At 68.3% G+C, this 106,878-nt stretch carries 122 protein-coding genes, 3 tRNA genes and 2 riboswitches (1 of these 127 only partly in view); of the genes, 68 read left to right on the top strand and 57 right to left on the bottom strand.

What is annotated here, in order from left to right:
• The 6 genes from H531_RS15235 to H531_RS0107095 form a co-directional block, all read right to left on the bottom strand.
• A protein-coding gene (locus tag H531_RS15235) for a hydroxymethylglutaryl-CoA lyase-like TIM-barrel protein (protein WP_369306599.1) crosses the window boundary here: on the bottom strand, positions 1–361 show its 5' portion. It extends 125 nt beyond the left edge of the window; the window shows 361 of its 486 coding nt (coding positions 1–361); its start codon is at positions 359–361; the stop codon falls past the left edge of the window.
• Between the two features lie 376 nt (positions 362–737).
• The gene (locus H531_RS0107115) at positions 738–1,736 is read right to left on the bottom strand and encodes an ABC transporter substrate-binding protein (protein ID WP_022798666.1); all 999 of its coding nucleotides are present in this window, start codon (positions 1,734–1,736) and stop codon (positions 738–740) included.
• A complete protein-coding gene (locus tag H531_RS0107110) occupies positions 1,733–2,506 on the bottom strand; it encodes an ABC transporter permease (protein ID WP_022798665.1) in 774 nt (257 codons plus the stop codon). Before H531_RS0107110 ends, H531_RS0107115 begins: the two co-directional genes overlap by 4 nt.
• The gene (locus H531_RS0107105; protein ID WP_022798664.1) at positions 2,493–3,278 is read right to left on the bottom strand and encodes an ABC transporter ATP-binding protein; all 786 of its coding nucleotides are present in this window, start codon (positions 3,276–3,278) and stop codon (positions 2,493–2,495) included. The genes H531_RS0107110 and H531_RS0107105 overlap by 14 nt, the downstream gene beginning before the upstream one ends.
• Positions 3,260–4,462 (bottom strand): CaiB/BaiF CoA transferase family protein, encoded by a 1,203-nt coding sequence (locus tag H531_RS0107100; protein WP_022798663.1) that lies wholly within the window; start codon positions 4,460–4,462, stop codon positions 3,260–3,262. The genes H531_RS0107105 and H531_RS0107100 overlap by 19 nt, the downstream gene beginning before the upstream one ends.
• Entirely contained in the window at positions 4,459–5,124 is a 666-nt protein-coding gene (locus H531_RS0107095; protein WP_022798662.1) for a GntR family transcriptional regulator, read from the bottom strand. The genes H531_RS0107100 and H531_RS0107095 overlap by 4 nt, the downstream gene beginning before the upstream one ends.
• Positions 5,125–5,235: 111 nt before the next feature.
• On the opposite strand from H531_RS0107095, the gene aroQ reads away from it, so the two are divergent.
• The 14 genes from aroQ (at position 5,236) to H531_RS0107025 (ending at position 16,718) form a co-directional block, all read left to right on the top strand.
• Complete coding sequence (gene aroQ / locus H531_RS0107090) at positions 5,236–5,676, top strand: type II 3-dehydroquinate dehydratase (protein ID WP_022798661.1); 441 nt, start codon at positions 5,236–5,238, stop codon at positions 5,674–5,676.
• Positions 5,677–5,678: 2 nt separating this feature from the next.
• A complete protein-coding gene (locus H531_RS13470) occupies positions 5,679–6,128 on the top strand; it encodes a cupin domain-containing protein (RefSeq protein ID WP_022798660.1) in 450 nt (149 codons plus the stop codon).
• A gap of 18 nt (positions 6,129–6,146) precedes the next feature.
• The gene (gyrA, locus tag H531_RS0107080) at positions 6,147–8,561 is read left to right on the top strand and encodes a DNA gyrase subunit A (protein ID WP_022798659.1); all 2,415 of its coding nucleotides are present in this window, start codon (positions 6,147–6,149) and stop codon (positions 8,559–8,561) included.
• Positions 8,562–8,873, top strand: a complete 312-nt coding sequence (gene cutA / locus H531_RS0107075; protein WP_022798658.1) for a divalent-cation tolerance protein CutA — start codon at positions 8,562–8,564, stop codon at positions 8,871–8,873.
• 190 nt (positions 8,874–9,063) lie between these two features.
• Entirely contained in the window at positions 9,064–9,249 is a 186-nt protein-coding gene (locus H531_RS14780; RefSeq protein WP_245540671.1) for a hypothetical protein, read from the top strand.
• Positions 9,246–9,422 carry a hypothetical protein gene (locus H531_RS13460; RefSeq protein WP_245540670.1) on the top strand — a complete coding sequence of 59 codons (177 nt, stop codon included), beginning with the start codon at positions 9,246–9,248 and terminating at the stop codon, positions 9,420–9,422. The genes H531_RS14780 and H531_RS13460 overlap by 4 nt, the downstream gene beginning before the upstream one ends.
• Before the next feature lie 123 nt (positions 9,423–9,545).
• The gene (locus H531_RS0107060; protein ID WP_022798657.1) at positions 9,546–10,145 is read left to right on the top strand and encodes a helix-turn-helix domain-containing protein; all 600 of its coding nucleotides are present in this window, start codon (positions 9,546–9,548) and stop codon (positions 10,143–10,145) included.
• 68 nt (positions 10,146–10,213) lie between these two features.
• Positions 10,214–10,612 carry a hypothetical protein gene (locus H531_RS0107055; protein ID WP_022798656.1) on the top strand — a complete coding sequence of 133 codons (399 nt, stop codon included), beginning with the start codon at positions 10,214–10,216 and terminating at the stop codon, positions 10,610–10,612.
• Complete coding sequence (locus H531_RS0107050) at positions 10,609–11,289, top strand: response regulator transcription factor (RefSeq protein ID WP_022798655.1); 681 nt, start codon at positions 10,609–10,611, stop codon at positions 11,287–11,289. Before H531_RS0107055 ends, H531_RS0107050 begins: the two co-directional genes overlap by 4 nt.
• Entirely contained in the window at positions 11,290–12,543 is a 1,254-nt protein-coding gene (locus H531_RS0107045; protein WP_022798654.1) for a sensor histidine kinase, read from the top strand.
• 130 nt (positions 12,544–12,673) lie between these two features.
• The gene (locus tag H531_RS0107040; RefSeq protein WP_022798653.1) at positions 12,674–14,050 is read left to right on the top strand and encodes a phosphohexomutase domain-containing protein; all 1,377 of its coding nucleotides are present in this window, start codon (positions 12,674–12,676) and stop codon (positions 14,048–14,050) included.
• An 8-nt stretch (positions 14,051–14,058) separates the two neighbouring features.
• Positions 14,059–14,769 carry a (Fe-S)-binding protein gene (locus H531_RS0107035; protein ID WP_022798652.1) on the top strand — a complete coding sequence of 237 codons (711 nt, stop codon included), beginning with the start codon at positions 14,059–14,061 and terminating at the stop codon, positions 14,767–14,769.
• Positions 14,759–16,156 (top strand): LutB/LldF family L-lactate oxidation iron-sulfur protein, encoded by a 1,398-nt coding sequence (locus tag H531_RS0107030; protein ID WP_022798651.1) that lies wholly within the window; start codon positions 14,759–14,761, stop codon positions 16,154–16,156. The genes H531_RS0107035 and H531_RS0107030 overlap by 11 nt, the downstream gene beginning before the upstream one ends.
• Positions 16,146–16,718 carry a LutC/YkgG family protein gene (locus tag H531_RS0107025; RefSeq protein ID WP_022798650.1) on the top strand — a complete coding sequence of 191 codons (573 nt, stop codon included), beginning with the start codon at positions 16,146–16,148 and terminating at the stop codon, positions 16,716–16,718. Before H531_RS0107030 ends, H531_RS0107025 begins: the two co-directional genes overlap by 11 nt.
• Here the strand turns inward: H531_RS0107025 and lepB are convergent.
• Positions 16,711–17,517: a signal peptidase I gene (lepB, locus tag H531_RS0107020; protein WP_022798649.1), complete on the bottom strand. Its 807-nt coding sequence runs from the start codon at positions 17,515–17,517 to the stop codon at positions 16,711–16,713. The two genes, H531_RS0107025 and lepB, sit on opposite strands and share 8 nt — an antisense overlap.
• A complete protein-coding gene (locus tag H531_RS0107015; protein ID WP_022798648.1) occupies positions 17,514–18,269 on the bottom strand; it encodes a patatin-like phospholipase family protein in 756 nt (251 codons plus the stop codon). The genes lepB and H531_RS0107015 overlap by 4 nt, the downstream gene beginning before the upstream one ends.
• A 48-nt stretch (positions 18,270–18,317) precedes the next feature.
• On the opposite strand from H531_RS0107015, the gene H531_RS0107010 reads away from it, so the two are divergent.
• Positions 18,318–19,091 (top strand): serine/threonine-protein kinase, encoded by a 774-nt coding sequence (locus H531_RS0107010; protein ID WP_028490710.1) that lies wholly within the window; start codon positions 18,318–18,320, stop codon positions 19,089–19,091.
• Between the two features lie 23 nt (positions 19,092–19,114).
• Here the strand turns inward: H531_RS0107010 and H531_RS0107005 are convergent, their stop codons facing one another.
• A complete protein-coding gene (locus H531_RS0107005) occupies positions 19,115–20,236 on the bottom strand; it encodes an N-acetylmuramoyl-L-alanine amidase (RefSeq protein WP_022798646.1) in 1,122 nt (373 codons plus the stop codon).
• 48 nt (positions 20,237–20,284) lie between these two features.
• Between H531_RS0107005 and H531_RS0107000 the strand changes: the two genes are divergently transcribed.
• Positions 20,285–20,719: an OsmC family protein gene (locus tag H531_RS0107000; protein WP_022798645.1), complete on the top strand. Its 435-nt coding sequence runs from the start codon at positions 20,285–20,287 to the stop codon at positions 20,717–20,719.
• A 4-nt stretch (positions 20,720–20,723) separates the two neighbouring features.
• Positions 20,724–21,482, top strand: a complete 759-nt coding sequence (locus tag H531_RS0106995; RefSeq protein ID WP_022798644.1) for a type III pantothenate kinase — start codon at positions 20,724–20,726, stop codon at positions 21,480–21,482.
• On the opposite strand, the gene H531_RS0106990 is transcribed toward H531_RS0106995, so the two are convergent.
• Positions 21,445–21,804, bottom strand: a complete 360-nt coding sequence (locus tag H531_RS0106990; RefSeq protein WP_022798643.1) for an SRA domain-containing endonuclease — start codon at positions 21,802–21,804, stop codon at positions 21,445–21,447. The genes H531_RS0106995 and H531_RS0106990 overlap by 38 nt on opposite strands.
• Positions 21,805–21,893: 89 nt before the next feature.
• Here H531_RS0106990 and H531_RS0106985 point away from each other — a divergent pair.
• The 4 genes from H531_RS0106985 to H531_RS0106970 all read left to right on the top strand — a co-directional run bounded on the left by H531_RS0106985 (position 21,894) and on the right by H531_RS0106970 (position 23,768).
• A tRNA-Cys gene (locus H531_RS0106985) sits at positions 21,894–21,968 on the top strand.
• 6 nt (positions 21,969–21,974) lie between these two features.
• Positions 21,975–22,051, top strand: a tRNA-Val gene (locus H531_RS0106980).
• 102 nt (positions 22,052–22,153) lie between these two features.
• Positions 22,154–23,698: a tRNA lysidine(34) synthetase TilS gene (tilS, locus tag H531_RS0106975; RefSeq protein WP_022798642.1), complete on the top strand. Its 1,545-nt coding sequence runs from the start codon at positions 22,154–22,156 to the stop codon at positions 23,696–23,698.
• Positions 23,677–23,768 (top strand) — tRNA-Ser (locus tag H531_RS0106970). Before tilS ends, H531_RS0106970 begins: the two co-directional genes overlap by 22 nt.
• Positions 23,769–23,793: 25 nt before the next feature.
• Here H531_RS0106970 and H531_RS0106965 read toward each other — a convergent pair.
• Both H531_RS0106965 and H531_RS0106960 read right to left on the bottom strand, forming a co-directional pair.
• Positions 23,794–24,399 carry a YkgJ family cysteine cluster protein gene (locus H531_RS0106965; protein ID WP_022798641.1) on the bottom strand — a complete coding sequence of 202 codons (606 nt, stop codon included), beginning with the start codon at positions 24,397–24,399 and terminating at the stop codon, positions 23,794–23,796.
• Positions 24,396–24,599 (bottom strand): hypothetical protein, encoded by a 204-nt coding sequence (locus H531_RS0106960; RefSeq protein ID WP_022798640.1) that lies wholly within the window; start codon positions 24,597–24,599, stop codon positions 24,396–24,398. Before H531_RS0106960 ends, H531_RS0106965 begins: the two co-directional genes overlap by 4 nt.
• Positions 24,600–24,635: 36 nt before the next feature.
• On the opposite strand from H531_RS0106960, the gene H531_RS0106955 reads away from it, so the two are divergent.
• Both H531_RS0106955 and H531_RS0106950 read left to right on the top strand, forming a co-directional pair.
• Entirely contained in the window at positions 24,636–25,124 is a 489-nt protein-coding gene (locus H531_RS0106955) for a DinB family protein (protein WP_022798639.1), read from the top strand.
• A gap of 41 nt (positions 25,125–25,165) precedes the next feature.
• Entirely contained in the window at positions 25,166–25,561 is a 396-nt protein-coding gene (locus H531_RS0106950; RefSeq protein WP_022798638.1) for a DUF3197 domain-containing protein, read from the top strand.
• A 75-nt stretch (positions 25,562–25,636) separates the two neighbouring features.
• Here H531_RS0106950 and H531_RS0106945 read toward each other — a convergent pair whose 3' ends face one another.
• From H531_RS0106945 to rnhA, 3 genes are read right to left on the bottom strand one after another with little or no spacing between them, the layout of a single operon-like run.
• Complete coding sequence (locus H531_RS0106945; RefSeq protein ID WP_022798637.1) at positions 25,637–26,494, bottom strand: hydroxymethylglutaryl-CoA lyase; 858 nt, start codon at positions 26,492–26,494, stop codon at positions 25,637–25,639.
• 9 nt (positions 26,495–26,503) lie between these two features.
• Entirely contained in the window at positions 26,504–28,165 is a 1,662-nt protein-coding gene (locus H531_RS0106940; protein WP_022798636.1) for an acyl-CoA carboxylase subunit beta, read from the bottom strand.
• 24 nt (positions 28,166–28,189) lie between these two features.
• On the bottom strand, positions 28,190–28,672 hold the full coding sequence (rnhA, locus tag H531_RS0106935) for a ribonuclease HI (RefSeq protein WP_022798635.1): 483 nt from the start codon (positions 28,670–28,672) through the stop codon (positions 28,190–28,192).
• Positions 28,673–28,723: 51 nt separating this feature from the next.
• Between rnhA and H531_RS0106930 the strand changes: the two genes are divergently transcribed.
• The 5 genes from H531_RS0106930 to H531_RS0106910 all read left to right on the top strand — a co-directional run bounded on the left by H531_RS0106930 (position 28,724) and on the right by H531_RS0106910 (position 35,357).
• On the top strand, positions 28,724–29,002 hold the full coding sequence (locus tag H531_RS0106930) for an Lrp/AsnC family transcriptional regulator (protein ID WP_022798634.1): 279 nt from the start codon (positions 28,724–28,726) through the stop codon (positions 29,000–29,002).
• Complete coding sequence (locus H531_RS0106925; protein ID WP_022798633.1) at positions 29,002–29,553, top strand: CPBP family intramembrane glutamic endopeptidase; 552 nt, start codon at positions 29,002–29,004, stop codon at positions 29,551–29,553. Before H531_RS0106930 ends, H531_RS0106925 begins: the two co-directional genes overlap by 1 nt.
• Before the next feature lie 203 nt (positions 29,554–29,756).
• The gene (locus tag H531_RS0106920; protein WP_022798632.1) at positions 29,757–32,945 is read left to right on the top strand and encodes a serine protein kinase; all 3,189 of its coding nucleotides are present in this window, start codon (positions 29,757–29,759) and stop codon (positions 32,943–32,945) included.
• Complete coding sequence (locus H531_RS0106915; RefSeq protein ID WP_022798631.1) at positions 32,942–33,985, top strand: DUF444 family protein; 1,044 nt, start codon at positions 32,942–32,944, stop codon at positions 33,983–33,985. Before H531_RS0106920 ends, H531_RS0106915 begins: the two co-directional genes overlap by 4 nt.
• A 1-nt stretch (position 33,986) precedes the next feature.
• Positions 33,987–35,357, top strand: a complete 1,371-nt coding sequence (locus tag H531_RS0106910; RefSeq protein WP_022798630.1) for a SpoVR family protein — start codon at positions 33,987–33,989, stop codon at positions 35,355–35,357.
• On the opposite strand, the gene H531_RS0106905 is transcribed toward H531_RS0106910, so the two are convergent.
• From H531_RS0106905 to pdo, 3 genes are read right to left on the bottom strand one after another with little or no spacing between them, the layout of a single operon-like run.
• Complete coding sequence (locus tag H531_RS0106905; protein ID WP_022798629.1) at positions 35,354–36,142, bottom strand: TlpA disulfide reductase family protein; 789 nt, start codon at positions 36,140–36,142, stop codon at positions 35,354–35,356. The genes H531_RS0106910 and H531_RS0106905 overlap by 4 nt on opposite strands.
• Positions 36,143–36,520 (bottom strand): rhodanese-like domain-containing protein, encoded by a 378-nt coding sequence (locus tag H531_RS0106900; RefSeq protein WP_022798628.1) that lies wholly within the window; start codon positions 36,518–36,520, stop codon positions 36,143–36,145. It lies immediately after the preceding gene.
• Position 36,521: 1 nt separating this feature from the next.
• Positions 36,522–37,211 (bottom strand): protein disulfide oxidoreductase, encoded by a 690-nt coding sequence (gene pdo, locus H531_RS0106895; protein WP_028490709.1) that lies wholly within the window; start codon positions 37,209–37,211, stop codon positions 36,522–36,524.
• A 166-nt stretch (positions 37,212–37,377) separates the two neighbouring features.
• On the opposite strand from pdo, the gene H531_RS0106890 reads away from it, so the two are divergent.
• Genes H531_RS0106890 through H531_RS0106875 form a run of 4 tightly spaced genes read left to right on the top strand, consistent with a single transcriptional unit; the run spans position 37,378 to position 41,099 of the window.
• Positions 37,378–38,814: an MBL fold metallo-hydrolase gene (locus H531_RS0106890; RefSeq protein WP_022798626.1), complete on the top strand. Its 1,437-nt coding sequence runs from the start codon at positions 37,378–37,380 to the stop codon at positions 38,812–38,814.
• A gap of 21 nt (positions 38,815–38,835) precedes the next feature.
• Positions 38,836–39,495 (top strand): rhodanese-like domain-containing protein, encoded by a 660-nt coding sequence (locus H531_RS0106885; protein ID WP_022798625.1) that lies wholly within the window; start codon positions 38,836–38,838, stop codon positions 39,493–39,495.
• Complete coding sequence (locus tag H531_RS0106880; protein WP_022798624.1) at positions 39,492–40,241, top strand: sulfite exporter TauE/SafE family protein; 750 nt, start codon at positions 39,492–39,494, stop codon at positions 40,239–40,241. Before H531_RS0106885 ends, H531_RS0106880 begins: the two co-directional genes overlap by 4 nt.
• 9 nt (positions 40,242–40,250) lie before the next feature.
• Entirely contained in the window at positions 40,251–41,099 is an 849-nt protein-coding gene (locus H531_RS0106875; protein WP_022798623.1) for a nitrilase-related carbon-nitrogen hydrolase, read from the top strand.
• Here H531_RS0106875 and H531_RS0106870 read toward each other — a convergent pair.
• Entirely contained in the window at positions 41,094–42,008 is a 915-nt protein-coding gene (locus H531_RS0106870; RefSeq protein ID WP_022798622.1) for a peptidylprolyl isomerase, read from the bottom strand. The two genes, H531_RS0106875 and H531_RS0106870, sit on opposite strands and share 6 nt — an antisense overlap.
• Positions 42,009–42,021: 13 nt before the next feature.
• Between H531_RS0106870 and hemE the strand changes: the two genes are divergently transcribed.
• From hemE to H531_RS14270, 5 genes are all read left to right on the top strand, one after another.
• On the top strand, positions 42,022–43,047 hold the full coding sequence (hemE, locus tag H531_RS0106865; protein WP_022798621.1) for a uroporphyrinogen decarboxylase: 1,026 nt from the start codon (positions 42,022–42,024) through the stop codon (positions 43,045–43,047).
• A complete protein-coding gene (hemH, locus tag H531_RS0106860) occupies positions 43,044–43,997 on the top strand; it encodes a ferrochelatase (RefSeq protein ID WP_022798620.1) in 954 nt (317 codons plus the stop codon). The genes hemE and hemH overlap by 4 nt, the downstream gene beginning before the upstream one ends.
• Positions 43,985–45,340 carry a protoporphyrinogen oxidase gene (gene hemG / locus H531_RS0106855; RefSeq protein WP_022798619.1) on the top strand — a complete coding sequence of 452 codons (1,356 nt, stop codon included), beginning with the start codon at positions 43,985–43,987 and terminating at the stop codon, positions 45,338–45,340. The genes hemH and hemG overlap by 13 nt, the downstream gene beginning before the upstream one ends.
• 35 nt (positions 45,341–45,375) lie before the next feature.
• Complete coding sequence (locus H531_RS0106850; RefSeq protein ID WP_022798618.1) at positions 45,376–47,616, top strand: diguanylate cyclase; 2,241 nt, start codon at positions 45,376–45,378, stop codon at positions 47,614–47,616.
• A gap of 97 nt (positions 47,617–47,713) precedes the next feature.
• A riboswitch (cyclic di-GMP riboswitch) is annotated at positions 47,714–47,798 on the top strand.
• Between the two features lie 60 nt (positions 47,799–47,858).
• A riboswitch (cyclic di-GMP riboswitch) is annotated at positions 47,859–47,944 on the top strand.
• 71 nt (positions 47,945–48,015) lie between these two features.
• A complete protein-coding gene (locus H531_RS14270) occupies positions 48,016–48,429 on the top strand; it encodes a hypothetical protein (RefSeq protein WP_022798617.1) in 414 nt (137 codons plus the stop codon).
• Here the strand turns inward: H531_RS14270 and H531_RS14465 are convergent.
• The 3 genes from H531_RS14465 to H531_RS0106830 are packed head-to-tail and all read right to left on the bottom strand — an operon-like array spanning position 48,412 to position 49,246.
• Positions 48,412–48,579 (bottom strand): hypothetical protein, encoded by a 168-nt coding sequence (locus H531_RS14465; RefSeq protein WP_022798616.1) that lies wholly within the window; start codon positions 48,577–48,579, stop codon positions 48,412–48,414. The genes H531_RS14270 and H531_RS14465 overlap by 18 nt on opposite strands.
• Before the next feature lie 27 nt (positions 48,580–48,606).
• Positions 48,607–49,023 (bottom strand): TA system VapC family ribonuclease toxin, encoded by a 417-nt coding sequence (locus tag H531_RS0106835; protein WP_022798615.1) that lies wholly within the window; start codon positions 49,021–49,023, stop codon positions 48,607–48,609.
• On the bottom strand, positions 49,004–49,246 hold the full coding sequence (locus H531_RS0106830) for a hypothetical protein (RefSeq protein WP_022798614.1): 243 nt from the start codon (positions 49,244–49,246) through the stop codon (positions 49,004–49,006). Before H531_RS0106830 ends, H531_RS0106835 begins: the two co-directional genes overlap by 20 nt.
• A 95-nt stretch (positions 49,247–49,341) precedes the next feature.
• On the opposite strand from H531_RS0106830, the gene H531_RS0106825 reads away from it, so the two are divergent.
• Genes H531_RS0106825 through H531_RS0106815 form a run of 3 tightly spaced genes read left to right on the top strand, consistent with a single transcriptional unit; the run spans position 49,342 to position 50,590 of the window.
• Positions 49,342–49,737, top strand: coding sequence for a hypothetical protein (locus H531_RS0106825; RefSeq protein WP_022798613.1), 396 nt, complete (start codon positions 49,342–49,344; stop codon positions 49,735–49,737).
• An 11-nt stretch (positions 49,738–49,748) separates the two neighbouring features.
• On the top strand, positions 49,749–50,153 hold the full coding sequence (locus H531_RS12895; RefSeq protein WP_022798612.1) for a DUF488 domain-containing protein: 405 nt from the start codon (positions 49,749–49,751) through the stop codon (positions 50,151–50,153).
• Entirely contained in the window at positions 50,132–50,590 is a 459-nt protein-coding gene (locus tag H531_RS0106815; protein ID WP_033399293.1) for an FAD-dependent oxidoreductase, read from the top strand. Before H531_RS12895 ends, H531_RS0106815 begins: the two co-directional genes overlap by 22 nt.
• Positions 50,591–50,654: 64 nt before the next feature.
• Here the strand turns inward: H531_RS0106815 and msrA are convergent, their stop codons facing one another.
• Positions 50,655–51,188 (bottom strand): peptide-methionine (S)-S-oxide reductase MsrA, encoded by a 534-nt coding sequence (gene msrA / locus H531_RS0106810; RefSeq protein ID WP_022798610.1) that lies wholly within the window; start codon positions 51,186–51,188, stop codon positions 50,655–50,657.
• Positions 51,189–51,258: 70 nt separating this feature from the next.
• Complete coding sequence (locus H531_RS0106805) at positions 51,259–51,843, bottom strand: DUF981 domain-containing protein (protein ID WP_022798609.1); 585 nt, start codon at positions 51,841–51,843, stop codon at positions 51,259–51,261.
• A gap of 70 nt (positions 51,844–51,913) precedes the next feature.
• Here H531_RS0106805 and H531_RS0106800 point away from each other — a divergent pair, with 70 nt between their 5' ends.
• From H531_RS0106800 to truA, 5 genes are all read left to right on the top strand, one after another.
• On the top strand, positions 51,914–52,690 hold the full coding sequence (locus H531_RS0106800; RefSeq protein ID WP_022798608.1) for a metalloenzyme domain-containing protein: 777 nt from the start codon (positions 51,914–51,916) through the stop codon (positions 52,688–52,690).
• 66 nt (positions 52,691–52,756) lie between these two features.
• The gene (locus H531_RS0106795; protein WP_022798607.1) at positions 52,757–53,752 is read left to right on the top strand and encodes an iron ABC transporter substrate-binding protein; all 996 of its coding nucleotides are present in this window, start codon (positions 52,757–52,759) and stop codon (positions 53,750–53,752) included.
• Entirely contained in the window at positions 53,749–55,296 is a 1,548-nt protein-coding gene (locus H531_RS0106790) for an ABC transporter permease (protein WP_022798606.1), read from the top strand. The genes H531_RS0106795 and H531_RS0106790 overlap by 4 nt, the downstream gene beginning before the upstream one ends.
• Entirely contained in the window at positions 55,275–56,324 is a 1,050-nt protein-coding gene (locus tag H531_RS0106785) for an ABC transporter ATP-binding protein (protein WP_022798605.1), read from the top strand. Before H531_RS0106790 ends, H531_RS0106785 begins: the two co-directional genes overlap by 22 nt.
• A gap of 9 nt (positions 56,325–56,333) precedes the next feature.
• Entirely contained in the window at positions 56,334–57,095 is a 762-nt protein-coding gene (gene truA / locus H531_RS0106780) for a tRNA pseudouridine(38-40) synthase TruA (RefSeq protein ID WP_022798604.1), read from the top strand.
• A 22-nt stretch (positions 57,096–57,117) separates the two neighbouring features.
• Here truA and H531_RS0106775 read toward each other — a convergent pair whose 3' ends face one another.
• From H531_RS0106775 to erpA, 4 genes are all read right to left on the bottom strand, one after another.
• On the bottom strand, positions 57,118–58,305 hold the full coding sequence (locus H531_RS0106775; RefSeq protein ID WP_022798603.1) for an ABC transporter permease: 1,188 nt from the start codon (positions 58,303–58,305) through the stop codon (positions 57,118–57,120).
• 9 nt (positions 58,306–58,314) lie between these two features.
• Positions 58,315–59,325, bottom strand: a complete 1,011-nt coding sequence (locus tag H531_RS0106770; RefSeq protein WP_022798602.1) for an ABC transporter permease — start codon at positions 59,323–59,325, stop codon at positions 58,315–58,317.
• 74 nt (positions 59,326–59,399) lie between these two features.
• Entirely contained in the window at positions 59,400–61,268 is a 1,869-nt protein-coding gene (locus tag H531_RS0106765; protein ID WP_022798601.1) for a peptide ABC transporter substrate-binding protein, read from the bottom strand.
• 129 nt (positions 61,269–61,397) lie between these two features.
• Complete coding sequence (gene erpA, locus H531_RS0106760; protein WP_022798600.1) at positions 61,398–61,778, bottom strand: iron-sulfur cluster insertion protein ErpA; 381 nt, start codon at positions 61,776–61,778, stop codon at positions 61,398–61,400.
• 88 nt (positions 61,779–61,866) lie between these two features.
• Here erpA and H531_RS0106755 point away from each other — a divergent pair, with 88 nt between their 5' ends.
• From H531_RS0106755 to H531_RS0106730, 6 genes are all read left to right on the top strand, one after another.
• Positions 61,867–62,997: a M24 family metallopeptidase gene (locus H531_RS0106755; RefSeq protein WP_022798599.1), complete on the top strand. Its 1,131-nt coding sequence runs from the start codon at positions 61,867–61,869 to the stop codon at positions 62,995–62,997.
• A gap of 26 nt (positions 62,998–63,023) precedes the next feature.
• Positions 63,024–63,956, top strand: a complete 933-nt coding sequence (locus H531_RS0106750) for a ribose-phosphate diphosphokinase (RefSeq protein WP_022798598.1) — start codon at positions 63,024–63,026, stop codon at positions 63,954–63,956.
• Positions 63,953–64,657 (top strand): alpha/beta hydrolase, encoded by a 705-nt coding sequence (locus H531_RS0106745; protein WP_022798597.1) that lies wholly within the window; start codon positions 63,953–63,955, stop codon positions 64,655–64,657. The genes H531_RS0106750 and H531_RS0106745 overlap by 4 nt, the downstream gene beginning before the upstream one ends.
• Positions 64,648–65,190: a DUF72 domain-containing protein gene (locus H531_RS13455; protein ID WP_022798596.1), complete on the top strand. Its 543-nt coding sequence runs from the start codon at positions 64,648–64,650 to the stop codon at positions 65,188–65,190. The genes H531_RS0106745 and H531_RS13455 overlap by 10 nt, the downstream gene beginning before the upstream one ends.
• Before the next feature lie 16 nt (positions 65,191–65,206).
• Positions 65,207–67,099 (top strand): biosynthetic arginine decarboxylase, encoded by a 1,893-nt coding sequence (gene speA, locus H531_RS0106735; protein ID WP_022798595.1) that lies wholly within the window; start codon positions 65,207–65,209, stop codon positions 67,097–67,099.
• A 90-nt stretch (positions 67,100–67,189) separates the two neighbouring features.
• Positions 67,190–68,230 carry a GGDEF domain-containing protein gene (locus H531_RS0106730; RefSeq protein WP_033399289.1) on the top strand — a complete coding sequence of 347 codons (1,041 nt, stop codon included), beginning with the start codon at positions 67,190–67,192 and terminating at the stop codon, positions 68,228–68,230.
• Here the strand turns inward: H531_RS0106730 and metK are convergent.
• Positions 68,227–69,405, bottom strand: a complete 1,179-nt coding sequence (gene metK / locus H531_RS0106725) for a methionine adenosyltransferase (protein WP_033399292.1) — start codon at positions 69,403–69,405, stop codon at positions 68,227–68,229. The two genes, H531_RS0106730 and metK, sit on opposite strands and share 4 nt — an antisense overlap.
• Positions 69,406–69,493: 88 nt before the next feature.
• Between metK and murI the strand changes: the two genes are divergently transcribed.
• From murI to der, 9 genes are all read left to right on the top strand, one after another.
• Entirely contained in the window at positions 69,494–70,267 is a 774-nt protein-coding gene (gene murI / locus H531_RS0106720) for a glutamate racemase (protein WP_022798593.1), read from the top strand.
• 46 nt (positions 70,268–70,313) lie between these two features.
• Positions 70,314–70,958 (top strand): LOG family protein, encoded by a 645-nt coding sequence (locus H531_RS0106715; protein ID WP_022798592.1) that lies wholly within the window; start codon positions 70,314–70,316, stop codon positions 70,956–70,958.
• 5 nt (positions 70,959–70,963) lie between these two features.
• Positions 70,964–71,575 carry an RdgB/HAM1 family non-canonical purine NTP pyrophosphatase gene (gene rdgB / locus H531_RS0106710; protein WP_022798591.1) on the top strand — a complete coding sequence of 204 codons (612 nt, stop codon included), beginning with the start codon at positions 70,964–70,966 and terminating at the stop codon, positions 71,573–71,575.
• Positions 71,572–72,603, top strand: a complete 1,032-nt coding sequence (locus H531_RS0106705) for a hypothetical protein (protein WP_028490707.1) — start codon at positions 71,572–71,574, stop codon at positions 72,601–72,603. The genes rdgB and H531_RS0106705 overlap by 4 nt, the downstream gene beginning before the upstream one ends.
• Before the next feature lie 93 nt (positions 72,604–72,696).
• Positions 72,697–73,893 carry a sugar ABC transporter substrate-binding protein gene (locus H531_RS0106700; protein ID WP_022798588.1) on the top strand — a complete coding sequence of 399 codons (1,197 nt, stop codon included), beginning with the start codon at positions 72,697–72,699 and terminating at the stop codon, positions 73,891–73,893.
• Positions 73,894–73,947: 54 nt separating this feature from the next.
• Positions 73,948–75,276 (top strand): ABC transporter permease subunit, encoded by a 1,329-nt coding sequence (locus tag H531_RS0106695; RefSeq protein WP_022798587.1) that lies wholly within the window; start codon positions 73,948–73,950, stop codon positions 75,274–75,276.
• Positions 75,277–76,596: a sugar ABC transporter permease gene (locus H531_RS0106690; RefSeq protein ID WP_022798586.1), complete on the top strand. Its 1,320-nt coding sequence runs from the start codon at positions 75,277–75,279 to the stop codon at positions 76,594–76,596. It abuts the gene before it with no gap.
• The gene (locus H531_RS0106685) at positions 76,593–78,305 is read left to right on the top strand and encodes a glycoside hydrolase family 13 protein (protein ID WP_022798585.1); all 1,713 of its coding nucleotides are present in this window, start codon (positions 76,593–76,595) and stop codon (positions 78,303–78,305) included. Before H531_RS0106690 ends, H531_RS0106685 begins: the two co-directional genes overlap by 4 nt.
• 67 nt (positions 78,306–78,372) lie before the next feature.
• On the top strand, positions 78,373–79,671 hold the full coding sequence (der, locus tag H531_RS0106680) for a ribosome biogenesis GTPase Der (RefSeq protein WP_028490706.1): 1,299 nt from the start codon (positions 78,373–78,375) through the stop codon (positions 79,669–79,671).
• Between the two features lie 39 nt (positions 79,672–79,710).
• On the opposite strand, the gene H531_RS0106675 is transcribed toward der, so the two are convergent.
• Positions 79,711–80,232 carry a hypothetical protein gene (locus tag H531_RS0106675; RefSeq protein WP_028490705.1) on the bottom strand — a complete coding sequence of 174 codons (522 nt, stop codon included), beginning with the start codon at positions 80,230–80,232 and terminating at the stop codon, positions 79,711–79,713.
• Positions 80,233–80,237: 5 nt separating this feature from the next.
• Positions 80,238–80,963, bottom strand: a complete 726-nt coding sequence (locus H531_RS0106670) for an SIR2 family NAD-dependent protein deacylase (RefSeq protein ID WP_022798582.1) — start codon at positions 80,961–80,963, stop codon at positions 80,238–80,240.
• Between the two features lie 32 nt (positions 80,964–80,995).
• On the opposite strand from H531_RS0106670, the gene H531_RS0106665 reads away from it, so the two are divergent.
• From H531_RS0106665 to H531_RS0106655, 3 genes are all read left to right on the top strand, one after another.
• Positions 80,996–82,447 (top strand): bifunctional ADP-dependent NAD(P)H-hydrate dehydratase/NAD(P)H-hydrate epimerase, encoded by a 1,452-nt coding sequence (locus H531_RS0106665; protein ID WP_022798581.1) that lies wholly within the window; start codon positions 80,996–80,998, stop codon positions 82,445–82,447.
• A gap of 129 nt (positions 82,448–82,576) precedes the next feature.
• Positions 82,577–83,455 carry a homoserine kinase gene (gene thrB / locus H531_RS0106660; RefSeq protein ID WP_022798580.1) on the top strand — a complete coding sequence of 293 codons (879 nt, stop codon included), beginning with the start codon at positions 82,577–82,579 and terminating at the stop codon, positions 83,453–83,455.
• The gene (locus tag H531_RS0106655) at positions 83,440–84,180 is read left to right on the top strand and encodes a DUF4388 domain-containing protein (RefSeq protein ID WP_022798579.1); all 741 of its coding nucleotides are present in this window, start codon (positions 83,440–83,442) and stop codon (positions 84,178–84,180) included. Before thrB ends, H531_RS0106655 begins: the two co-directional genes overlap by 16 nt.
• 14 nt (positions 84,181–84,194) lie before the next feature.
• Here the strand turns inward: H531_RS0106655 and H531_RS13880 are convergent, their stop codons facing one another.
• From H531_RS13880 to H531_RS0106645, 3 genes are read right to left on the bottom strand one after another with little or no spacing between them, the layout of a single operon-like run.
• Complete coding sequence (locus H531_RS13880; RefSeq protein WP_008632889.1) at positions 84,195–84,278, bottom strand: 30S ribosomal protein THX; 84 nt, start codon at positions 84,276–84,278, stop codon at positions 84,195–84,197.
• Between the two features lie 9 nt (positions 84,279–84,287).
• Positions 84,288–84,605, bottom strand: coding sequence for a 30S ribosomal protein S20 (gene rpsT, locus H531_RS0106650; RefSeq protein WP_022798578.1), 318 nt, complete (start codon positions 84,603–84,605; stop codon positions 84,288–84,290).
• A 58-nt stretch (positions 84,606–84,663) separates the two neighbouring features.
• The gene (locus H531_RS0106645) at positions 84,664–85,041 is read right to left on the bottom strand and encodes a hypothetical protein (protein WP_022798577.1); all 378 of its coding nucleotides are present in this window, start codon (positions 85,039–85,041) and stop codon (positions 84,664–84,666) included.
• A 22-nt stretch (positions 85,042–85,063) separates the two neighbouring features.
• On the opposite strand from H531_RS0106645, the gene tyrS reads away from it, so the two are divergent.
• Positions 85,064–86,356, top strand: a complete 1,293-nt coding sequence (gene tyrS, locus H531_RS0106640) for a tyrosine--tRNA ligase (protein WP_022798576.1) — start codon at positions 85,064–85,066, stop codon at positions 86,354–86,356.
• Here the strand turns inward: tyrS and H531_RS0106635 are convergent.
• The 23 genes from H531_RS0106635 to H531_RS0106520 all read right to left on the bottom strand — a co-directional run bounded on the left by H531_RS0106635 (position 86,353) and on the right by H531_RS0106520 (position 104,195).
• On the bottom strand, positions 86,353–86,907 hold the full coding sequence (locus H531_RS0106635; protein ID WP_022798575.1) for a Rieske 2Fe-2S domain-containing protein: 555 nt from the start codon (positions 86,905–86,907) through the stop codon (positions 86,353–86,355). The genes tyrS and H531_RS0106635 overlap by 4 nt on opposite strands.
• Before the next feature lie 2 nt (positions 86,908–86,909).
• Positions 86,910–87,890: a c-type cytochrome gene (locus H531_RS0106630; protein WP_028490704.1), complete on the bottom strand. Its 981-nt coding sequence runs from the start codon at positions 87,888–87,890 to the stop codon at positions 86,910–86,912.
• Positions 87,887–88,306, bottom strand: a complete 420-nt coding sequence (locus tag H531_RS0106625; RefSeq protein ID WP_028490703.1) for a cytochrome c-type biogenesis protein — start codon at positions 88,304–88,306, stop codon at positions 87,887–87,889. Before H531_RS0106625 ends, H531_RS0106630 begins: the two co-directional genes overlap by 4 nt.
• Positions 88,303–88,839: a TlpA family protein disulfide reductase gene (locus H531_RS0106620; RefSeq protein WP_028490702.1), complete on the bottom strand. Its 537-nt coding sequence runs from the start codon at positions 88,837–88,839 to the stop codon at positions 88,303–88,305. Before H531_RS0106620 ends, H531_RS0106625 begins: the two co-directional genes overlap by 4 nt.
• Positions 88,836–90,767 (bottom strand): heme lyase CcmF/NrfE family subunit, encoded by a 1,932-nt coding sequence (locus H531_RS0106615; RefSeq protein WP_022798571.1) that lies wholly within the window; start codon positions 90,765–90,767, stop codon positions 88,836–88,838. The genes H531_RS0106620 and H531_RS0106615 overlap by 4 nt, the downstream gene beginning before the upstream one ends.
• Positions 90,764–91,192, bottom strand: coding sequence for a cytochrome c maturation protein CcmE (gene ccmE / locus H531_RS0106610; protein WP_022798570.1), 429 nt, complete (start codon positions 91,190–91,192; stop codon positions 90,764–90,766). The genes H531_RS0106615 and ccmE overlap by 4 nt, the downstream gene beginning before the upstream one ends.
• 91 nt (positions 91,193–91,283) lie before the next feature.
• Positions 91,284–91,970, bottom strand: a complete 687-nt coding sequence (gene ccsA, locus H531_RS0106600; protein ID WP_022798568.1) for a cytochrome c biogenesis protein CcsA — start codon at positions 91,968–91,970, stop codon at positions 91,284–91,286.
• A 56-nt stretch (positions 91,971–92,026) separates the two neighbouring features.
• Entirely contained in the window at positions 92,027–92,692 is a 666-nt protein-coding gene (locus tag H531_RS0106595) for a heme exporter protein CcmB (protein WP_028490701.1), read from the bottom strand.
• Positions 92,693–92,745: 53 nt separating this feature from the next.
• Positions 92,746–93,315: an ABC transporter ATP-binding protein gene (locus H531_RS0106590; RefSeq protein ID WP_022798566.1), complete on the bottom strand. Its 570-nt coding sequence runs from the start codon at positions 93,313–93,315 to the stop codon at positions 92,746–92,748.
• A 47-nt stretch (positions 93,316–93,362) separates the two neighbouring features.
• Positions 93,363–94,031 carry a cytochrome c biogenesis protein CcdA gene (gene ccdA, locus H531_RS0106585; protein ID WP_022798565.1) on the bottom strand — a complete coding sequence of 223 codons (669 nt, stop codon included), beginning with the start codon at positions 94,029–94,031 and terminating at the stop codon, positions 93,363–93,365.
• Between the two features lie 9 nt (positions 94,032–94,040).
• Positions 94,041–94,586 carry a c-type cytochrome gene (locus tag H531_RS0106580; protein WP_156860465.1) on the bottom strand — a complete coding sequence of 182 codons (546 nt, stop codon included), beginning with the start codon at positions 94,584–94,586 and terminating at the stop codon, positions 94,041–94,043.
• On the bottom strand, positions 94,579–95,862 hold the full coding sequence (soxC, locus tag H531_RS0106575; protein WP_022798563.1) for a sulfite dehydrogenase: 1,284 nt from the start codon (positions 95,860–95,862) through the stop codon (positions 94,579–94,581). The genes H531_RS0106580 and soxC overlap by 8 nt, the downstream gene beginning before the upstream one ends.
• Positions 95,863–95,930: 68 nt before the next feature.
• The gene (locus tag H531_RS0106570) at positions 95,931–97,220 is read right to left on the bottom strand and encodes an FAD-dependent oxidoreductase (RefSeq protein WP_022798562.1); all 1,290 of its coding nucleotides are present in this window, start codon (positions 97,218–97,220) and stop codon (positions 95,931–95,933) included.
• A gap of 9 nt (positions 97,221–97,229) precedes the next feature.
• Entirely contained in the window at positions 97,230–98,084 is an 855-nt protein-coding gene (locus H531_RS0106565) for a DUF302 domain-containing protein (RefSeq protein ID WP_022798561.1), read from the bottom strand.
• Positions 98,081–98,512, bottom strand: coding sequence for a rhodanese-like domain-containing protein (locus tag H531_RS0106560; protein ID WP_022798560.1), 432 nt, complete (start codon positions 98,510–98,512; stop codon positions 98,081–98,083). Before H531_RS0106560 ends, H531_RS0106565 begins: the two co-directional genes overlap by 4 nt.
• A 2-nt stretch (positions 98,513–98,514) precedes the next feature.
• A complete protein-coding gene (soxA, locus tag H531_RS0106555; protein ID WP_022798559.1) occupies positions 98,515–99,309 on the bottom strand; it encodes a sulfur oxidation c-type cytochrome SoxA in 795 nt (264 codons plus the stop codon).
• Between the two features lie 3 nt (positions 99,310–99,312).
• Entirely contained in the window at positions 99,313–99,876 is a 564-nt protein-coding gene (soxX, locus tag H531_RS0106550) for a sulfur oxidation c-type cytochrome SoxX (protein ID WP_028490699.1), read from the bottom strand.
• The gene (gene soxB / locus H531_RS0106545; protein ID WP_022798557.1) at positions 99,873–101,582 is read right to left on the bottom strand and encodes a thiosulfohydrolase SoxB; all 1,710 of its coding nucleotides are present in this window, start codon (positions 101,580–101,582) and stop codon (positions 99,873–99,875) included. The genes soxX (H531_RS0106550) and soxB overlap by 4 nt, the downstream gene beginning before the upstream one ends.
• A complete protein-coding gene (gene soxX, locus H531_RS0106540; RefSeq protein ID WP_022798556.1) occupies positions 101,579–102,151 on the bottom strand; it encodes a sulfur oxidation c-type cytochrome SoxX in 573 nt (190 codons plus the stop codon). The genes soxB and soxX (H531_RS0106540) overlap by 4 nt, the downstream gene beginning before the upstream one ends.
• Before the next feature lie 10 nt (positions 102,152–102,161).
• Positions 102,162–102,941: a sulfur oxidation c-type cytochrome SoxA gene (gene soxA, locus H531_RS0106535; protein WP_028490698.1), complete on the bottom strand. Its 780-nt coding sequence runs from the start codon at positions 102,939–102,941 to the stop codon at positions 102,162–102,164.
• Between the two features lie 45 nt (positions 102,942–102,986).
• The gene (gene soxZ / locus H531_RS0106530; RefSeq protein WP_022798554.1) at positions 102,987–103,313 is read right to left on the bottom strand and encodes a thiosulfate oxidation carrier complex protein SoxZ; all 327 of its coding nucleotides are present in this window, start codon (positions 103,311–103,313) and stop codon (positions 102,987–102,989) included.
• An 11-nt stretch (positions 103,314–103,324) separates the two neighbouring features.
• The gene (gene soxY / locus H531_RS0106525) at positions 103,325–103,777 is read right to left on the bottom strand and encodes a thiosulfate oxidation carrier protein SoxY (RefSeq protein ID WP_022798553.1); all 453 of its coding nucleotides are present in this window, start codon (positions 103,775–103,777) and stop codon (positions 103,325–103,327) included.
• The gene (locus H531_RS0106520) at positions 103,770–104,195 is read right to left on the bottom strand and encodes a thioredoxin fold domain-containing protein (RefSeq protein WP_022798552.1); all 426 of its coding nucleotides are present in this window, start codon (positions 104,193–104,195) and stop codon (positions 103,770–103,772) included. The genes soxY and H531_RS0106520 overlap by 8 nt, the downstream gene beginning before the upstream one ends.
• Before the next feature lie 265 nt (positions 104,196–104,460).
• Here H531_RS0106520 and cycA point away from each other — a divergent pair, with 265 nt between their 5' ends.
• From cycA to H531_RS15340, 4 genes are all read left to right on the top strand, one after another.
• Positions 104,461–104,907, top strand: coding sequence for a cytochrome C-552 (cycA, locus tag H531_RS0106515; RefSeq protein ID WP_022798551.1), 447 nt, complete (start codon positions 104,461–104,463; stop codon positions 104,905–104,907).
• Between the two features lie 55 nt (positions 104,908–104,962).
• A complete protein-coding gene (locus H531_RS0106510) occupies positions 104,963–105,913 on the top strand; it encodes an ABC transporter ATP-binding protein (RefSeq protein WP_022798550.1) in 951 nt (316 codons plus the stop codon).
• Positions 105,910–106,593 carry a thiamine diphosphokinase gene (locus H531_RS12885; RefSeq protein WP_022798549.1) on the top strand — a complete coding sequence of 228 codons (684 nt, stop codon included), beginning with the start codon at positions 105,910–105,912 and terminating at the stop codon, positions 106,591–106,593. The genes H531_RS0106510 and H531_RS12885 overlap by 4 nt, the downstream gene beginning before the upstream one ends.
• A partial coding sequence (locus tag H531_RS15340) for a transposase DNA-binding-containing protein (RefSeq protein WP_500691334.1) occupies positions 106,544–106,878 on the top strand: 335 nt, incomplete at its 3' end. The genes H531_RS12885 and H531_RS15340, both read left to right, overlap by 50 nt.

Here is a 106,878-nt window from a genome sequence, read left to right as displayed (position 1 = left end):
GCCCAGAGGCTGAGGAGCAGGAAGGCCAGGACCCTAGCCATGCTCCAGGACCCGCTCTAGCCAGGCCCGGGCCTCCTCCAGGGCCTGGCGGTCCAGGGGCGCAAGGCCCGCCTCCGCAAGACGCTCCCAGGCCAGGTTCCCCCCCCGCCTCCCCGGCGAAGGGGCTCCCCCCCAGGGTGGCGTCCAAGGCGGTGGCCCCGGCTTCCAGGGCCGCCCGGGCGTTCTCCAGCCCGCAGCCTCCCTCGTGAAGGTGAACGCGAAGGGGAAGGTGGGGAAAGGCCTCCCGCACCCGGAGAACGAGGCGATGAACGGCCTCGGGACGGGCTCGGCCCAAGGTGTCGGCCAGGCCCAGCCCCCCCACCCCAAGCCCCACCGCCCGCTCGGCAGCCCGCAGGACCGCGTTCTCGGGGACCTGGCGTAGGCCAGGCCCACCTCGCCCAGCTCGCCCCAGGCGTCCTCGAGGCCCCTCCCGGCGTTTCGCCTCTCGTAGGGCGCAGAAAGGGAGAGGACCATCTCCAGCCGGTCCACCCCCAGCGCCCGGGCCCGCTCGTAGCCCCTCAGGTTGAGGATGAGGGCGTCCCAGACCGCCTCGGCGTCGGCCATCTGGGGGAGGCGCTTGGGGGAGACGAAGGAGGCCACCTGGAAGGCCCGCACTCCCCTCCGGTAGAGGGCCACCTTGGCCTCCGTGGGGAGGACGCGGGGCAGCGCCTGGAGGCCATCCCGCAGGGTCCAGACCCTCACTTCGGCACCCGGTCCACGAACTGGTTGGTGTAGGTCCGCTTGAGGTCAATCTTGGCCCGGGCCACGTTCGGGTCAAAGGCGGAGAGCACGGTGAGGGGCCTCAAGGGGGCGGTGTCGCTGAAGCGGCCCGTGGGGGAAAAGGAGCCCAGGGAGTTCCTGAGCACCTTGAGGTAGAGGGCCTTGTCCCCCAGGAAGTACTCCTCCGGGAGGACCTGGGCGATCTCCTCAGGGCTTTTGCCCTGCATCCAACGAAGGCCCCGCACCATGGCGTTCACCAGCTTCTGGGCGGTATCAGGGTTTCTCTCCAGCCAGGCCCGGGTGGTGTAGAGGACTGCAGCTGGGTACTCCCCGCCCAACACGGCCCGGGCCCCCGCCGCCGAGCGGGTGTCGGCGAGAACCTTGATGAGGCCCCGCTCCTCCAGGAAGGTGATGGCGGGCTCCACGTTGGAGATGGCGTCCACCTGCTTGTTCTGCACCGCGGCCACCACCTGGGCTCCAGTCCCGATGCCAATGGCGGAGACGTCCTGGGGCTTGAGGCCGTTTTTCACCAGGAGATAGTTGAGGAAGAAGTGGGTGGAACTCCCGGGGGCCGAGACGCCCACCTTGCGCCCCTTGAGGTCCGCGATCCCCTTAACCTCGTCCGCCAGGTCCGAGCGCACGGCGAGGACGATGGCCGGGTAGCGGCCCACCTCCACGAAGGCCACAATGTCCCGCCCCTGGGCCTGCATCTGGATGGTGTGGTCGTAAAAGCCCATGGTCACCTCCACGCTACCCCCAATGAGAGCCTGGAGGGCCCGGGAGCCCGCCTGCAGGTCCTGGATCACCACGTCCAAGCCCTCCTCCTTGAAAAACCCCAGCCGCTCCACCACGGTGAGGGGCAGGTAGACCACCGCCGTCTTCCCTCCCACGCCCAGGACCACCCGCTTTGGGGGCCCAGCCTGGGCCAGGGCGAAGACCGCCAAAAACACCAGGAACATGAACGCCGCACGCCTCATCCCTTACCTCCTTCCCCTCCTGGGCGCCAGACGAGGAGCCGCCGCTCCACGGCCCCCACCAGGGCGTCCAGGATTAGGACGAACGCCATGAGTACCGCCATGCCCGCAAAGACCCCTGTGGTGTCAAAGACCCCCTCGGCCTGGGCGATGAGGTAGCCGAGCCCGGCCGCCGCGCCCAGGTACTCCCCCACCACTGCCCCGATTACGGCAAAGCCGATGGAGGTCCTCAAGGAGCTGAAAATCCAGCTTGCCGCCGAAGGGAGGTAAACGTGGCGGAGGAGCTGGCCCCCGCCCGCCCCGAGGAGCCTGGCGTTGGCCAGGACCACCGGGCTCACCTCCTTCACCCCCTGGTAGGTGTTGAAGAAGGCCACGAAGAAGACCAGGGTCACCCCCAGGGCTACCTTGGAGAGGACGCCGAGGCCGAACCAGAGGGTGAAGATCGGGGCGAGGACAATCCGGGGGATGGCGTTCAGGGCCTTGATGTAGGGGTCCAAAACGGCTGAGACCCCGGGGAAGAGGGCGAGCCAGAGCCCCATGACCACCCCTAGGAGGGTGCCGATGAGGAAGGTGAGGAGCACCTCCAAGGAGGTGATCCAGAGGTGGCGGTAGATCTCCCCTTCGGCAAACCAGCGGAAGACCCGCTGGACAATCTCCGAGGGGCGCGAGAAGAAAAAGGGGTCAATCCAGCGGGCCCGAGAAGCCCCCTCCCAAAGCCCCAGGAAACCGAGGAAAAGCCCTGCCTGCCAAAGCCTAACCCTAAGCCCCTGCATGGGCCCGCATCACCTCCCCCCTGAGGAGATTCCAGATCTCCCGGTGGATGCGCAAAAACTCCGGCGTGAGCCGTACCTCCGCCACATCCCTGGGCCTGGGCAGAGGGATGGGGAAATCGCCGATGGGCCTAGCCGCTGGCCCCGCCGAGAGGACCACCACCCGGTCGGAGAGGGCGATGGCCTCCTCGAGGTCGTGGGTTACGAAGAGCACCGTCTTCCGGTCCGCTTGCCAAAGCTCCAGAAGTTCGTTCTCCATGAGCTGCCGAGTCTGCACGTCCAGAGCGGAGAAGGGCTCGTCCATGAGGAGGAGCCTGGGGTCGGCGATGAGCACCTGGGCCAGGCCCACCCGCTTCCTCTGCCCCCCGGAGAGCTGGTGGGGGTAGCGGTGGCCAAAGCCCCGCAGCCCCACCTTCTCCAGCCAGGCCTGGGCCCTGGCCCGGGCCTCAGGCAGGGGCACGCCCCGGAGGAGAAGGGGAAAGGCCACGTTGTCCAAGGCGGTCTTCCACGGAAAAATAGCGTCCTGCTGGAAGAGGTAGCCCGCCTCCCGGTTAAGGCCCTTAAGGGGCCTTCCCCCCAGGCAGACCTCCCCTTCCGAAGGGGAAAGGAGGCCTGCGGCCGCGTTCAAGAGCGTGCTCTTGCCACAGCCCGTAGGCCCCACCAGGCTCACAAACTCTCCTGGGGCCACCTCGAGGTCCACCCCGGCCACGGCGGTGTAGGTGCCGAAGCGCACCGTCACCCCGCGAAATTGAATTCCTACGCCCTCTTTCCGCATGCCACCACCCCTTCTGCCACCAGCTCGGCCCAGGCCTCCTCCCCTAGGCCCAAAACCCCTTCCAGGACCTCCCGGGTGTGGGCCCCGAGGGAGGGGCCGGTCCACGCGATCCCCCCGGGGGTTTCCGAGAGCTTCGGCACCACCCCCTGCATGAGGAGCCGGCCCAAGGAGGTCTCCACCTCCACCACCGCCCCTCGGGCCCGGAAGTGGGGGTCTTCCGCCACCTCCTTGGCGGTGTTCACCGGCCCCGCAGGCACCCCGTGGCGGACTAGGAGGCGGTCCAACTCCTCCAGGGTATGCTCCCGGGTCCAGGCGGCGATGAGGTTGTCCAGCTCCGCCTGGTGCATCCCCCGGGCCCGGTGGGTGGCATAGCGGGGGTCTTCCGCCAGCTCGGGGCGGCCCATGGCCTGGCAGAGGCGCCGGAAGGGCCCATCGGCATTGGCCCCGATCTGGAGGTAGCGGCCGTCCCGGGTGGGGTAGAGGTTGGAGGGGGCAAGGCCGGGCAGGGTATTCCCCGTCCGCTCCCGCACCTTTCCCGTGGCGCTGTACTCCGTAAGGACACTCTCCAAAGCGGCGATCACCGCATCCGTAAGGGCCACGTCCACAACCTGGCCCCTTCCGGTCCGCTCCCGCACCCTCAAGGCCGCCAGGGCACCGAAGGCGGCAAACAGGCCCGCCAGGGTGTCCCCGATGGAAAGACCCACCCGGGGAGGGGGACGGTCGGGGAACCCCACCAGGTGGCGCAGCCCCCCCATGGCCTCGGCCACACTGCCGAAACCCGCCCGGTCCCGGTATGGCCCCTCCTGGCCAAAGCCGCTGATGCGGACGACAACAAGGGAGGGTTTCTCCTCCAGGAGGCCCTTGGGGTCCAGGCCGAGCCGTTCCAAGACCCCGGGGCGGAAGTTCTCCAAAAGGACGTCCGAGGCCAGGGCGAGCCTCCGGGCAAGGGCCCGCCCCTGGGGGTGGCGCAGGTCCAGGACCACGCTTTTCTTGTTGCGGGCAATGACCGGCCACCACAGGGACTGTCCCTCCTTCAGCTGGACCCCCCACTGGCGCATGGGGTCACCCTCCGGGGGCTCCACCTTGATCACCTCGGCCCCGTGGTCGGCTAGGAGCTGGCCAGCGAAGGGAGCGGCGATGAACTGGCCGAGCTCCAAGACCCGGATGCCCTCCAACGCCCTCACGGCCGCACCTCCGCTCCCAAAGCGAGGAGTCCGCGGTAGCTCCGCTCCAAGCTCTCCCGTAGGCGCAGATAGGCCCGCTCCAGGTGGGCGGTGACGAGGCGGGCCGCCTCCTCCCCCTCGCCCTGGAGGACAAGCTCCAGGATGCGCTGGTGTTCCCGGTAGGCCTGGGCCCGGCCTTCGGGGGAAAGGGCCTCCACGAAGCGGGCCCGGTAGATCTGGGGAAGGAGGCGGGAAAGGGCCTCCACCAGGAAGCGGTTTTCCGCAAGCCGGGCCAAGGCCAGGTGGAACTCCGTGGCCAGGGCGAGCTCAGCCTCGAGGTCTACCGCCTCCTCCACGCGCTTCAGCAGGGCCTGGGCCTCCGGGGCCTCTTGGAGGCGGCGGGCCGCGGCCCAGCGCACCGCCGTGGCCTCGAGGACCGCCCGGAGCCGGAAGGCCTCCGCCAGCTCGTCCAGATCCAAGGGGGCCACCCGGTAGCCCCTCCCCTCGCGGCGCACCAACCCTTCCTGAGCCAGGCGCTCTAGCGCGGCGCGGATGGGGGTGCGGGACACCCCGAGCAGCCCTTCCAGCCGCCGCTCGCTCAAGGACTCCCCAGGCCGAAGCCTCAAGGCTAGGATGCGGCTCCGTAGTTCGCGGTAGGCCTCCTCCGTCTGCGAAGCGACCACAACGCCCCCTTCGGTATACCAACTTTGTATACAAACCGCCCTCCCCCTGTCAACCCGAGCCCCTGAAAAAAGTCCAGCCCTTGGGGGATAATGGTAGGGAAAGGAGCCCCTATGGTCCTGATCCTGAACGGCCCCAACCTCAACCTCCTGGGACGGCGCGAGCCGGAGCTTTACGGGAGGACGACCCTAGAGGAGCTGGAGGCCCTGTGCGAGGCCTGGGGAGCAGAGCTGGGCCTTGGGGTGGTCTTCCGCCAGACCAACTACGAGGGCCAGCTCATTGAGTGGGTGCAGCAGGCGGAGAAAGAGGGGTTTTTGGCCATCGTCCTAAACCCCGGGGCCCTCACCCACTACTCCTACGCCCTCCTGGACGCCATTAGGGCCCAGCCCCTCCCCGTGGTGGAGGTGCACCTCACCAACCTCCACGCCCGGGAGCCGTTCCGCCGCCACTCCGTGACCGCGCCCGCCTGCCGGGGCGTGGTCTCGGGCTTCGGGCCCCTTTCCTACAAGCTGGCCCTGGTCTACCTGGCGGAGTCCCTTGAGGTGGGGGGGTAGGCATGGAGGTCCGCCGCCTGCGGTCCACGGAGAGGGGATCTCCGGAGTGGTTCTCGGGAGCGGTGCTCCTTGCGGCCAGGCCCGAGGGGGAAAGCCTGCTTCTGGTGCGCTTCGCCCCCGGCGCCCGCACCGCCTGGCACGCCCACCCCAAGGGCCAGGTCCTGTACGTGACGGAGGGGGTGGGTCTGGCGCAGAGCCGGGGAGGGTGGGCCCGGCTCCTCCTCCCCGGGGACGTGGTGGTCTTCGCCCCGGGGGAAGAGCACTGGCACGGGGCGTTTCCCGACCGCTTCCTCGTCCACCTGGCCCTCCAGGGAGGGAAGAACGGCCTACTGGGGGGAGAAGGTGCCGGAGGAAGCCTACCAGGAGGCCCTCGAGGCCACCCCAATTTTCTAGAACCATCCGCAAAATACCCTGCCTCCAGGGCCCGTGCTATAATGAGAAGCGGCGTCTAATCGCCTTCTAGGAGCGCTATGGCCCAGGTACTGCCCGTAGAGATCACCGAGGAACTCAAGCAGAGCTTCATCAACTACGCCATGTCCGTCATCGTGGACCGGGCCCTGCCCGATGTCCGGGACGGGCTTAAGCCGGTCCAGAGGCGCATCCTCTTCGGGGCCTACCAGGAGGGGGTCTTGCCGGGCCGCAAGCACGTGAAGAGCGCCAAGATCGTGGGCGAGGTCATGGGCAAGTACCACCCCCACGGGGACGCCGCCATCTACGACGCCCTGGCGCGCCTCGCCCAGCCCTGGAACCTGCGCTACCCCCTCGTGGACGGCCAGGGGAACTTCGGCTCCATTGACGGCGACCCTCCCGCCGCCCAGCGCTACACCGAGGCCAGGCTCTCCCCCATGGGGGCGGAGATGCTCTTGGACATTGACAAGGAGACGGTGGACTTCCGCCCCAACTACGATGGCTCCCTGAAAGAGCCCGAGGTCCTGCCCGCCGCCATCCCCAACCTCCTGGTGAACGGGGCGAGCGGCATCGCCGTGGGCATGGCCACGAGCCTCCCGCCCCACAACCTCTCCGAGGTAGTGGACGCCCTGGTGGCCATGATTGACAACCCCGCCATCACCCTCGAGGAGGTCATGCGCCACCTCCCCGGCCCCGACTTCCCCACCGGGGGGAAGCTCTCCAAAAGGGGCATCCATGAGGCCTACGCCACGGGCCGGGGAAGCCTGAAGGTGCGGGCCAAGGTGCGCATTGAGGAGAAGGGACAGAGGCCCGTGCTGGTGGTCACGGAGATCCCCTACCAGGTTAACAAGGCGGGCCTCATCGCCCAGATCGCCGCCCTGGTCAAGGCCAAGAAGGTGGAGGATATCGTGGCCCTCCGGGACGAGTCCGACCGGCAGGGCCTCCGCATCGCCATAGAGCTCAAGCGGGGGGCAAACCCCCAGGTGGTCCTGAACCAGCTCTACAAGCACACCGCCCTCCAGACCTCTTTCACGGTGAACCTTTTGGCCATCGTGGACGGGGAGCCCAAGGTCCTCTCCCTCCTCGCCCTCATGCGCCACTACCTGGACCACCGGAAGGAGGTCCTAAGGCGCAAGAGCCTCTTTGACCTCAAGAAGGCGGAGGAAAGGGCCCACATCCTGGAAGGGCTCCTTATCGCCCTGGACCACATTGACGAGGTCATCGCCCTGATCCGGGCCTCGGAGGACGCGGCAAAAGCGCGGAGGGGCCTCATGGAGCGCTTTGGCCTCTCCGAGGCCCAGGCCCAGGCCATCCTGGACATGCGCCTCCAGCGCCTGGTGGCCCTGGAGCGGCAGAAGCTCCTGGAGGAGTACCGCGAGCTCATGGAGGAGATCGCCCGGCTCAAGGCCATCCTCGCGGACGAAACCCGCCTCTGGCAGGAGGTGAAGCGGGACCTCCTCCGGGTCAAGGAACGCTACGGGGACGAACGGCGCACCCTCATCGCCGAGTTTGAGGAGAGCTTCAGCCCCGAGGACCTCATTGAGGACGAGCCCATGGTGATCACCCTGACCGCCCAGGGGTTCTTGAAGCGCCTCCCCCTGGAGGCCTACCGGGCCCAAGGCCGGGGGGGGAAGGGGCTCATGGCAGGGAAGACCAAGGAGGAGGACGAGGCCACCCACGTCTTCGTGGCCAGCGCCCACGACGACCTCCTCCTCTTCACCAACCGCGGCCGGGTCTACCGCCTCAAGGTCTACGAGCTCCCCGAGATGGGCCGCCAGGCCCGGGGGACCCACGTGAAAAGCCTCCTCCCCCTCGCCGAGGAGGAGGAGGTGGCCGCCCTCCTCGCCGTGCGGGGCCTCGAGGGCGAGGGCTACCTGGTCTTCGCCACCGAGCGGGGCCTCATCAAGCGCACGGCCCTAAAGGAGTACCAGAACCTGGGGCAGGCGGGCCTCATCGCCCTGAAGCTGCAGGAGGGGGACCGCCTGGTGGGGGTGGCCCTCTCCGACCTCGAGGACGAGGCCATCCTGGCCACGGCGGAGGGCCAGGCCATCCGCTTCCCCCTGGAGGAGGTGCGGGCCACGGGGCGGGACAGCCAGGGGGTGACGGGCATCCGCTTCAAGAGGCCCCTGGACCGGGTGGTCTCCCTGGTCACGGTGAAGCCCGGGGAGGTGGTGGACCTTCTCTCCGTGAGCACCCGGGGCTACGGCAAGCGCACCCCCCTTTCCGAGTACCCCCTTCAGGGGCGCGGGGGCATGGGGGTCATCACCTACGCGGTCTCCCCCAAGGTGGGGCGGCTCGCCGCCCTCCTCAAGGTCCGGGGCGGGGAGGACCTCCTGGTGCTCTCCAAAAAGGGCCTCGCCCTCCGCACCCCCGTGGCGGCGATCCGCCAGTACTCCCGGGCCACCGCCGGGGTCAAGGTGATGCACCTTCCTGAGGACGACGAGATCGCGAGCGCCTTCGTGGTGGAGGAGGAATAGATGGAAGAGGTGGTCCTCATCACGGTGCCCAGCGAGGAGGTGGGGAGGACCATCGCCCGGGCCCTGGTGGAGGAGCGCTTGGCCGCCTGCGTGAACCTCCTCCCCGGCCTCACCTCCATTTACCGCTGGCAGGGGGAGGTGGTGGAGGACCGGGAGCTCCTCCTCCTGGTCAAGACCACCACCCACGCCTTCCCCAGGCTCAAGGAAAGGGTCAAGGCCCTCCACCCCTACACCGTGCCCGAGATCGTAGCCCTGCCCATCGCCGAGGGGAACCGGGAGTACCTGGAATGGCTTAGGGAAAACGCCGGATGAGCCCGGACATGCTGGACTTCCTCCGGGCGCTCCACGGGGCGGGGGCCCGGTTTCTGGTGCGCCCTGGCCTTCCTGGGAAGGCCCCGCTTCCCCCAGGACCTGGACCTCTGGGTGGACGCCCAGGAGGGCCGAGAGGGTCCTCGCCGCCATCCGCGCCTTCTTCGGCGGGGAGGACCTTTCCCCCCCGGGGGTGGTCCAGCTTGGCTACACCCCCAACCGGATCGCCCTGGTGATCCTGGACACCCCTCCCTTTGACGCGGCCTTCGCCCGGGCCCTGGAGCGGGAGGTGGACGTGGTACACCCGGAGGACTTCAAGGCCCTGAAGCGGGCCTTTGGCCGCCCCGTGGACCTCCGGGACCTCGAGGAGCTGGAATGAGGCGGATCCGCCCCGTGGCCCGAAGGTTCCCCCTGAGCGCCCAGCCGGACGACCGGGCGGAGGGGCAGGCCCTGCCCCTGGAGGAGAGGCTGAAGGCGGTCTGGGAGATGGCCCTTTTCTGGGCGAGGTTGGAGCTTTCCGAGGCAGAAAGGCAGGGGAGGAGGTCTCCTTAGAACGGCTTCTCCCCGTGGCCCGGAAGCGCCCCCTGGGCAAAGGGTAGCCGGGCACAGATTTTTGCAACCTGGCGGTTTACAAAATCCCCCGGGGCGTGCTAGCCTGGGGACAAGGAGGTCGCCATGACCCAGGCCCGCGAAACCGTAAGCTTCAGGCCCGGCGAGGTCATCCTCTACCCCGGGACCCCGGGGCCCAGGGACCGGGTCTACCGGGTCCTCGAGGGCCTGGTGCGCCTCGAGGCCGTGGACGAGGAGGGCAACGCCCTCACCCTGCGCCTGGTCCGCCCCGGGGGCTTCTTCGGGGAAGAGGCGCTTTTCGGCCAGGAGCGGGGCTACTTCGCCGAGGCGGTGACGGAGGTGGTCCTCGAGGCCCTGCCCAGGGAGCTCGCCCCCGAGGAGCTGAGGGCCCTGGCCCAGCACCTGGCCCAGGCCCTCTCCGAGGCCTACCGCAGGATTGAGCGCCTGGCCACCCAGCGCCTCAAGAACCGGATGGCCGCCGCCCTCCTGGAGCTTGCGGAAACCCCCCTCGCCCGGGAGGAGGAGGGGAAGCTGGTCCTCCACGCCACCCACGACGAGCTGGCCGCTGCGGTGGGGAGCGTCAGGGAGACGGTGACCAAGGTCATCGGGGAGCTCGTCCGGGAGGGGTACATCCGCTCGGGCTACGGCAAGATCCTCCTCAAGAACCTCGAGGGACTCAAGGCGCTGGCGCAAAGCCGCGGCTAGTCCCAGGCTAAAGGGGCCTTTACCCCGGTCCCACCCCGCCCGGACCGGGGCGGCTACAATGGGACGAGATGCCGAGGGCGCTCGCTTACCTCCTCCTCGGGCTCGGCCTCCTCTGGCCGGGCGGGCGGGCCGCGGGCCTACCCCCCATCCTGGGGCCGAGCCTCCTTCCGGGCACGGAGCTCCGGCTCTTCTCCCCGAACCTGCGGGTCCTCTACGCCGCCTGGCGGGTGGAGGAGGGCCGCCTCCTCCCCCTCTCCCCTCCCCTGAGGCCCGAGGAGGGCAGCCCCGTGCGGCTGGTCCTCGTTCTGCCCAATGGACAGGTGCAAAGCTACCCCGGCCGGCTGGAGCGGGGAGAGGTCTGGCTCTTAGTGGAGGGCCTGGAGGGTTCCCAGGCCCGCTATCCCCTCGGGCAGGTCCTGAAGGAGGTGTACAGGCTTCTCTTCCGCAGCCTTTGGGAGGCCAGGTGAAGCGCATCCTTCTCATAGAGGACGACCGCGAGGTGGCCCGCCTCCTGGAGCTGGAGCTCAAGGAAGCGGGCTTCCAGGTGGAGTGGGCCAAGAACGGCATGGAGGGCCTCATCCGCCACCGGGAGAAAAAGCCCGACCTGGTGGTGCTGGACCTGGGCCTGCCCGACCTGGACGGGGCCGAGGTGGCGCGGAGGATCCGCGCCACGGACGACACCCCCATCCTGGTCCTCACCGCACAGGACGCGGTAGACCGCAAGGTCTCCCTCCTTTCCGGAGGGGCAGACGACTACCTGGTGAAGCCCTTCCACCCCGCCGAGCTCCTCGCCCGGATCCAGGTGCAGCTCAGGCACCGGGAGGGAAGCGAGGTGTTCGCCGTGGGGGAGCTGGAGCTTTACCCCAAAAGGCGCCAGGTCTTCTTCCGGGGGCAGGAGGTGCGCCTCTCCCCCAAGGAGTTTGACCTCCTGCAGCTCCTCATGAGCCGCCCCGGCCGGGTCTTTCCCCGGCTGGAGATTGAGGAAAGGGTCTGGGGCCGCCCTCTGGGCAGGGAGTCCAACGTGCTGGACGTGCACGTGGCCAACCTCCGGGCCAAGCTCCGGGAGGCGGGAGCCTACGGCTACCTGCGCACGGTGCGCGGGCTGGGGTACGCCCTCCGGCCGGGACGGGGCGAGGAGGGCTAGGTGCCCCTTTCCTTCCGGGGCCGGCTCTTCCTCGCCTTCAGCCTTCTCTGGTCCCTCTTCCTGGGGGGGGCCTTGTACCTGGCGGGACGGGGGGTGGAGGGGGCGCTGCGGGGCCACCTCGAGGCCACCCTCCTCCAGGACGCCAAGAGGGCGGCGGAGGCCTACGAGAAGGGCCGGGCAGGCCTCCTCCTTACCACGGGAGGGGTTTACCTGCACCTCTATGCGGAGGACGGAAGGCCCCTGGTCCTCACCCGGGAGGACCACCGCCTCGAGGGGGAGGTCCTGAAGGGGGCGGGAAGGGCGCCCCGGGTCCTCTGGCGGCGGGGGTTCGCCGCGGCCCTGGTCCGCACCCCCCTGGGGCTTCTCGCCCTCACCGCGGACACCGCCCCCATTGAAACCGCCCTCGGCGCCCTGAGACGGGCCCTTCTGGAGGCCTTCTTCCTGCTCTTCCCCCTCGGGGTGGTCCTGGTCTACCTCACCGCCCACCTGGCCACAAGGCCCCTGGAGGTGGCGGCCCGGGAGATCGCCCAACGAAGCCCAAAGCGGCTGGAACCCGTGCCCCTCACCCTCCCCAAGGACGAGTTCGGCCGGATGGTGGAGGCGGTGAACGCCCTCCTCGCCGCCCTGAAGGAGGCCAAGGAGCGGGAAAGGGCCTTCCTCGCCGAGGTGAGCCACGAGCTCCGCACCCCGCTCACCGTGCTCCTCGGCCACCTGGACCGCCTGAGGCGGAACCCCGAGGACCGGGAGGGCCTGGCCGTGGCCCGGGCCACCGCCGAAAGGATGCGCCGCCTGGTGGAGGACCTCCTGGACCTGGCCCGGGGGGAGGTGGGCTTCGCCCTCAACCCCCACATCCTGGACCTGAAGGCCCTGGGGGAGGAGGCCTCGAGGGAGCAGGGCGTGGCCTTCCAGGGAGAGGAGGCCGAGGTCCTGGGCGACCCCGACCGCCTCCTGCAGATGCTCCGCAACCTCATCGCCAACGCCGTCCGGGCGGCGGGAAAAGAGGGGGTGCGGGTGCGGGTGCGGCGGGAAGCCTCCTGGGCCCTCCTGGAGGTGGAGGACCAAGGCCCCGGCATCCCCGAGGACCTCCTCCCCCACCTCTTCCAGCGCTTCCGCCAGGGGCCGGGCGGAGGGACGGGCCTGGGCCTGGCCGTGGCCCAGGCCATCGCCCGGGCCCACGGGGGGGAGATTGAAGCGGAAAGCGCCCCCGGAAGGACCGTTTTCCGGGTGCGGCTCCCCCTATTGGAGGAGGACTGACACCCCATGCGGGCCCCGGTAGAACGTCCCCGCGAGGTTTTTAAGTACCCCAAAAGGGCCTCTAGGCAGGAACCCAAAGCAAAGGGTATGGCCCAAGCCTCGAGGTCCGAAAGCCGTAAACTTGAAGGGTATGGACATCCGCTTTGGCACCGACGGCTGGCGAGGGGTGATCGCCCGGGACTTCACCTTCTTCAACCTCGCCCGGGTAGCCACCGCTTACGGGCGCTACCTCCTGGCCAAAGGGGGAAGGACGGTGGTGGTGGGGTACGATACCCGCTTCCAGGCCCGGGCCTTCGCCGAGGAGGCGGCAGGGGTCCTGGCGGGCCTCGGGCTTAAGGCCTACCTCCTCCAGGACCCCCACCCCACCCCCATGCTCTCCTTCGCCGTCCGCCAAGTGGGGGCGGACGGGGGCCTCATGCTCACCGCAAGCCATAACCCCCCCCAGTACCTGGGGGTGAAGCTCAAGGGGCCCTACGGGGGAAGCGCCCTTCCCGAGGAGGTGAAGGAGGTGGAGGCCCTCCTCCCCGAAGCCCCCTCGGAGGCCCGGGGAAGGGCCGAGCCCCTCGAGGTGCGCACCGCCTACTACGAGCACTTGAAGGGGCTTTTGGACCTAAAGGCCCTCTCCCGCTTCCCCGGCGTCCTCTACCACGACGCCATGGGGGGAGCGGGGGATAGCCACCTCTCCGCCTTCCTGCGCCACGCGGGGCTTGACCTGGAGGTGCGGGAGCTCCACAACGTCCCCCACCCCCTCTTCTACGGGGTGAACCCCGAGCCCCTGCCGAAGAACCTCAAGACCCTCCTTGCGGTCATGGGCCCCGAGGAGGCGCCCACCTTCGCCGTGGTCACGGACGGGGACGCCGACCGCATCGCCGCCGTTTTGCCCGGGGGCCGTTTCTTCAACCCCCACCAGGTCTTCGCCGTCCTCCTCCGCCACCTCCACGCCAAGGGGCTCTCCGGGGGGGTAGTGAAGAACTTCGCCGTCTCCTGGATTGTGGACCGCCTCGCGGAGCGGCTGGGGCTTCCGGTGAAGACCACCCCCGTGGGCTTCAAGTGGATCACGGAGGCCTTCCTGAGGGAGGACGTGCTCATCGGGGGGGAGGAGTCGGGCGGGATCGGGGTGAAGGGGCACCTGCCCGAACGGGACGGGATCCTCAACGCCCTCCTGCTCCTGGAGAGCGTGGCCCGCACGGGGAAGGACCTCGCCACCCAGTTCCGGGAGATTGAGGCCCTCACCGGCCTCACCCACGCCTACGAGCGCCTGGACCTGGAGATCCCCACGGAAGGCCTTCTGGAGAAGCTACGGGAGCCCCGCCCCCTGGCAGGCCTGACCCCCAAGGGCCTTCAGGACCTGGACGGGGTCAAGTGGATCTACGAGGGGGCCTGGATCCTCTTTCGGCCCTCGGGCACAGAGCCCCTCCTGCGGATCTACGCCGAGGCCACCTCCGAGGAGCTGGTGCAGGCCCTCCTCCGGGAGGCGGAGGCCCTGGTGCGGGGCCTGTCCGGGTAGGGGAACCCATGCGGGTCGCCCTCTTCGTCACCTGTTTGGCCGACCAGTTCTACGCCGAGGCCGGGGTGGCCGCGGTGCGGCTCTTGAGGGCCCTGGGCGTGCAGGTGGACTTCCCCGAGGGCCAGACCTGCTGTGGCCAGCCCGCCTTCAACGCCGGGCACTGGGGCGAGGCGGTACCCCTGGCGAGGCGCACCCTACGGGTCTTCGCCGAGGCGGAGTACGTGGTCCTCCCCTCGGGAAGCTGCGCCAGCATGGTGAAAAACCACTACCCCGAGCTCCTCCCCGGCCACCGGGAGGCCCTGGCCCTCGCCGAGCGCACCTACGAGCTTTCGCAGTTCCTGGTGCGGGTCCTGGGAGTGAAGCGGCTCGGGGAGGGCCTTAAGGGGAGGAAGGTGGCCTACCACCACGGCTGCCACGCCCTAAGGGAGCTTGGGGTGCGGGAGGAGCCCCTTTTGCTCCTCCAGGGCGCCGGTGCGGAAGTCCTCCCCTGGGAGGCTTCGGAGGAGTGCTGCGGCTTCGGGGGGCTCTTCTCGGTGAAGCTCCCCGAGGTCTCCTTGGCCATGGCGGACCGGAAGCTCGCCACCTTACCCGAGGCCGAGGTCCTCACCTCCACCGACGCGGGCTGCCTCCTCCACCTCACGGGGCGCCTAAAGAGGAAGGGGAAGAACCTCAAGGTGGCCCCCCTCGCCACCCTGCTTTGGGAGGCCTATGCGGGCTAGGGCGAAGCTGTACCCCCAGGAGGCGGCAAGGCTCATCCGGGAAAAGCCCGGGGTGCGGGAGGCGGTCACCGGGGCCACGCTCCACTTTGAAAGGAGCCGCCTCCGGGCCTACGGGGAGGTCCCCATTGAGGAGTGGCGGGAACGGGCCAAAGCGGTGAAGGACCACGTCCTAAGCCACCTGGACCACTACCTGGAACTTGCGGAAAAGCGGCTTAGGGAAAACGGGGTCCGGGTGCACTGGGCCGAGACCCTCGAGGACGCCCACCGGGTCCTCAGGGAGATCGTCCAAAGGCACGGGGTAAGGCGGGCGGTGAAGGCCAAGAGCATGCTCACCGAGGAGCTCGCCGTGAACCCCCTTTTGCAGGCCCTGGGGGTGGAGGTGTACGAGACGGACCTCGGGGAGTACCTGGTCCAGCTCCTGGGGGAGCCCCCGAGCCACATCGTGGGCCCCGCCATCCACCTCTCCCTGGAGGAAATCCAAAAGCTCTTCCACCAGCGCTTCGGCACCCCTTTGGACGCTCCCCCCGAGGCCTTGGCCCAGGTGGCGCGCCAAACCCTCCGGGAAGCCTTCCTCACCGCCGAGCTTGGCCTAAGCGGGGCCAACTTCCTGGTGGCGGAGACGGGCACGCTCGTCCTTATGGAGAACGAGGGAAACATCAGGCTCTCCACCAGCCTCCCCAAGGTCCACGTGGCCTTCGTGGGGCTGGAGAAGCTCCTCCCCCGCCTCTCGGACCTCGCCCTCTTCCTCCCCCTCACCGCCCGGGCGGCCACAGGGCAGCGCCTTTCCACCTTCGTCTCCCTGATCCAGGGCCCGGCCAGGGAGGGGGAGGAGGGCCCCGAGGAGGTCCACGTGGTCCTGGTGGACCACGGGCGCACCGCCCTCCTCGCCGATCCCGAGGCCTGGGAGACCTTGAGGTGCCTCCGCTGCGGGGCCTGCCTCAACGCCTGCCCCGTCTACCGCCAGACCGGCGGGCACCCCTACGGCTACGTCTACTCGGGGCCCATCGGGGCCGTCCTGGACCCCGGCCTCCTCTCCCTGGAGGAGGCCTACCCCCTCCCCTACGCCTCCACCCTCTGCGGGGCCTGCCTCGAGGCCTGCCCGGTGAAGATCCCCATCCCCAGGCTCCTCCTCACCTGGCGGCACCGGGCGGTGGCCGAGGGCCTCACCCCCGCCTGGGAAGGGACGGCCATGAAGGCCTTCCGCCAGGTGATGGAAAGCCCCACCCTCTACCGCCTCTTCTCCAAGGCCTTGAGGGGCCTCCCTCTCCCCCAGGACCTCCTCCCCCTCCTTCGGGCCTGGACCGAGGGGAGGGGCCCCCTAACCCCCAGCCCCAGGCCCTTCCACGAGCTCTGGAAGGAGCTGAAGGAGGCCGAAGGTGGACCCTAAGGCCCGCATCCTCGCCCGCCTGCGACGCGCCCTGGAGGGCAGGCCCAAGGCCCTCCTCCCCCCGCACCCCCATACCCCCCTTGCCGAGGACCCCGTGGACCTCCTCCTCCGGCGCCTTCAGGAAAACGGGGCCGAGGCCAAAAGGCTTTCCCGGGAAGAGGCCAAAGCCTTTGCCCTGAGCCTCGCCCAGGGGCTTCCCGGGGCCGCCATGGGGAAGACCCTTCCCGAAGACCTCAGGCCCCCCCTTCCCGAGCTTCCCCCCGAGGAGGCTCCCTTAGGCCTCTCCTACGCCCTCTTCGCCGTGGCGGAGACGGGGAGCGTGGCCCTCTCCAGCGAGGACGGGAGGCGGGCCCAGCTCCTCCCCCCCACCCACCTGGTCTTCGTGGAGGCGGGGAGGGTGTACGGCACCCTCCTCGAGGCCCTGGCGGTAGACGAGGACCTCAAAGCCCTCCCCGCCGCCCTCGGCCTCCACTCCGGCCCCTCCAAGAGCGCCGACATAGGCCAGGTGATGGTGAAGGGGGTCCACGGGCCTGGGAGGCTGGTGGTGGCCGTGCTCACCTGAGCTGGTAGGCCTCGGGCGGGGAGAGCCGGCGCAGGTTGAGGCGGAGCCCCCCTTCGTCCCGTACGAAGACGGGCCACCAGACGAAGCTGGCCCGGCCGGCGATGGCCTCCTCGGGTACGGGGCCGAAGGTGCGGGAGTCCTCGGAGCCCCCTAGGGTGCGGTTATCCCCCATGACGAAGTAGTAGCCCTTCTTCAGCTTGAGGCGGCCCACCTCGCAGGCCTCCTCGAGGCGGCTCCGCTCCAGGACCTCCTTGGAGGGGGGAAGGAGCATCTCCTTAAGGGGCCTGAGGTAGGCGGGAAGCAGGTCCACCGGGAAGTCCCCCTGCTGGGTGATGATCCGGGTCATGCGCCCCTCCTTGTAGCAGACCCCGGGGAAGGAGTCGGGCCAGGGGGTGAGGTGGGCGGTGATGTGGGTCTCCTGGAGGGGCACCCCGTTCACGTGGACCACGCCCCGCTCCACGTAGACCTCGTCCCCGGGCACGGCCACGATGCGCTTGATGAAGAAGGCCCGGAAGGAAAACCCCAAGACGGGAAAGCGGGCGGTGGCGAAGGGGGTGCCCTCCGGGGGCTTCAGGATGGCGATCTCCCCCCGCCGCCACTCCTTGAGGCCAAAGCGCACCAGCCAGGTTTCCCACTTGGGCACCAGGACCCGCTCCCCGTTCCTCAGGGTGGGGTACATGCTCTGCCCCACCACCCCCACGGTGGTGAAGCCGAAGGTGGTGACCAGGAAGGCCACCAGGAGGGCCTCCCCCACCTGGCGAAACCAATCCTTGAAAAGGTAGTCCCAAAACGCCTTCATACCCCTCCTACTCTACCCTCAAAAGCCTGCCTCGCCGCCTGACGGCCAGCCTCTATGATCTCCTCGGCGCGGCGAAAGTCTTCCACGCCCACCCCCGGGAGAACCGGGCGCACGTACACCTCGGGGGCGTAAAGGGTGAGGCGCAGGGAGGTGAGGTGGAGCTGCATCAGGTCCACCGCCCGCCGGGCCAGGGAAAGGAGGCCTCTGGGAGGCGTCTTTAGGTGCCGCTCCGGGGTCACGTCCACCGCATAGACCTCCGTGGCCCCCAGGAAGCGGGCCGCGTCCACCGGCAGGTTGTCCAACACCCCCCCGTCAAAGAGGAGCCGGCCCTCCCGCTCCACCGGGGCGAGAAGGCCAGGGTAGGCGGCGGAGGCCAGGACGGCGCTGGGCAGATCCCCCTGGGTGAGGAAGACGAGCCGCCCCGAGATCACGTCCACCGCGGTCACCGCCAGGGGCCGCTCCAGCTGGGCAAAGCTCGGGGGCAGGTGCTCCGCCAGGAACTCCCTTAGCTTCCTGCGGGAGAAGATCCCTTCCCGGGGGGAAAACCCCAAAAGCCCAAGCCACGGGGTCTTCCGGACGATCTCCCGCATCTCCTTAGGGGTCTTCCCCGCGGCGAAGAGCGCCCCCACGATGGCCCCCATGCTGGTGCCCGCCACCACCTGGAAGTCCAGCCCAGCCTCCAAAAAGGCCTCCAGAGCCCCGATGTGGGCCAGTCCCCTGGCCCCGCCTCCGGAGAGCGCCAGCCCGCGCACGGGAAAATCCTAACGGCTTCCCTGTGAAAGGGGTGAGGGGCGGGTATAGTGGAGGCGGTGAGCCTGGCGGGAAGGGTCCTCCTGGATCGCTACCGGGTCGTGCGCCTCCTCGGCCGGGGGGCCTTGGCCTCCGTCTACCTGGCCTTTGACCGCTTCGGGGCCCCCTACGCCTTGAAGGTCTTTCCCCCCGGGGCCGAGGCCCGTCGGGACCGGGAGTTCTGGGTGGGGGAAAGGCTTTCCCACCCCAACCTCAACCCCGTGCTGGCGCGCCTGGACCTGGAGGAGGGCCCCGCCTTGCTCTTGGCCTACGCCCCGGGGGAGGAGATGGGCCGCTGGATGGCCCGCCGCCCCGAGAGGAGGCAGGCCCTCCTCGTCTTCCGCCAGCTCCTGATGGCCCTGGCCCACATGCACGCCCAGGGCCTGGTCCACCGGGACGTGAAGCCGGAGAACATCATCGTGGCCGGCACCGACGAGGCCCGCCTCGTGGACTTTGACCTCTCGGGGCCGGCCCTCGAGGCCTTCCCCAAACCCCTCCGGGTGGGCACCCTGCCCTATTTGGCCCCCGAGCAGGTGCTCGGGAAGAGCCCGGGCCCGGAAGCGGACGTGTACGCCGCCGGGATCATCCTCTACTGGATCCTTTCCGGGGAGCACCCCTTCGTGGGGGAGCCGGAGGAGGTCCTCCTGGGGCACCTCGAGGGGGCCATCCCCCCCATCCCCCAACTGGAGGAGAGGGTGGCCCGCTACCTGGAGCGCCTCCTGGCCAAACGCCCCGAGGAACGCTTCGCGAACGCCGAAGAGGCCCTCAAGGCCCTTCCCTTCTAGGTAGCTTCGCCGACCTAGGGCCGCTAACGGGCATAGGCCCCGTTGGCGAGGAAGGTGAGGATGCCGGAAAAGAGGCCCTGGGCTACCTTTTCCCGGTAGGCGGGGTCGGCCAGGCGGCGCCCCTCCGCCGGGTGGTCGCCGAAGCCCACCTCCACCAGGACCGCGGGCACCTTGGCGTAGCGGAGGACGAAGAGGTCACCGGGAAAGCTCCCCCGGAAGGGGCTCCCCGTGGCCTGGGAGAGGCGCCGCCCGAGGGTCTCGGCCAGGCGCTGGCTGAAGCGCTGGTTGGCCTGGGCCACGATGTCGGTGAGGATCCTTTCCGCTACGGTCTTGGCCTCCTCGGTGAGGCGCCGGCCCACCTCCCCTCCCCCGTTTTCCCAGATCACCTGGGCGAGGACCCTGGGGTCCTGGCTCCGGCCGAAGTAGAAGACCTCTACCCCCTGGGCGGTGCGGGTGGGGGAGGCGTTCACGTGGATGGAGACGAAGAGGTTCACCTGGGAGCTGTCGGCGAGGGCGGCCCGCCGGGAGAGGTCCGTGCGCTTGTCCGGGGAGAGGTGCATGTCCCGGTCCCGGGTGAGGCGCACCCCTATCCCCTCCCCCTCCAGGAGGCGCTTGAGGCGGAGGGCCAGGTCCAGGACCACCTCCTTCTCCACCACGTACCCCACCATCCCCGGGTCCACCCCTCCGTGCCCGGGGTCCAGGAGGACCACGGGCCTTGGGGGCTTGGGCGGGCGGCCCTTGGGGGGGGCCTCCGGGGTCTTGGGCGGGGGGGGCGCCTTGGTCAGCGAAGCTACCTTGAGGCTGAGGTCCACCACCAGACGGTCGGGATCCGGGTAGCGCTGGGCCTTGACCTCCACGGCCCCCTTCAGGCGGACCAGGACCCGCACCCTCTCCTTCTCCGGCACCACCTGGACCGAGGCCACCTCGGGGGAGTTCACCACCAGGTCCTGGGCCTCGGCGATCAACGAAGCTACCTTGGGGCCGGAAAAGACCAGGGTGAGGAGGTCCCCCTCCTGGTCCAGGCGGTAGACCACCTGGGCCGAGGGCAGATCAAAGACGAGCCGGGTAAAGCCCTCGTGCACGCCCACGCGGGGAAAGGCCAGGGCGAGACTCCATAGCCAGGCCAACCCTAAGAGCCTGCGCATCTACGCCCATTCTAGCGGCCTAGGTGAAAGCTTGGTAAAATCCGGCTCATGACGAAGAAGGTCGTGGTCCACCGGATCGTGGGGCACCGCTTTTTGGGGGTGAACGAAGCGGGGGACAAGGTGATGATCGACGGGGACCAGCCCGCCACGGGCCCGAGGCCCATGGAGCTCCTCCTCATGGCCCTGGGGGCCTGCACCGCCTATGATGTGGTGGACATCATGGAGAAGAAGCGCCAGCCCCTCGCCCGCTACCGGGTGGAGGTGGAGGGGGTGCGGGCGGAGAACCACCCCCGGCGGTACACCCACATCACCGTGACCCATATCGCCTCGGGGCCGGGGGTCACGCTGGAGGCCCTGGAAAGGGCCGTCCACCTCTCCCATACCAAGTACTGCTCGGTAGCGGCGAGCCTCAACGCCGAGATCGCCGTCCGGGTGGTCCTCGAGCCCTGGGAGGAAGGGCCTTCGGCGCCGGAGGAGGTCTAGGGGCATGCTCCTTGCGGTGGACATCGGCAACACCTCCACGGCCCTGGGGGTCTTTGCGGGGGAAAGGCTCGTGGCCCGCTTCCGCATCCACACCGACCGGATGCGCATGGAGAGCGAGTACCGGGTCCTCCTGAACCACCTCTTCGCCTTAGAAGGCCTTCCCCCCCCCAAGGCGGCCCTCCTCGCCAGCGTGGTGCCCCCCGTGGAGCAGGAGATGAGGCGGGCCATAGCCCGGCTCTTTGGGGTGGAGGCGCGCATCGTGGACGCGGCGGCCACGGGGCTCGAGGTGGCCCTGGAAAACCCCAAGGAGGCGGGGGCGGACCGCCTGGTGAACGCCGTGGGCGCCCTGGCCTACGAAAGCCCCACGGGCCGCTACATCGTGGTGGACTTCGGCACCGCCACCACCTTTGACCTGGTGGAAGCCCCGAACCGCTACTTGGGCGGGGCCATCACCATCGGCCCCCAGACGGCCGCCGACGCCCTGGCCGCCCGCACGGCCAAGCTGCCCCGAATTGACCTGGTGCCCCCACGGGCCGCTGTGGGCAAGAACACCCTCGAGGCCCTCCGCTCGGGGCTGGTCCTGGGCTACGCCGCCCTGGTGGAGGGGATGGTCCGGCGCTTCAAGGAGGAGGCGGGGGAGGCCCTGGTCATCGCCACGGGCGGCTTCGCCGAGACCCTAAGGCCCATCTGCCCCTCCTTTGACGTGGTGGACGAGGACCTGACCCTCAAGGGGCTCCTCCGGATCCACCGGGCGCAAGGGTGAACCAGTACACGTACCGCCCCTCCTCTTCCCAAAGGGCGTAGCGCCACGCCTCCACCCGGTAGGGCCCCAGGTCCCGCCACCTTCCCGGGGCCTCCCGCAGGAAGACCCTGAGGGGCCGGCCCTCCTTATGGGCCAAAAGGAGCCGCAGGTTCCCCCCTCGAGGCTCCTGGTGGCCCCGCCTCCCCTCCCCCATGTAGAGGATCCGCCCGTCCGGTAGGAAGCGGTTCCGGTAGCCCGACTCCCCCCGGTCCACCAGGAGGCTCTGCTTCCCGATCCCCTTGCGGGTGCGGTGGTAGGCCAAAACCTCGCTCCAGGCGAGCATGGTCGCCCAAGGTTTTACCCAAGCCCGACCCTCGCCGACAAGCTTCCTTGACAGGGTTTCTCAGCGCGTGCTACGATACCAAGCGGCTTGGCGCCGTAGCCAAGGGGTAAGGCAGAGGTCTGCAAAACCTCCATTCGCCGGTTCGAATCCGGCCGGCGCCTCCAGAGGGCGGGCGCGTAGCTCAGGTGGCCAGAGCACTACCTTGACACGGTAGGGGTCGGTGGTTCAAGTCCACTCGCGCCCACCAGAAGGCCCCGGGGGTGCCCGGGGCCTAGCCTTTGCCTCCCCCACCCCAGGACCCTGCCCTTCCACGGGGGGCCCGTGGCCCGCAAGCCCCTATAGTAAGGGCGTGGACGAGGGGGAGGTGGCCCTCCTGGAGGCGGCCTTTAGGGAACGCCTGGAGCGGCTTGCCCCTAAAGACCCCTTGGTCCTGGCGGTCTCGGGGGGCGGGGACTCGGTGGCCCTGGCCCACCTGGTGCGGCGGGCCGGGCGGAGGGCGGTGGTGGCCCACCTGGACCACGGCCTCCGCCCCGAAAGCCCCGAGGATCTGGCCTTCGTGCGGGCCCTTTCGGAAAGGCTCGGCTTTCCCTTCTACGCCGAGCGGGTGGAGGTGGGGAGGATCGCCAGGGAGCGGGGGGAGAACCTGGAGGCCGTGGCCCGGGCGGTGCGCTACGCCTTTCTCCACCGGGTGGCCCGGGAGGCGGGGGCGAGGGCCATCCTCACCGCCCACACCCTGGACGACCAGGCCGAGACCGTCCTCCTCAAGCTCCTCCAGGGCACGGCCCGGGGCCTCGGCATCCGGGAGAAGGAGGGGCTCGTGGTCCGCCCCCTCCTCCCCTTTTCCCGGGAAGCGCTCAGGGCCTACCTCGTGGCCCTGGGGGAGGCCTGGCGGGAGGACCCCACGAACCAGGACCCCACCCCCGACCGCAACTACCTGCGGCTAAAGGTCTTTCCCCTCCTCCTCACGCGGTTTCCCCGGGCCCGGGAAGCCCTCGCCCGCTTCGCGGGGGTACGGGAGGAGGAGGACACCCACCTGGAGCGGGAAGCCCAAGCCCGTCTCCTCCCCGACCCCCGTTTCTTCGTCCCCGCCTACCGGGTAGCCCCCCTCCTCCACGCCCCCGAGGCCGTGCGCCGCCGGGCCCTCAGGCGGCTTTTGGAGACCCTGGACCTCCGCCCCGAGGCAAGGCTTGTGGCCCTTCTGGAGGAGGCCCTGAAGGGCAGGGCACTGGCCCTCCCGGAGGGGCACGTGGCCCGGCGTTTCCTGGGCACGCTTTTCCTCATCCCTCCACGCCCCGAGGTGCCCCTCCCCGAGGGCTACCGCAGGGCCGGACCCGGGGACTACCTGGCCATGCCCTTTGGCCGCAAGCGGCTCGTGGAGTTCCTGGCGGAGCAGGGGGTGCCCAAGGAGCTCAGGCCCCTCTGGCCCGTGCGGGGAGAGGGGAAGAGGGTGGAGGAGGTCCTGGGGCTCTTCCCGCCCCCTGAGGAGGCCCACCTCATGGCCCTTGCCCTGGACCAGGCCAGGAGGGCCTCCGCCGAGGGGGAGGTGCCCGTGGGGGCCGTCCTGGTGCGGGGAGGGGAGGTCCACGCCGCCCACAACCTTGTGGAGGCCACGGGGGACCCTACGGCCCATGCGGAGATGCTCCTCCTCAGGGAGGTGGGCAGGGAAGCCCGGGGGGCAAGGGTCTACGTCACCCTCGAGCCCTGCCGCATGTGCCACCACGCCCTCCTCGAGGCCGGGGTGGAGGTGGTCTACGGAACGGAGAACCTCAAGGAGGGAGCCCTCACCCGCTATGGGGAGGGAAGGGGGATGCGGGGTGGCCTGGGGGAGAGGGAATGTGCTAAGCTCTTAAGGGATTTCTTCGCCCGGCTCAGGGAGGGGTGCCGGAGCGGTTGAACGGGCCGGTCTCGAAAACCGGTAGGCCCCGCAAGGGGTCTCGCGGGTTCGAATCCCGCCCCCTCCGCCAGGAGGCGGCCCTGGGGCCGCCTTTTTCACACCACCTGGTACCCCCACCTCCCCCCCAGGACCCCCAGGGCCCTAAGCCTCCCCTCCACCGCCTCCCGCCCTTCAGGAAGGCCCTGGAGGAGGAGGTAGAGGAGGCCCGCAAGTTCCCCGAGGAGGAGGAAGCCGTAGCGGGCCCGCTCCTCCTCCCACAGGGACTCCATCCGCAGGCGGGCCATGCGCCAGGGCACGGGGAGAAAGTGCCCCTTGGGAGCCTTGGCTTCGGGAAGGCAGAGGGCGGGGTCGCCCACGGTGAGGAGGCCCCGGCAGGCGAGGGGCCTCTGGGCGTAGACCCCGCAGAGCCCCCCCTCCAGGAGGGGGCAGGGGGTGCGGGTCTGGAAGTAGCGGCTTGGGAAGAGGGGGTCGTCCTTGCCTTGGCAGAGGAGGGCGAGCCGCCTCGGGCCCTCCTCCAGGAGGCGCGCCCTTTGGGCCTCGCCAAGGTGGGGAAGGAGGGCTTCCGCCTCGAGGCGGCTTAGGCTGACCCAGCCGAAGCAGCAGGCGAAGCAACCCGCGCGGCAGGAGGGCCAGAGCCCCTTCCCCTCCAGGTAATCGGCGAGGTCCCGGTCAAAGGCCTGGTAGGCTTCCTCCACCCTCATCGGCGCTGGCGGTACACTCCCCGCCTGGGGTCAAAGGGGCAGGCGCGCGCGGCCACGTGGGGGCAGAAGCGCCGGTAACGGGCCACCTGCGCCGCCAAGGCCAGGGGGAGACCGCAGGCAGGGCAGGCCCTGGCGGACCTTCGCCGAAGGAGGAAGGGGACGGGGAGAAGGGCCAGGAAGAAAAGGAGCAGGCCTTCCATCCCTACCCAGTCTAGGGGTTGGGGTAGCATGGGGGTATGCCCGCGCCCTTTCTGGAACCCCTGGTGCCGGGGGTGCCCCCGGCGGTTTCGGCCTGGATCCAGGGCCTGAAGGAGGTGGCCCTGCACCTGGAAAGGTGGGCCTTTGACCTCGAGGAGGAGGCCTTCTGGTGGCGGCCCAAGGGGGGAGCCAACCCCATCGGGGGGCTGGTGCGCCACATCACGGGAAGCTCCCTGCGCCTCGGCGCCTACGCCCTCCCCCTCCGCCTCCCCGACTGGGCGAGGAAGGGGCGGGAGTGGGAGCTACAGGGCGAGCCCGAGCCCAAGGAGGTGGTGGTGGCCCGCTTCCGCGAGGCCTGGGAGGCCCTCCTTCCCGCCCTCCGGGAGCTAAAGGAGGAGGACCTGGGGAAGCCCGTCCTCGTGGGAAGCCAGGGGGTGGAGGCCCCCCGGGCCCACGTCCTCCACCACCTGGTGGAGCACGCCCAGCACCACGCGGGGCAGGTCATCTACGCCCGGAAGCTCCTCTAGCCCCACTTCGGGACGGGGCCCTGCCCCGGTATGATGGGGGCATGGAGCGCGTGGGCTTGCGAAGCGCCCCCAAGGCCACCCTCGAGGCCCTGAAGGAGGCCCTGAGGGGCATTCGCCTTCCCGAGGCCAAGGTCTACCTCATCACCGACTGGCAGGACAGGAGGGACCAGGCCCGCTACGCCCTTCTCGTCCACACCCAAAGAAAGGACCTCCTCACCCCCGACGCCTTCGGCCCCGCCTTCCCCGGCGGGGAGGAGGCGCTTTCGGAGCTGGTGGCCCTTCTCCTGGAGCGGGGGGCCCGGAGGTTCTACGAGGCCGTGGTCTCCCCGGGGGAGCTCACCGCCCTCCTGGGCTACCCCACGGAGGAGGTGCTCAGGCGGGTGAACGCCATCGCCAACCCCACCGACCCCGGGATCTACCTCAAGCAGGCGGCCTAAGTATCCCACCGCGGCCAAGCCCCAAAAGGGCTTCCTTTCTGGCCATCCCATGTGGCGGGCTCCACGTGCGGACACTTAGCCATAAAGGGCCCTAAGCCGCGCCGCCTCCTCCGCGAGCTGGGGGAGGCGGCTTAGGTTCACCCCGGTGGCGAGGCCCTTCTTTTCCAGGTACGGGAGGACCACCTCGGTGGGGAGGTTGCCCACCAGCTCGTCCCCGGCGAAGGGGCACCCCCCCACCCCGGCCAGGGCTCCCTCCAGCCAGGTGATCCCCGCCTCCAGCACCGCCTCCACCTTCTTTAGGGCCCCTTCAGGCCTGGCGTGGAGGTGGGCCCCCAGGCCCTCGGGGCCAAAGCCGGCCACCGCGGCCTTCAGGACCTCAAGGATGCGCCTTGCGTCCGCCACCCCGTAGGTGTCGGCGAGGGCGATCTCCCTCACGCCGAGGGCTTTAAGCCGGGCGATGGCCTCGAGGACCCCCTCCACGCTCCAGGGGTCCCCGTAGGGGTTGCCGAAGGCCATGGAGAGGTAGACCACGAGGCCGAGCCTCCCCCGGGTCCTTTCCACCATGGCCTCCACCAGGGGCCAGGACTCCTCCATGGAGCGGTTCGTGTTCTTGCGCTGGAAGGTCTCGGAGAGGGAGAAGGGGTAGCCCACGTGGGTCAGATTGGGGGCGGCCAGGGCCCTTTCCAGGCCCCGTTCGTTGGCCACGATGGCCAGATAGGTGCGCCCTTCCGGGGGCGGGAGGGGCTTAAGCACCTCCTCGGCGTCTTCCATCTGGGGCACCCACTTGGGGGAGACAAAGCTCGTGAGGTCCAGGTGGCGGAAGCCTGCCTCCAGGAGTCCTTTTAGGAAGGCCACCTTTTCCCCCGTGGGGATGAAGCGGGAAAAGCCCTGCCACGCGTCCCTAGGACACTCCACCCACTTGGCTTCGGCCACCTCGCCCTCCTACACCTGGAAGACCCCCACCCGGAAGGGCTCCCGCTCGGGGTTCAGAGCGCAGGCCTCGAGGGCCCGGATGAGCCACTTCCGCGTCTCGTGGGGGAAGATGACGGCGTCCACCCAAAGCCTGGCGGCGGCGTACCGGGAGTCCAGGGTCTCCTCGTAGCGGCCCTTGATCCGCTCGTAAAGCTCCCGTAGCTCCTCGTCCGAGGGCTCCTTCCCCTCCCGCCTGAGCTTCTCCACCTCAAGCTCTAGAAGGGTCTTCGCCGCCTGGGCCCCGCCCATCACGGCGTACTTGGCGCTGGGCCAGGCGAAGAGGAAGCGGGGAGCGTAGGCCTTGCCCGAAAGGGCGTAGTTCCCCGCCCCGAAGGACCCCCCGAGGATCAGGGTGATCCGGGGCACCACCGAGTTGGAAACGGCGTTGACGAGCTTCGCCCCCCGCCTTATGATCCCCGCCTGCTCCGACTCCTTCCCCACCATGAAGCCCGTGACGTCCTGGAGGAAGAGGAGGGGGATCCCCATCTGGTTGACCTCGAGGATGAACCGGGCCGCCTTGTCCGCCGCCTCGGCGTAGATGACCCCCCCCACCTCAATCCGCCCCTTTTTCTTCAGGATGAGGCGCTGGTTGCCCACAATGCCCACGGGAAAGCCTCCGATCCGGGCAAAGCCCGTAACCAGGGTCTCCCCGTACCCCCCCTTGTACTCCAGAAACTCCGAGCCGTCGGCGATCCGGGCGATGACCTCCCGAAGGTCGTAGGGGCGGCTTCCGTCCGGGGAGACCAGGCCGTACAGGTCCTCCAGGGGGTAGAGGGGCTCTCTTGGCGCCTTGCGGTCCTCGGCCCAGGGAGCGAGGCGGGGGGGCGGGTAGAGGGCGGCGAGCTCCCGGATGCGCTTCAGGGCCGACTCGTCGTCGGGCTCGTAGAAGTCCACCGTACCCGAGACCTCGTAGTGCATCCTGGCCCCCCCGAGCTCCTCCGAGGAGACCTCCTGGCCGATGGCCGCCTTCACCAGGGCGGGGCCCGCCAGATAGAGGCCGCTTCCCTCCGTCATGATGAGGACGTCGGTCATCACCGGGAGGTAGGCCCCCCCGGCCACGCAGTTCCCCATGATGGCGGAGATCTGGGGGACCCCCAGGGCCGAGAGGCGGGCGTTCAGGTAGAAGATGCGGCCGAAGTCGTCCTGGTCGGGAAAGACCTCGTCCTGAAGGGGGAGGAAGACCCCGGCGGAGTCCACCAGGTAGACCGTGGGGATGCGGTTCTCCAGGGCGATGGTCTGGGCCCGGATCACCTTCTTGGCGGTGATGGGGAAGAAGGCCCCCGCCTTGACCGTGGCGTCGTTGGCGATGACCATCCAGTCCCGGCCTGCGATCCGGCCGATCCCCGCCACCACCCCCCCGGCTGGGGCTCCGCCCCACTCCTCGTACATCCCCCACCCCGCGAAGGCCATGAGCTCGTAGAACTCCGTCCCGGGGTCAATGAGCTTTTGGATCCGCTCCCTTGCGGTGAGCCGGCCTTTCTTGTGCTGGCGCTCTATGGCCTTCGGGCCCCCTCCCTGGCGGACCTTCTCCAGGCTCTCCCGAAAGTCCCGTACCAGGGCCACCCAGGCGTCCTTGTTGGCCTTAAAGGTGGGGCTTTCCCGGTCCTCGGGACGCAAGGCGGTTTCCAGCATGGCCCAATTGTAACGCTTTTCTGCCTATCCGTGGAAAAGCGTGGAAACCTGGGGCGGCGGGCAGGGCACCCTGGGCTGGGCCCGGGCCTGGCGCCTGGCCTCCCGGTCCACCCGCTCGTTCTCCGGGTGGCCGGCGTGCCCCTCCACGAAGTGGAGGCGCACCCGGTGGGGCGCCATGGCGGTAAGGAGCGCCTCCCAGAGGTCCCGGTTCTTCACTGGGCTGCCGTCCGCCGTCCTCCAGCGATGCTGCCGCCACCGGGAAAGCCACCCCTCCGTGAAGGCCTTCCTCAGGTACTGGCTGTCGGTGTAGAGGTCCACCTCGCAGGGCTCCTTGAGGGCCTTGAGGCCCTGGATGGCGGCGGTGAGCTCCATGCGGTTGTTGGTGGTGCAGGCCTCCCCCCCGGAGAGGAGCTTTTCGTGGGCGTTGAAGCGGAGAAGGGCCGCCCACCCCCCAGGGCCGGGGTTGCCCAGGCAGGCCCCATCGGTGAAGAGCTCCACGCGCCGCATGGCCGCCACCAGGATACCGCGGCGGCCACCCCCCGCCCTTATCATGGAGGGGTGATCACGGCCTTCGTCCTTATCCGCGCCCAGGGGCGGGCGATCCAGGCCCTAGGGGAGGCCATCGCCGAGCTTCCCCAGGTGGCCGAGGTCTACTCCGTGACCGGGCCCTACGACCTGGTGGCCCTCCTCCGGCTCAAGGACCTCGAGGAGCTGGACGACGCCGTAACCCAGGGCATCCTGGCCCTGGAGGGGGTGGAGCGCACGGAGACCCTCCTGGCCTTCCGCGCCTACCCCAGGCGGCTCCTGGACCAAGGCTTCTCCTTAGGACCGGAGTAGTGCCCCGCCCCTGGCGCCTCCTTCTCCTCCTGCAGGGGGGCCTTCTCCTTGTGGGGACCTCGGGGGCGCTCCTCCTGGGCCTACCCCTGGGGGCGGGGCACCCCGTGCGGGACCCCCTCCTGGCCCTGGGCCTCCTCGTGGCCTTGGGGGGCCTCGAGGCCCTGTTCCAGCACCTCTTCCCCACCTCCTTCCGGGAGGCGGAGGCGCTCCATCGCGAGCTCCTTCGGGCCCTAAGGGAAGCGGGCACGGGGCCCCCTGCCCTCCTCCTCCTGGCCCTCCTCTCCGGGGTGGCGGAGGAGGTGTTCTTCCGCGGGTTGGTGCAATCCCTCCTCTTCCTGAAGCTCGGGGCCTGGGCGGTGGTCCTCCAGGCCCTCCTCTTTGCCCTCCTCCACCCTGCCCCTCGGAAGGCCTTCGCCTATCCCCTCTACACGGGGGCGGCCGGCCTCCTCTTCGGCCTGGCCTACCTCCTCACGGGAAGCCTCCTGCCCGGGATCCTGGCCCACATCCTCCACAACGCCCGGGGCTTCTACCAGGCCTGGTACGGTTCCTAAAACCCTTTGCTTTGGGTTCCTGCGCTAAGTGTCCGCACGTTGGTTTCGCGGTAAGGAGGCCCTTTTGGGGCTTGGCCGCGCTGCCCTACCGGGGCCTAAAGCGGGGCTTGGGCCAAGGCAGGGAAAGGCAGGCCACATTCTCCCCGAACCCCGTGGTAAAATGGCCCAAAGCCTATCCAAGGGACTATGAAGGGAGGGCATCCATGAGCGAGCTGGAGTTTATCCGCCAGCGCCAAGACCTGGAAGCCTACCGGGCCTTGAGCTGGGAGGGTTCCTTCGCCGACTACCTGCGCCTCCTCAAGGAGGACCCGAGGCCCCTAAGGACCAGCTTTCAGCGGGCCCACGACATGATCCTGGCCCATGGGGTGGAGGAGTACACCCTCTTTCGGGAGAAGCTCCTGCACTACCCCTTCTTTGACGACCCCTTTGAGGGGGGTAAGGACGCGGTCTACGGCCTGGACAAGCCCCTCATGCGCCTGGTGGCCACCTTAAAGGCAGCGGCCCACCGCCTAGGCCCCGAGCGCCGCATCCTCCTCCTCCACGGGCCCGTGGGCTCGGCCAAGAGCACCATCGCGAGGCTCCTCAAGAAGGGCCTCGAGGCCTACAGCCGCACCGAGGAGGGGAAGCTTTACACCTTCTACTGGAAAACGGAGGAGGGCCCCCTCCCCTGCCCCATGCACGAGGAGCCCCTGCACCTCCTCCCCCAAGGGATCCGGGAGGCCTTCCTGAAGGAGTTGAAGGCCCTCCACCCCGAATACCCCTACCCCCTCGAGGTGGAGGGGGACCTCTGCCCCGTCTGCCGCTTCATGATGCGCGAGGCCCTGAGCCGCCACGGAGGGGACCTGGCGGCGGTCTTGGAAAAGGAGATCGGGGTCAGGCGCCTCGTGCTCTCGGAGAAGGACCGCGTGGGCCTCGGCACCTTCCAGCCCAAGGACGAGAAGAACCAGGACTCCACCGAGCTCACCGGGGACATCAACTACCGCAAAGTGGCCATCTACGGCTCCGACTCCGACCCTCGGGCCTTTAACTTTGACGGGGAGCTCAACATCGCCAACCGGGGCCTGGTGGAGTTCATTGAGATCCTCAAGCTGGACGTGGCCTTCCTTTACGACCTCCTCACCGCGAGCCAAGAGCACAAGATCAAGTCCAAGAAGTTCGCCCAGACGGACATAGACGAGATCATCCTAGGCCACAGCGTGGCCGGGTGGACCCCCATCCTTTACCGGCACCGGGGGAGGCTCGGCTGGACCACGCTGGAGGGGCTTTACGGGCGCTTTGGCGAGGGCCCTGAGGGTCTGGAGGTGCTGGCCTACGACACCGAAGGCAAGGAGGTCCGCTGGACCAGGGTCTTAGGCCTCTACCGCCACCCCTTCTCTGGAGAACTCCTCACCTCGGCCCAGAAGTGGGGGGTAGTGGAAACCACCCCCAACCACTCGCTCTACGACCGGGAAGGGCGGGTCTTCTACCCCGAGGAGGGGCGGGAGATGCTGGGCCTAAGGCACCTGCCCACCCCTCTCGTCCCTCCGCCCCGGATGGTGGACGTGGCGGAAGGTGTACCGGGCTTGGCCGTGGAGGAGGAGCCCGCCCTGGCCCTCGCCGCCCGCCGGTTCACCCGTCCCATCCCCCCAGGGTATGCCCGGCTGGCCCTTCCCCGCCACGCCACCGCCCTGAAGGCCCGCTACCACCTGCCCCAGGACGAGGAGGACCTGAAAGCCCTCCTCACCGTCCTCATCTGGTACGCCACCGAAGGGCACGAAAGCGCCCTTAAGGGGGGCATCGTCCTCTCCTCGGCCAACCGGGAGGAGCTGGAGCGGGTCAAGGCCGCCTACGAGCGGATCTCCGACGCCAAGGGCCACATCCACTCCGGTTCCGAGCGAGACTCCGCCTGGCGGCTTTACCTGGGAGCCGAGGTTATCCGGGTCTTGGCCGAGCACCACTGCGGCAAGGGGGCAGCGCAAAAACGCCTCCCCGACTTTCTCTTCGCCCTGCCTCGCCCCTACCTGGAACACGCTTGGGAAGAACTCCTTAAGGCCGATGGGTCCCGGCGAAAAGGGCAACAAAAGGGCTCCGAGGCCTACCGGCGGCCGTACGGGGAGTTCAAGACCCTTTCCCCCATGCTGGCCGCCCAGGTGGGGGTGCTCCTGAGCCTCCTGGGGCACGACTACAGCGTCCATTTCTACCCCAGGCCCGGAAAAGCCCCCGCCTACCGGATCCGCTATGGTTCCGGGGAGGGCAAGCCGGGAGGCCGGCACAAGCGGCCCACCCCCCGCCTCTTCCGCCGCCCCGCCGGGGGCGAATGGGTCTACGACATCGCCTGCGAGGGCCTCCACAACTTCGTCTGCGGCGTGGGGAGCATCGTCTGCCACAACACCAACGAACCCGAGTACCGCAAGCTCCAGGCCAACGAGTACATGGAAGCCCTCCGGGACCGCACCATCAAGATTGACGTTCCCTACATCCTTAGGGTCTCCGACGAGGTGAGGATCTACCGGCGCGACTTCGCCCGGGTGCGGGGCAAGCACATCGCCCCCCACACCCTGGAGATGGCCGCCACCTGGGCTGTGCTCACCCGGCTGGAGCCCCCCAAGCGGGCCGGCCTCACCCTCATGCAGAAGCTCAAGCTCTACGACGGCAGGCTTCTGCCGGGCTGGACGGAGGAGGCGGTGCGGGAGCTCATGGGGGAGGCCAAGCGGGAGGGCCTCGAGGGCATCAGCCCCCGGTACATTCAGGACAAGATCAGTAACGTCCTCGTCACCAGCGAGGAGCCCTGCATCAACCCCTTCATGGTGATGAACGAGCTGGAGGAAGGCCTCAAGCACCACTCCCTCATCTCCGACGAGAAGACCCGGGAGCGCTACCGGGCCCTCCTCCAGGAGGTGAAGGCGGAGTACGCCGAGATCGTCAAGAACGAGGTGCAGCGGGCCATCGCCGCCGACGAGGAGGCCCTACACCGCCTCTTCCACAACTACATAGACCACGTGAAGGCCTATGTCCTGGGGGAGAAGGTGAAGAACCCCTACACTGGGGCTCCCGAGCCCCCCAACGAGCGGCTCATGCGCTCCATTGAGGAGCGGATAGAAATCCCCGAGTCCCGCAAGGACGACTTCCGCCGGGAGATCATGAACTACATCGGGGCTTTGGCCCTGGAGGGCAGGCAGTTCACCTACCGGGACAACGACCGCCTGCGCCGGGCCCTGGAGCTCAAGCTCTTTGAGGACCAGAAGGACACCATAAGGCTCTCCGCCCTGGTCTCCGGGGCCGTGGACCCCGAGACCCAGGCCAAGATTGACGTGGTCAAGGCCAGGCTCATCCGGGACTACGGCTACTGCGAGCACTGTGCCAGCGGCGTCTTGGAGTTCGCCGCCTCCATCTTCGCCCGGAGCGAGAAATGAGGCCCATTGAGCGCGATCTCCAGCGCTTTAAGGAGATCGTCCGAGGCGAGGTGAAGAAACGGGCCCGGGAGTTCCTGACCCGGGAGGAGCTTCTGGGCCAGCTCGAGGGGCGCCTCGTCTCCATTCCCCTCCCCCAGCTGGAGGTGCCCAAGATCGTCTACGGCGAGCCCCTGGGGGAAGGCCCCTTGGGGGCAGGGCCGGGGTCGGAGGGCCTGGGCCCGGGGGGGCACATCCCCGTGGCCGAGCTGGAGCTGGAGGAGTTCTTGGACCTGGTGGGGGAGGCCCTGAGGCTTCCCCACCTCCGGCCCAAGGGCGAAGGAGAGGTGACGGAGGAGGCCCTCCGCTACACCACCATCGCCAGGAAGGGCCCCCGAGGCCTCCGACACGTGCGCCGCACCCTCAAGGAGAGCCTCAAGCGGAGCCTCCTTTCCGGCCACTACCGGGAGGAGGACCCGAGGCTCGTTCCCGAGCGGGAGGACCTGCGCTACAAGGCCCCGAAGACCCGGCCTAGGCCCCACGCTCAGGCGGTGGTCCTCTTCGCCCTGGACGTCTCCGGGAGCATGCGGGAGGAGGAGCTCGGGCTGGTCAAGACCCTCTCCTTCTGGATCACCCTCTGGATCCGGCGCCACTTCCCCAGGCTGGAAAGGCGCTACCTCCTCCACGACGCCGAAGCCTGGGAGGTCCCGGAGGAGGAGTTCTTCAGGGCCCGGGAGGGGGGCGGAACCCGGCTCTCCAGCGCCCTCCTCCTGGCGGAGGAGATCCTTAAGGCTTACCCCGAGGCCTTCTACAACCGCTACCTCTACCACTTCTCCGACGGGGAGAACTGGCAGGGGGACACACCTTTGGCCCTCGAGGCCCTGGGCCGCCTCCTCCCAGGCCTCGCCCTCTACGGCTACGCCCAGGTCCAGGGGCCCTACGGCCAGGGGCGCTTCCTCCTGGAGGTGGAGGAGGCCTTCGGGGAGCGGGAAGGGCTTAGGGCGGTGGAGGTGCGGGGCCGGGAGGACCTGCCCCTGGCCCTGAGGCGGCTTCTGGGAGGGTGAGGTGCGTAAGGAGTTACGCTACTGGGCCGAGCGCCTTCAGGAAAGGGCCTTGGCGGAGGGGCTTACCTTCCCCCCCGTGCTCTTTGAGGAAGTGGGGCCGGAGGAGATGGCCATGCTGGCGGCCTACGGGGGCTTTCCCCGCCGCTACCCCCACTGGCGCTGGGGGAGCGAGTATTTGCGCCAGCGGGAGGTGTACCGTTACGGCCTCGGGCGCATCTACGAGCTCGTGGTCAACACCCGCCCGGTGCACGCCTACCTCCTCAAGGGCAACACCCTCCTCGCCCAAAAGCTCGTCATGGCCCACGTCTACGCCCACGCCGACTTCTTCCAGAACAACCTGGCCTTCCGGCCCACCCCCAAGGACATGCTCTCGGAGATGGCCCACCACGCCGCCTACGTGGAAAAGGCCATGGAGCGGCACGGGGCGAGGAGCGTGGAGGAGTTTTTGGACATGGCCCTCTCCCTGGAGAACCTGATAGACCCCCACGCCCCCTACATCCAGAGGCCGGAGGAGGGGGAGGAGGAGAGGCCCAAAGGGCGCCTCCCTGTCCGCCCCTACCTGGACCCCTACGTGAACCCCCCGCCCGAGCCCCCCAAGGAGGCGGAGGAGGGGGCAAGCCCAAGGCCCCTCCCCCCCAAGCCCACGCGGGACATCCTGGGCTTCCTGGCCTGGCACGCCCCCCTGGCCCCCTGGCAGAAGGGCATCCTGGAAATCATCCGGGAGGAGAGCCTCTACTACGCCCCGCAGGCAGCCACCAAGATCCTCAACGAGGGCTGGGCCACCTACTGGCACACGAAGCTCCTCCTGCCCCTCCTCAACCCCGAGGAGGCCCTGGAGTTCGCCGAGCTCCAGTCGGGCCTCCTCGCCGCCCATGGCTTCAATCCCTACCGCCTGGGGTACTTCCTCCTCCAGGAGGTGGAGGAGCGGTGGGATAAAGGCCGCTTCGGCCCCGAGTACGAGGCCCTGCCCTTAGGGGAAAGGCTTCGCTACGAAAGGCCTGCGGGAGAAGGGAGGAGGAAACTTTTCCAGGTGCGTACCGTGCACACCGACATCTCCTTCCTGGAGGAATTCCTCACCCCCGAGTTCGCCCTGCGCCAGCGCCTCCTCGCCCCTGAGGACTTGCCCCGCTTCGCCGAGGCCAAGCAGGCCCTGCTCTTCCGCCTGACCAACCTGGGCTACCCCATCGTGGAGCTTTTGGACGCCAACCACGCCAACCGGGGCGAGCTCTATCTGCAACATCTCTATGAAGGGGTGGAGCTGGACCTGAGGAAGACGCGGGCCGTCCTGGAGAACCTGCGGCGCCTCTGGGGCCGACCCGTGCACCTGAAGACGGTGGCGGCGGGCAAGGAGACCGTGATCTCCGTGGGCTAGCGCAAAGCCCGGAGGTAGCCGAGCAGGAGGGCCTCGGAAAGCTCTCCTAGGTGCCGGGCCACCAAGCGGCCTTCCCGGTCAAAGAAGAAGGTGGTGGGGAGGCCCTGCACCCCCAGGGCCTGGGAGAGCTTGGTCTCGGGGTCCAGGAGGACCCACTGGGCCTCTATGCCCTCCGCCTCCAAGAAGTTTCGCACCGCCAGGGGACCTTCCCCCTGGCTCACGAAGACGAAGTGGACGTCCGGGTTCTCCCGGGCGAGGCGCGCCATCATGGGGAGCTCCCGCCTGCAGGGCGGGCACCAGGTGGCCCAGGCGTTGAGGATCAAGGGCTTCCCCTGGAAGTCCCCAAGCCGTACCTCCGCCCCCCCCAGGGCGGGGAGGACGAGGTTGGGAAGCCTTTCTCCTTCCGTTCCCCTCCGGCCCATAAGGAGGCCTGCGGCCAAAAGGGCCGCCGCCCCGGCCAGAAGGGCGTACCGCCATAGGTGCTTGGGCAAGGTCATGAGCGTGTAGCCTCCCCCTGCCAAGATACCCCACCAGGGGTCAAACCCCCCCTGCCAGACGTAGAGGACCGAGAGGGGGTCCTTGGCGTAAACCGAGGCGTTTTCCAGCACAAAGCCAAGCCGCGCCCCAAGAAGGCCTACCCATACAGCGTTCTGGCCCCAGCTAGCAAGCCTCCGGTCCGTCCTCCTCGCCAGAACCTCCGCCGCTCCCCAGAGGACCAAAAGGGCCAGGGCCACCTGGAGGCGGACCCAGGGGATGGCAAGGGGGCCCACCTGCAAGGCGTCCATCTACCGCACCAGGGGGTAACCGGCCCGCTCTATGGCCAGGACACCCCCCACCACGTTGTAAAGGTTGGTGTACCCCTTCTTCTTGAGAAACTCCGCCGCCTGGCGGCTCCGGTTGCCGCTGTGGCAGTAGAGGTACACGGGCTTGTCCTTGGGAAGCCTGTCGGCCCAGGCGGCGATCTCCTGAAGGGGCAGGTTCACCGCGCCCGGGACGTGGCCCTGGGCGAACTCCTGGGGGGTGCGCACGTCCACCACCCAGGCTCCGGACTCCAGGGCCCGGTAAAGCTCCCCTGGGTCCACGTTCTGGTAGCTTCCCTTAGGCCCACAGGCGGCGAGGACTAAGGGAAGGGCGAGAAGGCCAAGGAGGGCGCGGCGGGTCATCCTAGGCCCTCACCCCCACAGCCCTTTGGATGGCTTGGAGGAACTGGGAGAGGGGCTGCGCCCCAAGAATACGCTCCTTGCCGTGGTTGATGACGGTGTCGGGCACGCCGTGGATGTGGTAGCGGTCAGAAAGGGCAGGGAACTCGTTGGCCTCAATCATCTCGCCCCACACCTTAGGGGAAGCGTAGGCCAGGCGGTGGGCCGTGCGCACCGCCTGCGGGCAGTAGGGGCAGGTGGGGGTGACAAAGACCTGGAGGACCACCTCTTCCGGGAGACTGTTGAGCTCCTGAACCACGTTTTCTGGCAGGCCGTGGCCGTCGCGGCCCAGCATCTCAATGTCCTCCAGGAGGCTTGCGAACTCGTACCCCGCCGGGATCCCCCGGTAGCGGAGGTTGATGGCCTCCGAACCCTTCTCCCGGAGGATCAGGGTGGGGGCAGCCTCCACCTTATACGCCTGGGCCTTCTCCTTTCCTTCCGGGGTGGCCAGGTCGTGGACCACCAGGTGGAGCTTTTCGGAGAGGCCCACGAGCTCCTCCAGAAGCTGCTTCGTCTCCTTGCAGTACAGGCAGGGCTCCTTGCCCGGGGCGATGAGGGTGGAGGAGTCGGTAAAGAGCACCATCTCCACGTCCCGGCTGAGGTCGGCAAGCCGTTCCCGCACGATCTCTTGCTCCTTCGGTCCTAAAAGCGCCATGCTCACCTCCGGAATACCCCGGTAGGGGTACCTCCAGGCTTTCACTATACCAGACAAAGGCGTACGGGGATAGAGCGCTCTTTCACGTTCCCCCACCTTGACACCATTACCCCCCATGGGTATACTGGCCCCCGAGGGACAGAGGTCCCTTGCCGGAGGTGAAGGCATGATCTTCCGTCAGATTTACGAGGAAGGCCTCGCGCAGATGAGCTACCTCCTGGGCTGCGCCGCCACCGGGGAGGCCTTGGTGGTGGACCCCAGGCGGGACGTGGACGTCTACCTGGAGCTCGCCCAGAGCCTGGGCCTCCGCATCACCGCCGTGGCCGAAACCCACATCCACGCCGACTACCTCTCGGGGGCCCGGGAACTGGCCAGGGCCACAGGGGCTACCCTCTACCTCTCCGACGAGGGGGATGAAACCTGGAAGTACAAGGGCCTCGAGGGCTTCTCCTACGTCCTCCTTAAGGACGGGGACGAGTTCCGGGTAGGGAACATCCGGGTGAAGGCGGTGCACACTCCGGGCCACACCCCGGAGCACCTCTCCTTCTTGGTGGCGGACGGGGCGGTGACCGAGGAGCCCCTCCTCTTCCTTACCGGGGACTTCGTCTTCGTGGGGGATGTGGGGCGGCCCGACCTCCTGGAGGAGGCGGCGGGGATCCGGGGCACGGCGGTCCCGGGGGCAAGGCGGATGTTTAAGAGCCTTAAGGAGAAGTTCCTCACCCTGCCGGACCATGTCCAAGTCTGGCCCGGCCATGGGGCGGGCTCGGCCTGCGGCAAGGCCCTTGGGGCCCTTCCCGCCACCACCGTGGGCTACGAGCGCCGCCACGCCTGGTGGGCCGAGTACCTGGAGCGGAACGACGAGGAGGGCTTCGTGCGAGCCCTCCTTCAGGGTCAGCCCGAGGCCCCCACCTACTTCAAGGAGATGAAGCGGCTGAACCGGGACGGGATGCCCATCCTAGGAGGCATCCCTCACCCGGGCCGCCTCACCAAGAGCCAGTTTGAGCGCTGGCTCACGGAAGGGGCCATCCTGGTGGACACTCGGGACAAGTTCGCCTTCGCCGGAGGCCACCTCCAAGGGAGCATCAACATCCCCGCGGGGAAGAACTTCTCCACTTGGGCAGGCTGGCTTCTGCCCTATGACCGCCCCCTCGTCCTCCTCGCCCACCCGAGCCAGGTGGAAAACCTCACCCGGGCCCTCCTCCGCATCGGGCTGGACCAGGTGGTGGGGTACATCCCGGGCCTCGAGGGGTACGCGGAGGGCGAGCTGGAAACCGTCCCCCAGATCACGGCCCGGGAGGCCAAGACCCTCTGGGAGAAGGGAGAGGCCCGCATCCTGGACGTCCGGGGGCGGGACGAGTACCTGGCCGGGCACATCCCCGGGGCCCTGAACCTCCACGCAGGCCGCGTCCTGGCCCACCTGGACAAGCTTCCCAAGGACCGCCCCCTCATCGTCCACTGCTTGGGGGGCGACCGCTCCAGCACCGCCATCAGCGCTCTCCTCGCCCAAGGCTTCCGGAACGCCATTAACCTCACCGGGGGGATAAGGGCCTGGCAGGAGGCAGGCTTCCCGGTGGTGAAGGGCGAGGAGTTGGTGGAGGCCTAAGACGTAGGAAGGAGGCCAGCCATGTACGAGACCCAGGTCAAAGACCTAAGCCCGGAAGAGGCCAAAAAGCTCTACGACCAAGGAGTGCCCTTCGTTGACGTGCGGGAGGTGGAGGAGTACGCCCAGGCCAGGATCCCGGGGGCGAGGCTCCTCCCCCTTTCGGAGTTCATGGCCCGCCACGGGGAGATCCCCAAGGACACCCCCGTGGTCCTCTACTGCCGCACGGGGAACCGCTCGTGGCAGGCGGCGGCGTGGCTCGCGGGGCAGGGGTACTCAAACGTTTTGAACCTGGAGGGCGGGATCGTGCGCTGGTACCGGGCCGGGCTTCCCGTGGACACCACCCCCGTGGAGGTGGGCTACACCGCCACGCCCTTTAAGGAGGTAGGACCCCACGAGGCGGCACGGCTTTTGCAGGAGGCCTTTGTGGTGGACGTGCGGGAGGCGTGGGAGTACGGGGAGGGCCACGTGCCGGGCGCGGTGAACATCCCCCTCTCCACCTTGCCCCAGAGGCTTTCCGAGCTTCCCCAGGACCGGCCCATCCTCCTGGTGTGCAACTCGGGAAACCGCTCCGGGGTGGCCGCCGACTTTTTGGTGCAACAGGGCTTCCCCGGGGACAGGATCTACAACCTCGAGGGCGGCACCTACGCCTGGATGGGAGCAGGCCTCCCGGTGGAGCGATGACCCTAGCCCTTATCGGCGCGTTGCTCATTGGACTCTCCCTAGGGCTTTTGGGCTCGGGGGGGTCTATCCTCACCGTGCCCGTCTTGGTCTACCTTCTGGGCGAACCCCCCAAGCAGGCCATCGCCGAAAGCCTCCTCATCGTGGGGGGGATCGCGCTTTTGGGCGCCATCCCCTTTGCCCTAAGGGGTCTTGTGGACTTCCGGAACGTCCTCTTCTTCGGCCTTCCGGGCATGGCGGGCACTTACCTTGGGGCCTGGCTTTCGCACCTCGTCTCCGGGCAGGTCCAGCTCCTGGTCTTCGCCGGGGTGATGCTGGTGGCCGCCTACTCCATGGCCAGGCCTCCTGTCCTGAAGCGCACAGAGGGTGGGAAGCGGAAGCCCTGGAAGATCGTCCTGGACGGTCTGGCCGTGGGGGCCCTCACCGGCTTCGTAGGGGTGGGGGGCGGGTTCCTCATCGTGCCCGCCCTGGTCCTCCTGGGGGGCCTGCCCATGCACCTGGCGGTGGGGACGAGTCTGGTCATCATCGCCCTTAAGTCCTTCGCCGGCTTCTACAAGTACCTCCACCTCCTCCCCGCCTTGGGCCTTTCCGTGAACTGGGCCAACGCCGGCCTCTTCATCCTGGTGGGCACCCTGGGGAGCTTTTTTGGGGGAAGGATAGCGGTGCGGCTCCCCCACGAGACCCTAAAGCGGGGGTTCGCCCTCTTCCTGGTAGGGATGGGCGTCTACATCATCCTTCAAAGCCTGTAGACTGGGAGCGTGCCCTTCCGCACGCTCCTCGCCGTGCAGGCAGAGGCGGTCCTTCAGGCCTACCGCACGGAGGCGGCCTTCCGGGAGCGGGTCTTCTCCCTCCTCGCCCCCCTTCAGGGCACCCCCTCCCCCAGGCTTGCCGCCTTCCCCGAGCTCTTTGGCCTTCCCCTCCTCCTCCACCTCGAGGGGGAGTTTCGCTGGAAGGACCTCCTCAAAGACCCCCTCCTCCCCTGGCGGCGGGCGAGGCGGGCCTACGGGGTCTTCCACCGGGTGATGGCCGAGGCCGCGAGGGCCTTTGGCGCCTACCTCCTTTCGGGCACCCTCCTCTCCCCTCCCTACGAGGAGGAGTTAGCCCGGGGAAGGTTTGCCCGTACGCCCCGCTTCCAGAACCTGGCCCTCTTCTTTAACCCCGAGGGCCGCCTTCTGGCCCAGGTGCCGAAGATGGAGCTTACCCCTCCCGAGCGCTGGCTCAAGAGGGGAAGCTTCGGCCCCCACCTGGTGGAGACCCGGGGGGGACGGGTAGGGATCCTTATCTGCCTGGACGGATTCCACGAAAAATACCTCGCCCGGCTGGACGCCCTGGGAGCCGAGGTCCTCCTCCAGCCCTCCGCCAACCCCGCCCCCTGGGAAAGGCCCTGGCCCCAAGACCCCAGGCGGAAGGAAGGGGAGGTGTGGCTGGCTGCGGCCAGGGAGCGGCTTTCGGGCCGGGAAAACCTGCGGCTCCTCCTGAACCCCATGCTGAACGGGGCGATCCTGGGCCTCCCTTTTGAGGGCCAAAGCGGGATCTACGCCCCCGGGGAGACCCTCCTCCTGGCCAAGAGGCCCAAGGGGGACGAGGCCCTCCTCCTCACCCTATAGCCGCTCGGGGAAGAGCTGGATGGGAATGCGGCGGATTAGGCTCTTTGCGAGCCGCTCCCAGGCCTGGTCCTTCACCCGGGCCTCGAGGTCTTCCGCCACCTCCTCCAGGGGGTAGCGGCCGGGAGGCAGCACCCGCTCCAAGAGGATGAGGTGGAAGCCGTATTCGGTCTTTACGGGCGGGGAAACCTCCCCGGGCTTGAGGGCGAGAAGGGCCCGCTCAAAGGCAGGGGTGTAGGTGCCCTCCGGGGCGCACCCCAGCGCCCCGCCCGCTTCCCGGGAGCCCGGGTCCTGGGAGAGGGCCTGGGCCACCTCGGGGAAGGCCTCTCCCCTCCCTAGGCGGCCCATGGCCTCCTTGGCCTCCTCCAGGGTGGGCAGGAGCACGTGCCGGGCGCAGTAGAGGGCCCCGTGGCGGTACTCGGGGGAGAGGAGCCAGAGGGCCTTAAGGGCGGCGGGAGCGACCCTCAGCTGCTTTCGGTAGTGGCCCTCCAGGGCCTCGAGGGCCAAGGCCTCGGCGAGGAGAAGCCGATAGGTCTCGAGGTCCGGCACCCCCGCCTCCTTCAGGGCCGCTTCCAGGGCCTCCTCGCCCATGGCCCCCTTGAGCTCCTCCACCCGGGCCTGCACGCGGTCGGGCAGGGGCCAGAACCCCTGCCGCCTCGCCACCTGCAAAAGCGCCCGCTCCTCCGCCAGGGCCTCTAGGTAGGGGGCGCGGTACTGGGCGAGAAGGGCCCGGGTCTCCTCCGAGTCGGGCAGGCCGAGCTGCCGCAGGGCGCTTTTGGCGAAAAGGCCGAAGCGGAGCTCAAACTGGCTTTTGCGGAGGGTCTCGGCCCCCACCTGGGCCACCGCGGGGTCCTCCTGGGCCAGGGCGAGGGGGGCAAGGGCCAAGGAGAGGGCGAGGAAAAGGGCGCGCATGCCCCATGCTACCATGGGGGGCGTGAACGACCTCCTCCTAAGGGCCGCCCGGGGCGAGCCCACCCCCAGGCCCCCCGTCTGGTTCATGCGCCAGGCAGGCCGCTACCAGAAGGCCTACCAGGAGATCCGCAAGCGCTACACCCTCCCCGAGATCGTGGAAAACCCGGAGGTCTGCGCCGAGGTCACCCTCCTGCCCGTGCGGGAGCTCGGCGTGGACGCGGCCATCCTCTTCGCCGACATCACCACCCCCCTCTACGGCATGGGGGTAAGCCTCTCCCTGGTGGAGGGGAAGGGCCCCGTCATCCACGAGCCCATCCGGGACGAAAAGGGCGTGGAGGCCCTAAGGCCCCTCGTGCCCGAGGAGGCCGTCCCCTTCGTCCTGGAGGCCATAAGGATCCTGAAGCGGGAGCTTAGGGTGCCCCTCATCGGCTTCGCCGGGGCCCCCTTCACCCTGGCGAGCTACCTGGTGGAGGGGGGCCCGAGCCGCCGCTTCCTCACGGTGAAGGCCTTCATGTACCGCGAGGAGGCCCTCTGGCACCGCCTCATGGCCAGGCTCGCCGAGGCCATGGCCCGCTACCTGAGGGCCCAGGCGGAGGCGGGGGCCGACCTCCTCCAGGTCTTTGACTCCTGGGTGGGGGCCCTCTCCCCTGCGGACTACCGCCGCTACGTGAGGCCCCACATGGAGGGGCTCTTCCGGGCCCTTAAGCCGCTTGGGGTGCCGGTGATCCACTTCGGGGTGGGGACCATGGGGTTCCTCCAGGAGATGCAGGGGGCGGGGGGGGATGTCCTGGGCCTGGACCACCATACCCCCCTCCCCTGGGCCCGGGAGGTGCTGGGGAAGACCCCGGTCCAGGGGAACCTGGACCCCGCGGTCCTCCTCGCCCCCAAAGAGGTGATCCGGCGGGAGGTCCTGAGGATCCTCCAGGAAAACGCCGGCCGCCCTGGGCACATCTTCAACCTGGGCCACGGCATCCTGCCCGGCACCCCGGCGGAGAACGTGGCCTACGTGGTAGAACTCGTGAAGGAGGTTTCCGCATGAACGTCCTTTTGATGGCCTACGGCACCCCCTACGCCCCGGAGGAGATAGAGCCCTACTACACGGATATCCGCCGGGGTAAGCGGCCCCCGGAGGAACTCCTTAAGGAGCTTTCCGAGCGCTACGAGGCCATCGGCAAAAGCCCCCTGAACGAGATCACCCTGGCCCAGGCCATCCGGCTCCAGGCCCTTTTGAACCTCGAGGCCCCCGCCTACCCCAAGCGCCTCCAGGGCCCCCACCCCCCCCGCACCCCCCAAGGCCCGGCGCGGGTCTACGTGGGCACCAAGCACTGGCACCCCTCCATCGGGGAGGCGGTGGCGGCGATGCACGAGGACGGGGTGCGGCGGGCCGTGGCCCTGGTGGCCGCCCCCCACTACTCCTTAAGGAGCGTGGCCGAGTACCAGGAGAAGGTGGAGGCGGCCCTGAAGGCCCTTCCCGAGCCCATAGCGTTCCTCTGGGTGGAGAGCTACGAGGCCCATCCCGGCCTCATCGCCGCCTACGCCAGGAGGCTGGAGGAGGCCATCTGGCGGCTCAGGGATCCCAAGCGGGCCGCCTACGTCTTCACCGCCCACTCCATCCCCCTCTCCGCCGTGGAAAGGGGGGACCCCTACCCAAGGCAGGTGGAGAGGACGGCCGAGCTCATCGCCAAAAAGCTCTCCCTCCCTCGCTACCACGTGGCCTACCAGTCGGCCGGGCGCACCCCGGAGCCCTGGCTCGGCCCCGACATCAACGAGCTTTTGGGGAAGCTCAAGGAGGAGGGGTTTGAGGAGGCGGTGGTCCAGGCGGTGGGCTTCCCCGCCGACCACCTCGAGGTCTACTACGACCTGGACCTCGAGGCCCAGGCCACCGCAGAACGGGTGGGCCTGAGGCTTCTTCGGGCCCGGGGACTGAACGCCGATCTGGACTACATCCAGGTCCTTAAGGACCTGGTGGAGGCGGCGTGGCTCAGGTAGCCGTGGTGGGTGGGGGGTGGGCGGGGCTTTCCGCCGCCTTGGCCCTGAAGGAGGCGGGGGCGGACTTCCTCCTCCTGGAGGCCACCCTCCGCCTCGGGGGCAAGGTGCGCACCCTGCGGCAGGGGGGCTTCCTGGTGGAGGGCGGCCCTGACGCCAGCGTGCGCTACAAAAAGGAGGTGCTGGAGCTCGCCCAGGCCTTCGGCCTCGAGCCCATAGGCACCCTGCCCCAAAAGCCCTCCGCCTTCATCCTGCGCAAGGGGAAGGCCCACCCCCTCCCCGAGGGCCTCCTCCAGCTGGTGCCGGGGGACCTCCGCGCCCTGGCCAAAACCCCCCTCCTCTCCTTCCCCGGGAAGCTCCGGGCCCTTCTGGACCTCCTCCTCCCCCGGGGGAGCAAGGAGGACGAGCCCTTAAGGGAGTTTGTGGAAAGGCGGCTTGGCCCTGAGGTCTATAACGCCCTGGTGGCCCCCCTGGCCGGGGGGATCTACGGCGGGGAGCCCGACGTGCTCTCCATGCGGGCGGCCTTTCCCCAGCTCTGGGCCCTGGAGCAAACCCACCGGAGCCTCCTCCTCGGGGCCATGCGGGAGAGGAGGAAGCGGGGAAGCCGCGAGGGAGGCAGCCTCTTCTTCTCCTTCCCCGAAGGGCTTTCCGCCCTCACCCAGAGGATGGCGGAGGCCCTGGGGGAGAGGGTCCTCCTCGCCACCCCGCTCCTTTTCCTGGAGCCCCAAAGGGGGCGCTACCGCCTCCACACCCCCAAGGGGACCCTCGAGGCCGAGGCCGTGGTCCTGGCCACCCCGGCCCCCCAGGCGGCGGGCCTCCTAAGGCCCTTCCTCCCCGAGGCCACCGCCCTCCTCAAGGGCATCCCCCACGCCCCGGCCGCCACGGTGAGCCTGGCCTTCCCCGAGGAGCTCCCCCTGGAGGGCCACGGCCTCCTCGTCGCGGCGGGCGAGGGGTACCGGGTCCGAGGCTTCACCTGGACCCACCGGAAGTGGCCCCACCGGGCCCCGGAGGGCGTTAGCCTGGTCCGGGCCTACCTCTCGGGAGAGGAAGCGCGGCTTTCCGAGGCGGCGCTCGCCCGCCTGGCCCTGGAGGACCTGAGGCGCTTCCTGGGCCTCGAGGTGCGCCCCAGCTACACCTACGTCTTCCGCTTTCCCGAGGGGATGCCGAGCTACCGCGTGGGCCACCTGGAGCGGGTAGGGCGCCTGGAGATGGCTCTCCTCAAGGCCCCGGGCCTCTTTCTGGCGGGAAACTACCTGACGGGGGTGGGCCTCCCCGAGGTGGTGGGCTCCGGGAGGAGGGCCGCGGAAAGGGCCCTCGCCTACCTGGCCCTGGCCCCTACCCCCTAGCCGCCGGGAAAAGCCTGGGTTAGCATGGGCCAAACATGGCCCTGGTCTATACGGTCGTCGCCCTGGCCTCCTTTCTCGTGGGGCTTCTCCTAGGGTTCCTGGGCTACGCCGACCCCTACATCCTCCCCTGGTTCATGATCGCGGTGGCGGTGGTGGCCAGCGTGCACGGCCTCCCCTGGGGGCTTCTGGCCAGCGCCCTCTCCGCAAGCGCCCTAGCCCTCTTTCCCCAGTTCAGCGGGGTAGCCCTGGCCCTCCTCCTCCTCTCGGCCCTCCTCGCCCACCAGGTGGGGGAAGGCCTGCGGAGGGCCCACCGCCGGGCCAAAAGCCTGGCCCGACTAGAGAGGCTCCTGGCCTCGGCCCTCGAGGCCCTCCCCCAGGCGGAGGACCGGGAGGCCCTTCTAAAAAGCCTTCCGGAGCGCCTCGTTGCCCTAGGGGAAAGCGGGCACGTGGGGGTCTGGGTGCCCCAGGGGAGCGGTTTTCGTCGGCTTGCCAGCCAACCCCCCATGGGCCTGGACTGGATTCCGGGAACCGGGGTGGTGGGCCGGGCCTTCCGGGAGGGGCGGCCCGTCCACATCCCCGACGTGCGCAAGGAGCCGAGCTACATCGCCCCCCTCGGTCAGGAGGCGCTTTCCGAGCTCGCCCTGCCCCTCTTTGAGCGGGGCGAGGCGGTGGCGGTGCTGAACCTGGAGCGCCAAAAGCCCTTCCTCCCTGAGGAGGTGGAGGGCCTCACCCGCTTCGCCCAGGCCGTCAGCCTCCAGCTTTCCCGCCTGGCGGACCTCAAGGAGCGCAGGATCCTGGCCGAGCTTGCCGAAGGGTTGGCGAGGGCCGATACCCTGGAGGAGGCGGCGGAGGGAGCCCTCGCCCTTCTCGTAACCTCCTTGGGCCTGGAGTCGGGGACCCTCTGGGAAGCCCGGGGAGCGCGGATGCAGGCCCTCGCCTCCCACGGCGTGCGGGAAGCAAGCCTCCTTCAAGTGCTGGCGGAGGGCCTGCCCTTTGGGGTGGGCCTCGCCTGGCGGGTCTACGAGACGGGAAGCCCGCTCTTCACCGCCCGCTACCCCGAGGAAAGCCAGGGGGTTCCCGCCCTCCAGGCCCTGGACTGGCGTACCCTCGCCGCCCTGCCCGTCCCCTCCCAAGGCGCCCCGAGAAGCCGCAGGGTGCTGGTCCTGGGCCAGCGGGAAGCGCGCCCTTGGCGCAGGGCGGAGGTGGACCTCCTCCTTTCTGCCTGCCGCACCCTGAGCCTGGGGCTGGAGCGCCTTACAGAAAGAGCCCGGCACCAAGCGGTGAACCGCCTCTTCCTGGACCTTTTGGAAAAGCCTCTGGAGGCGCTTTACCCGGAGGTCTTGGAGGTGGCCGTTCGGTATGTGCCCGGGGCGGAGGCGGGGAGCCTCCTCGTGCTGGAGGAGGGCGTCTACCGGTTCCGGGCGGCGGTGGGGTACGACCTGGAGGGCCTCAAGGGGGTGACCTTCGGCCTCGAGGCCCAGCTCCTCTGGTACGGCCAGGGCAAGGAGGAGGCCCTGAGGGGCGAGCCCCGGGTCCTGAGCGCCACGGAGCGCCCCATCGCCGAGATCAGCCACGAGACCGCCCCCCCCGAGGTCATAGACACCGCGGGAAGGGCCACGGAGATCCAGGCCAACCTCTGCCTCCCCATTCCCCATAAGGGCCAGGTCCTGGCCTACCTGAACCTGGACAACCTCCACGACCCCCGGGCCTTCGGCGAGGATTCCCTGCGCGCGGCCCGCTTCTTCGCCGCCCCTCTCGCCACCCTGCTCCACGAAAGCCAGACCCGCAAGCTCCTGGAGGAGGCCGCCCTCACCGACCCCCTCACGGGCCTCCCCAACCGGAGGGCCTTTGAGCAGACCTTCCTGGAGGAGCTGAAGCGGGCCGAGCGCTACGGCTACCCTCTTTCCCTGGCCGTTTTGGACCTTACGGGCTTCAAGAAGCTGAACGACCGACTGGGCCACGCCGTGGGGGACCTCGCCTTAAGGAGGGTGGCCGAGGCCCTCCTGGGGGAAAGGCGGAACGGGGACAAGATTTTCCGCTGGGGCGGGGACGAGTTCGCCGCCCTCTTTCCCCACACCGGGAAGGAAGGGGCTATAAAGGCCGCCTTCCGCTACGCCGAGGCCATCGGGAAACTCTGCTTTGACGGCCTCTGCCTCGGGGTCAACATCGGCCTCGCCACCTTCCCCGAGGATGGGAAAACGGCGGACGAGCTCCTCTCCGCCGCCGACACCCGCATGTACCAGGCCAAGGCCCGGGGGGTCGCGGTGCTGGCCTAGGCCCCGAAGGATGGGCCCCGCCGCGGTGGGGTGGGAGACCCCTTCCCAAAGAGCGGCTCCGGGAGTACCCTAAGACTAGGGGGCGCTAGCCCCCTAAAGGCACCTCGGAGGCGAGGAAGCTTGCCCTGCAATCTGGGCGCCTGGGGCAGGTGGAGCCAGTGGCGCAACCGGCCGAGGGCAGCTAGGGTTTGATCTTTTTTCCCCTCTGCCGGCCAGGCGCCCAGCCTGGCCCTAAGGTTTTTAGGGCGTTCGGAGGCGAGGAACCGTGAATCCCAAGATGGGCGCCAAGGGACACGGGGAGCCAGTGGCGCAACCGGCCGGACGCATGGGCTTGTCCTTTTCCTCAACCCTCGCGCCCGCTCCCCGAACGCGCTCCTGGCCACTAAGGAGGTGGGGAGCATGTGGGCGTGGATCCTAGGCGTTTTCCTTCTGATAAGCCCTTGGGCCTCCGCCCAGAGCCCCCTGGGCAACACGGTGAGCATCCGCATCCCCCCGGTGGCCTACCTGCGCCCAGAGGGAGCCAGAGGAGAGGCCGCTTCGGTCCTGGAGCTGGGGGCTGGCCCTCATGCGGTCCGTCTCGTGGCCAACACCCGGTGGACCCTTTTGGTGGAGGTATGGGGCGAGGCCCTGGTGGACTCGAGGCCCCTGGCAGAGGGGCTTCACCTCCTCACGGGCCAAGGCTCCCTTACCCTGACCGTCTGGGTTCCCCCGGAAGGCAGGGTGCGGCTACGGGTGGAGGTGGGCCTCCATACCCCGCCCCAGCCCCCGGGAGGGGCCTTTTCGGAGCACGGGCCGCTAGACCCATCCCAGTAGGCGGCGGGCCTTTTCCGAAAGCCTCGCTGGGGCCCAGGGGGCCAAGCCCAGGTGCAGGCCGGTGAAGAGCGCCCCGAGAAGGGAAGCGAGGCGAATCAGGGCGAAGGCCACCTTGGGCAGGAGGGGAACCTCCTGCCTTGCCTCCACCACCAGGCCGGGCGCGGTCCATGACCGGGGTCAAGGGGAAAGGCGAAGGACCTCGAGCCCGGGAAAGCGCCGAAAGTCCTGGTCCAAGGTCACCAAGCGGTGGCCCCCCGCCAGGGCGAAGGCCGCCAGGTAGGCGTCCGTCCAGAGGCGGGGAGAAAGCCCTCCGCGGACCAGGTCGGCCAGGGCCTCGTCCAGGCCCTCGGGCTCTTCCAAAAGAGGAACCCTCGAGCTCAAGCGCAGCTCCCAATAGACCTCCCAGGCCTCCCTCACCCCCAAGGGCCTGCCGCCCATGGCCTTGGCGTTCGTCAGGAGGCGGAGGAGGCCCAAGGCCGTGACCCGGACCAGGAAGGGATCGGAAGCCTCCTCCCAGTAAGCCCGGGCCCGGGGGTGGAAGGGGTGCTCGGGCACCAAGAGGGCGAACCAGACGTTAAGGTCCAGCAGGTCCACCCTCTTCCTCCAGAAGGGCCCAAAGCTCCTCGTGGGTGCGAACGGGGATGCGCCGCCCGGCCTCGGGGACCCGCGGCAGGGGCCGAGGCCCCGGAGAGCCTCCCCGCCTCAGCCCCTCCTCCAGGTAGCGGATCACCAGCTCCCGGAGGGTCTTGCCCTCCCTGGCGGCCTGGAGCTTCAGCCGCCGGTACAGAGGGTCCGGCAGGTCCAGGGTGGTGCGCATACAGCCATATTAGCATCTCCTGAGTTGGGTTCCGCAAGGTGGAGAAGGTAAGGCTGCCCGTTGACGCCGGGGCGACAAGCGGCCTAGGGTAAGGCGTGGTCCGCCTGCGCAAGCCCCTCCCCCCCTACCCCCTCAAAACCCCGGAGGGGGGTAAGGTCTACCTTCCGGACCTCAAGGGGAGGCCCCTCGTCCTCCTCAAGGACGAGGCCCTGGCCCGAGCTCTTTCGGCGAGGGCGGCGGAGCTCGAGGCCCTGGGGGCCCAGGCCTACCTCCTGGCCCAGGGGCCAAGGCCCAGCCCCCTCCCCCTCCTTCTGGACCCGGAAGGGGTCCTCCTCCCCGCCCTTCCCGAAGGGGGTGCCCTGGTGGCGGACGCCTTCCTCGAGGTCTACCACCTGGGCCCCGTCCGGGACGCGGAGGAGATTCTGGACTGGCTCCGGTTCGTGGAGGCTCAGTGCCCGGAGTGCGTCCTGCCGGAGGCGGACTGGCTTTGAAGGGGTGGGATATGCCCTTCCGGGTCAAGCGGGTCTACGACCCTCCCTCCCCCGAGGACGGCCTCCGGGTCCTTTTGGACCGGCTTTGGCCCCGGGGGCTTTCCCAGGAAAAGGCGCGGGTGGACTGGTGGGCGAAGGAGCTCGCCCCCTCGGACGGCCTCAGGCGCTGGTTCGGCCACGACCCCGGGAAGTACCCGGAGTTCCTCCGCCGCTACCGGGAGGAGCTTCGGGGAAACCCCCATCTGGAAAGGCTTAGGACCCTGGGAAAGGCGGGGACGGTCACCCTCCTCTTCGGGGCTAAGGAGACGCGGTACAACAACGCCACGGCCCTCCTGGAGATCCTTGGGGAGGAGGCCAAACCCTCTGAGGCCTTGGCCAGACAAAGGAGGAGGCCATGCACGCGTACAGGTACCTGATCGTGGGCGGGGGAATGGCGGGAGCGGCTGCCAGGTGGACCCCAAGGGGGCCATTGGCCTCCTCAGCGCGGAGCAGGTACCCTCCCTACAACCGTCCGCCCCTCTCCAAGGGGCTCTGGCAAGGGAAGCCCCTGGAGACCATCTTCCGCACCCTCGAGGGGGTGGACCTCCACCTAGGGCGGAGGGTGGTGCGCCTGGATCCGGTCCTCAAGGAGGTGGAGGACGAAAGGGGCACCCGCTACCGCTACGAGCGGCTCCTCCTCGCCACCGGGGCCCGGCCCAGGCGGCTTCCCCTGGGGGAGGGGGTGGTCTACTTCCGCACCCTGGAGGACTACCGCCGCCTCCGGGGCCTGGCGGAAAGGGGACAGCGCTTCGCCGTGATCGGCGGAGGGTTCATCGGCCAGGAGCTGGCCGCTGGAACGCCTGGAAGCGGGTAGAGAAGGCCCGGGGGCTCATCGCCGAAAAGGGGCCCCACTTCCCCGAGGCCCTTAAGGGCAGGCTCTAGGGGCCCTTGAGGAGAAAGGTGAAGGCTTTCCTCGCCTTCTCCAGCTTGGGGGCGATGACGAGGCGGCAGTAGGGGGGCTCGGGGTGGCGGGCGCAGTAGTCCCGGTGGTAGTCCTCGGCGGGGTAGAAGGTGGTGAAGGGCAGGAGCTTGGTGGCGATGGGCCTCGGGTAGAGGGGGGCGAGCTCCCGCATCACCGCCTCCGCCACCTGCCTCTGCGCCTCTGAGTGGTAGAAGATGGCCGGGCTATATTGGGGCCCCACGTCGGGCCCCTGCCGGTCCTCGCTGGTGGGGTCGTGGACGGCGAAGAAGTAGCGGAGGAGGTCGGCATACGGGAGAATCTCGGGGTCAAAGACCACCTGGACCGCCTCCCGGTGGCCCGTGGTCCCGGTGCACACCGCCTCGTAGGTGGGGTGGGGCACGTGCCCCCCGGCGTAGCCCGGCACCACCTCCAACACCCCTTTGAGGAGCTTGAAGGCCGCCTCCGTGCACCAGAAACAGCCGCCTGCCAAGGTAGCGACCTCTCGGGCCAAGGCCGATCCTCCCTTCTCTTCCCGAAGCCTACCCCATCCTCCCCAAGCCCTCAACCCTCGGAAGCCCCCCTCAGCGCCTCACCGCCTCGGCGATGTGCCCATAGTAGGCAAGAAAGCCCGTGAGGAAAGCCGCGAGGGCCATTAGGGCCAGGACCAGGGCCCCCAGGTAAGCCCAGACCCTCCTCCCCTCGGGGCGGCTAAAGGCGAAGGGCAGGATTCCCAGGCTCGCGAGCCCCGCCGTGGCCCACATGAGGGCGGTGAGCGCCGGGTTGCGGGTGAGGCCAAAGTCCCAAGCCGCCCGCGCCCCCTGGAGGAGGAAAAGCCCGAGGAAGGCCGCCGGCCAGGCCAGGGCCTCAAGCCCCAGGCCCCGGTAGAGGTAAAAGCCCGCCATCACCATCATGAAGGCGAAAAGCCCCGTGGCTACCCCGAAAAGCTCGGTGTACTGGGGCATCGGGCGGCCCGCCCACTGGGTCCAGTAGAGCTGGGCCACACCGCCTAGGGCAAAGACCCCGAGGGCGAAGAAGAGAGGGCCGTAGCGCTGGCCCAGGGCGCGCTCCTCCGCGCCTCGAGCCAGGGCCAAGAGGTAGGCCACCCCCGAAACCCCTGCCGCCGTGACCAGGCCCAGGACGAAGACCAGAGGGTTGTAGCTTCCCATAACCTCTCACCTCCTAAGCTAAGGTTAGCTGACACTATCTATGACAGATGTCCCGGCCTAAGATGGAGGGGTGCTCTTCCTCTTCGTGGACGGCCTGGGGCTGGGGGGAGCGCTGGAGGACCTCTTCCCCTTCCTCCTGGAGCTCCACCCCCAGCCCGTGGACGCCACCTTGGGGGTAGAGGGCCTGCCCCAGTCGGGCACCGGCCAGACGGCCCTCCTCACCGGGGAAAACGCCGCAAGGCTTCTCGGCCGCCACCAAGGCCCCTTCCCAAGCCCCAGCCTGAGGCCGTTATTGGCGAGAAGCCTCTACGCCTGGGCCCGAAGGCAGGGGCTTTCCGTCCTCCACGCCAACGCTTACCGCCACGAGTACCTGGAGCAGGCCACCCGCGAAAGACGGCTTTTCCTCTCCGCCTTCGCCCAGGCCGCCCGGCTTTCCGGCCTCCCCCTCCTCCCCCAAGGCCACCCCCTGGCCCTGCCCCCCGGTTTCTGGGAAGACCCCTATGGGGCCGGGGCCAGGGCGGCGGACCTCGCCCGGCGCTTCCACCTGGTGGTCCTGGAGTACTGGGCCCTGGACCTGGCTGCCCACCGTCAGCCCGGAACCCTGCCCGAGCGCTTCACCGAGCTTACGGGGTTTCTCCGGGGGTTCCTGGCCGAGGGCGGGGAGCTTTGCCTCACCTCCGACCACGGCAACGCTGAGGAGCCCTGGCACCCCCGGCACACCCGAAACCCCGTGCCCCTGGTCTACACCGGAAGCCCCCTCCCTCCCCCGGCCGACCTCACCGGGGTCTTCCCCTGGTTGCAAGTGATTCTCGCTTCTAAACTTAGCAAATCCGACCGGAATACTTGATTTTTCTGCCCGGCCGGGGTAGAGTACCCGGGCGGAGGGGCCCAAAAGCCCCACAAGGAGGTCCCCATGCGGCGAAGAAAGGTCCTCATCCTGATCGGCACGGCAGCCCTAGGCCTGGGCCTGGCCCAGCAACCGACCCTTACCCTCTACTCCGGCCGCGGCCAAAGCCTGGTGGAGCCCTTGGCGCGGCAGTTTGAACGGGACACGGGCATCCGCGTCCAGGTCCGCTACGGCACGGACGCCCAGATCCTCGCCGCCTTGCAGGAAGAGGGGAGCCGCTCCCCTGCGGACGTGTTCTGGGCCAACACCGCCGGAGCCCTGGGACAGGCCTCGGCCCGGGGCCTTCTCAGGCCCCTCGGGGAGAGCCTCCTCAAGCTGCCCCAGGCCTTTGTGCCCGCCTCCAGGTCCTGGGTACCGGTGACCCTGCGCCTCCGGGTCCTGGCCTACAACCCCCAGAAGTTCAAGCCCGAGGAGCTCCCCCAAAGCCTCCTGGACCTTCCCCGCTTCGCCCGGGAGAGGGGACTTGTAGGGCGGGTGGGCTGGACCCCCACCTACTCCAGCTTCCAGGACATGGTGGCCGGGATCATCGCCCTCCACGGGGAAGCCAAGGCCCGGGAATGGCTTCAGGAGATGAAGGCCCTCGCCCCCAAGGCCTACGCCTCCAACCCCGCCATGCTGGACGCCATCCGGGCGGGCGAGGTGGACCTGGGCTCCACCAACCACTACTACGTGGTGCGCTTCCGCCGGGCGGGGTACGCCCTGGGCCTGCACCACTTCAAGGAGGGGGATGTGGGCAACCTGGCCCTGGTGACGGGGGCGGGCCTCCTGCGGACGGGCAAGAACCTCGCCGCGGCCACGCGCTTCCTCACCTACCTCCTCTCCCCCAAGGCCCAGCAGTACTTTGTGGGCAACATCGGGGAGTACCCCCTGGTGAAGGGGGTGGTGACGGACCCCAACCTCCTGCCCCTCGAGGAGGCCCTGGCCAAGAGTCCCAGGCTGGACTTTGAGAAGCTCCCCTTGGACCAGGCCCTGAGGCTCCTTCGCGAGCTCGGCATCCTGTGACCCTGAGGCTGCCCCACCTCCCTGGGCTTCTGCCCTTCCTCCTCCCCGCCGTCCTCACGGGGGGTGGGGTGGCCCTGCCCCTCCTCTACCTGGTCCTCCGGGCCTTGGAGGCCGAGCCCCAGGCTCTAAAGGAGATCCTCCTCAGGCCCAAGAACCTGGAGCTTTTGGGGAACACCCTGGCCCTTCTCCTCGGGGTCCTCCTCCTCACCACCTGCCTGGCCTTTCCCCTGGCCTTCCTCACCACCCGCACGGACCTCAAGGGCAAGCGCCTCCTCGCCACCCTCCTCGCCCTCCCTCTCGCCCTCCCCGGCTACGTGGGGGCCTACGTCCTCCTGGCGGCCACCGGGCCCGGAGGGGTTCTGCCCCTGCCCCGCCTCGAGGGGTACGGGGGGGCCCTATTGGTCCTCTCCTTCCTCACCTACCCCTACCTCTTCCTGCCCCTCCGGGCGGCCTTCCTCGGCCTGGACCCCTCCCTGGAGGAGGCCGCCCGCACCCTGGGCCTGGGGCCCCTCCGGGCCTTCCTCCGGGCCACCCTCCCCCAGCTCCTCCCCGCCCTCCTCGGGGGCTACCTGGTGGTGGGCCTCCACGTCCTGGGGGACTTTGGCACCGTGAGCCTCCTCCGCTACGAGACCTTCTCCTACGCCATCTACCTCCAGTACAGCGCTGCCTTTGACCGGGTCTACGCCGCCTGGCTCGCCCTCTTCCTCCTCCTCCTCACCGGAGGGCTCCTCCTCCTCGAGGCCCTCCTCCTGCGCCGCCTGTCCCTGGCCCGCACGGGCAAGGGCTCGGGGCGGCGGGCCCGCCTGGTGCGCCTGGGCCGCCTGGCCCCTTGGGCCTACCTCCTCGCCCTCCTGCCCGTGCTCCTGGCCCTTGTCCTGCCCCTTTACGCCCTCTTCCACCTGGCAAGCCGCTTCCCCCGGGAAAACCTCCAGGGGCTCCTCGAGGCCCTCCTCCACTCGGCCCTGGCGGCGGGCCCCGCCTCGGCGCTGGCGGTGGGCATGGCCCTGCCCATCGCCTACCTGGCGGTGCGCTACCCCTCCTTCCCCGCCCGCCTCCTGGAACGCCTTGCCTACCTGGGCTACGCCGTGCCGCCCCTGGCCTTTGGCCTGGCCTGGGTCTTTTTCAGCCTGAAGGGCCTCCCCTTCCTCTACGGCAGCCTGCCCCTCCTCCTTGTGGTCCTGGCCTTCCACTTCCTGGCGGAAAGCCTGGGGCCCATCCGGGGAGCCCTGCACCAGGTGCCGAAGCGGCTGGAGGAGGCAGCCCGCACCCTGGGGGAAACCCCCACCGGAGCCTTCCTCCGGGTCACCCTTCCCCTCCTCTGGCGGGGGGCGGCGGCGGGAGGGGCCTTGGCCTTCATCGGCGCGGTCAAGGAGCTCCCCCTCACCCTCCTCCTCGCCCCCATGGGCTACAGCACCCTGGCCACCCGGGTTTTCAGCTACACTCAGGAAGCCATGTTCGCCGAGGCCGCTCCCTTCGCCCTCCTCATCGCCCTCCTCTCGGCGGCCTTCGTGGGGGTGTTGCTTTGGAGCGAGCGCCGCTTCTAGAACTCCAGGGGGTCCGCAAGCGCTTCGGGAAGCACGAGGTGCTCCAGGGAATCAACCTCGAGGTCTATCCCGGGGAGATCCTGGCCCTCCTCGGGCCCTCGGGGTGCGGGAAGACCACGCTCCTCCGGGTCATCGCCGGGCTGGAGGGCCCGGATGCGGGGCGGGTCCTCCTCGAGGGCCGGGAGATCACCCACCTGCCCCCGGAAAGGCGCGGCATCGGCTTCGTCTTCCAGGACTACGCCCTCTTCCCCCACCTCACCGCTTTGGGCAATGTGGCCTTCGGCCTGAAGGGAGAGGACCGCTGGGAGCGGGCGAAAAGGGCCCTGGAAAGGGTGGGCATGACCCTTTTCCAGGACCGGAAGCCGGGGGAGCTCTCCGGAGGACAGCAGCAGCGGGTGGCCCTAGCCCGCGCCCTGGCCCCCGGGCCCAGGCTCGTCCTTCTGGACGAGCCCTTCTCCAGCCTGGACGCGGGGCTTCGGGCCGCCACCCGGGAGGAGGTGCGCAAGGTGCTGAAGGAGGCGGGCACCACGGCCCTCCTGGTGACCCACGACCAGGAGGAGGCCCTCTCCTTCGCCGACCGCCTGGGGGTCATGCGGGGAGGGAGGCTGCTGCAGGTGGGCACCCCCGAGGAGGTCTACCTCCGGCCCAAAACCCCCTTTGTGGCCCAGTTCCTGGGGCGGACCAACCTCCTCCCCGGGGAGGGGAAGGGGCGCTGGGCGGAAACCTGCTTAGGCCCCGTACCCCTGGCCGAGCCCGCCTTCGGGCCCCTCCTCCTCTCCCTCCGCCCCGAGGCCCTGAAGCTTCAGCCTCCCGGGGAAGGCCCCCAGGGGGAGGTGGTGGCCCGGGAGTTCAAGGGGCACGACCTCACCTACCGGATCCGCCTCCTCTCGGCCCCCGAACGGGAGCTCTTGGTGCAGGAAAGCCCCGCCGCCCCTTACCGGACGGGGGACCGGGTGGGGCTTAAGGTGGTGGGGGAAGGGGTGGCCCTGGAAGGGCCTACCCCCCGGGCCCCCGTGGGGACGGACTAACCCGCGCCCGTGCGCCGCCTCCTCCTCCTTACCGAGTACGACGGCACCCACTTCGCCGGGCTCCAGCGGCAGGGACCAGGCCTGCGCACCGTGCAGGGGGAGCTGGAAGGAGCCCTTCCCGGCATCGGGGCCTTGGCCAAGGCCGTGGCTGCGGGGCGCACCGACGCCGGGGTGCACGCCCTGGCCATGCCCTTTCACGTGGACGTGGAGGGCAAAATCCCGGTGGAGAAGGTGCCCGAGGCCCTGAACCGCCTCCTCCCCGAGGACCTGAAGGTGGTGGGCGCAAGGGAGGTGGCCCCCGATTTCCACGCCCGTAAGGACGCCCTCTGGCGGGCCTACCTCTACCGAGTCCTCGTGAGGCCCCACCCTTCCCCCCTCCTCCGCCACCGGGCCCTCTGGGTAAGGCGGCCCCTAGACCTCGCCGCCATCCGGGAGGCCCTCCCCCTCCTCCTCGGGCGGCACAACTTCCTGGGCTTCGCCAAGGAAGAGGGGCGCCAGGGAGTGCGGGAGCTTCTGGAGGCCCGCCTCGAGGAGGCCGAGGGGGAGGCTGGGCTCGAGGTGCGGTTCTACTTCAAGGGCACGAGCTTTCTCCGGGGCCAGGTGAGGGGCATGGTGGGCACGCTGCTGGAGGTGGGGCTGGGAAAGCGGCCCCCGGAAAGCCTAAGGGCCGTCTTGGAGAGCGGGGACCGCCGCCTGGCCGGCCCCAGCGCCCCGGCCCACGGCCTCTACTTTGTGGAAGCTGCTTACCCCGAGGCCAAGCTCAGGCCCTAAACCCCCTGAAAATGGGGTGCTATTAGAGCCGGCTTCGCGGGTCAAGGGCATCCCGGAGGCCGTCCCCTAGGTAGTTGAAGGCCAGCACCGTGACGAAGATCATGAACCCAGGGGGCAGGGCCAGCCAGGGTGCGGTGAAGATGTACTCCTGGGCGTTCGTCAGCATGTTGCCCCAGGTGGCCACAGGGGGCTGGATGCCGAAGCCCAGGAAGGAAAGCGCCGCCTCGGTGAGGATGGCCCCGCCGACCTGCAGGGTGGCCTGGACGATCAGGGGGGCCAGGGTGTTGGGCACCAGGTGGCGGAACATGATGCGGAGGTCCGTGGCCCCCAAGGCCTGGGCCGCGGTGGCGTAGTCCTGCTCCCTGAGGGAGAGGATGTTCCCCCGCACCAGCCGCGCCGTTCCCAGCCAGCCGAAGAGGACCAGAATGGCGATGATGACGAAGACGCTGGCGGCATCCCCAAACACCCCCTGGGCCCACTGGCCCACCTTGACCCCGGGGTCGCGGAGGAGGGCCGAGAGGACAAGGAGCAGGGGCAGGGTAGGAATGGTGAGCATGAAGTCAATGAGGCGGCTAATGGCCACGTCCAGGTCCAGGCGGATCTGCCCCTTGAGGCCGTACCAGGCGGCGTAGAGCCCCAAGGCCAGGGCCAGGCCAAAGCCCAGGTAGCTCCCCAGGCGCCCTGCCCTCATCCCGTCTTCCGCCAGGGCCCAGGCGATGGAAAGGGCCAGGTAGATCGCCCCGTAGTAAAGGAACCAGGAGAGGATCCGCCACACCGCGAAGGTCCAAGGGTAAAACCCCTCCTTTTCCCGGCGCAAAGGACCTAGGTAAAAGCGCAGGGGCCGCCCGGAAAAGTACCCCGCTAGGGTGCCCATGACCGTCCCCAGGACCACGCTGGAGAAGGCCACGGCAAAGCCCACAAGAAGGGAGATCCTGGACCCATAGATGATGCGGGAAAGCACATCCCGGCCCAGGTCGTCCGTACCCAGGAGGTGTTCCCGGGAAGGGGGGTTGAAGTAATACTGGCCCACGTCCGCCCCCGTGGGCTGGGCCGTAGGGTCGTAGGGCGCAAGCCAGGGGGCGAAGATCGCCATGAGGATCAGCAGGAGGATCACCACCAGGCTGGCCATGGCCATCCGGTGGCGGCGGAAGCGGCGCCAAAAGAGGCCAAAGAAGGTTCTAGACTGAGGTTTTGCAGTTACCGTCGCCATGCCCCACCTCTAGCTGTAGCGGATCCGAGGGTCCACCACCGCATAGGCCAGGTCAGCGAGAAGGTTGAAGAGAGCCGTCATCAAGGCCAAAAAGGCCAAAGCCGCCATGGCCACGTTGTAGTCCTTTTCCACCAGGGCATCAAAGATGGCCCGGCCCATGCCCGGATAGCTGAAGATGGTCTCGGTGATGGTGGCCCCACCCAGCACCCCCGGGATGGCCAGGCCCACCAGGGTCACGATGGGGATAAGGGCGTTTCTCAGCGCGTGCTTGTAAAGGACCACCCGCTCCGAAAGCCCTTTGGCCCGGGCGGTGCGGATGTAGTCCTGGGAAAGCACCTCGAGGAGGGAGGCCCGCATGAACCGGGTCCACTCGGCGATCTGCAAAGAGGATAGGGTGAGCACGGGAAGGACCAGGTGCCAGGCCCACTGCCCCAGGAACTCCCCAAGGCTCACCGCCCCTGAGCGCACATCCTCCCAAAGAAGGCCCGGCACCCCTCCGGTAGGAAAACGGGGAAAGCCGGGGATATGGTCAGGAAACCAGATGGCGAAGAGGTAGAGGAGAAGGATCCCCAGGAAGAAGACGGGCATGGAGAAGCCCACGAAGGAGAGGAAGGTGATGGCGTAGTCCGCCAGGGAGTACTGGCGCACCGCCGAGAAGACGCCCACAGGGATGGCCACCAGGAGGGCCAGGGTGAGGGCGAGCCCTGAGAGGAGGAGGGTCTTGGGCAGGCGCTGGACGAAGATGTACTCCGCCGCGGGGATGCCGTAGGTGCGGCTGTAGCCCAGGTCTCCCTGGAGGGCCCGGGAAAGCCACTTGAAGTAGCGGATGTGGAGGGGCTGGTCCAGGCCGTAGGCCCGCTTCAGGGCCTCAAACTGCTCGGCGGTGATCCTAGGGTTCTGCCTCCGCAGTTCTTCCAAAGGGTCCCCCGGTTGCAGGGCCAGAAGGGCGTAGATGACCACGCTGGCCGCAAGGAGAAGGGGAACCATCTGCAAAAGCCGGCGCACCGTGTAGGCGAACACTCTTGTACCTCCTGTTTTTGGCACTAAAAAGGCCCGCTGGGCTTTGCCCAGCGGGCCCCACTATACCACCCAGGCTACTTGATGGAAAGGGCGTACTTCGCCTGGTCCCACTTCTTCACGGCGCCCCGGCTCTCCCAGCCGATCTCCCAAGCGTTCCAGCCGGGGTAGCCGAAGCTGCCGGAGTAAGCGCTGGCCACGTAGTTCACCAGGCCCTTCCGCACCACGTAAGGGTTGGCGCGGAAGTAGAGGGGAAGCGCAGGGAGCTCCTCCGCCCAGATCTCCTGGGCACGGGCGAAGAGCTGCTTCCGCTTGGCCTCGTCAAACTCCAGGACGGCCTGGCTCGTCAGGCGGTCAAACTCGTCGTTGCGCCAACCGCCGATGTTCCGGCCCTGGTAGTTGTTCTCCTTGGTGGGGACCTGGATGGTGCCGGTGTTCAGGTTCTTGTACTGGAAGAGGGAGCCGTCCTCGGCCAGGCTGGACACCCAGGCGAACTCAAACAGCCCCGTCCACTTGCACTCGCTCGCCCTCTGGATGAAGTCGTCGGCGGAGACCACGGCGGAGGGGGCGTTGTTGATCTTCACCGCGATGCCGATCTTCTTCAGGTCCTCGGCGAAGAACTGCTGCGTGCGCTCCCGGATGGCGTTGCCCGCGGTGGTGACGTACTCAATCTCAAAGCGCACGGTACGGCCGCCCACGGTGCGCTGGAGGATGCCGTCTGGACCCTTCCTCCAGCCCATCTCCGCCAGGAGCGCCTCCGCCTTCTTCAGGTCAAACTCGTACTTCCGCACGTTGGGGTTGAAGAGGGGGTTGACGGGGGCGATCCAGGTGTGGGCCACGGGCTGGAGGCCGTCAAAGAAGGCCTTGACCAACCCCTCGCGGTTCAGGGCATAAAGGAGGGCCCGGCGGGTGCGGACGTCGTTCAGGCCCAGATCGCGGACCGCCTGGCAGTTCTCAAACTTGTTGATGTCAATGTGCTCCCAGATAGCCCCGGGCACGAACCAGATGTCAAAGCGGCCGGGGGCGCGGGAAGTGAGCTGCCTGGAGCGGGCCTGGTCAAAGGTGAGGGAAACGCTGGAGGTGGCGTCAATCCCCCCGCCGATCACCGCCACCAGGAGGGAGTTGGTGTTCTGGATGAAGCGGTAGACCACCTTCTGCACGTACTTGCTCTCCCCGCCCTCGGGCTTGATGGGGAAGTTGGGGTTCCGCTCCATCTCAATGGAGTTCCCCGGCACCCAGCGCTTGAGCTTGAAGGGCCCGGAGTAGACCATGGCCCCGCGGTTCAGCGCCTGGGGGGTGGCAAACTTGAGGAAGAAGTTGCGGTAGAGCTCATTAAGCTTCTCCGCGTCCTTGTCGGGGTCCAGGCCCCGGGCCGCCGCCTTCACCTTCTCCCACTCAGCGCCCATGATGTGCTTGGGGGCGTAGCCGATGGGGGAACCGTAGGTGTCGTAGTAGTAGGCGGGCTCAAAGATCACGGTGAAGTTGCGGGCGTCCTTAACCTTAAGGTTCACCCGCTCCCAGTAGTCCGGGTTGAGCACCGGCATCCCCTTGGCCTTCCCCACCTCAAAGTAGAACTGCACGTCCTCGGTGGTGATGGGCCTGCCGTCGGACCACTTGGCGTCGGAGCGGAGGGTGAGGTCCATCTCCAGCCGCTTCTTGCCCCCGCCGATGTCGGCCACCCGGAGCCTGCCGTTCTGCACGGTGGGCACCTCGGTGACCAGCACGGGGAAGTTCTCGCTGTTGGCGTTGAAGCCGATGAGGGGCGCGAAGAGGTACTGCTCTATCTCCGTCTTGATGGCCTGGTTGGAGATGACGCTTAGGAAGTCCCCTGCCAAGACCCTAGGCTCCTGGGACGCCCCGATGACGAGGCTGTTGTCCTGGGGTCCCGCCAGGGCCAGCCCCAAGGCGGTTAAACCGAGTACAGCCAGCTTGCCTGCTTTCCTCATATGGCCTCCTTTCTTGCCTATGGCACTCCCCTAAGTAACCGAGGTTATTATACGGTCCCCTTTTCTAAGGTCAACAGGGAGAAAGCTAAAGGGGCCTGAAGCCAGGCCCCGGTGCCCTCCGCGGACCCTTCAGCCACCGCAGGTGCGGGCCTCCCCCTCCTGGTCCTTGGTGCGGAAGGAGTGGCCGCAGCCGCAGGTGCTGGCGGCGTTGGGGTTATTCACGGTGAAGCCGCCCCCCATGAGGCTCTCCACCCAGTGGATCTCCGAGCCCACCAGGTAGGGCAGGGACATGGGGTCCACCACCAGGCGCACCCCGTGCATCTCCACGAAGGTGTCCCCCGGAAGCTCCCTTTCGTCCACGGCCATGCCGTACTGGAAGCCGGAGCACCCCCCCGACTTGACGTAGACCCGGATAGCGGCGTGCTCCTTGCCGTAGCGGACCAGGATCTCCTTGGCTTTTTCCGCCGCCAAGGGGGTGATGCGGATGACCGCTTCCTGCGCCTCTACCATCCCCTAACCTCCCTACCCTCTACCCTAGCATGGGCAGCCCAGGAGAAGGTATACCAGGTCAGGTTCCACGGCGATTTAGCATGGGGCTATGGACCTCCGGCGCACCCAGGAGACCCTGCGGGAGGAAAGGCTAGACGGATGGCTTCTCTTCTCCTTCGGGCGGAGCAACCCCGTGGCCCTCGAGGTCCTGGGCCTCGCCTCCCTCCACCTCACCCGCCGCTTCGCCTACGTGATCCCCCAGGAGGGAGAGCCCACCCTCCTCTGCCACGCCATAGAGGCGAGCCTCTTCCCTCCCCTTTGGGGAAAGCGGCGGACCTACCACACCTGGCGGGGCTTCGTGGAAGGGCTGGAGGAGGCCCTTTCGGGGATCAGGCGCCTCGCCCTGGAGTACGTCCCCGGGGGGGCCATCCCCTACCTCTCCCGGGTGGACGGGGGCACGGTGGACCTCCTCCGGGGAATGGGCCTGGAGCTCCTCTCCTCCTGGCCCCTCCTCCTCCCCTTTCAGACCTGGGACGAGAAGAGGCTGGAAAGCCACCGGCGGGCTGCCCAGGGCCTCGTCCGGGCGCGGGACGCCGCCCTCGCCTTCCTCCAGGAAAACCCCCGGGCCACGGAGCGGGAGGTCCAGAGACGCATGGCGGAGGTCCTCGCGGGGCAAGGCCTCGTCTTTGACCACCCTCCCATGGTGGCCTTCGGGCGACACAGCGCCAACCCCCACCACGAGCCCACGGAGAAGCCCCTGGAGGAGGGGGAGGTGGTCCTTCTGGACCTCTGGGCCAAGGAGCCGGGCGGCGTCTACGCCGACCTCACCTGGATGGCAGGGCGCGCCGTCCCGGAGGCCGCCCACCGGGCCTTCCAGGCGGTGGCTCGGGCCCGGGATGGGGCCATCGCCTTCGTGGCGAGGGCCTACCGAGAAGGGCGCCGCCCCAAGGGCTTTGAGGTGGACCGCTTGGCCCGAAGGGTCCTGGAGGAGGAAGGGTATGGGGCCTATGTCCGCCACCGCACCGGGCACAACCTGGGGGAGGAGGTCCACGGAACAGGCCCCCACCTGGACGACCTGGAGACCCACGACCTGCGGCCCCTGGTTCCGGGCCTCGCCTTCACCGTGGAGCCAGGGGTCTACCTCGAGGCCTTCGGGGTGCGGACCGAGGTGGACCTCTACCTCCACCCCGCAGGCCCCGAGGTCACCACCCCGTTGCAGGAGGCCATCACCCCCCTCTAGGGGGCCATGGTATTTTGGGGAACGGCATGGACCGCCCCCTCCTGATCTTCTCCGGCCAGTCCAACCGGCCCCTGGCCCAGGCCATCGCCGGCGCCTTAGGCCTCCCCCTGGGGAAAAGCACCACCTTGCGCTTCGCCAACGACAACCTTTTCGTGCGGTTTGAGGAAAGCCTGAGGGAAGGGGACGTCTTCCTCGTCCAGTCCCTCACCCCCCCGGTGCAGGACCACCTCATGGAGCTCCTCATGATGGTGGACGCGGCCAAGGGGGCGAGCGCCGCCCGGGTCACCGCGGTCATCCCTTACTTCTCCTACGCCCGGAGCGACAAGAAGGACGCCCCCCGCATCTCCATCGCCGCCAGGCTCATCGCCGACCTCCTCCAGACGGCAGGGGCCGACCGGGTGCTCACCATGACCCTCCACTCCCCCCAGGTCCATGGCTTCTTCAAGGTGCCGGTGGACCACCTCTCCGCCGAGCCCGTCCTCGCCAACTACTTCGCCACCCGGGTGGACCTGGAAAACGCCGTGGTGGTGGCCCCGGACGCGGGAGACCTAAAGAGGGCAAGCTCCCTGGCGAGAAGGCTCCGCCTCCCCCTGGCCTTCATTGACAAGGAGCGGGTCTCGGACACGGAGGTGCGGGTGCGGATGCTGGTGGGGGAGGTGAGGGGAAAGACCGCCCTCATCGTGGACGACGAGATCTCCACCGCAGGAAGCCTGGTGGAGGCGGTGGAGGCCCTCATGCAGGCCGGGGCCAAAGAGGTCTACGCCGCCGCCACCCACGGGGTCTACGTGGGCCCGGCCCTGGAGCGCATCGCCCAAAGCCCCGTGAAGGAGGTGGCCGCCACCGACACCTGCCCCCCCAAGGAAGGCCCCAAGCTCAAGACCCTTACCGTGGCCCCCCTCTTCGCCGAGGCCATTTGGCGGATCCACCGGGGGGAGTCCGTTTCCAGCCTCTTCACATGAGGGAAGAGCGGCTCCTCCTCGCAGGCCTCCCCGCCCTGGCCCGGATCCCCCAAAACCCCAGGGCCCTCCTCCTTGCCCTCCACGGCCTTCAGGGATCCAAGGAGGGGATCCTCGCCCTCCTCCCGGGCTACGCCGAAAGGGGATTCCTCCTCCTGGCCTTTGACGCCCCCAGGCACGGGGAAAGGGGCGGCCCGCCCCCTTCGGGCAAGGACCCGGACTACGTGGAGGCCTTCTACCGCGTGGCCCTGGCCTACGCCGAGGAGGCCGTCCAGGTGGCGGAGGCGGCGGCGAAGCGGTACGGTCCCCTGCCCCTCGGCCTCGCCGGGGGGAGCATGGGGGCCTTTGTCCTCCACCTCCTCCTCTCCCGGGGTTTCCGGGCCCAGGCGGCCTTGGCCTTCCTCGGCTCGGGCTTCCCCATGAAGCCCCCCGTGGGGCAGAGGGTGGAGGACCCCCGGGTCCAGGCCCTCTACGAGGCTCCGCCTGCCACGAAGGGAGGGGCCTACGGGGGCGTGCCCCTCCTCCACCTCCACGGCACAAAGGACCTCATCGTGCCCCTGGAGCGGATGGAAAAGACGGTGGAAGCCCTAAGGCCCCACTACCCCGAAGGCCGGCTGGCCCGGTATGTGGAGGAGGGGACGGGGCACACCCTGACCCCCCTCATGGCCCGGGTAGGCCTGGCCTTCCTCGAGGCATGGCTCTGAGGGTGGGGCTCCAGGGCTACCGGGGCTTCCCCGGGGGGTTCAAGGCCTACCGCCATGCCTTCCCCACGGTGGAGCTCTCCTGGTGGCACCGCCTGCCCGACCCCAGGACCCTAAGCCGCCTCCGGGCCCTGGCGCCGGAGGGGTTCCTGTTTAGCGCCATGGGCCACAAGCACCTCACCTTCCGGCCCACGGGGGAGGAAAGACGCGTCCTGAGGCGCTTCCTCCGGCGCTTCCGGCTCCTAGGGGACAGGGGAGGGGTCGTGCGGCTCTGGGTGCCGGAAGGAGTGGAGCGGGAGGCCTTCGCCCCCTGGCTTTCCCTCCTCGAGGCGGTGCAGGAGGAGGTGGGCCCGGTTCCCCTCTTCTTCCAGGCTCCCCCCGCCCTCTGGCCCCTCCTCCGGGAGCGGGGGCTTGCCCTGGTGAACGAGGAGGGTGGGCCTTTGCTCTACCTCCTGGACCCCCCGAGGCTTCCCGAAGGGGAAGGGTTTGCCTACTTCTCCTCTTCCCAAGCCCTGGCTTCCGCCCTACACTCATAGCGGAGGTTGACCCGGATTGAAAACGGCCAAGCGCTTTTCCCCCAAGGAAGCCGAGGAGATCTACCTGGTGCCCTACTGGAGCGCGGGGTTCTTCCGGGTGGGCGAAAGGGGGGAGCTGGAGGTGACCCCCTCGGGGCCCAAGGGGCCCTCCGCCTCCCTCCTGGAGATCGTGGAGGCCCTGCGGGACGAGGGGCGGCCCCTGCCCCTCGTCCTCCGCTTCCCCCAGATCCTCGAGGCCCGGGTGCGGGAGCTCAACGAGGCCTTCCTCCGCGCCATGGAGAAGTACGGGTACCAAGGGGGGTACCGGGGGGTCTACCCGGTAAAGGTGAACCAGCGCCGCCTGGTCCTGGAGACCGTGGCCCGGGCGGGAAGGCCTTACCACTACGGGCTCGAGGCGGGGAGCAAGGCGGAGCTAGCCCTGATCCTGGCCCAGGACCTCTCCGAGGAGGCCCTGATCACCACCAACGGCTTCAAGGACGACGATTTCGTGCGCCTCGCCCTCATGGGGCGGAAGCTTGGCCGCAACGTGGTCATCACCCTGGAGAAGTTCGCCGAGCTGCCCCGGGTGATCCGCCTCTCCAAGGAGCTCGGGGTGCGGCCGAAGCTGGGCATCCGCTACAAGCTCAAGGCCAAGGGGGCGGGGCAGTGGGAGGCCTCGGGAGGGGAGAACGCCAAGTTCGGCCTCACCACCCCGGAGATCGTGCAGGCGGTGGAGATCCTGAAAGCGGAGGGGCTTTTGGACACCCTGGTCATGGTCCACGCCCACATCGGCAGCCAGGTGACGGACATCCGCAGGATCAAGGCCGCGGTGCGGGAGGCGGCCCAGACCTACGTCCAGCTCCGGAAGCTCGGGGCGCCCCTCACCTACCTCAACCTGGGCGGGGGCCTGGCCGTGGACTACGACGGCTCCAAGACGAACTTCTACGCCTCGGCCAACTACACCCTCTCCGAGTACGCCGAGGACCTGGTCTACGTGACCAAGGAGGTGGTGGAGGCGCAGAGGGAGCCCCACCCCATCCTGGTCACGGAGTCGGGGCGGGCGGTCACCGCCTACCACGAGGTGCTGGTGCTAGAGGTCATTGACGTCATCACCCCTCCCGGGGAGGGGAGGCCCGGGGCCCCGGGGCCGGAGGCCCACCCCCTGGTGCGGGAGCTCTGGGAGGGGCTGGAAAACCTCACCCCCAAGAACTTCCGCGAGGTCTACCACGACGCCTTCGCCGACAAGGAGACCCTCCAGACCCTCTACGACCTGGGCCTCGTCTCCCTGAAGGACCGGGCCCTGGCGGAGGAGATCTTCTACCACATCGCCCGCAAGGTCTACGCCCTCGTGCAGCAACTCCCCTACGCCCCGGACGAGTTGGAGGACCTGGAGAAGCTCCTCGCTGACAAACTGGTGTGCAACTTCTCCATCTTCCAGAGCCTTCCCGACACCTGGGCCATCCACCAGCTCTTCCCCATCGTGCCCCTAAGCCGCTTGCGGGAACCCCCCACCCGCCAGGCCACCTTGGTGGACATCTCCTGCGACTCCGACGGCAAGATAGACCGCTTCATAGACCTGCACGACGTCCGCCCCACCCTGCCCGTCCACCCCGTGCGGCCAGGGGAGCCCTACTACCTGGGGGTCTTCCTGGTGGGGGCGTACCAAGACGTGCTGGGCAGCAACCACAACCTCTTCGGCCAGGTGGGGGAAGCCCACGTGGCGGTAGACGAGGAGGGCTTCGCCATTGAGCGCTTTGTGGCCGGCGAGACGGCGGAAAAGGTGATAGAGAAGATGGGCTTCACCGCCCGGGAGCTGATGCTCGGGGTGGAGCGCCTGGTGCGGCAAAGCCGCCTCTCCCCGGCGGAAAAGGGGGCCTTCCTGGAGCGCTACGCCCGGGAGCTCCAGGGCTACACCTACCTCGAGGACTGAGGCTACCCCCGTAACCGCAGGGCGTTAAGGATCCGTTCAGGGGCCTCGAGGCAACCTGGAGGTATGGACACCCCGTATACTGGGAGCGGCTTGCAGGCCACCCTCGAGCTCCTGGACCCCCTGAACCCCCTGCGGCGGCGGATCGCCCTCTGGCTTCTGCCCCTGGGGAGCTTGTTGGCCTTGGTGGCCCTCTGGGCCTCCCACCGGACGGGCCTGGACCCCGTGGACCGCACCTTCCTTCCCCTCCTCGCCTTGGGCCTGATGGTCCTGGCCGCCTTCCTTTGGCGGACCCCTCGCTCGGCGCGCTGGGTCCTACCCACCGCCCATGCCCTCATCGCCCTCTACCTCCTCTTTACCCTGGGCTACCAGCTCCTCCTGAGGCCCAATCCCCTGGGCCTCTCCCCCGCCGCTTACTGGGTGCCCTTCTTCTACTTCTCCGGCTACCTCTTCTTCCCCGCGCAAAGGGCGGTGCGCCTCGCCCTCCTCTACCTCCTCACCCTCCTCCTTTTGGCCCTGGCCGGTTCCCTGCGCGGCCACCTCCAGCCGGTCCACCTGAACGCCCTAGCCCAGTTCTTCGGCTCCAACCTGGCCTACGTGGCGCTTTTGTACCTGCTGGTGCGGCTCAAGGAAGGCTACCTCGAGGCCCGCCTGGACGCCCACTCGGACTTTCTCACCGGCCTAAGAAACCGGCGCTATCTGGAGCAAATCTTAGAGAGGGAGCTCTTCCGCCTCCGGCGCTACGGCCGCCCCCTCTCCCTGATCGTCCTAGACCTGGACGGCTTCAAGGCCATCAACGACGCCCACGGCCACGATGTGGGGGACCGGGTCCTTCAGGCCCTCGCCCGGTGCCTCGAGGGCCACCTCCGCCAAAGCGACCGGGCGGTGCGCCTGGGCGGGGAGGAGTTCGCCGTGATCCTACCGGAGACCGCCCAACCCCAAGCCCTGCGCCTCGCCGAACGCCTGCGCCGGGCGGTGGAAGCCCTCCAGGTGCCCCCGGTGGAAGGCCTTTCCGCCAGCTTCGGTGTGGTCCAGGCAAGCCCCACCGACTCCCCCCTCTCCCTCCTCAAACGGGCGGACGAGGCCATGTACCAGGCCAAGCGCCTGGGCAAGAACCGGGTGGAGAGCGCTTAAAGCCCCGCCTCCCGCCTTAAAGCCTCCACCCGGTCCGTCTCCTCCCAGGGGAAGCCTGGGCGGCCGAAGTGGCCGTAGGCCGAGGTGGGGGTGTAGATGGGGCGAAGGAGGTCCAGCTCCTCAATGATGGCGAGGGGTCTCGGGTCAAAGACCCTGGCGGCGATCTCCGTGAGCTTCTCATCGGGCAGGACCCCGGTGCCGAAGGTCTCCACCCTTAAGGAGACGGGCCTCGCCTTGCCGATGGCGTAGGCGAGCTCCACCAGGGCCCTCCGGGCAAGCCCCGCCGCCACCAGGTTCTTGGCCATGTAGCGGGCGTAGTAGCTGGCGGAGCGGTCCACCTTGGTGGGGTCCTTGCCGCTGAAGGCCCCGCCCCCGTGGGGCACCGCTCCCCCGTAGGTGTCCACGATGATCTTGCGGCCCGTAAGCCCGGTGTCGGCGTGGGGGCCACCCAGGATGAAGCGGCCCGAGGGGTTGATGAGGTACTCCGTCTCTCCTTCCTTCAGGTACTCCCCCGGGATGGCCTGGCGCACCACCTCCCGGATCAGGTCCTCCCGAAGCTGCTCCTGCTCCACCTCGGGGGAGTGCTGGGCCGAAACCACCACGGTCTTGACGTAAAGCGGCTTGTCCCCCTCGTAGACCACGGTGACCTGGGCCTTGCCGTCGGGCCGCAGGTAGGGGAGGAGGCCCGTCTTGCGCACCTCGGCGAGGCGCATGGTGAGGCGGTGGGCCAGGGTGATGGGGAGGGGCATGAGCTCGGGGGTCTCGTCGGTGGCGTAGCCGAACATGAGCCCCTGGTCCCCGGCGCCCACCCGGTCCAGGGGGTCGGTGGACTTCAGGACCCGCCACTCGTAGGAGAGGTTGACCCCGCCCGCGATGTCCGGGGACTGCTCGTCTATGGCGGTGAGGACGGCGCAGGTGTCCCCGTCAAAGCCGTACTTGGCCCGGGTGTAGCCCACCTCCCGCACCGTTTTGCGCACCAGGCCGGGAATGTCCACGTACCCCTCGGTGGTGATCTCCCCCGCCACGAAGACGAGCCCGGTGGTCACCAGGGTCTCCGCCGCCACCCGCGCCTTCTTGTCCTGGGCGATGAGGGCGTCCAGGATGGCGTCGGAGATCCGGTCCGCCAGCTTGTCCGGGTGTCCCTCGGTTACCGACTCAGACGTGACCAGCCTCAACTTGCGCACCTCCTTTAAGACCCGCCCCCTCGGGGCAACCCCGATAGTATAGCAGCCCCCCTTGGCCGTCCAGGTATGATGGCGGGCCGTGAAGGACCCCAAGGCCCCCATCGGCGTCTTTGACTCGGGGGTGGGCGGGCTCACCGTGCTCTCCGCCCTGCGCCAGGCCCTCCCCCGGGAGGACTTCCTCTACTTCGGGGACACCGCCCGCGTCCCCTACGGGGGGAAGCCCCTCCCCATGGTGCGGCGCTTCGCCTGGGAAATCGCGGGCTTTCTCCTCCGGGAAGGGGTGAAGGCCATCGTGGTGGCCTGCAATACGGCGAGTTCCGCGGCGCTTCCCGAGCTGGCGGAAGACCTCTCCGTGCCCGTCTTCGGGGTGCTGGAGCCGGTGGCGGAGGAGGCCAGGGCCTACGGGAAGGTGGGCCTCATCGGCACCCAGGCCACGGTGGGTAGCCGGGCCTACGAGCGGTACGTGAGGCTCGCCTGGGCCCGGGCCTGCCCCCTCTTCGTGCCCTTGGTGGAGGAGGGGCTCTGGGACGACCCCGTGGCCCTCCTGGTGGCCCGGCACTACCTGGAAGAGGCCCCCAAGGACCTCGAGGCCCTCATCCTGGGCTGCACCCACTACCCCTTCCTGAAGGGGGCCATCGGGAAGGTCCTCCCCGGGGTGCGGCTTCTGGACTCCGGGGAGGCCACGGCCAGGCGGGTGGCGGAGGCCCTGAGGCGGGAGGGGCTTTTGAACCCCGAGGGCCAGGGCCGGGTGGTCCACTACGTCACCGGGGACCCGGAGAGCTACCAGGACCTGGCCGGGCGGCTTGGGGTGCGGGTGGAGGCCCTCAGACGGGTAAACCTGGAGGAGCTCTAATCCCACCCCAGCCTGGGGGCTCCCCTCCTTAGGCTAAGCTAGGGCTATGCCCAAGAAGCCCCTCATTGACCAGCTCCACCACGAGGACAGCTGGCGGCTTTTCCGCATCCTGGCGGAGTTCGTGGAGGGGTTTGAGGTCCTTGCGGAAATCGACGTGCCTTTGGTTTCCGTCTTCGGCTCGGCCCGTTTCTCTGAGGGGCACCCCGCCTACGCCCTGGGCTACCGCCTGGGGAAGGCCTTGGCCCAGGCGGGCTTCGGCGTGGTGACGGGGGGCGGCCCCGGGGTGATGGAGGCGGTGAACCGGGGGGCTTACGAGGCGGGCGGGGTGAGCGTAGGCCTCAACATAGAGCTTCCCCACGAGCAAAAGCCCAACCCCTACCAGACCCACGCCCTCACCTTGCGCTACTTCTTCGTGCGCAAGGTGCTCTTCGTGCGCTACGCCGTGGGCTTCGTCTTCCTACCCGGGGGGTTCGGCACGCTGGACGAGCTCTCCGAGGTCCTCGTCCTCATCCAGACGGAGAAGGTCCACCCCTTCCCCGTTTTCGCCCTGGATCGGGGTTACTGGGAAGGGCTCCTCTCCTGGATGGCTTTCCTGAAGGCCCAAGGGGCCATAGACCCCGAGGACCTCCGCCTCCTCACCCTTCTGGATACCCCTGAGGAGGTGGTGGCCGCCCTCAAGGGAGTATCCTGAAGGGGATGCGCCTGGTCCTGGCCACCTCCAACCCCGGCAAGGTGCGGGAGCTCACCCTGGGCCTAGCCCCCCTGGGCTGGACCCTCCTTTCCTTGGCCGACTTCCCCTTGCGCATGCCCAAGGAGACCGGGGCCACCTTCCTGGAGAACGCCCTCCTCAAGGCCGCCTTTGTGGCCAAGGCCACGGACCTCCCCGCCCTCGCCGACGACTCGGGCCTGGTGGTGCCCGCCCTGGGCGGGGAGCCGGGGGTCTACTCCGCCCGCTACGGGGGAAGGGAGACCGACCGGGAGCGGAACGTCTACCTCCTGGAGAGGATGCGCCACCTCAAGGGGGAGGAGCGGAAGGCCCGTTTCGTGGCCGTTTTGGTCCTGGCCTACCCCGACGGGCACGCCGAGGCCTATGAGGGGAGCGTGGAGGGGGTGATCCTGGAGGCCCCCCGGGGGGAAGGGGGCTTTGGCTACGACCCCCTCTTCTTCGTGCCCGAGGCGGGGAAGACCTTTGCGGAGATGACCCCGGAGGAGAAGGCCCGCCACTCCCACCGGGGAAGAGCGCTTAAGGCCCTCCTCGAGGCCTACAGGGAGGGTCCCCCACCCCGGGAGGTCTCCAGGCTGGAATGAACCTCCTCTCCCCCCACCTCGCCCTCTACCGCCTCTACGACCTGGCGGACGAGATTGACCTAAGCCGCCTAGCGACCCCGAGGCTCAGGCTTTCCCGGCCAAGGCTGGGGGCGGTGCGCTTCCAGAACCCCCCGGCCCAGCTAGAGCTTGGGGTGCGGAGCGTGGAAGGGGTCTTTGGCCTCCTCACCGCCCGGCTCTACGAGTTCGGGGTGGCCTCCCTCTCCTTCCGGATCCACCTGGGAGAGAGGGTGCCTTGGGAGACCTTCCTAGAAAAGGCCCTCACCCTCCCCGAGCTCCCCTTTTGGGAAGGGTTTTTTCTGGCCGAGCTCGCCGCCCTCGAGCCCTACCTCCAAGGGGCTCTCCTCCGCCCGGAGGAAAAGCGCCTCTCCGAGGAGTTTACCGTCTACCACGCCCTGGGCCTGGAAGGGGCCAAGGCCCATAAGCCCCCGGTGGACCTCACCCCCTTGTGGATGGGGACCCGGGAGGAGTTCGCCCCCGAGGTGCGCCGGGAGATGGCCCGCTACCGCTACAGCTACTCCACGGAGGACCTGGCGCTTCTCGGCTTTGACCGGATCCTCATCCTGGACTCGGAGGGAATCTGGGACGTGGCCGACCTGGTGGAGTTCGTCCACGCCCAGCTTCTGGAGCTCTCCTACTACGACCGGGTGCTCACGGAGGAGCTGGAAGCGGTGCCCCTGGTCCTGAGACAGCGGGGGGTTTGGGGGTACGGGAGGCTGCAGCGCCTCCGCCGCCGCCTCATGGCCCGGCACGCGGAGATCGCCGACGTGAAGGCCAGGATGGAGGGTGCCTTGCGCATCACCGAGGACCTCTTTTACGCCAAGATCTACCGGGCCGCCCTGGAGCTCTACGGGGCGCGGGAGCTGGAAAGGAGCCTGGAGGAGAAGCTTCGGGCCCTCGAGGCCACCTACGCCATGGTCACGGAGGAGGTGGCTCACCTGAGGAGCCAGGCGGTGGAGGTGGGCATCCTGGCCCTCATCGCCTTTGAGGTGGCGCGGGCCCTCCTTTAGGGGGTTGCGCTCCGGCATTAGGTGGTATACTTGGCCCCGAAGGCGCGCTGAAAAACCTATGCGGAAACGCTACCACGCGCCTGGAGGTGGGATATGAGGCAGACGCTGGCGGTTTTGGCCCTTGGCCTCTCCTTGGCCCTCGCCCAGGGGAAGATCACGGTTTGGACCCACTTCGGCGGCCCCGAGCTGGAGTGGCTCAAAGCCCAGGCCCAGGCCTTCACCAAAGCCTCGGGGACCCCGGTGGAGGTGGTGGAGGTTCCCTTCGGGGACATCAAGCAGAAGTTCATCCTGGGGGCCCCCCAGGGGCAGGCGGCGGACCTCGTGGTCTCCATCCCCCACGACTGGCTCGGGGAGATGGCCCAGGCCGGGGTCCTGGAGCCCATGGGCAAGTACGTGACCCCAAGCTACCTCTCCGACCTCCAGCCCGTGGCCGTGGAGGCCTTCACCTTTGGGGGCAAGCTCATGGGCCTGCCCGCCTTCGCCGAGAGCGTGGCCCTCATCTACAACAAGAAGTACGTGAAGGAGCCCCCCAAGACCTTTGAGGAGTTTTTGGACCTGGCCAAGCGGTTCACCACGGGGTCCACCTTCGGCTTCCTCTACAACATCGGCGACCCCTACTTCAACTTCGGCTTCTTCAAGGCCTTCGGGGCGGAGGGCGTCTTCGCCAAGGACGCCCGGGGCAACCTGGACCCCTCGAGGCTCCTCATCGGGGGCGAGGCGGGGGAAAAGGCCCTCCAGTTCATCAAGGACCTCCGCTTCAAGTACAACCTGGTGCCCGAAGGGGTGGACTACGGGGTGGCCGACGGAGCCTTCAAGGACGGGGCGCTGGCCATGATCATCAACGGCCCCTGGGCCCTGGGGGACTACAAGAAGGCCAAGATTGACTTCGGCATCGCCCCCTTCCCCACGCCGCCCGGGGCCAAGGGGCCCTGGGGGCCCTTCCTGGGGGTGCAGGGGGTGGTGGTGAACGCCTACTCCAAGAACAAGACCGCTGCGGTGAACTTCGCCAAGACCCTGGTGAGCGGGCGGAACCTGGTCTCCTTCAACCAGGCGGGCGGCCGCATCCCCGTTTCCAAGAGCGCCGTGAAGGCCCTGGAAAGGGACCCCGTGGTGGCGGGCTTCTCCCGGGTCTTCCCCCTGGGCACCCCCATGCCCAACATCCCCGAGATGGGCAAGGTCTGGGGACCCTGGGGGAACGCCATCAGCCTCGCCATCCAGCGGCCTGACTCCAACGTGAGGAAGATCGTGGAGGACATGGTGGCCGAGATCAAGAAGGCCATCGGCAAGTAGCCCCATGCCTGCCCCCCACAGGGCCTTCCCCTCCTGTGGGGGGCTTCTTGGACCATGAGACACCCTCCCGGCCTTAAAGGCTTCCTCCTGGCCCTGGGCCTCCTCCTGGGCCTCCTCCTCCTCTCCACGGGCGCGGGCCTCCTGGCCTACTTCCTCCTGGAGGTTTACCTGGCCCCCCCGGGCTGGACCATCCTAGCGGTGGCCCTCCTGGTCCTCCTCCCCGGGGCCGTGGCCCTGGGCCGGCGCTTCCCTTGGCTTACCGACTGGTACTACTTCCTTCCCGCCCTCTCCTTCCTCCTGGTCTTCACCCTTTACCCGGTGGGCCTCACCCTGTACCTGGCCTTCACCGACTACTCCGGAAAGCGGAACGGCTTCCCCGACCGCTCCACCGAAACCCGGGTGGTGGGGCAGGAGGGCCCAAGGCTCCTCCTGGAGGCACCGGTACGGGAAGCCCTGCGGTGCGACCCCTGCCAGGGGGAGGTCGTGGAGGTCTACGCCGAAGGGCACCGCCTGCGCGCCAGGATCGCCCGGGCCGAAGGAGCGGCCCTTGTCCTGGACCGCGTCCCGCCCTTTAGGGTGGAGTACGTGGCCAAGGTGAACGCCTTCCGCTTCGTGGGCCTAAGGAACTTCGCCTTCATCCTCTCCCAGGCAAGCCAGGCCCTCCTTCCCGTCTTCCTCTGGAACGTGGTGTTCGCCGCCAGCACGGTGCTCCTGAACGCCCTTTTGGGCCTTATCCTGGGCCTCGTCCTCAACAACAAGGGCCTCAAGCTCCGGAACTTCTACCGCACGGTCCTCATCGTGTCCTGGGCCCTTCCCGGCGTGATCACCGTGCAGGTCTGGGTGGCCCTGCTCAACTACAACTTCGGGGCCATCAACCGCCTTCTCGGGGTCTTGGGCGTCTACCCCATCCCCTGGCTCAACGACCCCGACTGGGCCAAGGTGGCCATCCTCCTCGTCAACCTCTGGCTCGGCTTCCCCTACATGATGACCGCCACCCTGGGAGCTCTTTCCACCATTCCCGACGAGCTTTACGAGGCGGCCAAGGTGGACGGGGCCACTCCCTGGCAGGCCCTCTTCGGCATCACCCTCCCCCTATTGGAAAAGCCCATGGTGCCCATCCTCCTCTCCTCCTTTGCCTACAACTTCAACAACTTCTATATCATCTACCTGCTCACCGGGGGAGGGCCGGCCCAGGAGGGCAGGCTCGCCACCGCCCAGTCCACGGACATCCTCATCTCCTGGGCCTACAAGACGGCCTTCAGCGCCGAGGGGCAGTCCGCCTACGGCCTTGGGGCGGCCATCAGCCTCCTCATCTTCGCCATCACCGTGGCCATCAGCCTGGTGAACTTCCGGGTCACGGGGGCCTTAAGGGAGGTGCGGTAGATGCGGCGGCTCTTGGCCTTTCTCCTTTCGGGGCTTGCCCTCTACGGGGTCTACTGGTTTGCGGTGAACCGCCTCTTTGACGAGGGCTCCTACCGCAAACAGGTGGCCTTCGGGAGCGTCTTCGTGCCCTACGGCTGGGTCTACGCCCTGGGAGGGTTCCTCCTCCTCGCCCTTTTCCTCCTCCTCTACAGCCTGGCCTACGTGGCCCTCACCAACCGCCTTCAGGGGAAGCGGCGGAGCCCTTGGCCCCTCTTCCTCCAGGGGGTGACCCACCTCTTCCTCTGGGTCCTGATCCTCCTCGTCTACTACCCGGTGGTCCAGGTGGTGGCGGCGAGCTTTGACCCCACCAACAACCTTTTCAGCTTCAAAAGGCCCGAAACCGGGTTCCTCCTCCTGGATGCCAAGGTCGTCCCCTACCTGCCCGCGCCCTCCCTGGAGAACTACGCCAAGCTGGTGGAAGGCGTGGTCCTCTATCCCTACCAGGTGAGGCTCGCCCTCCTCGCGGGGCTCGCCCTCCTGGGGGTGGCGGGCATCGGGCTCCTAAGGCGGCTTCTACCGCAGGAAGCGTGGATGGACCTGTGGCAAGGAAGGCTCCTCCTCCTCCTGGCCCTGGCCGTCTTCGCTCTGGTCCTTCTCCTCTCCCCCCGGCAGTTCACCGGGCAGGGTACCGAGGCCAAGTTCCTCCTCTGGGTGCGGAACACCTTCCTGATCTCCGGCCTAACCGGCCTCCTCGCCGTTTTGCTCACCGCTACGGCAGGGTATGCCTTCGCCCGCTTCCGCCACCTGCCCGGCCGCTATCCCCTCCTCCTCTTCTTCATCTTCGTCCAGATGTTCCCGGGGTTTTTGGCCCTGGTGGCCATCTACTACCTCCTCTCGCGGCTAGACCTCCTGAACACCTTTACCGGGCTCGTCCTGGCCTACTCCGGGGGGATCATCAGCTTCGGCACCTGGGTCTACAAGGGCTACCTGGAGAGCCTCAGCCCGAGCCTCGAGGAGGCGGCCATGGTGGACGGGGCCACGAAGTGGCAGGTCTTCACCCGGATCCTCCTTCCCCTTTCCGCCCCCATGTTCGTCTTCATCTTCCTCCTCCAGTTCGTGGGCACCTACTCGGAGTTCGTCCTGGCCAACCTGGTCCTCACCGGGGTGGAGAGCTGGAACGTGGGCGTGGGCTTAAGGAGCTTCACCACGGGGCAGTTCCAGACCAAGTGGGGGGTCTTCGCCGCGGCGAGCGTCTTGGGATCCTTGCCCATCCTCTTCCTCTTCTACGGGTTCCAGCAATACTTCGTCTCCGGCTACACCGCGGGGGCCGTGAAAGAATGAACTACCACGACCTCGAGCACCTCCACCCTCCTTTTCCCGAGCTGGGGGAGGAGGTGGAGATCCGGCTGGAAACGGAGGCCAAGGAGGGGCTTCTCCTCTTTGAGCGGGATGGGGAGCTCCACACGAAGCCCATGGAGCCCTGGGAAGGGGGCCTGAAGGCGCGCGTTCCCGTCCACGCGAGCCCCTTCCGCTACGCCTTCCGCCTTCCCGAAGGCTTTTGGGGAAGCCACGGACTGGAGAAGACCCTTCCCCGCTACGACCGCTTCTTCCACCTCCTCACGAAGCCCCTCCCTCCGGAGTGGGCCCTGGGGGCGGTCTTTTACCAGATCTTTCCCGACCGCTTCCGCCAGGGGCGCCCGGAGCTAGCCCCCAAGGACGGGGCCTGGCTTTACGGGGGGAAACCCATCCGAAAGAAGGCCTGGCACGAGCCTCCCGGGGAGGACGGGGCCCGGGAGTTCTACGGGGGGGATCTGTGGGGCGTTTTGGAGGCCCTGCCCTACCTCGAGGCCCTCGGGGTGGAGGCCCTCTACCTCACCCCCATCTTCCAAAGCCCCTCCAGCCACCGCTACGACACCGAGGACTACCGCCGGGTGGACCCCCACCTGGGCGGGGAGGAGGCGCTTAGGGCGCTTTACCAGGCCCTCGAGGCCCGGGGGATGAAGCTCATTTTGGACGGGGTCTTCAACCACGTGGGGGCGACCCACCCCTGGTTCCAGAAGGCCCTGAAGGACCCCAGCTCGCCTGAAAGGGGCATGTTCACCTTCTTTCCCGACGGCACCTACGCGAGCTTCTTGGACGTGAAGCACATGCCCAAGCTGGACTACGCCTCCCCCCTTACCCAGGAGCGCTTCGTGCTCGGGAAGGAGGCCCCCGTCCGCCGCTGGATGCGCCTCGCCCACGGCTGGCGCCTGGACGTGGCCCACTCCCTTGGGGAAGGGGGGACGAACCGGAAAAACGCCCGCTGGCTCCGGGCCCTGGCCCGGGCGGCCAAGGAGGAAAGGGAGGACGCCCTGGTCTTCGGGGAGCTCTCCTACGACGCCGTGCCTACCTTGAGGGCCCACACCCTGGACGGGGCCATGCACTACGCGGGCTTCGCCCACCCGGTGATGGCCTGGCTCTCGGGGCGGGACCTCCACGGAAGCCCCGTGGCCCTGGGGGCCGAGGACCTTTGGCGGGCCCTCTTGGACCACTACCAGGCCCTTCCCCCCCAGCTCCGCCCCAGCATGTACACCCTCCTCTCCTCCCACGACATCCCCCGGGCCCTCTGGCGCCTTAGGGGGGACAAGGAGCGCTTCAAGACCGCCTACGCCCTCCTTTTCGCCTTCCCCGGAAGCCCCGCCATCTATTACGGGGATGAGGTTGGCCTCTCCCAGCCGAACCCCTACGAGGTCTGGCGGGGGGACCCCTACTGCCGGGCCCCCTTCCCGTGGGACGAGGGGGCCTGGGACCGAGAGCTCCTTTCCTTCTTCCGCCGCCTGGTCCGCCTCAAGAAGACCCACCCCGTGCTGAGGCTTGGGGGGCTCTTGCCCCTCGAGGCCCCCCCGGGGGTCCTGGCCTTTCGCAGGAGGCTTGGGGGGCAGGAAGTCCTCGCCTACTTCGCCAAGGAGGAGGCGCGGCTTTCCGTCCCCCGGGGGGTGGACCTTCTAAGGGGGGAGGAGGTGGCGGGGGAGGTGGAGGCCCGGTACCTCCTTCTGGAGCGAGGGGGCTAGAGGCCGAGGGTGTGCTAAACTGGAGGGTATGGGCGGGGGCCTCCCCGCCCCTTTTCGTGGGGGGAAGATGCACAGGGTCGTGATCGTGGGCCGGCCCAACGTGGGCAAGTCCAGCCTCTTCAACCGCCTCCTGAGGAAACGGAGCGCGGTGGTGGCCGACGTGCCCGGGGTCACCCGCGACCTCAAGGAGGGCGTGGTGGAGACGGACCAAGGCCGCTTTCTCCTGGTGGACACGGGCGGGCTCTGGTCGGGGGACCGATGGGAGCGGAAGATCCAGGAGAAGGTGGACCGGGCCCTGGAGGAGGCCGAGGTGGTCCTCTTCGCCGTGGACGGCAGGGCCGAGCTCACCCAGGCGGACTACGAGGTGGCGGAGTACCTAAGGAGGAAGGGAAAGCCCGTGATCCTGGTGGCCACCAAGGTGGACGACCCCAGGCACGAGCTCTACCTGGGGCCCCTCTACGCCCTGGGCTTCGGGGACCCCATCCCTACGTCCAGCGAGCACGCGAGGGGCCTCGAGGAGCTCATAGAGGCCATTTGGCAGAGGCTTCCCGTGCGCCAGGTGGAAAGCGGGCCTGAGGTGGCGGGCCTCCGCCTCGCCATCGTGGGCCGGCCCAACGCGGGAAAGTCCAGCCTCCTCAACGCCATCCTAGGGGAGGAACGGGTCATCGTCTCCGAGGAGCCGGGGACGACCCGGGACGCCATTGACGTGGAGTTTTCCTTCAGGGGCCAGCGCTTCGTCCTGGTGGACACGGCTGGGATCCGCAAGCGGCCCGAAAGCCTGGTGGAGGAGCTCGCCATAAAGCGGAGCCTCCGGGCCATGGAGGAGGCGGACGTGGTCCTTCTGGTGATGGACCCCTTCCAGGTGGGAGACCGGGAGCTGAAGCTCGCCAACGAGGCCTTGGAGAGGGGCAAACCGGTCCTTTTGGTCGTCACCAAGTGGGACCTGGTGAAGAAGGAGGAGGCCCCCAAGGTGAGGCGGGCGCTGAGGGAAAAGCTCGCCCACCTCGAGGCCCTCCCCCGGGTCTTCACCTCCGCCCTGACCCGGCAGAACCTGGACAAGCTCTTCCAGGAGGCGGTGCGCCTCCACGAGCTGAACCACGCCCGCGTGCCCACCTCGGAGCTGAACCGCTGGGTGGGGGTCTGGACCAGCAAGGTCGGGCTCCCCAACTTCAAGGGAAAGCCCCTCAAGATCCTCTACGCCACCCAGGCCCAGGTGGCCCCGCCCACCTTCGTCTTTTTCGTGAACCACCCCGAGTTCGTCACCCGGGCCTTTGAGAACTACCTGAAAAACCGCATCGGGGAGGACCTGGGGCTAAAGGAGATCCCCTTCCGCCTGGTCTTCCGGGGCAGGCGGGAGGAAGCCTAGGTCGGGACGGGGAAAAGGCCCTAACCTTCCGGCGGGGCATCAGGCGCGGCGGCCCCCGAAGAAGGCCTCTTCCAGGAACTCCCGCACCACCCCGAGGAAGCGGCGGCCGTCCAGAAGCAAGGCCAGGACCGCCCAAAGCGCCGCCTCCCGGAAGGCCGCAGGGGCCAGGCTAAAGGCCACCAGAAAAGGCGCGAAGGTGGGGGGCACCTGGAGGAGCATGGAAAGGCTCTTCTGGGGGTGGCGGAGGAGGAGGACCAGCGCCAAAACCATCCAGGCCCAGGCGAACCCCGCGGGCACAAGCCCCGCCCCCGCCAGGTAGGCCCAGCCCGCCCAGGCCAGGCCCGCGTCCAGGGGATAGTCCCAGGCGGCCAGGGGGGAGGACCTCCCGGAAGCCCGGGCGAGAACCCCGTCCAAAACGTCCAAGCTCCAGCCCAGGAGGAGCAGGCGAACCACCCGCTCCAAGGCCTCCGGCCCCAGGCCCACCTGGAGCAGGACCCAGCCCACCACCCCGGCCCGGGCCAGGGTGGCCAGGTCGGCGAGAAAGCGTAACAAGCGGCTCATTCCCCTCACAGAAGGGCCGCCATCCCCTCCACCGCCCCCATCCGCAAGGAAAGGTGGGCCAGGGGGGTGAGGGGGGTGGGCTCGGGGTTCACCTCCACCAGGTAGGCCCCGGAGGCGAAGGCGATCCGCCCCAGGGAGGCTGCGGGCTCCACCTCGGCGCTGGTGCCGACCACCAGGGCAAAATCCGCCTGGGCAAAGGCCTTCTCTGCCTTCTCCCAAGCCCCCTCCGGCAGGAGCTCCCCGAACCAGACCACGTCGGGCCGGGCCCGGCGGCCGCACCCGGGGCAGACGGGGGGCGGGGTGAAGGCCTCGGGCAAGGGAAAGCGCTTCCCGCAGGCCTCGCACCGGGCCCGGAGGATGTTCCCGTGGAGCTCCACCAGGTTCTGGCTTCCCGCAAGGGCGTGGAGGCCGTCCACGTTCTGGGTCACGAGGAGGAAGCGTCCTCCCCTCTCCAAAACCCGCCTCTCCAGCTCTACCAGGGCCAGGTGGGCGGGGTTGGGCTGGGCCTGTCGCACCTTCTGGATCCGCCAGGCGTACCAGGCCCAGACCTTTTCGGGATCTTTGGCGTAGGCCTCGGGGGTGGCGTACTCCAGGGGGTTGAAGTTCCGCCAAAGCCCCTCGGCGTCTCGGAAGGTGGGGATGCCCGAGGGCTTGGAGATGCCCGCACCGGTGAGGACCGCTACCCGCTCCGCCCGGGCAAGCCGCCTTCTTGCCTCGGCCAAGCCCTCCATCCCCTCCATCCTAGCCCAGGTATCCTGGGCTCATGCGGCTCTTCACCCCCGAGGCCATGCGGGAGGCGGATCAGAAGGCGGTGGAAATGGGCTACCCGAGCCTCCTCCTCATGGAGTGGGCGGGGATGAAGGCGGCAAGGGTGTACCTGGAGTTCTTCGGGAAGGCTCCCGCCCTCGTCCTCGCCGGCAAGGGGAATAACGGCGGAGACGGCCTCGTCCTCGCCCGGCACCTCTTCCTGGAAGGGGTGAGGGTGCGGGTCCACGCCGCCTCGGGCCAGGCAGGGGATGCCCTTCTCGCCCTTCAGGCCCTCCTCGCCCATGGGGTGGAGGTGCGCCCCCTGGAGGAGGCCTTTTTTCAGGAAGGGGAGGTGGTGGTGGACGCGCTCTTCGGCACCGGGCTCAAGGGGCCCCTCACGGGCTTTTACGCGGGCCTGGTGGAGCGGGTGAACCAAGCAGGCCTTCCCGTCCTCGCCCTGGACCTGCCTTCGGGCCTCCCCTTTAGCCCTCACGTCAGGGCCACGGCCACGGTGGCCTTCGCCGCCCTCAAGACCCCCCACCTCCTGAAGAGGGAGGCCTGCGGCAGGCTCTACCTGGCCGAGATCGGCCTGCCTAAGGCCCTCCTAGAGCGGGAGGACCTCCCCGAGGTGGCCACCCCCGAGGCCCTAAGGCCCCTCCTCCCCCGGCGCCCCCTCACCGCCCACAAGGGGAGCGTGGGCCGGGTAGGGGTCTTGGGGGGGTACCGGGGAGAGGACCTCCGCTACGCCGGGGCACCCCTTCTCGCCGCCCTCGGGGCCTACCGCATGGGGGCGGGGCTCGTGCACCTGGTGGCGCCGGAGGGGGCCCCTCTGGAGCCCCTGGAGGCCGTGTTTCACCCCGCCTCCCGCCCCACCCTCCCGCCCCTCAAGGTGGAGGCCCTCGCGGTGGGGATGGGCGGGGGGCCGTGGGGCAGGGAGTGGGCGCTAGAGGCCCTAAAGGCAGGCCTCCCCACCGTCTTGGACGCCGACGCCCTCCACCTCGAGGTGGCCGAGGCCTACCGGAAGGCGGGCGTCCCCGCCGTCCTCACCCCCCATGCGGGGGAGGCGGGGAGGCTTCTGGGCCTTTCCCCGGAGGAGGTGGCGAAAGACCCCTTGGGGGCGGCCCGGGCCCTGGCGCAGGCCACGGGGCTCGCCGTGGTCCTTAAGGGAAACCCCACGGTGGTGGCGGAAGGCGGGCGGCTTTGCGTGAACCCCACGGGGAACCCCGCCCTGGCCACGGGGGGGACGGGGGACGTGCTCGCGGGGGCCATCGCCGCCCTTTTGGCGGCGGGGCTACCCCCTTTTGATGCGGCGAGGCTTGGGGTCTTTCTCCACGGCCTCGCCGGAGACCTCCTGGCCGAGGAGAAGGGGGTGGGGCTCCTCGCCCGGGAGGTGGCGGAAGCCCTGCCCCGGGCAAGGAGGCTCCTCCAGGAGGGCAGGGTGCCCCCGGGCTTTTTCCTGCGCCCCTAGGTGCAGAAAAATTCGCGGGGACTTTCTACCGTGGCCCCCATGCGGGCGCAAGCCCGCATGGGGTGGTATAAGATAGGGTTCTTCTTGTCAAGACCCCAGGGAAAGTCCTGGTATGCTGGGTCGGGACTTATGGAGCCCCTTCCCCGTCTCTACGTCCCCGCCACCCTGGCCAACCTGGGCTCGGGCTTTGACGCCTTGGGCGTGGCCCTGGACCTCTACCTCGAGGTGGAGGCCGCCCCCGCCCCGGAGGACACCTTTCTCTACGAAGGAGAGGGCCACGTGGAGGGGACGGACAACCTGATCCACGAGGGGTACCGGGCAGGGATGCGGGCCCTGGGGCTTGCGCCCACCCCCCTAAGGGTCCAGGCCTTCAACCCCATCCCCTTGGCCCGAGGGATGGGGAGCTCCTCCGCCGCCCTGGTGGCGGGGGTGGCCCTGGCGGACCGCCTCTCCGGGGGAAGGCTCGGGCGGGACGGCGTCTTCCGGGTGGCGGCAGGGGTGGAGGGCCACCCGGACAACGTGGCCCCGGCCGTCTACGGGGGCTTCGTGGCCGCCCTGAGCCATCCCCCCTTGGCCATCCCCCTGCCTAGGCCCGAAGGGGTGCGCTTCGTCCTGGCCGTGCCCCCCTACGAGGTCCCCACCCCCCTGGCCCGGGAGGCCCTGCCCCGGAAGGTGCCCCTGGAGGACGCCGTCTTCAACCTGGCCCGGAGCGCCCTCTGGCCCGCGGCCCTCGCTACGGCAAGGCTCGAGGCCCTAAAGGAGGCCTGCCGCGACCGCCTCCACCAGCCCCACCGGGCCCACCTCATGCCCGGGGCCCTGGAGGCCATAGAGGGGGCCCTGGAGGCGGGCGCCCTGGCGGCCTTCGTGGGGGGGGCGGGGCCCACGGTGGCCGCCCTGGTCCGGGAGGGGAGGGAGGAAGCCGTCCTCGAGGCCCTTGCCTCCTACGGGGGGGAAGGGCGTAGGCTGGTGCTGAACATCGGGGAGGGGTACCTTTGGAAGGAAACCTGAACACCATCCCCCTCACGGAGGTGCTGGAGCTGGTCCACCACCACCGGCGCTCAGGCGTCCTGGAGGTGCGGACCGGGCCTCTCCCTCTCACCCTCCGCTTCGCCTCCGGGGAGGTGGTGGGGGCGCACATCCTGGACTGGGAAGGCCTCGAGGCCCTCTTCACCTTCCCCCTCCACCCCAAGGAGGGGACCTTCCGCTTCCAGCCCGGCCCCCCGGGCGCCGAACCTCCCCTTCTCCCCTTGGCCACCCTCCTCGGGGAATGGGCGCGGGTGAACGACGAGTGGGACCGGTTCCGCACCCTCATAGACTCCCCGAGCCGGGTCCTGGAGGCCATCCGCCCCAAGAGCCCCTACGAGGTCTTCCAGGGGGGAAGAAGCGTCCGCGCCGCCGCCAAGGCCTGGGGGGTTCCCCTCCTCATCGCCATGGAGCGGGCCTACATGGGGGTCAGGGAGGGGGACCTCTACCCCCTCCGCCGCTACGCCTGGTACGCCCTGCGCATCCGCTACCAGGGCAGGAAGGGCAAGACCCTGGAGGAGTTCGGCCGACTCCAGGGCCTTCTGGACGGCAGCCGGAACCTAGGGGAGGTCATCGCCCAGGGGGTTCCGGTGGGGCTGGTGCGCCGCTATCTGGTCCAGACCCTGGGCTCAGGGGAGCTCTCCCCTCCAGGGCGGGGGTGGCTCCTGCGGGACCTCACCTGGGAGATGGAGAAGGAAGGAGGGGCCTAGCCCGGGAAGCGCCCCTACTTCTTCTTGCGAGGGCGGTACTTGCCATAGGTGCCGCGCCAGATTTTGCCGCGCCGGGTCCTGCGGTCGCCCTTGCCCATGCTCCCTCCTTAAGCGCTGAGGCCGCCGGCGACGGGCGCCCCCGCGGCCTCCAGAAGCTTGCGAACCTTGCGCGCCAGCCGGGACTTCTTGCGGGCGGCGGCGTTCTTGTGGAGGGTGGAGCCCTTAGCCGCCTTGTCAATGAGGCTCTCAGCCCGGCGCAGGATCTTCAGGGCCTCCTCCGCCTTCCCCTCCTGGGCCAGGAGGACGGCCTTCTTGCTCAGGGTCTTGATGGCCGACTTCTTGGCCTTGTTGCGGAGCCGGCGCTTCAGGGACTGCCGGTGCCGCTTCAGGGCGGACAGGTTCCTCTTGGGCTTCTTCTCAGGCATCGCTCTCCCCTTCGTGCCCCTAAGGGCAAGCCAGGGCTAAGTGTAGCACACCCTCGCCCTAGGGGGCAAACTTGGTGGCCACCCAGTCGTACCGCACCTGGCCCTTGGCCCCCTCGAGGCGGAAGCGGAGGACGTACTCCCCGGGCTCCACGGGGAAGCGGAGCTCCTCCTGGAAGCGCCCGGCCAAGGGACGCTCCCCCAAGGGGCGGCCTCCCTTGAGGAGGGCCACCTGGAGGCGCCCCTCCTGAAGCTCCCCCGCCACCTTCACCTTCACCGCGTCGTAAAGCCCCGTGACCCGGATGGGGTACTGGGCCTCGCCCGTGTACTTCCAGTAGAAAACGGGGAGGAAGGGCGGGTAGCCCACGGCAAGGCCGTAGCGGTCCGCGTACCAGTAGACGCCCAAGCCGACCAGGGCCAGAAGGAGTAGGCTCCGCATTGACCTAAGTATACTCAAGCACATGGCGAGCCTCTCCCCCGAAGCCGCCCTCGCCCTCCTCAAGCGGGGGGCGGAGGAGATCCTTCCCGAGGAGGAGCTTCTGGAAAAGCTTAAGGAAGGAAGGCCCCTCACGGTGAAGCTGGGGGCCGACCCCACCCGGCCCGACCTTCACCTAGGCCATGCCGTGGTCCTAAGGAAGATGCGCCAGTTCCAAGAGCTCGGGCACCGGGTGGTCCTCATCATCGGGGACTTCACCGGGATGATCGGGGACCCCTCAGGCCGCTCCAAGACCCGCCCCCCCCTCACCCTGGAGGAGACCCGGGAGAACGCCAAAAGCTACGTGGAGCAGGCGGGGAAGATCCTGAGGCAGGAAGCCCACCTCTTTGAGCTCCGCTACAACTCCGAGTGGCTGGAGGGTCTCACCTTTAAGGAGGTGGTGCGGCTCACCTCCCTCATGACCGTGGCCCAGATGCTGGAAAGGGAAGACTTCAAGAAGCGGTACGAGGAGGGGGTGCCCATTTCCCTGCACGAGTTCCTCTACCCCTTCGCCCAGGCCTACGACTCCGTGGCCATCCAGGCCGACGTGGAGATGGGCGGCACCGACCAGCGCTTCAACCTCCTGGTGGGCCGGGAGGTCCAACGGGCCTACGGGCAAAGCCCCCAGGTCTGCTTCCTCATGCCCCTCCTCGTGGGCCTGGACGGGCGGGAGAAGATGAGTAAGAGCCTGGACAACTACATCGGCCTCACCGAGCCCCCGGAGGTGATGTTCAAGAAGCTCATGCGGGTACCGGACCCTCTTCTTTCCAGCTACTTCCGCCTGCTCACGGACCTGGAAGAGGAGGAGATCCAGGCGGTCCTCAAGGCAGGGCCCGTTCCCGCCCACCGGGTCCTCGCCCGCCTCCTCACCGCCGCCTACGCTCGGGCAAGGATCCCGGCCCGGCTGGACCGCGCTTTCTACGAGAGCCTAGGCTACCGCCTCGAGGCCTTGGGCCAGGACAAGGAGGCGGGCCCCGAGGAGGTGCGCCAGGCAGAAGCCCGCTACGACCAGGTGGCGAAGGGGGGCATCCCCGAAGACCTTCCCGAGGTGGCCATCCCCCCATCCGAGCTCAAGGAGGGCCGGATCTGGGTGGCGAGGCTCTTCACCCTGGCGGGCCTCACCCCCTCCCACGCCGAGGCGAGGAGGCTCATCCTGAACCGGGGGCTCCGCATAGACGGCGAGCTGGTCACCGACCCAGCCCTGGAGGTGGACCTCTCCCGGCCCCTCGTCCTCCAGCGGGGAAGGGACCGCTTCGTCCGGGTGCGGCTAGGGGGCTAGGCCCCCTCCATGGGCCTCAGGGGCACCTCGTGCCCGGTGGCGTAGAGGACCCCGCCCTCCGCCTGCAGCCTGAGGCGGGGCAGGGGGTAACGGGGAGGACCGTACACGGCCTTCCCCCCAAGCAGGGGGTCAAAGGCCCCAAAGTGGCAGGGGCAGCCCAAAAAAGGCCGCTCGTAGCGGAAGTTGTAGAGGAGGGAGGCCGCCTCGGGATCGGGGACGAAGTTCACCGTGCACCCCTGGTGGGTGCAGATACGGCTTAGGGCGAGGTAGTGCTCCTCCCCCACGGAAAGCCCCCCGGGGACAGGCCTTGGCAGGCGGAGGAGGAAGGCCTTGAGCTCCCCGAAGGGAAGGGGATAGAGGAAGGGCCTCGCCTGCCACACCCCCATCTCCCCGAGCCGGGCCACCGCCACCTTGGGGCCCGCCTTCCAGCTGGGCCTTCCCGCCTCGGGCCTTGGGCGGAAGCGGAGGTTGTAGGTCCGCACCCCAAACCAAGCGAAAAACCCTCCCGCCACCGCCACGGGAACGTAGAAGAGGAGGTCCCGCCGCCTCATGGCTAAAGCGTACCCAGAAACTTCAGGAGGGCCTTGAGCTCCTCCTCGGAAAGGGGAACGGCGGGCATGGCCCCCCGGCCCCTCAGGACGATCTCCCGCACGGCCTCAGGGGACTTGAGCAGGGGGTTGCCCTTGAGCCTAGGCCCCACCCCCCCCTCCCCCTGAAGGCCGTGGCAGGCGGCGCAACGGGCCTGGTAGACCGCCTGCCCATCCTTCCCGCCCTGGGCCTGGGCCCGGGCCATGGCGATGAGGGCCTCCACCCGCTCCCGGGCCTCGCCCCCGGCCTCCAGGTACCGCTCCCAGGCGCGGATGGCCTCCTCCATCCTCCCCTCCTGGAAGTAGAGGTTGCCCAGGAAGAGCCACCCCTCGGCGGCTTTGGGATCGGCGTGCTGAGCGATTTCCAGGAAGAGCCGGGCCTCCTCCAGCCTCCCTCCCAGGAAGAGGAGGATGCCCACCCGCCTCAGGGCCTCGAGGTTCCTGGGGTCCTTCTTCAAGACCCCCAGGTAGGCCTCCGCCGCCTGGTCAAAGGCCTTAAGCGCGTAGGCCCTCCGGCCCCAAGCGAGGAGGTCCTCCACCGCCCCGGTCCTTTGGGCCTTCTCCGCGAGGGCCTTGAGCTCCCGGGCCTCCTGCCTGGCCGTGACCGTGGTCTCCCCGGGCAGGCGGGGGAGGGTGTAGCGCCAAAGCCCCACGCCCAGAAGGGCCACCCCCCCGAGCAGGAGGACCGCGGGCCAGGGGCTTCGGGCCCGGGGGGCAGGCGGGCGGTAGCCCTCTAAAAGCCTTTCCAGCTCCACCATCCGGGCGAGGGCGAGCCGCTTCTCCTCCCCCGAGAGGGCCTCCACCTCCCCTTTTAAGACCTCGAGCTCCTTAAGGAGCTCCTCCCGCCTAGGGGGCTCGGGAAAGGGCTCCTTGGGACCAAGGAGGGGCCTTAGGGCCAGGAGAAGGCCCAGGAGGAAGAGGGCGAGGAAGAGGAGGGTGGCCATCATGACGAGGGCCCGCCCATCCGGCGCTCCGCCTCCTCCAGAAGCTCCCTAGGAAGCGGTCTGGGCCGGAAGTAGGCCGAAAGGCCAAGGCCGAGAAGGAGGAGGCCAAGGAGGGGGAGCACCCAGACCCAGAGGGTTACCCCGCGCCTGGGGGGCGCGTAGAGGATCCACTCCCCGTAGCGCTCCACGAAGAAGGCCTTGATCTCCTCCTTTGTCTTCCCCTCCTTCAGCATCTCGGCAATCAGGCGGCGCATCTCCTGGGCCACCCCCGAGTTGCTCTCCGCCGCCGACTCCCCCTGGCAGACGGGGCAGCGGAGTTCCCGGGCGATGCGGAAGACCTCTGGGGAAAGGTCCGGAGGCGGCCCCTCCTGGGCCAGGACGGGAAGAACCAGGACAAAGAACGCCAGAAGCAACCTCATGGCAAAACCTCCTCCAGGTAGCGCGCCAGGGTGGCCTCGTCCAGGGCCCCCGCGTGCCGGGCCACGACCCGGCCCTCGCGGTCTATGAAAAAGGTCTCGGGCACCCCGTACAGGCCGTAGTCCACCCCCACCCGTCCCCGGGGGTCGTAGGCCTGGGGAAAGGTGAGGCCGAACTGGGCGACGAACTTCAGGGCCTCCTCCTCCTTGTCCTGGGTGTTCACCCCCAGGAAGAGCACCCGCTCCTTGTGGCGGCGCCAAGAGGCCTCGAGGAGGGGCGCCTCCTCGTAGCAGGCGGGGTAGCACCAGCTCGCCCAGAAGTTGAGGACCACGGGGGCCTTCCCCAGGTGGTCGGCCAGGCGGAAGCGCTCCCCCCACGCCGCCCGGTAAGGGGGCAGAAGGGGCAGGGTGAAGTCGGGGGCAGGACGCCTCTTCTCGGCCAGGACCGAGGGAAGGTCCTTGGGATTCCGCTGCATCCCCCACCAGAAAAGCCCTCCCAGGGCAAGCAAGAGGAGAAGCCAGAGAACCCCCCTCACGCCGGGCTCACCCCCTCCGCCTCTTTGGGCCTCCCGGCGGGCCAAAGGCTGTAGAGGGTACCCAGGGCCATCAGCCCCCCCGCCACCCACATCCAGAAGACCAAGGGGGTGAGGATAAGGCGGATGGAGGCCCACTCCCCCTTCTCCCGGTCAAAGTCCATGAGGAGGAAGTAGTAATCGTTCCCCGGGGTGTAGACCACCTTGGGGGCGGGCAGGGGGGCGTTCATCTGGGGATAGAAGTGGAGGCGGGGCCGCACCTCGCCGAAGCGGTCGGTCTTGAGGAGGGCCTCCACGGCGAAGCGCCGCCCCTCGTCCAGGGCCCTCACCCCCTGGAAGGTGAGCTTGAGCCCCCCCACCTCCCAGGCCTCGCCCCGGTAGAGGGTCTTCTCGCTCTCCAGGCGGTAGGTCTGGCTGAAAGCGATGGCGAGGCCCATGAGGGCCACGGCGAAGTGGACCAAAAGGCTCCCCACCCGCCTCCGGTTCTCCAAAAAGCCCCAAGGGGAAAGCCCCGCCCGCACCCGGCCCAGAACCCCTTCCCTGACAAGGAGGAACACGGCAGCCAGGTTGTAGAGGAAAAGCCCGAGGGCCAAAGAGGCCCCCGGGGTGTAGCCCCGAAGAAGCCCCAGGAGGGTGCCCAGGAGCAAAACCCCAAGGAGGAGGTAGAGGTTCCGGAGGGCCTCCTCCCGCGCCCGCCGCCAGGGCAGGAGGGGCCCCACCCCCATGAGGAGGAGGATCCCCGCCCCCAGGGGGGCCGAGAGCTGGTTGAAGAAGGGGGCCCCCACGCTCACCTTGGCCCCGGCGAAGGCCTCCACCAAGAGGGGGTAAAAGGTGCCGAGGACCACCACCAGGGCCCAGCCCGCAAAGAAGAAGGCCCCGAGCAAAAGCGCCCCCTCCCGGGACAAGGGGCGGAAGGCCGCGGCGTCCCGCACCTCCCGGGAAACCCGGGAGAGGAGGCCCAGGCCAAGGCCCGTGGCCAGGAGGAAAAAGCCGAGGAAGGCGGGCCCCACGGGGCCCTCTGCGAAGGCGTGGACCGACTGGAGGACCCCGCTTCGGGTGAGGAAGGTGCCAAGGACCGTGGCGGCGAAGGCCAGGGTCACAAAGGCGAAGTTCCAGGCCTTGAAGCTTCCCCGCGTCTGCTGGACGAGGGCGGTGTGGAGGAAGGCGGTGGCGAGCAGCCAGGGGACGAAGCTGGCGTTCTCCACGGGGTCCCAAGCCCAGTACCCGCCCCAGCCCAGGACCTCGTAGCTCCACCACATCCCCGCCACCTTTCCCGCGGTGAGGAAGCCCCAGGCCACGAGGGTCCACCACCTCGTCTCCTCCACCCAGGTCTGGTAGCGCCGCACCGCCATGGCCGCCACCGCGTAGGCGTAGGGCACGCTCAGCCCCACGAAGCCCAGGTACATGAGGACGGGGTGGACGGCCATCATCCAGTGGTTCTGAAGGAGGGGGTTCGGGCCCACGCCGTCCGCGGGGGGGTTGGGGAGGGTGGTGAAGGGGCTGGCGAGGGTGGCCATGACGCCGAAGAAGAAGACCTGGATGCCATAAAGCACGGCGAGGACCAGGGAGGCCCGCCAGGGGTCCAGGGCCTTCTTGCTGGCAAGGAGGGTGTAGAGGGTCTGGAGGAGGCCCCAGAGGAGGAGGCTCCCCTCGAGGGCCGCCCAGGGGGTAACCAGGGTCACCCACAGGGGGTCCTTGGTGGAGTGGTTCCTGGCCACGTAGGCCAGGCTGAAGTCGTGGGTGAGGAGGGCCCACTCCAGGGCCAAAAAGGCGGCGAGGGCTCCGAGAAAGGCAAGGGGCACGAGGGCCCTCGCCCCCCTTAGGAAGCGTCCGTCTCCCTGGAAGTAGGCGAGGAGGGCCAGGGCGAGGCCCAGGAGGCTGAAGGCCAGGGCCAGGCTTACGCTTAGGTGGCCGAGAAGGGCCGGGGTCATTTGGCCTCCTCTATGAGCTTCCGTACCTCCTCCGGGGTCCAGCCCGCCTGGGGGGGACGGTAGCTCTCCGAGTGCTTCACCAGGAGGTTCTGCCCCTGAAAGACCCCTCCCTCAAAGCGGCCCTCCACCACCACCCCCTGGCCCTCCTTAAACATGCCAGGAGGCGTGCCCTTGTGCAGAACGGGCACCTCGGCCACGCCGTCCGTGAGCACGAAGCGGAGCTCCAGACGGTCCTTGTCGTACCGCACCGAGCCCGGCTTCACCAGCCCTCCCAGGCGCACGGGGCGGTGCTGGTACTTGGCCTGGTCCTGGAGGTACTCCGAGGGGGTGAGGAAGTAGACCAGGTTCTGCCCAAGGCCCCCGAAGATCATGTAGCCCAGGGCCCCCAGGACCACGAGGATGCCCAGAAGGTACTTGCCCCTCACCGCACCCTCCGATAGCGAAGGAAAAGGTACGCCAGGTAGCCGAAAACCGTAAGGTAGGTGAGGACGTAGACCCAGGTGACGAAAACCTCCATCAGGCCTCCTCCCTCCTGTCCTCGAGGGCCGCCAAAAACCCCCGGAAGCGCACCAGGCCCAGGTAGAGCAGGGTGAAGACCACAAGGTGGAAAAGGAGGACCTGGAGCATCTCCGGGGCCATGTGGACCTTCCCCGTGGTGAGGTCAATGGACTGGGTCTGGTGCAGGCTCCGCCACCACTTGACCGACATGTAGCTGATGGGCACGTTGATAAACCCCAAGACGCCCACCGCCGCCGCCGCCTTGGCCCGGAGCTCGGGGTCCTCTATGGCCCCCCGCAGGAGGAAGTAGCCCACGTACACGGCGAAGAGGATGGCCGTGGTGGTGAGCCTGGGCTCCCAGGTCCAGTACACCCCCCAGGTAGGCCTCGCCCAGAGCATCCCCGTCACCAAGGAAAGGCCCATGAACACCAGCCCGATCTCGGCGCTGGCCCGGGCCAGGCGGTCGTACCTTGGGTTCTGGCGGAAGAGGTAGAGCAGGGAGTAGAGGAAGGTGACGAAGAAGGCCAGGTAGCCGAGCCAGGCCCCGGGCACGTGCAGGTACATGATCCGCACCAGGTAGCCCTGGTTGACATCGGGGGGCGCGGCGAGGGCCAGGTAAAGCCCCACCGGCAAAAGCAGGACGCCGAGGGCCAGGAAGGCCCAGGTGAGGGCGTCGGGGCGTTCCGGACTCTCTGTTTTCAGCATGTCTCGCCTCCGTTTCCCAGCATACCCACCCCTCCTGTACCCCGTCTGTAACCCCCTCACCCCTCCATCACCAGCGGGAAAAGAAGGGTGCTCGTGGTGAGGTAGACCACGTCAAAGACCAAAAGGAGCCGCCACCAGCCCGCCACCTCGTCCCCGGGAAGGCCCTCCAAGAGGCCCACCGTAGCCCGCACCGCCGAAAGCACCACGGGCACCACCAGGGAAAAGAGGAGGAGGGGCAGGAGCACCTCCCGCCCCCGAAGCCGGGAGAGAAGGCCGGCGTAGAAGGTGGCCACGCTGGCGTAGCCCAGCATCCCCAGGCCCAGGGTGAGGAAAAGGGCGAACCCCCGCTCCAGGGGCAGGTAGAAAAGGCCCCCGACCACGAGGAGGGCAAGAACGCCCATGGGCAGGAGGAGGAGCATCTGGAAGAGCAGCTTCCCCAGGTAGATCCACTCCTTGCCCCCAGGGGCGAGGAGGAGGTCCTCCAGGGTACCATCCTCCACCTCCAAGGCGAAGGCCCGGGTGGAAAGGAGGGTGCTCATGAAGGCCAAGGCCACCCACAGCACCCCAGGGGCCGCCCGGCGCAAGGGCCCCTCCTCCGGTCCCAAGGCCAGGGCCATGACGAAGAGCATGATCCCCAGGAAGGCCGAGACGGAAAGGAGGCCGAAGCGGTCCCGCATCTCGAGGCGGAGGTCCCTAAAGGCCAGAAGCCACACCCGCCGCACCGTCCAAAGCCTGCCCGGGCGCGGGCTCTCGGTTCCCCAAAGGCGCACGGGCCTCACGCCTCCCCCAGCCTCAAGGTGCGGTCGGCCACGGCCTCCGCCAGGGCCCGGTCGTGGGTGGCCAGGACCACCCCCGCCTCCTTCCGGGCCTCCCAGAGCACCTCCAAGAGCAGGCCCCGCCCCTCGGCGTCCAGGGCGGTCTCGGGCTCGTCCAAAAGCCAAAGGTCCGGGCGGAGAAGGAGGAGGCGGGCCAGGGCAAGCCGCTTCCGCATCCCGCTGGAGAAGGCGGCCAGGGGTCGGTTTTCCGGGAGGCCGAACCTCTCCAAAGCCCCCTTCCAGTCCCCCGCCCGCCCGTAGAAGGCCAGGTCGTGGAGGAGGTGCTCCCGGGCGGTGAGGTGGCGATGGAAGGCCGGGGGACTGGGGAGGTAGAGGGCCAGGCCCTGGCGCGCCACCCGGCCCCGGGTGGGCCTCAAAAGCCCCGCCATCAGGCGGAGGAGGGTGGTCTTGCCCGAGCCGTTGGGGCCCAGCAGGGCCACCGCCTCCCCCCTCCTCAGGGCGAAGGTGAGGTCGCGGAACACCCAGTCGCGGCCAAACCTCTTGGAAACGGCCTCGAGGCGCAAGAGCATGCCTACCCCAGTTTAGGCACCCCGAAGGAGGACAAAGGTCCCGGACCTCACAGGTACCTCTGCAACCACTCCGGGGTGATGCGCAGGAAGAAGGTGTTGAGGACGGTGAAACTTCCCGTGAGGAGGAGGAGGCCCACCGCCACGAGCACCACCCCGGCGAAGACCTCCGCGTAGTGGGCCAACCGGCCTGCCCGCCTGAGCCATCCCTTCAGCCGATCGGCGAAGAGGGCCACCAGGAGGAAGGGCACGGCGAGGCCCAGGATGTAGGCCAGAAGGAAGGCCACCCCACCGCCCACCGCGGTGAGGGTGAGGATGGCCCCCAGGATGGGGCCAATGCAGGGGGTCCAGCCTAAGGCCAAGGTGGCCCCGAAAAGAAAGGCGCCAAGGGGCCGGCCCGTCTCCCCCTCGTAGCGGAGGGCAAGGGCAAAGCGGGGCCTCAGGCCCAGCATGTAGAGGCCAAAAAGGATGAGGACCACGCCCCCCGCCTGGGCCAGGGTCTGGCGGTGGGCAAAGAGGAAGTTTCCCAGGAGGGTGAAGGGAAGGCCCAGGAGGAGGAAGACCAGCCCGAACCCCAGGACAAAGAAGAGGGCGTTGAAAAGGGGGCGCCCCCGTTCCCCCCCTAGGTAGAGGAGGTAGGTAGGAACAAGGGGGAGGACACAGGGGGAGAGGAAGGAGAGCACCCCTGCGAAAAAGGCTGCGGCCAGGGAAAGGCTCATGCCTTCATCCTAGGGTAGGGTAAGCCAGGGGAAGCGGCGCTTCGTCTCGGGGTCCAAGTGGAGGAGGTCCCGGGCGGGCATCCGAATCCTGGGTAGGGTCGCCTGGTTCACCGGGGTGCTGGCGTCGGTGATCCCGTTCATGTAGAGAAGGTAGGCCACCAGGTGGTAGACCTCCTCGTTGCTGAGGGTCCCCCCTTGGCCGAAGGGCATGGCCCGGCGGATGTAGTCAAAGAGGGTGGTGGGGTACTGCCAGTAGTTGCCGATGGCGTACTCCACCGGCTCGGTGTCGGGGGTGATGGGAAAGGGCTCGGAGACCAGGCGGTTAAAGGGGTAGCCCTCCCCGTTCGCCCCGTGGCAGGAGGCGCACTTCTCGGCGTAGATCCGCCTCCCCTCCTCCACCTTCCCCTCCCCCGGGGGAAGCCCCCGGCCGTCGGGCAGAACCACGGGCCGAAGATCATACTGGGCGGCCAGCTCCTCGCTGATGGGGGTGCCAAGCCGGTAGCGGGCGGCAAAGGCCAGGCCCAGGACAACGAGCACCAGGAGAAGCCTAGACATCAAACACCTCCCCGCCACATCCCCCGGCGGGCCCAAAGGCCCGGCTCCCCAGGGGCCGGTCGCCGTTCACCACCCGGCCGTCTTTGAGCACGCGCCAGGCCTGGATGGCGTTGTAGTGGTAGCGGTTGTTCCTTCCCCACTTTTTGAAAAATTCCTCCCGCGTGGGCTGGGTGTTGCCCTTCTCATCCCAGGCCCGGCTCCAGAGGACCACCTCTTCGCCGTTCCAGTACCAGGGCATCTTGAAGCGCACGAAGGCGTAGCGCTCCACCGGGGGTTCCAGGATGGCCTCCCGCCAGGTCTTCCCCTCGTCCAAGGAGATCTCCACCTTGACGATGCGCCCGTGGCCGCTCCAGGCGAGGCCCCGGATCTCGTGGAAGCCTGGCTTAAGGGTCTGCAACCCCGAGGGGTAGGTGAGGATGGACTCCGGGTCCATGACCCAGGTAAAGGCCAGGATTTTGCCGTCGGCCATGACATCGGTGTACTCGCTGGTCTCGTCCTTGGCCATGGCGGGGAGGTCGGTGACCAGGATGCGCCTAAGCCACTTCACCTGGATGCTCCCCTCCCAACCCGGCACCACCAGGCGCACGGGGTACCCCTGCTCGGGGCGCAGGGCCTCGCCGTTTTGCGCATAGGCTACCAGGACGTCCTCCATGGCCTTCTCCAGGGGAAGGGAGCGGGTGTACATCGCCGCGTCCATACCCTCGGGGATCAGCCACTTCGCCTCCGGCTTCACCCCGGCCTCCTTGAGGAGCAGGGCCAAAGGTACCCCCGTCCAGCTGGCGTTGGAGGCCAGGCCCCGGCTACGGGTGGCGGTGAGGTTGGGGTCCGGGGGGTTGCGGTAGCCGTTTTGGCCGTTGCCCGCACATTCAATGAAGTAGGTTCGGGTCACCGAAGGGAAGCGCTTGAGCTCCTCGAGGGTGAAGACCAAGGGACGCTCCACCATCCCGTGGATCACCAAGCGGTAGCTCTTGGGGTCCACCTGGGGCACCCCGCTGTGGTGCCGCTCAAAGTGGAGACCGTTGGGGGTGATCACCCCCTCCAGCTTCTCCAAAGGGGCAAAGTCGGCCCCGGAGTGGCGGGTGCGGAGATTGGGCGAGATGTAGCGCACCACCCCTTCCTCAAAGGGGCTCCGCTGCCCGTACTCGGAAAGGGGAGCTCCTAGGGCCTTGGTGGGGGCAAAGGTCTCCTCCGTCCAGGGAAGCCCCTGGGCCTTGCCCCTGAGGAGGCCCCAAAGCCCCCCGGCGCCCAAAAGCCGGAAGAACCTCCTTCGGTCCATATACCCTCCTATCGTATCGTCTGCAGGCAAGAGGAAACCCCGCCCCCGGAAGGAGGCGGGGCCAGGCCTCACGCGGGGCCAAACATGTCGTTCCAAAGGCCCAGGGCCCAGCCAAAGGCAGCCTGCCCGTTGGCCTTGGAACGCTGGTTGTCCACGGAGCTTTGGGCTTTGATCTGCTTGGCCGCCTCGTCCCAGGAGTAGTTGGCCGCCACCCAGATGGCCTCCTCCGAGTCCACGAAGGAGTAGCAGATATTGGTGGGAAGTTCCGGCGGGATCTCGGCCAGGGGCTTACCCTTGAGCCTCTCCGTGAGGTGCCGCGCCACGATGGTCCCGGAGACATAGGCCACCATGCCGCTCTTGGGGTAGGGAGTGTTGCCGGTGATGTCCCCCACCAGGTAGACGCGGTCATCCTTCTCGGAAAGGAAGTAGGGAATGCGCACGTTGGCCCAGCGCTCCCCAAGCCCTACCCGCCGCACGATCTCCGCCGCCTTCATTGGGGGGATGATGTCGGCCAGGGCGAAGGGCACATCCCCAAGTTCGGTGTGCACCACCTTCTTCCCGTAGTCCAGCCCGGTGATGCGGGTGTTGGGGCGGTACTCCAGGTAATCCTTGTAGAGCTCGTTGTAGGCAGCCAGGAACCCAGGGGCTTTGGAGATGGGCTGGGGGTTGGCGTCCAGGACGATGACCTTGCCCTTCACCCCCTTGGTCTTTAGGCGCCAGGCCAGCATGGCCGCCCGCTCGTAGGGGCCCGGGGGGCAACGGTAGGGGGGGTTGGGGATGGCGAGGACCAGCTCGCCCCCGGTCTCGTCAAACCGGTCCAGCATGCGGCGGAGGGCCACGTGCTCAAAGGGCTTGAAGCCCACGGGCATCAGGTGCTTGACCTCCTCGTAGCCGGGGATGGCCTCGTACATGTAGTCAATGCCCGGGGCCAGGACCAGGAAATCGTAGGCCAGGTACCCCCCCGTGGTGCGCACCAGACGGCGGTCCCGGTTGATGTCCAAGACCTTTTCCTGGACGAAGATCACCCCATCTTTGACCACGTTGGTGTAGTCAAAGACCAGCCACTCCAAAGGCTTCACCCCCGCCAGGAAGAGGTTGGACATGGGGCAGGACATGAAGAGGGGCTTCTGCTCCACCAGGACCACCTCCACCCCGGGGTTTTGCTGCTTCAGCTTACGGGCCACCGTGGTGCCGCCCCAGCCGCCCCCCACCACCACCACGCGGGGGGCCCGGGTGCGGGGAAGAAGGGTGGGAGGGCTCGCGTAGAACTCCTGGGCGAAGCCCTGGCCCCCCAGGGCCCCGAAAGCGGCTAGGGCCGCGCCGGTCTTGAGAAGCTCGCGCCGGTTCACCTTACCCATAATCACCTCCTATGGACCCGGGCGGTAGGGTTGTCCGCCCGTGGCCTCTAGGATCTCGGTCATGACCCTCCTCGCCTCCTGCAGCATGGCCACCGCCGGGCTTCCCATGACCCCCGGCATGATGGTCATGAGCATGGGCTCAATGGCCCCCACCAGTACATCCTTCCCCATCTGCAGGGCAAAGAAGCGGCAAGGAGCGGCAAATCCTCCGGCGGGCTGGGTGAGGAACATGATCCGGGCCCACTCGCTCTTGCAGGGCAGGATCACGGTCGCCGGGCCCACTTTGACGCTGGGGAGAAGGTTGAGGCCGTGGGCGGTGAGCTCCGACTCTACCAAAAGGACCACATCCTCGGCCTTGGCCCCCGCCACCCGGTAGAGCAGGGCGGGCATCATGCCGCTCTTGGGGTCGGGCATCAGGGCCGGGGAGACCTTGCGCACCACCCCAAGGCGGCCCAAAGCGGCCTCGAGGCGCCACACCATCCGCTCCACCTCGCCGCCGTAGACCTGGAGCATGGAGAAGAGGAGCCGGCCGTCCAGGGTGCCCACCAGGTAGCGGCCTTCCTTCCCGGTGAGGAAGACGGTAGGCGGCAGGACGACGGCCGCCATGGGGTTCTTGGTCACCGCCTCTATGCTCCCCCTTTCGGGCTTCAAAAGGACAAGGCGGTACTCGGGGAAGCCCGGGCCCGTCACCTGGCGCACCTGTTCCCCCAGGTTCAACACCCGGTCGGGCTCGAGGCCCACCCCCTTGAGGGCGGCCAGGGTCTTGGCCTCCACCTCTTCCAGGGTACCCTTAACCTCCACCACCAGCGCCTGGGCGAAGGCCAGGCCTAAGACCAGGGAAACCGCAGCCAGCCACCTTTTCATGATCCTCCCTCCACTTCCAGACCGGCATCCAGCCAGCCTTTGAACCCGTGGGCGATGTTCTTGGCGTTCCGGTAGCCCTTGGCCTGCAAAAAGGCCGCCACCACCGCCGAGACGCTCCCGGAGTTGCAGTAGACCAGGATCAGCGCCTCCTTATCCTGGGGAAGCTCCGAAAGCCGCCTGGGCACCTCCCCCGCGTAGATGTGCACCGAGCCCGGGATATACCCCTTTTTCCGCTCCTCCAGGGTACGCACGTCCAGGAGGAAGGGCGAAAAGAGCAAAAGGTCCCGAGCCTCGGTAGGATAGACCAGATAGCCCGCCGGAGGCACCCGCTCCAGGAAGGCCCCGAAGGCTTCGGTCCAGTCCTTGCCCCCCTGGGCCCTGGCCAGGGCGAGGAAGGGAAGGCCCAACAGGAGATCCCGGCGGCGCATCCTCACCTCGTGAAGAAGGGCAACTCCTCAAAGGTGTGCCCGGCCTTGGTGGCCTCGGCCAGGATGTAGGTGGCGAGGGCGATGTGGGGCTCGGAGTAGAACTCGGGCTTGGGGATGCCGATGGACTCGTAGCAGAAGTTGATGCGATCCTCAAAGGTGTAGAGCCTGTCCTCCTCAAAGCGGTAAGCAGGCCATTCGTTCCCGAGGCCCTGCTTGGGGCTTCTTACCGGGGAAAGCCGCACCCGCTGGCCTGCGTAGCGGTCGTGGCAGACGGCGCAGCTCATGTCGCGGGGGCCCGCCCGGGTGTACCAAAGCTCCCGGCCCAGGTTGTACATGGCGATCTCCTGGGGGTGCTTGGGCACCACCTGAATCTTGGCCTTGGAGGAAAGGGAGGCGATGTACGTGGTGATGGCCCGCACCTCGTCCCGCTTGATCGCTTCGGGCTTAAAGCCCTGCACCCGCTGCATGCAGGTGTAGACCCGGGTTTCCAAGTCCTCCACCCGGCCCGTGTCGGGGAAGTATTTGGGCAAAACCGCGTACACCCCTTCCAAAACCCCAGGCCCCTTGCCGAAGTCGCAGGCCTCGAGGGTCTTGCCCGAAGGCCCCTTGCGGAAGAAGAGCTCCTTCCCCTGCTCGGCAAAAAGCTCCCCGGGGAGGACCCCAAAGGTCTCCAGAAAGGCCTGGCGCTGGCGCTTGGCCTCCTCAAAGGGGTCCAGGGGCTTTTGCTGCTGGGTGTAGGCCCAAAACCCCAGGGCGGAAAGGGCCAGGCCACCAAGGAGGATCCAGGGCTTCCTCACGGCTCACCTCCGGTTGATCGGGGACTCGGGGTCAAGGAGGAAAGCCGTCAGGTCGGCCGCCTCCTCGGGGGTAAACAAACCGTGTACCCCGCCTCGGTACATCAAGGAGCAGGGCACGAAGGCCCAGGCGTTGTAGATCTTCTCGTAGGTGTAGCGGACCACCGCCTCCGACTGCCCCCGCTCGCCGTAGCCCGTGAGGCTTGGGCCCATGGTGCCGTGGGCCACCTCCCTGGGGTCCCCGGCATGGCAGGCGTAGCAGTTGCCCCGCTTGGGGTCGGTGAAGACCTTCTCCCCGTTCTTCCAATCGCCCATGAGCTTGCCGTCCTTGGGGTACCGGATGAGGGCCTTCTGCTCCGCCAGGAAACCCGGGATCAGCTCTGCCGGGAGCCGATCCCGGTACTGGGAACAGAGGGCCTGGCCCTTGTCCTGGGCCAGCATGGTCCGGGCAAAGCCCTCGCCCCCGGAGCGGATGGCCGCCTCGAGGCGGGCCCTAAAAGAGCCCCCCTGGGAGAGGCCAAGCCCGAGAAGGGCCAAGATCCCCAAAGCCACGAACCCATGTCCTCTCATCCTTTCACCTCCGGAACGCGGTAGTTGCGCCCCACCACCCGCACATTGGGCTTGGGGTCTATGCGGATGCGGCCTTCCGCCTTCAAGTAGGCCGCCAAAATCTCGTAAATGGGCTTCGGCTCCACCCCAGGCACGGGGGTGCCGGCCCGCTGAAGCCTGCCCCCATAGGCGGCCACCACGTACTCCCGGTGAGGATCCCAAGGTTTCCCCCCCACCTGGAGGTCCAAGATGCGGCTCCCGGTGGGGGCATCGGGGTTTAGGGTGTACCTGAGGCCGTAGGCCCGGCTCATGTCCCCGCCCTGCTGGTAAAAGGGATCGGGGCTGAAGACGTTGGCCGCTACATCCTCCAGCACCGCCTTAAGCCTCTCCCCTTTGAGCCGGAAGACGTAGACCTCGGGGTAGGTGAAGGCGGTATAGGCCAAAACCTTTTCCCGGGTGATGGCTTCCCCGGGGAGGATGGTAGTGCCCCAGCGGGTCCCGGGGCTGAAGACCACCTCCACCTCTGGGTAAAAGGCCCGCACCGCCCGTCCCGCCAGCTCGTCAAAGGTGGAATACACGGTGTCCCTCTTGTAGATGAGGCTCTCGGAAACGGCCAAGGTCTCAAAGAGGTAGGCCTTATGGGGGGCATAGGCTTCCTCAATGAAGGCGGCCACCTGGGGATCCTGGGGCAGGAGGCGGGAGGCCACCGGCAAGACCCTGAGGCGCAAACCGGCAATCCCCCCCTTCTTGAGCTTCAGGTCCACCCGGATGAGGGCCTTCCCTGCCGTGCTCCCCGCCACGATGTAGGTCTTGCCCACCCTCACAGGGGTGAAGGTGATGTCGTGGGTATGGCCGCTCAGGATGAGGTCAATCCCTGGCACCCTTCCGGCCAAGGCGGTGTCCAGGGGCAAGCCGTTGTGGGAGAGAAGGACGATGGCGTCCACCCCCTGGCCCCTAAGCTCCTCTACCAGCTTGGCCAGCTCCCTCTCCCGCACCCCGAAGGAAAGCCCCTCGGTGAACTCCTCCGGATGGGACACTTTGACGTAGGGATAGGTGGAGCCGATGACGGCCACCGTGTAGCCACCGGCCTCGTGCAGGGCGTAGGGGGGGAAGATGGGATCGCCAAAAAGGTCGTCGGTGACGTTAAAGCTTATGGGCCTGGCCCGAAGGGTTCGCAAAAGCTCCTCCACCCGCCCCCGCCCTAGGGTCCACTCCCAGTGGAAGACCATGTGGTCAAACCCCACCCGGTTCATCCAGTCCACCATGACCCCACCCCGGGTGAGGAGGGAAAGGCCCGAGTTGGTCCAGTTGTCCCCCCCCTCCAGAACCAGGGCTTTTTTGGCTTGGGCCCTTTGCCCCTGGATGAGGGCCGCGATCTGGGCTCCGCCGCCTAAGGGGCCAAAGCGCTCCGCCAAGGCCTGGAAATCCACGAAGGAGGCCAGGTAGGCCTCGAGGCTCCCCGGCTTAAGCCCAAAGTAGCGGAGCATGGCCTCTCCCGCGAGATACCCCGGGCGGCCCATAAGGGGCTTGGGGGCGAGGAGGTTAGGGGGCTCCATGTAATAGTGGGGCAAAAGCTGGGCGTGGAGATCGGAGAGGAAAAGAAGGGTTAGGTCGCCGTAAGGGGGGAGCTGGTAGAGCTCCTGGGGACGCTCCAGAAGCTGGGCGAAAGCCCTGGGGCTTGTCACCCCCAAGGCGGCGAGCAGGCCGAGCAGCTCCCTCCGGGTCATCTGGACCCCACCGCAGGCTTGGTGTTGAACTCGCTCTCCGGGTCTAGAAGGTAGGCCACCACGTCCGCAATCTCCTCCGGGGTGAGGAGGCCCTGGGCCCCGAAGCGGTACATGACCGAGCAGGGGAAGTAGGCCCAGCTGTTGTAGATGACCTCATAGGTGTACCGCTGGATGGCCTCCGACTGGCCCCGCTTCAGGCCGTACTTCTCCAGGCTCGGCCCTACATCCCCGCCTAGGTGAACCGGGGAACCGAAGTGGCAGGAAAAGCAGTTGGCCTTCTGAAGGTTATTGAAGATGGCCCCGCCCCTTTTCCAATCCCCCATAAGCTTTCCCCCTGCGGGGTACTGAATCTTTGCCCGCTGTTCCTCCAGGAACTTGGGCAGGAGGTCTCCGGGAAGGCGGTTGCGGTGAAGGGAGCAGAGGGCCTGGTCGGGCCTTTGGTTCACGAACGCCTCGGCGTAGGCCTTGCCCCCCGTCTGGATGCGCTTAAGCTCCTCCTCGGCGAAGTAGCGCTGGGCGAAGGCGAAGGCCAGGGCAAGGACCAAAAGAGCGAGGGCTACCTTCCGCATGCGCTCCTCCTCACCGCACGAAGGCGGGCCACTCCTCTACCTGGGCCCCGCGGTTCTGGTAGGCCAAAAAGACCTCCAGGGCCAAAATGGGCTGGGAATACAAGGCGGGCTGAGGGTGGGCCAGGTTCCCGTAACAGGCCCGGATACGGTCCTGCATGGTCCAGGCCTGGTCATTGGAGTAGCGGTAGGCGGGCCAGTGGGTCCAGGACTGGTCCTTGCCCAGCACGTCCGCATAGGGCAGGACCCCCGCCCGCTTCCCCACATAGGTTACGTGGCAGGTGGCGCACCCCACATCCCGGGGCCCGGAGCGGGCCCAGAAGAGCTTCTCCCCCAGGGCATAGAGTTCCCGCTCCTCGGGAAACAGAAGCCGGGTCTGGACCTTGTGCCCCGTGGACTTGCTGGCGATATAGAAGGCCACGGCCACCACTTCCGAACGCTTGACCTGCTCGGGCTTAAACCCCTGGACCCGGGTCATGCAGGTGACGATCCGCCCGTCCAGGTCCTCCACCTTCCCCGTGTCCAGGAAATAGCGGGGGAGCCGGGCGGCCACCCCCTCCAGGACCCCCTTCCCCAGGCCGAAGTCGCAGGCTGCCATGGTCTTTCCCGAAGGCCCCTTGCGGTTAAAAAGCTCCTCCCCTTGGGCTGCGATGAGCTCGGTAGGGAGGACGCCCGCCGTTTGGCGCAAAAGCTCTTTCTGCCGCTTGGCCTCCTCCCGGGGGTCCCCTCCTTCCTGGGCCAGAGCCACCCCTAGCAGGAGAAGGAACCACGCCACCCAGGCCGCCTTACCCATCCTCCCCTCCCCTCGAGGCCCCCGGGGACCCCCGGGGGCTTAGATCTAGGCCAGCTCCAGCTTGACCGTCCCCTCCCCCGTGTCGCCATCCGTGTCCTTAAGCTTCACGGTGAAGGTCCCCCCCTTCTCCGCCTTGAACTTGAAGCTGTACAGGGGGTTCGCGCTGGTGGAAGGGCCAGGGGCGGCCTCGGCGACCTTCTCCCCTTCAAAGTAGACCTCCACCAGGTTGATGTACTTGGCGGGAATGAGCTTGCCCTCCGCATCCTTGCGGGTGCCAGGCTCGTTGGGATGCTGGGCCACCGCCTGGAGCTTGAATTCCTCGCCCGCCTTGGGCTTGGCCGGGGTCAGGCGTACGATCACGCGAATGGCCATGGTTTACCTCCTTAACCGCACCCGCCCACGGTGACCCGGGTGCTGGACGAAGCCAGAAGCAGCTTGCCGTCTTGGGTTTCCACCACCGCCCGCACCGCCGTGGTCTCGGCCAAGCGGACCCGGCTGGCGTAGTAGGGCAAGGCCTTCATGGGCTTGAGGCTCACCAAGCGGGGGGTGGGGTTCTTGTCGGCAAACAGGTGGATGGCCTTGACCTGGGCCGAGGGCAGGTTCACCTCCACCTCCAGGGGAACGTTGGCCCCGCTCTCGGCGATCTGGGGCATGTTGAGCTTCACCAAGTCTGAGGGGGTAAGGTCCTTAAATCCCTTTCCCAGGGTTTCCTTGAGGGCCTTCTCCAGGTTCGCAAGGTCCTCCCCCTCGAGGCCCTGGGCCCTTGCGGGAAGCCCCAAGAAGGCCATGGCCCCCAGGGTTACGCCGGTAGCCTTAAGAAACGCTCGCCTATTCACATGCACCTCCCTTGGCACACATCTGGCGCAGCTCCTCCAAAAACTGCGCCCTGGGCCGGCTGCCGAAAAGCCGGCCCACCTCTTCCCACGCCCCCTTGCGGAAGGCGAGGAAGACAAAGGTAGGGGTCCCCGGCACCCGGAAGCGCCGGGCCAGCTCCTGCCCCTCCGGGGTCTCGGTGCCCACGGAGGCCACCACAAACCGCTCTTCCAAAAAGCGGCTTACGGCAGGATCCGATAGGACGAAGGTGTTCATCTGCTCGCAGTAGGGGCAGTAGGGACTGTGGAAGTAGAGCAAAAGCATGCGACCATGGGCCTTGGCCAGGGCCTGGGCCTGCTCCCACGGGTACCAGCGCCCGAAGTCGGGAGCGGCCAAGGCTACGCTCGCCCAAAGGGTCAAAAGTACCCCGTACACGTACATACCTTATACACCTTGAGCATATCCGAATGCTACCGCAGTCTACACTTCCTAAGTATGCTCAAGGACACCTACACTCTACCCCAAGGGTACGGGAAAAGCAAGCCCTGTGCTCGTTTTAACCTTCACAAATACGCATGACCTTTGGCCACCTTTGCCTAACCCCCGGGGGCTATACGCTCAAGAGGCGCTGGCTTAAGCCTCGCTAAAGCCTCTGCCTCTTGACGGCTTAGGGCGGAGGCACTACCCTATACCCCGGAGGGTAAAGATGAAGCGGACGCTTACGGCTCTCCTCCTGCTCGGCAGCCTGGCCCTGGCCCAGGCGGACGGCGCCAAGGTCTACGCCCAGTGCGCAGGTTGCCACCAGCCTAACGGCCAAGGCCTTCCCGGAGCCTTCCCGCCCCTCGCGGGCCACGTGGCGGAGATCCTCTCCAAGCAGGGGGGCCGGGAGTACCTCATCAAGGTGCTCCTATGGGGCCTTCAGGGCCAGATTGAGGTGAAGGGGATGAAGTACAACGGAGCTATGCCCGCCTTCTCCCAGCTCAAGGATGAGGAGATCGCCGCGGTCCTCACCCACATCGCCACCGCCTGGGGGGACGACAAGAAGGTGAAGGACTTCAAGCCCTTTGCCGCAGCCGAGGTGAAGGCCCTCCGGGACAAGAAGCTCACCCCGCAGCAGGTCTACGAGGAGCGGAAGAAGCTGGGCCTCAAGTAGGGCCTACCCATAGCCCGGGGCCTTAAGGCCCTGGGCTTCCTGTTTAATGGGAAGCGTGCTGGAGCTTTCCCTGGAAAAGCGCTTCCCCGGCTTCCGCCTCGCCTTGGAACTCACCCTGGCGGAGGGCGAGGTCCTGGCCCTTTTGGGCCCCTCGGGAAGCGGGAAGAGCACCCTCCTCAGGCTGGTCGCTGGCCTCCTTCCCCCGGACCGGGGGTTCGTGCGCTTCCAGGGCGAGGACCTCACCGCCTTTCCCCCGGAGAGGCGGAAGGTGGGCTTCCTCTTCCAGGACTACGCGCTCTTCCCCCACCTCACCGTGGCGGAGAACATCGCCTTCGGCCTGGTGGAGGCCCGCTGGCCCAAGGAGGTCCAACGGGCTCGGGTGGAGGAGCTTCTGCTGCGCATGGAGCTCACCCCCCACGCCAGAAAACGGCCCCAGGAGCTTTCGGGAGGAGAGCAACAGCGGGTGGCCCTGGCCCGGGCCTTGGCCCCGAGGCCCCGCCTCCTCCTGCTGGACGAGCCCTTAGGGGCCTTGGACCTGAGGCTAAGGGAGGAACTCCTCCTTTTCCTGCGGAGGACCCTCAAGGAGGAGGGGGTCACCACCCTTCTCGTCACCCACGACCAGGGCGAGGCCTTCCTCCTGGCCCACCGGGTGGCCCTTCTGCGGGAAGGCCACCTGGTCCAGGTGGGCAGGCCAGAGGAGGTGTATGCCCGGCCCAAGGACGCTTGGACTGCCCGGTTCCTGGGCCACAAGAACCTCCTTTCCCCCGAGGAGAGCCAAGCCCTGGGGCTCCCCCCAAAGGCCCACCTCCTCCCCCCGCGGGCCCTCGCCCTCGAGGGGTCCCTGGAAGGGGTGGTGGAGGAGCGCCTCTTCTTCGGGCCACGGGTGGGGCTTTGGGTACGGGTGAAGGGGGTGCGGCTCTACCTCGAGGCCCCCGAAGGTCCGAAAGAGGGGGAAAGGGTCAGCCTCCACCTGGACCCCTCCCGGGCGTTAGCCTTGGAGGGATGAAGCGCTTCGCCCTCCTTCTGGGAGGCCCCCTTTTGGGGACGGCGGCCCTAAAGGAAAGGCTGAAGGGTTACCGCCTTCTGGCGGCGGACTCGGGCGGACGGCACGCCCTGGCCCTTGGCCTTCCCGTGGAGCTTTGGCTTGGGGACTTTGACTCAAGCCCCCCTGAGCTCCAAGAGGCCCTTCCCGCCCCCAAGGAGGTCCTCCCCCAGGACAAGGACCTCACCGACGGGGAGGCCCTCCTCTGGAAGGCCTTGGAGCTCGGGGCGGAGGAGATCCTCCTGCTCGGGGCCCTGGGTGGGCGGCTGGACCATACCCTGGCCCATCTGGAGCTGGCCTTCGCCCTCCTGGAGAAGGGGGTTCGGGTAGAGCTTACGGACGGGCTTGCCTGGGCCATCCCCCTCCTTCCCGGCCTCCACGCCTTCCCCCTGGAGCCCGGCGCTCCCTTCAGCCTCCTTCCCTTTCCCGAGGCCACCCTGGGGGTGGAAGGGGCCCGGTGGAACCTCCCCCCAACCCCCCTTCGGGCCACCACCCGCACCCTGGAAAACCGCGCCCTGGGGCCCATCCGGGTCCTTGTGGAGGCGGGCCGGGCCCTCCTCTACCTTTTCAGGACTTTACCCACATCTCCGTTTCGTGGTAAATCTCCCCTTGCGGGCGCAGCCCGTATCTGGTACCGGGGGTGATCCATGGACATGCTCAAGGTGGCCGAGGCCAGGCTCCAGGAGTTCACGGGCCGTTTTGCGAGCGTTTTCCCCCGATAAGCGCCTCCACCGACGGTTTGAAGAGGTGGTGCGGGGCGCCTTGGCCGCAGGCTCAGCCCGGGTGAGCGAGATGGTGGCCTCGCTCCCTTCTCCCCTCCAGAACCGCTTCCACCAGGCCAAAGCCCTTTACCGCTTCCTGTCCAACCCACGGGTGGAGGCAGAAGCCCTCCTTGACCGGGTCTATCAGGAGAGCGCGACTGCCCTGGA

Source organism: Thermus islandicus DSM 21543 (genome assembly GCF_000421625.1).
GTDB lineage: Bacteria > Deinococcota > Deinococci > Deinococcales > Thermaceae > Thermus > Thermus islandicus.
Note: the sequence above shows the minus strand (reverse complement) of the source record. Positions and strands in the feature narration are given on the sequence as shown.

Bases quoted from the DNA above. Each gene is read 5' to 3' on its own strand.
- H531_RS0107115 (WP_022798666.1), bottom strand. From the start codon at position 1,736: ATGAGGCGTGCGGCGTTCATGTTCCTGGTGTTTTTGGCGGTCTTCGCC.
- H531_RS0107110 (WP_022798665.1), bottom strand. From the start codon at position 2,506: ATGCAGGGGCTTAGGGTTAGGCTTTGGCAGGCAGGGCTTTTCCTCGGT.
- H531_RS0107105 (WP_022798664.1), bottom strand. From the start codon at position 3,278: ATGCGGAAAGAGGGCGTAGGAATTCAATTTCGCGGGGTGACGGTGCGC.
- aroQ (WP_022798661.1), top strand. From the start codon at position 5,236: ATGGTCCTGATCCTGAACGGCCCCAACCTCAACCTCCTGGGACGGCGC.
- H531_RS13470 (WP_022798660.1), top strand. From the start codon at position 5,679: ATGGAGGTCCGCCGCCTGCGGTCCACGGAGAGGGGATCTCCGGAGTGG.
- gyrA (WP_022798659.1), top strand. From the start codon at position 6,147: ATGGCCCAGGTACTGCCCGTAGAGATCACCGAGGAACTCAAGCAGAGC.
- cutA (WP_022798658.1), top strand. From the start codon at position 8,562: ATGGAAGAGGTGGTCCTCATCACGGTGCCCAGCGAGGAGGTGGGGAGG.
- H531_RS13460 (WP_245540670.1), top strand. From the start codon at position 9,246: ATGAGGCGGATCCGCCCCGTGGCCCGAAGGTTCCCCCTGAGCGCCCAG.
- H531_RS0107060 (WP_022798657.1), top strand. From the start codon at position 9,546: ATGACCCAGGCCCGCGAAACCGTAAGCTTCAGGCCCGGCGAGGTCATC.
- H531_RS0107055 (WP_022798656.1), top strand. From the start codon at position 10,214: ATGCCGAGGGCGCTCGCTTACCTCCTCCTCGGGCTCGGCCTCCTCTGG.
- H531_RS0107040 (WP_022798653.1), top strand. From the start codon at position 12,674: ATGGACATCCGCTTTGGCACCGACGGCTGGCGAGGGGTGATCGCCCGG.
- H531_RS0107035 (WP_022798652.1), top strand. From the start codon at position 14,059: ATGCGGGTCGCCCTCTTCGTCACCTGTTTGGCCGACCAGTTCTACGCC.
- H531_RS0107030 (WP_022798651.1), top strand. From the start codon at position 14,759: ATGCGGGCTAGGGCGAAGCTGTACCCCCAGGAGGCGGCAAGGCTCATC.
- lepB (WP_022798649.1), bottom strand. From the start codon at position 17,517: ATGAAGGCGTTTTGGGACTACCTTTTCAAGGATTGGTTTCGCCAGGTG.
- H531_RS0107005 (WP_022798646.1), bottom strand. From the start codon at position 20,236: ATGCGCAGGCTCTTAGGGTTGGCCTGGCTATGGAGTCTCGCCCTGGCC.
- H531_RS0107000 (WP_022798645.1), top strand. From the start codon at position 20,285: ATGACGAAGAAGGTCGTGGTCCACCGGATCGTGGGGCACCGCTTTTTG.
- H531_RS0106995 (WP_022798644.1), top strand. From the start codon at position 20,724: ATGCTCCTTGCGGTGGACATCGGCAACACCTCCACGGCCCTGGGGGTC.
- H531_RS0106990 (WP_022798643.1), bottom strand. From the start codon at position 21,804: ATGCTCGCCTGGAGCGAGGTTTTGGCCTACCACCGCACCCGCAAGGGG.
- H531_RS0106965 (WP_022798641.1), bottom strand. From the start codon at position 24,399: ATGAGGGTGGAGGAAGCCTACCAGGCCTTTGACCGGGACCTCGCCGAT.
- H531_RS0106960 (WP_022798640.1), bottom strand. From the start codon at position 24,599: ATGGAAGGCCTGCTCCTTTTCTTCCTGGCCCTTCTCCCCGTCCCCTTC.
- H531_RS0106955 (WP_022798639.1), top strand. From the start codon at position 24,636: ATGCCCGCGCCCTTTCTGGAACCCCTGGTGCCGGGGGTGCCCCCGGCG.
- H531_RS0106950 (WP_022798638.1), top strand. From the start codon at position 25,166: ATGGAGCGCGTGGGCTTGCGAAGCGCCCCCAAGGCCACCCTCGAGGCC.
- H531_RS0106940 (WP_022798636.1), bottom strand. From the start codon at position 28,165: ATGCTGGAAACCGCCTTGCGTCCCGAGGACCGGGAAAGCCCCACCTTT.
- rnhA (WP_022798635.1), bottom strand. From the start codon at position 28,672: ATGCGGCGCGTGGAGCTCTTCACCGATGGGGCCTGCCTGGGCAACCCC.
- H531_RS0106920 (WP_022798632.1), top strand. From the start codon at position 29,757: ATGAGCGAGCTGGAGTTTATCCGCCAGCGCCAAGACCTGGAAGCCTAC.
- H531_RS0106915 (WP_022798631.1), top strand. From the start codon at position 32,942: ATGAGGCCCATTGAGCGCGATCTCCAGCGCTTTAAGGAGATCGTCCGA.
- H531_RS0106905 (WP_022798629.1), bottom strand. From the start codon at position 36,142: ATGGACGCCTTGCAGGTGGGCCCCCTTGCCATCCCCTGGGTCCGCCTC.
- H531_RS0106900 (WP_022798628.1), bottom strand. From the start codon at position 36,520: ATGACCCGCCGCGCCCTCCTTGGCCTTCTCGCCCTTCCCTTAGTCCTC.
- pdo (WP_028490709.1), bottom strand. From the start codon at position 37,211: ATGGCGCTTTTAGGACCGAAGGAGCAAGAGATCGTGCGGGAACGGCTT.
- H531_RS0106890 (WP_022798626.1), top strand. From the start codon at position 37,378: ATGATCTTCCGTCAGATTTACGAGGAAGGCCTCGCGCAGATGAGCTAC.
- H531_RS0106885 (WP_022798625.1), top strand. From the start codon at position 38,836: ATGTACGAGACCCAGGTCAAAGACCTAAGCCCGGAAGAGGCCAAAAAG.
- H531_RS0106880 (WP_022798624.1), top strand. From the start codon at position 39,492: ATGACCCTAGCCCTTATCGGCGCGTTGCTCATTGGACTCTCCCTAGGG.
- H531_RS0106870 (WP_022798622.1), bottom strand. From the start codon at position 42,008: ATGCGCGCCCTTTTCCTCGCCCTCTCCTTGGCCCTTGCCCCCCTCGCC.
- hemE (WP_022798621.1), top strand. From the start codon at position 42,022: ATGGGGGGCGTGAACGACCTCCTCCTAAGGGCCGCCCGGGGCGAGCCC.
- hemH (WP_022798620.1), top strand. From the start codon at position 43,044: ATGAACGTCCTTTTGATGGCCTACGGCACCCCCTACGCCCCGGAGGAG.
- H531_RS0106850 (WP_022798618.1), top strand. From the start codon at position 45,376: ATGGCCCTGGTCTATACGGTCGTCGCCCTGGCCTCCTTTCTCGTGGGG.
- H531_RS14270 (WP_022798617.1), top strand. From the start codon at position 48,016: ATGTGGGCGTGGATCCTAGGCGTTTTCCTTCTGATAAGCCCTTGGGCC.
- H531_RS0106830 (WP_022798614.1), bottom strand. From the start codon at position 49,246: ATGCGCACCACCCTGGACCTGCCGGACCCTCTGTACCGGCGGCTGAAG.
- H531_RS12895 (WP_022798612.1), top strand. From the start codon at position 49,749: ATGCCCTTCCGGGTCAAGCGGGTCTACGACCCTCCCTCCCCCGAGGAC.
- H531_RS0106815 (WP_033399293.1), top strand. From the start codon at position 50,132: ATGCACGCGTACAGGTACCTGATCGTGGGCGGGGGAATGGCGGGAGCG.
- H531_RS0106805 (WP_022798609.1), bottom strand. From the start codon at position 51,843: ATGGGAAGCTACAACCCTCTGGTCTTCGTCCTGGGCCTGGTCACGGCG.
- H531_RS0106795 (WP_022798607.1), top strand. From the start codon at position 52,757: ATGCGGCGAAGAAAGGTCCTCATCCTGATCGGCACGGCAGCCCTAGGC.
- H531_RS0106775 (WP_022798603.1), bottom strand. From the start codon at position 58,305: ATGGCGACGGTAACTGCAAAACCTCAGTCTAGAACCTTCTTTGGCCTC.
- H531_RS0106765 (WP_022798601.1), bottom strand. From the start codon at position 61,268: ATGAGGAAAGCAGGCAAGCTGGCTGTACTCGGTTTAACCGCCTTGGGG.
- erpA (WP_022798600.1), bottom strand. From the start codon at position 61,778: ATGGTAGAGGCGCAGGAAGCGGTCATCCGCATCACCCCCTTGGCGGCG.
- H531_RS0106755 (WP_022798599.1), top strand. From the start codon at position 61,867: ATGGACCTCCGGCGCACCCAGGAGACCCTGCGGGAGGAAAGGCTAGAC.
- H531_RS0106750 (WP_022798598.1), top strand. From the start codon at position 63,024: ATGGACCGCCCCCTCCTGATCTTCTCCGGCCAGTCCAACCGGCCCCTG.
- H531_RS0106745 (WP_022798597.1), top strand. From the start codon at position 63,953: ATGAGGGAAGAGCGGCTCCTCCTCGCAGGCCTCCCCGCCCTGGCCCGG.
- H531_RS13455 (WP_022798596.1), top strand. From the start codon at position 64,648: ATGGCTCTGAGGGTGGGGCTCCAGGGCTACCGGGGCTTCCCCGGGGGG.
- H531_RS0106715 (WP_022798592.1), top strand. From the start codon at position 70,314: ATGCCCAAGAAGCCCCTCATTGACCAGCTCCACCACGAGGACAGCTGG.
- rdgB (WP_022798591.1), top strand. From the start codon at position 70,964: ATGCGCCTGGTCCTGGCCACCTCCAACCCCGGCAAGGTGCGGGAGCTC.
- H531_RS0106705 (WP_028490707.1), top strand. From the start codon at position 71,572: ATGAACCTCCTCTCCCCCCACCTCGCCCTCTACCGCCTCTACGACCTG.
- H531_RS0106700 (WP_022798588.1), top strand. From the start codon at position 72,697: ATGAGGCAGACGCTGGCGGTTTTGGCCCTTGGCCTCTCCTTGGCCCTC.
- H531_RS0106695 (WP_022798587.1), top strand. From the start codon at position 73,948: ATGAGACACCCTCCCGGCCTTAAAGGCTTCCTCCTGGCCCTGGGCCTC.
- H531_RS0106690 (WP_022798586.1), top strand. From the start codon at position 75,277: ATGCGGCGGCTCTTGGCCTTTCTCCTTTCGGGGCTTGCCCTCTACGGG.
- H531_RS0106685 (WP_022798585.1), top strand. From the start codon at position 76,593: ATGAACTACCACGACCTCGAGCACCTCCACCCTCCTTTTCCCGAGCTG.
- der (WP_028490706.1), top strand. From the start codon at position 78,373: ATGCACAGGGTCGTGATCGTGGGCCGGCCCAACGTGGGCAAGTCCAGC.
- H531_RS0106675 (WP_028490705.1), bottom strand. From the start codon at position 80,232: ATGAGCCGCTTGTTACGCTTTCTCGCCGACCTGGCCACCCTGGCCCGG.
- H531_RS0106670 (WP_022798582.1), bottom strand. From the start codon at position 80,963: ATGGAGGGCTTGGCCGAGGCAAGAAGGCGGCTTGCCCGGGCGGAGCGG.
- H531_RS0106665 (WP_022798581.1), top strand. From the start codon at position 80,996: ATGCGGCTCTTCACCCCCGAGGCCATGCGGGAGGCGGATCAGAAGGCG.
- thrB (WP_022798580.1), top strand. From the start codon at position 82,577: ATGGAGCCCCTTCCCCGTCTCTACGTCCCCGCCACCCTGGCCAACCTG.
- H531_RS13880 (WP_008632889.1), bottom strand. From the start codon at position 84,278: ATGGGCAAGGGCGACCGCAGGACCCGGCGCGGCAAAATCTGGCGCGGC.
- rpsT (WP_022798578.1), bottom strand. From the start codon at position 84,605: ATGCCTGAGAAGAAGCCCAAGAGGAACCTGTCCGCCCTGAAGCGGCAC.
- H531_RS0106645 (WP_022798577.1), bottom strand. From the start codon at position 85,041: ATGCGGAGCCTACTCCTTCTGGCCCTGGTCGGCTTGGGCGTCTACTGG.
- tyrS (WP_022798576.1), top strand. From the start codon at position 85,064: ATGGCGAGCCTCTCCCCCGAAGCCGCCCTCGCCCTCCTCAAGCGGGGG.
- H531_RS0106635 (WP_022798575.1), bottom strand. From the start codon at position 86,907: ATGAGGCGGCGGGACCTCCTCTTCTACGTTCCCGTGGCGGTGGCGGGA.
- H531_RS0106630 (WP_028490704.1), bottom strand. From the start codon at position 87,890: ATGATGGCCACCCTCCTCTTCCTCGCCCTCTTCCTCCTGGGCCTTCTC.
- H531_RS0106625 (WP_028490703.1), bottom strand. From the start codon at position 88,306: ATGAGGTTGCTTCTGGCGTTCTTTGTCCTGGTTCTTCCCGTCCTGGCC.
- H531_RS0106615 (WP_022798571.1), bottom strand. From the start codon at position 90,767: ATGACCCCGGCCCTTCTCGGCCACCTAAGCGTAAGCCTGGCCCTGGCC.
- ccsA (WP_022798568.1), bottom strand. From the start codon at position 91,970: ATGCTGAAAACAGAGAGTCCGGAACGCCCCGACGCCCTCACCTGGGCC.
- H531_RS0106590 (WP_022798566.1), bottom strand. From the start codon at position 93,315: ATGCTCTTGCGCCTCGAGGCCGTTTCCAAGAGGTTTGGCCGCGACTGG.
- ccdA (WP_022798565.1), bottom strand. From the start codon at position 94,031: ATGAGCCTTTCCCTGGCCGCAGCCTTTTTCGCAGGGGTGCTCTCCTTC.
- H531_RS0106580 (WP_156860465.1), bottom strand. From the start codon at position 94,586: ATGTCTAGGCTTCTCCTGGTGCTCGTTGTCCTGGGCCTGGCCTTTGCC.
- soxC (WP_022798563.1), bottom strand. From the start codon at position 95,862: ATGGACCGAAGGAGGTTCTTCCGGCTTTTGGGCGCCGGGGGGCTTTGG.
- H531_RS0106570 (WP_022798562.1), bottom strand. From the start codon at position 97,220: ATGGGTAAGGTGAACCGGCGCGAGCTTCTCAAGACCGGCGCGGCCCTA.
- H531_RS0106565 (WP_022798561.1), bottom strand. From the start codon at position 98,084: ATGAAAAGGTGGCTGGCTGCGGTTTCCCTGGTCTTAGGCCTGGCCTTC.
- H531_RS0106560 (WP_022798560.1), bottom strand. From the start codon at position 98,512: ATGCGCCGCCGGGATCTCCTGTTGGGCCTTCCCTTCCTCGCCCTGGCC.
- soxX (WP_028490699.1), bottom strand. From the start codon at position 99,876: ATGAGAGGACATGGGTTCGTGGCTTTGGGGATCTTGGCCCTTCTCGGG.
- soxB (WP_022798557.1), bottom strand. From the start codon at position 101,582: ATGACCCGGAGGGAGCTGCTCGGCCTGCTCGCCGCCTTGGGGGTGACA.
- soxX (WP_022798556.1), bottom strand. From the start codon at position 102,151: ATGCGGAAGGTAGCCCTCGCTCTTTTGGTCCTTGCCCTGGCCTTCGCC.
- soxA (WP_028490698.1), bottom strand. From the start codon at position 102,941: ATGGGTAAGGCGGCCTGGGTGGCGTGGTTCCTTCTCCTGCTAGGGGTG.
- soxZ (WP_022798554.1), bottom strand. From the start codon at position 103,313: ATGGCCATTCGCGTGATCGTACGCCTGACCCCGGCCAAGCCCAAGGCG.
- H531_RS0106520 (WP_022798552.1), bottom strand. From the start codon at position 104,195: ATGTACGTGTACGGGGTACTTTTGACCCTTTGGGCGAGCGTAGCCTTG.
- cycA (WP_022798551.1), top strand. From the start codon at position 104,461: ATGAAGCGGACGCTTACGGCTCTCCTCCTGCTCGGCAGCCTGGCCCTG.
- H531_RS12885 (WP_022798549.1), top strand. From the start codon at position 105,910: ATGAAGCGCTTCGCCCTCCTTCTGGGAGGCCCCCTTTTGGGGACGGCG.